General features: G+C 65.8%; 94 protein-coding genes, 2 pseudogenes and 1 riboswitch (2 of these 97 only partly in view). Of the genes and pseudogenes, 34 read left to right on the top strand and 62 right to left on the bottom strand.

Annotated features, from left to right (window positions below; translation table 11 throughout):
• The 8 genes from CLV01_RS18425 to CLV01_RS28900 all read right to left on the bottom strand — a co-directional run.
• On the bottom strand, window positions 1-486 hold the 5' portion of the coding sequence (locus CLV01_RS18425) for a hypothetical protein (protein ID WP_099733566.1). It extends 228 nt beyond the left edge of the window; the window shows 486 of its 714 coding nt (coding positions 1-486); the start codon lies at window positions 484-486; its stop codon lies off the left edge, out of view.
• 107 nt (window positions 487-593) lie between these two features.
• A complete protein-coding gene (locus tag CLV01_RS18420; RefSeq protein WP_099733567.1) occupies window positions 594-1,472 on the bottom strand; it encodes a hypothetical protein in 879 nt (292 codons plus the stop codon).
• A gap of 13 nt (window positions 1,473-1,485) precedes the next feature.
• On the bottom strand, window positions 1,486-1,923 hold the full coding sequence (locus CLV01_RS18415; protein ID WP_099733568.1) for a hypothetical protein: 438 nt from the start codon (window positions 1,921-1,923) through the stop codon (window positions 1,486-1,488).
• Between the two features lie 41 nt (window positions 1,924-1,964).
• Window positions 1,965-2,543, bottom strand: a complete 579-nt coding sequence (locus CLV01_RS28910) for a hypothetical protein (protein WP_143290020.1) — start codon at window positions 2,541-2,543, stop codon at window positions 1,965-1,967.
• 147 nt (window positions 2,544-2,690) lie between these two features.
• Window positions 2,691-3,176 (bottom strand): hypothetical protein, encoded by a 486-nt coding sequence (locus CLV01_RS29680; protein ID WP_257221384.1) that lies wholly within the window; start codon window positions 3,174-3,176, stop codon window positions 2,691-2,693.
• A 264-nt stretch (window positions 3,177-3,440) separates the two neighbouring features.
• Window positions 3,441-3,800: a hypothetical protein gene (locus CLV01_RS28905; RefSeq protein WP_143290021.1), complete on the bottom strand. Its 360-nt coding sequence runs from the start codon at window positions 3,798-3,800 to the stop codon at window positions 3,441-3,443.
• A 10-nt stretch (window positions 3,801-3,810) separates the two neighbouring features.
• Window positions 3,811-6,369, bottom strand: coding sequence for an RHS repeat-associated core domain-containing protein (locus tag CLV01_RS29930; RefSeq protein WP_441306979.1), 2,559 nt, complete (start codon window positions 6,367-6,369; stop codon window positions 3,811-3,813).
• A 273-nt stretch (window positions 6,370-6,642) separates the two neighbouring features.
• The gene (locus tag CLV01_RS28900; protein WP_143290022.1) at window positions 6,643-7,491 is read right to left on the bottom strand and encodes a hypothetical protein; all 849 of its coding nucleotides are present in this window, start codon (window positions 7,489-7,491) and stop codon (window positions 6,643-6,645) included.
• Window positions 7,492-7,774: 283 nt separating this feature from the next.
• Here CLV01_RS28900 and CLV01_RS29215 point away from each other — a divergent pair, with 283 nt between their 5' ends.
• Window positions 7,775-8,260, top strand: coding sequence for a hypothetical protein (locus tag CLV01_RS29215; RefSeq protein ID WP_180288425.1), 486 nt, complete (start codon window positions 7,775-7,777; stop codon window positions 8,258-8,260).
• Window positions 8,261-8,370: 110 nt separating this feature from the next.
• On the opposite strand, the gene CLV01_RS28895 is transcribed toward CLV01_RS29215, so the two are convergent.
• The 34 genes and pseudogenes from CLV01_RS28895 to CLV01_RS18230 all read right to left on the bottom strand — a co-directional run bounded on the left by CLV01_RS28895 (window position 8,371) and on the right by CLV01_RS18230 (window position 48,043).
• Window positions 8,371-9,435, bottom strand: a complete 1,065-nt coding sequence (locus tag CLV01_RS28895; RefSeq protein ID WP_143290023.1) for a hypothetical protein — start codon at window positions 9,433-9,435, stop codon at window positions 8,371-8,373.
• Window positions 9,436-9,507: 72 nt separating this feature from the next.
• Window positions 9,508-9,915 carry a hypothetical protein gene (locus CLV01_RS28890; protein ID WP_143344294.1) on the bottom strand — a complete coding sequence of 136 codons (408 nt, stop codon included), beginning with the start codon at window positions 9,913-9,915 and terminating at the stop codon, window positions 9,508-9,510.
• Between the two features lie 9 nt (window positions 9,916-9,924).
• A complete protein-coding gene (locus tag CLV01_RS18385) occupies window positions 9,925-10,923 on the bottom strand; it encodes a hypothetical protein (RefSeq protein WP_012205696.1) in 999 nt (332 codons plus the stop codon).
• 6 nt (window positions 10,924-10,929) lie between these two features.
• Window positions 10,930-11,289, bottom strand: a complete 360-nt coding sequence (locus tag CLV01_RS18380) for a DUF4150 domain-containing protein (protein ID WP_012205695.1) — start codon at window positions 11,287-11,289, stop codon at window positions 10,930-10,932.
• Window positions 11,282-12,598 (bottom strand): DUF2169 family type VI secretion system accessory protein, encoded by a 1,317-nt coding sequence (locus tag CLV01_RS18375; protein WP_013802344.1) that lies wholly within the window; start codon window positions 12,596-12,598, stop codon window positions 11,282-11,284. The genes CLV01_RS18380 and CLV01_RS18375 overlap by 8 nt, the downstream gene beginning before the upstream one ends.
• Before the next feature lie 10 nt (window positions 12,599-12,608).
• Complete coding sequence (locus CLV01_RS18370) at window positions 12,609-14,801, bottom strand: type VI secretion system Vgr family protein (RefSeq protein WP_099733570.1); 2,193 nt, start codon at window positions 14,799-14,801, stop codon at window positions 12,609-12,611.
• Window positions 14,802-14,922: 121 nt separating this feature from the next.
• Entirely contained in the window at window positions 14,923-16,083 is a 1,161-nt protein-coding gene (locus tag CLV01_RS18365) for a hypothetical protein (protein WP_099733571.1), read from the bottom strand.
• Between the two features lie 20 nt (window positions 16,084-16,103).
• The gene (locus CLV01_RS18360; RefSeq protein WP_099733572.1) at window positions 16,104-18,383 is read right to left on the bottom strand and encodes a S41 family peptidase; all 2,280 of its coding nucleotides are present in this window, start codon (window positions 18,381-18,383) and stop codon (window positions 16,104-16,106) included.
• Window positions 18,380-21,121 carry a type VI secretion system ATPase TssH gene (tssH, locus tag CLV01_RS18355; RefSeq protein ID WP_099733573.1) on the bottom strand — a complete coding sequence of 914 codons (2,742 nt, stop codon included), beginning with the start codon at window positions 21,119-21,121 and terminating at the stop codon, window positions 18,380-18,382. The genes CLV01_RS18360 and tssH overlap by 4 nt, the downstream gene beginning before the upstream one ends.
• 49 nt (window positions 21,122-21,170) lie before the next feature.
• Window positions 21,171-21,734 (bottom strand): hypothetical protein, encoded by a 564-nt coding sequence (locus CLV01_RS18350; RefSeq protein WP_099733574.1) that lies wholly within the window; start codon window positions 21,732-21,734, stop codon window positions 21,171-21,173.
• A 4-nt stretch (window positions 21,735-21,738) separates the two neighbouring features.
• The gene (locus CLV01_RS18345) at window positions 21,739-22,344 is read right to left on the bottom strand and encodes a hypothetical protein (RefSeq protein WP_257221381.1); all 606 of its coding nucleotides are present in this window, start codon (window positions 22,342-22,344) and stop codon (window positions 21,739-21,741) included.
• 35 nt (window positions 22,345-22,379) lie between these two features.
• Window positions 22,380-23,213 (bottom strand): hypothetical protein, encoded by an 834-nt coding sequence (locus CLV01_RS18340; protein ID WP_071955983.1) that lies wholly within the window; start codon window positions 23,211-23,213, stop codon window positions 22,380-22,382.
• 24 nt (window positions 23,214-23,237) lie between these two features.
• Window positions 23,238-24,428, bottom strand: coding sequence for a type VI secretion system baseplate subunit TssG (tssG, locus tag CLV01_RS18335; protein ID WP_099733576.1), 1,191 nt, complete (start codon window positions 24,426-24,428; stop codon window positions 23,238-23,240).
• Entirely contained in the window at window positions 24,425-26,299 is a 1,875-nt protein-coding gene (tssF, locus tag CLV01_RS18330; protein WP_012205684.1) for a type VI secretion system baseplate subunit TssF, read from the bottom strand. The genes tssG and tssF overlap by 4 nt, the downstream gene beginning before the upstream one ends.
• A 23-nt stretch (window positions 26,300-26,322) precedes the next feature.
• Window positions 26,323-26,877 carry a type VI secretion system baseplate subunit TssE gene (tssE, locus tag CLV01_RS18325; RefSeq protein WP_012205683.1) on the bottom strand — a complete coding sequence of 185 codons (555 nt, stop codon included), beginning with the start codon at window positions 26,875-26,877 and terminating at the stop codon, window positions 26,323-26,325.
• Between the two features lie 11 nt (window positions 26,878-26,888).
• Window positions 26,889-27,320 carry a DUF4087 domain-containing protein gene (locus CLV01_RS18320; RefSeq protein ID WP_099733577.1) on the bottom strand — a complete coding sequence of 144 codons (432 nt, stop codon included), beginning with the start codon at window positions 27,318-27,320 and terminating at the stop codon, window positions 26,889-26,891.
• A complete protein-coding gene (locus tag CLV01_RS18315; protein WP_218968192.1) occupies window positions 27,310-27,891 on the bottom strand; it encodes a hypothetical protein in 582 nt (193 codons plus the stop codon). The genes CLV01_RS18320 and CLV01_RS18315 overlap by 11 nt, the downstream gene beginning before the upstream one ends.
• A complete protein-coding gene (locus CLV01_RS18310; protein WP_099733579.1) occupies window positions 27,867-28,799 on the bottom strand; it encodes a hypothetical protein in 933 nt (310 codons plus the stop codon). The genes CLV01_RS18315 and CLV01_RS18310 overlap by 25 nt, the downstream gene beginning before the upstream one ends.
• A gap of 47 nt (window positions 28,800-28,846) precedes the next feature.
• A complete protein-coding gene (locus CLV01_RS18305) occupies window positions 28,847-29,653 on the bottom strand; it encodes a type VI secretion system accessory protein TagJ (protein ID WP_043823011.1) in 807 nt (268 codons plus the stop codon).
• Window positions 29,654-29,701: 48 nt separating this feature from the next.
• Complete coding sequence (locus CLV01_RS18300; RefSeq protein WP_013802358.1) at window positions 29,702-30,253, bottom strand: hypothetical protein; 552 nt, start codon at window positions 30,251-30,253, stop codon at window positions 29,702-29,704.
• A gap of 20 nt (window positions 30,254-30,273) precedes the next feature.
• Entirely contained in the window at window positions 30,274-30,645 is a 372-nt protein-coding gene (locus CLV01_RS18295; protein ID WP_013802359.1) for a hypothetical protein, read from the bottom strand.
• A 117-nt stretch (window positions 30,646-30,762) separates the two neighbouring features.
• Window positions 30,763-32,256, bottom strand: coding sequence for a type VI secretion system contractile sheath large subunit (tssC, locus tag CLV01_RS18290; protein ID WP_012205676.1), 1,494 nt, complete (start codon window positions 32,254-32,256; stop codon window positions 30,763-30,765).
• Between the two features lie 28 nt (window positions 32,257-32,284).
• Entirely contained in the window at window positions 32,285-32,827 is a 543-nt protein-coding gene (tssB, locus tag CLV01_RS18285; RefSeq protein WP_012205675.1) for a type VI secretion system contractile sheath small subunit, read from the bottom strand.
• A 183-nt stretch (window positions 32,828-33,010) separates the two neighbouring features.
• Window positions 33,011-34,035, bottom strand: a pseudogene (gene tssA, locus CLV01_RS18280) (type VI secretion system protein TssA).
• Window positions 34,036-34,092: 57 nt separating this feature from the next.
• Complete coding sequence (gene tagF, locus CLV01_RS18275) at window positions 34,093-34,797, bottom strand: type VI secretion system-associated protein TagF (RefSeq protein WP_099733581.1); 705 nt, start codon at window positions 34,795-34,797, stop codon at window positions 34,093-34,095.
• Window positions 34,779-38,435: a type VI secretion system membrane subunit TssM gene (gene tssM, locus CLV01_RS18270; protein WP_043823006.1), complete on the bottom strand. Its 3,657-nt coding sequence runs from the start codon at window positions 38,433-38,435 to the stop codon at window positions 34,779-34,781. The genes tagF and tssM overlap by 19 nt, the downstream gene beginning before the upstream one ends.
• A gap of 4 nt (window positions 38,436-38,439) precedes the next feature.
• Window positions 38,440-39,771 (bottom strand): DotU family type VI secretion system protein, encoded by a 1,332-nt coding sequence (locus CLV01_RS18265; RefSeq protein ID WP_012205670.1) that lies wholly within the window; start codon window positions 39,769-39,771, stop codon window positions 38,440-38,442.
• 21 nt (window positions 39,772-39,792) lie between these two features.
• Complete coding sequence (tssK, locus tag CLV01_RS18260) at window positions 39,793-41,127, bottom strand: type VI secretion system baseplate subunit TssK (protein ID WP_012205669.1); 1,335 nt, start codon at window positions 41,125-41,127, stop codon at window positions 39,793-39,795.
• A 17-nt stretch (window positions 41,128-41,144) separates the two neighbouring features.
• On the bottom strand, window positions 41,145-41,744 hold the full coding sequence (gene tssJ, locus CLV01_RS18255) for a type VI secretion system lipoprotein TssJ (RefSeq protein WP_013802365.1): 600 nt from the start codon (window positions 41,742-41,744) through the stop codon (window positions 41,145-41,147).
• Between the two features lie 19 nt (window positions 41,745-41,763).
• On the bottom strand, window positions 41,764-42,552 hold the full coding sequence (locus tag CLV01_RS18250; RefSeq protein WP_013802366.1) for a PP2C family protein-serine/threonine phosphatase: 789 nt from the start codon (window positions 42,550-42,552) through the stop codon (window positions 41,764-41,766).
• A complete protein-coding gene (gene tagH, locus CLV01_RS18245) occupies window positions 42,549-44,618 on the bottom strand; it encodes a type VI secretion system-associated FHA domain protein TagH (protein WP_099733582.1) in 2,070 nt (689 codons plus the stop codon). The genes CLV01_RS18250 and tagH overlap by 4 nt, the downstream gene beginning before the upstream one ends.
• Window positions 44,619-44,660: 42 nt before the next feature.
• Window positions 44,661-45,149 (bottom strand): TssQ family T6SS-associated lipoprotein, encoded by a 489-nt coding sequence (locus CLV01_RS18240; RefSeq protein ID WP_224986306.1) that lies wholly within the window; start codon window positions 45,147-45,149, stop codon window positions 44,661-44,663.
• Window positions 45,150-45,163: 14 nt separating this feature from the next.
• Complete coding sequence (locus CLV01_RS18235) at window positions 45,164-45,952, bottom strand: PEGA domain-containing protein (protein ID WP_099733583.1); 789 nt, start codon at window positions 45,950-45,952, stop codon at window positions 45,164-45,166.
• 9 nt (window positions 45,953-45,961) lie between these two features.
• Window positions 45,962-48,043 (bottom strand): serine/threonine protein kinase, encoded by a 2,082-nt coding sequence (locus CLV01_RS18230; RefSeq protein WP_099733584.1) that lies wholly within the window; start codon window positions 48,041-48,043, stop codon window positions 45,962-45,964.
• A 615-nt stretch (window positions 48,044-48,658) separates the two neighbouring features.
• On the opposite strand from CLV01_RS18230, the gene CLV01_RS18225 reads away from it, so the two are divergent.
• The 4 genes from CLV01_RS18225 (at window position 48,659) to CLV01_RS18210 (ending at window position 53,573) form a co-directional block, all read left to right on the top strand.
• Entirely contained in the window at window positions 48,659-49,141 is a 483-nt protein-coding gene (locus CLV01_RS18225; protein ID WP_013802370.1) for an Hcp family type VI secretion system effector, read from the top strand.
• 814 nt (window positions 49,142-49,955) lie between these two features.
• Window positions 49,956-50,693, top strand: a complete 738-nt coding sequence (locus tag CLV01_RS18220; RefSeq protein ID WP_013802371.1) for a GntR family transcriptional regulator — start codon at window positions 49,956-49,958, stop codon at window positions 50,691-50,693.
• Window positions 50,694-50,916: 223 nt separating this feature from the next.
• Window positions 50,917-51,744 carry a flagellar filament capping protein FliD gene (gene fliD, locus CLV01_RS18215; protein ID WP_099733585.1) on the top strand — a complete coding sequence of 276 codons (828 nt, stop codon included), beginning with the start codon at window positions 50,917-50,919 and terminating at the stop codon, window positions 51,742-51,744.
• Between the two features lie 41 nt (window positions 51,745-51,785).
• Window positions 51,786-53,573, top strand: a complete 1,788-nt coding sequence (locus CLV01_RS18210) for a methyl-accepting chemotaxis protein (RefSeq protein ID WP_099733586.1) — start codon at window positions 51,786-51,788, stop codon at window positions 53,571-53,573.
• A gap of 46 nt (window positions 53,574-53,619) precedes the next feature.
• Here the strand turns inward: CLV01_RS18210 and CLV01_RS18205 are convergent, their stop codons facing one another.
• Window positions 53,620-54,027, bottom strand: a complete 408-nt coding sequence (locus CLV01_RS18205; protein WP_013802374.1) for a hypothetical protein — start codon at window positions 54,025-54,027, stop codon at window positions 53,620-53,622.
• A 106-nt stretch (window positions 54,028-54,133) separates the two neighbouring features.
• Complete coding sequence (locus CLV01_RS18200; RefSeq protein ID WP_013802375.1) at window positions 54,134-54,523, bottom strand: hypothetical protein; 390 nt, start codon at window positions 54,521-54,523, stop codon at window positions 54,134-54,136.
• 217 nt (window positions 54,524-54,740) lie between these two features.
• Here CLV01_RS18200 and CLV01_RS18195 point away from each other — a divergent pair, with 217 nt between their 5' ends.
• The 4 genes from CLV01_RS18195 to CLV01_RS18180 are packed head-to-tail and all read left to right on the top strand — an operon-like array spanning window position 54,741 to window position 60,970.
• Complete coding sequence (locus CLV01_RS18195; protein WP_099733587.1) at window positions 54,741-58,298, top strand: response regulator; 3,558 nt, start codon at window positions 54,741-54,743, stop codon at window positions 58,296-58,298.
• 39 nt (window positions 58,299-58,337) lie between these two features.
• Window positions 58,338-59,177, top strand: coding sequence for a CheR family methyltransferase (locus CLV01_RS18190; RefSeq protein WP_099733588.1), 840 nt, complete (start codon window positions 58,338-58,340; stop codon window positions 59,175-59,177).
• Window positions 59,177-59,791 (top strand): chemotaxis protein CheB, encoded by a 615-nt coding sequence (locus tag CLV01_RS18185; protein WP_034393833.1) that lies wholly within the window; start codon window positions 59,177-59,179, stop codon window positions 59,789-59,791. Before CLV01_RS18190 ends, CLV01_RS18185 begins: the two co-directional genes overlap by 1 nt.
• Window positions 59,792-59,839: 48 nt before the next feature.
• The gene (locus CLV01_RS18180; protein WP_180288424.1) at window positions 59,840-60,970 is read left to right on the top strand and encodes a hybrid sensor histidine kinase/response regulator; all 1,131 of its coding nucleotides are present in this window, start codon (window positions 59,840-59,842) and stop codon (window positions 60,968-60,970) included.
• A 44-nt stretch (window positions 60,971-61,014) separates the two neighbouring features.
• Here the strand turns inward: CLV01_RS18180 and CLV01_RS18175 are convergent, their stop codons facing one another.
• From CLV01_RS18175 to CLV01_RS18160, 4 genes are all read right to left on the bottom strand, one after another.
• Window positions 61,015-61,383: a response regulator gene (locus tag CLV01_RS18175; RefSeq protein WP_012205652.1), complete on the bottom strand. Its 369-nt coding sequence runs from the start codon at window positions 61,381-61,383 to the stop codon at window positions 61,015-61,017.
• Window positions 61,384-61,568: 185 nt separating this feature from the next.
• On the bottom strand, window positions 61,569-62,384 hold the full coding sequence (locus CLV01_RS18170) for a metallophosphoesterase family protein (protein ID WP_099733590.1): 816 nt from the start codon (window positions 62,382-62,384) through the stop codon (window positions 61,569-61,571).
• Window positions 62,385-62,407: 23 nt separating this feature from the next.
• Window positions 62,408-63,415, bottom strand: a complete 1,008-nt coding sequence (locus CLV01_RS18165) for a diacylglycerol/lipid kinase family protein (RefSeq protein WP_099733591.1) — start codon at window positions 63,413-63,415, stop codon at window positions 62,408-62,410.
• Window positions 63,416-63,572: 157 nt separating this feature from the next.
• Window positions 63,573-66,206 (bottom strand): bifunctional diguanylate cyclase/phosphodiesterase, encoded by a 2,634-nt coding sequence (locus CLV01_RS18160; protein ID WP_099733592.1) that lies wholly within the window; start codon window positions 66,204-66,206, stop codon window positions 63,573-63,575.
• Window positions 66,207-66,646: 440 nt separating this feature from the next.
• On the opposite strand from CLV01_RS18160, the gene CLV01_RS18155 reads away from it, so the two are divergent.
• From CLV01_RS18155 to CLV01_RS18135, 5 genes are all read left to right on the top strand, one after another.
• Window positions 66,647-67,129, top strand: coding sequence for a YjfI family protein (locus tag CLV01_RS18155; RefSeq protein ID WP_225613995.1), 483 nt, complete (start codon window positions 66,647-66,649; stop codon window positions 67,127-67,129).
• Window positions 67,130-67,170: 41 nt separating this feature from the next.
• Complete coding sequence (locus CLV01_RS18150; RefSeq protein ID WP_012205647.1) at window positions 67,171-67,881, top strand: PspA/IM30 family protein; 711 nt, start codon at window positions 67,171-67,173, stop codon at window positions 67,879-67,881.
• A 74-nt stretch (window positions 67,882-67,955) separates the two neighbouring features.
• Window positions 67,956-68,624: a hypothetical protein gene (locus CLV01_RS18145; RefSeq protein WP_013802385.1), complete on the top strand. Its 669-nt coding sequence runs from the start codon at window positions 67,956-67,958 to the stop codon at window positions 68,622-68,624.
• 98 nt (window positions 68,625-68,722) lie between these two features.
• On the top strand, window positions 68,723-70,798 hold the full coding sequence (locus tag CLV01_RS18140) for a hypothetical protein (protein WP_012205645.1): 2,076 nt from the start codon (window positions 68,723-68,725) through the stop codon (window positions 70,796-70,798).
• 195 nt (window positions 70,799-70,993) lie between these two features.
• Window positions 70,994-76,522: a DNA repair ATPase gene (locus CLV01_RS18135; protein ID WP_099735313.1), complete on the top strand. Its 5,529-nt coding sequence runs from the start codon at window positions 70,994-70,996 to the stop codon at window positions 76,520-76,522.
• A gap of 1 nt (window position 76,523) precedes the next feature.
• On the opposite strand, the gene CLV01_RS18130 is transcribed toward CLV01_RS18135, so the two are convergent.
• The 3 genes from CLV01_RS18130 to CLV01_RS18120 form a co-directional block, all read right to left on the bottom strand.
• Window positions 76,524-79,046 carry a TonB-dependent siderophore receptor gene (locus CLV01_RS18130; protein ID WP_257221376.1) on the bottom strand — a complete coding sequence of 841 codons (2,523 nt, stop codon included), beginning with the start codon at window positions 79,044-79,046 and terminating at the stop codon, window positions 76,524-76,526.
• A gap of 114 nt (window positions 79,047-79,160) precedes the next feature.
• Window positions 79,161-80,162, bottom strand: coding sequence for a FecR domain-containing protein (locus CLV01_RS18125; protein ID WP_099733594.1), 1,002 nt, complete (start codon window positions 80,160-80,162; stop codon window positions 79,161-79,163).
• Window positions 80,162-80,680: a sigma-70 family RNA polymerase sigma factor gene (locus tag CLV01_RS18120; protein WP_043822453.1), complete on the bottom strand. Its 519-nt coding sequence runs from the start codon at window positions 80,678-80,680 to the stop codon at window positions 80,162-80,164. The genes CLV01_RS18125 and CLV01_RS18120 overlap by 1 nt, the downstream gene beginning before the upstream one ends.
• Before the next feature lie 270 nt (window positions 80,681-80,950).
• On the opposite strand from CLV01_RS18120, the gene paoA reads away from it, so the two are divergent.
• The 7 genes and pseudogenes from paoA (at window position 80,951) to CLV01_RS18085 (ending at window position 88,495) form a co-directional block, all read left to right on the top strand.
• On the top strand, window positions 80,951-81,595 hold the full coding sequence (gene paoA, locus CLV01_RS18115; RefSeq protein WP_016453395.1) for an aldehyde dehydrogenase iron-sulfur subunit PaoA: 645 nt from the start codon (window positions 80,951-80,953) through the stop codon (window positions 81,593-81,595).
• Window positions 81,592-82,542, top strand: a complete 951-nt coding sequence (locus CLV01_RS18110) for an FAD binding domain-containing protein (RefSeq protein WP_099733595.1) — start codon at window positions 81,592-81,594, stop codon at window positions 82,540-82,542. The genes paoA and CLV01_RS18110 overlap by 4 nt, the downstream gene beginning before the upstream one ends.
• Window positions 82,543-82,546: 4 nt before the next feature.
• Window positions 82,547-84,799 (top strand): aldehyde oxidoreductase molybdenum-binding subunit PaoC, encoded by a 2,253-nt coding sequence (gene paoC / locus CLV01_RS18105; protein ID WP_099733596.1) that lies wholly within the window; start codon window positions 82,547-82,549, stop codon window positions 84,797-84,799.
• Between the two features lie 292 nt (window positions 84,800-85,091).
• On the top strand, window positions 85,092-86,432 hold the full coding sequence (locus CLV01_RS18100; protein WP_099733597.1) for an MFS transporter: 1,341 nt from the start codon (window positions 85,092-85,094) through the stop codon (window positions 86,430-86,432).
• Window positions 86,433-86,500: 68 nt separating this feature from the next.
• A complete protein-coding gene (ligA, locus tag CLV01_RS18095; protein ID WP_099733598.1) occupies window positions 86,501-86,908 on the top strand; it encodes a protocatechuate 4,5-dioxygenase subunit alpha in 408 nt (135 codons plus the stop codon).
• On the top strand, window positions 86,908-87,780 hold the full coding sequence (locus tag CLV01_RS18090; RefSeq protein ID WP_099733599.1) for a class III extradiol dioxygenase subunit beta: 873 nt from the start codon (window positions 86,908-86,910) through the stop codon (window positions 87,778-87,780). The genes ligA and CLV01_RS18090 overlap by 1 nt, the downstream gene beginning before the upstream one ends.
• Window positions 87,777-88,495: pseudogene (locus CLV01_RS18085) on the top strand (alpha/beta fold hydrolase). The gene CLV01_RS18090 and the pseudogene CLV01_RS18085 overlap by 4 nt, the downstream one beginning before the upstream one ends.
• A gap of 18 nt (window positions 88,496-88,513) precedes the next feature.
• Here the strand turns inward: CLV01_RS18085 and CLV01_RS18080 are convergent.
• Window positions 88,514-89,794 (bottom strand): LysR family transcriptional regulator, encoded by a 1,281-nt coding sequence (locus CLV01_RS18080; RefSeq protein ID WP_099733601.1) that lies wholly within the window; start codon window positions 89,792-89,794, stop codon window positions 88,514-88,516.
• 168 nt (window positions 89,795-89,962) lie between these two features.
• Between CLV01_RS18080 and CLV01_RS18075 the strand changes: the two genes are divergently transcribed.
• Together CLV01_RS18075 and CLV01_RS18070 are read left to right on the top strand one after the other, a co-directional pair.
• Window positions 89,963-90,415 (top strand): nuclear transport factor 2 family protein, encoded by a 453-nt coding sequence (locus tag CLV01_RS18075; protein ID WP_099733602.1) that lies wholly within the window; start codon window positions 89,963-89,965, stop codon window positions 90,413-90,415.
• 119 nt (window positions 90,416-90,534) lie between these two features.
• Complete coding sequence (locus CLV01_RS18070) at window positions 90,535-91,713, top strand: porin (RefSeq protein ID WP_099733603.1); 1,179 nt, start codon at window positions 90,535-90,537, stop codon at window positions 91,711-91,713.
• A gap of 100 nt (window positions 91,714-91,813) precedes the next feature.
• Here CLV01_RS18070 and CLV01_RS18065 read toward each other — a convergent pair whose 3' ends face one another.
• The 7 genes from CLV01_RS18065 to CLV01_RS18035 all read right to left on the bottom strand — a co-directional run bounded on the left by CLV01_RS18065 (window position 91,814) and on the right by CLV01_RS18035 (window position 97,420).
• Window positions 91,814-92,560, bottom strand: a complete 747-nt coding sequence (locus tag CLV01_RS18065; protein WP_099733604.1) for an anti-sigma factor — start codon at window positions 92,558-92,560, stop codon at window positions 91,814-91,816.
• Complete coding sequence (locus tag CLV01_RS18060; protein ID WP_099733605.1) at window positions 92,557-93,135, bottom strand: sigma-70 family RNA polymerase sigma factor; 579 nt, start codon at window positions 93,133-93,135, stop codon at window positions 92,557-92,559. Before CLV01_RS18060 ends, CLV01_RS18065 begins: the two co-directional genes overlap by 4 nt.
• Window positions 93,136-93,200: 65 nt before the next feature.
• Window positions 93,201-93,773 carry a DUF3455 domain-containing protein gene (locus CLV01_RS18055; RefSeq protein ID WP_034393786.1) on the bottom strand — a complete coding sequence of 191 codons (573 nt, stop codon included), beginning with the start codon at window positions 93,771-93,773 and terminating at the stop codon, window positions 93,201-93,203.
• Window positions 93,774-94,028: 255 nt separating this feature from the next.
• Window positions 94,029-94,697 carry a carboxymuconolactone decarboxylase family protein gene (locus CLV01_RS18050; RefSeq protein WP_065345868.1) on the bottom strand — a complete coding sequence of 223 codons (669 nt, stop codon included), beginning with the start codon at window positions 94,695-94,697 and terminating at the stop codon, window positions 94,029-94,031.
• A gap of 94 nt (window positions 94,698-94,791) precedes the next feature.
• Window positions 94,792-95,307 (bottom strand): (R)-mandelonitrile lyase, encoded by a 516-nt coding sequence (locus CLV01_RS18045; protein WP_099733606.1) that lies wholly within the window; start codon window positions 95,305-95,307, stop codon window positions 94,792-94,794.
• Window positions 95,308-95,617: 310 nt separating this feature from the next.
• Complete coding sequence (locus CLV01_RS18040; RefSeq protein ID WP_099733607.1) at window positions 95,618-96,511, bottom strand: LysR family transcriptional regulator; 894 nt, start codon at window positions 96,509-96,511, stop codon at window positions 95,618-95,620.
• A gap of 15 nt (window positions 96,512-96,526) precedes the next feature.
• Window positions 96,527-97,420 carry a LysR family transcriptional regulator gene (locus CLV01_RS18035; protein ID WP_099733608.1) on the bottom strand — a complete coding sequence of 298 codons (894 nt, stop codon included), beginning with the start codon at window positions 97,418-97,420 and terminating at the stop codon, window positions 96,527-96,529.
• Window positions 97,421-97,828: 408 nt separating this feature from the next.
• Between CLV01_RS18035 and CLV01_RS18030 the strand changes: the two genes are divergently transcribed.
• The 4 genes from CLV01_RS18030 to CLV01_RS18015 all read left to right on the top strand — a co-directional run bounded on the left by CLV01_RS18030 (window position 97,829) and on the right by CLV01_RS18015 (window position 101,227).
• On the top strand, window positions 97,829-98,989 hold the full coding sequence (locus CLV01_RS18030) for an aldo/keto reductase (protein ID WP_099733609.1): 1,161 nt from the start codon (window positions 97,829-97,831) through the stop codon (window positions 98,987-98,989).
• Between the two features lie 30 nt (window positions 98,990-99,019).
• Window positions 99,020-99,229, top strand: coding sequence for a hypothetical protein (locus CLV01_RS18025; RefSeq protein ID WP_099733610.1), 210 nt, complete (start codon window positions 99,020-99,022; stop codon window positions 99,227-99,229).
• Window position 99,230: 1 nt separating this feature from the next.
• Window positions 99,231-100,349 (top strand): amidohydrolase family protein, encoded by a 1,119-nt coding sequence (locus tag CLV01_RS18020; protein WP_099733611.1) that lies wholly within the window; start codon window positions 99,231-99,233, stop codon window positions 100,347-100,349.
• 113 nt (window positions 100,350-100,462) lie between these two features.
• Window positions 100,463-101,227 carry an SDR family NAD(P)-dependent oxidoreductase gene (locus CLV01_RS18015; RefSeq protein WP_099733612.1) on the top strand — a complete coding sequence of 255 codons (765 nt, stop codon included), beginning with the start codon at window positions 100,463-100,465 and terminating at the stop codon, window positions 101,225-101,227.
• Between the two features lie 812 nt (window positions 101,228-102,039).
• Here the strand turns inward: CLV01_RS18015 and CLV01_RS18010 are convergent.
• From CLV01_RS18010 to CLV01_RS18000, 3 genes are all read right to left on the bottom strand, one after another.
• Window positions 102,040-104,238: an AAA family ATPase gene (locus CLV01_RS18010; protein ID WP_099733613.1), complete on the bottom strand. Its 2,199-nt coding sequence runs from the start codon at window positions 104,236-104,238 to the stop codon at window positions 102,040-102,042.
• On the bottom strand, window positions 104,235-105,452 hold the full coding sequence (locus CLV01_RS18005; protein WP_257221375.1) for a hypothetical protein: 1,218 nt from the start codon (window positions 105,450-105,452) through the stop codon (window positions 104,235-104,237). Before CLV01_RS18005 ends, CLV01_RS18010 begins: the two co-directional genes overlap by 4 nt.
• Window positions 105,453-105,632: 180 nt before the next feature.
• A complete protein-coding gene (locus CLV01_RS18000) occupies window positions 105,633-106,454 on the bottom strand; it encodes a hypothetical protein (protein WP_071955937.1) in 822 nt (273 codons plus the stop codon).
• A gap of 205 nt (window positions 106,455-106,659) precedes the next feature.
• Here CLV01_RS18000 and CLV01_RS17995 point away from each other — a divergent pair, with 205 nt between their 5' ends.
• The 7 genes from CLV01_RS17995 to CLV01_RS17965 form a co-directional block, all read left to right on the top strand.
• Window positions 106,660-107,391, top strand: coding sequence for a 2OG-Fe(II) oxygenase (locus CLV01_RS17995; RefSeq protein WP_099733615.1), 732 nt, complete (start codon window positions 106,660-106,662; stop codon window positions 107,389-107,391).
• A 12-nt stretch (window positions 107,392-107,403) separates the two neighbouring features.
• Entirely contained in the window at window positions 107,404-108,054 is a 651-nt protein-coding gene (alkB, locus tag CLV01_RS17990; RefSeq protein WP_099733616.1) for a DNA oxidative demethylase AlkB, read from the top strand.
• 18 nt (window positions 108,055-108,072) lie between these two features.
• A complete protein-coding gene (locus CLV01_RS17985) occupies window positions 108,073-108,762 on the top strand; it encodes a 2OG-Fe(II) oxygenase (RefSeq protein WP_099733617.1) in 690 nt (229 codons plus the stop codon).
• Between the two features lie 12 nt (window positions 108,763-108,774).
• Window positions 108,775-109,093: riboswitch (cobalamin riboswitch) on the top strand.
• Between the two features lie 121 nt (window positions 109,094-109,214).
• Window positions 109,215-111,371 carry a TonB-dependent receptor gene (locus CLV01_RS17980; RefSeq protein WP_099733618.1) on the top strand — a complete coding sequence of 719 codons (2,157 nt, stop codon included), beginning with the start codon at window positions 109,215-109,217 and terminating at the stop codon, window positions 111,369-111,371.
• Window positions 111,371-112,414, top strand: a complete 1,044-nt coding sequence (locus CLV01_RS17975) for an ABC transporter substrate-binding protein (RefSeq protein ID WP_099733619.1) — start codon at window positions 111,371-111,373, stop codon at window positions 112,412-112,414. Before CLV01_RS17980 ends, CLV01_RS17975 begins: the two co-directional genes overlap by 1 nt.
• The gene (locus CLV01_RS17970; protein ID WP_099733620.1) at window positions 112,401-113,486 is read left to right on the top strand and encodes a FecCD family ABC transporter permease; all 1,086 of its coding nucleotides are present in this window, start codon (window positions 112,401-112,403) and stop codon (window positions 113,484-113,486) included. Before CLV01_RS17975 ends, CLV01_RS17970 begins: the two co-directional genes overlap by 14 nt.
• On the top strand, window positions 113,483-114,087 hold the 5' portion of the coding sequence (locus CLV01_RS17965) for an ABC transporter ATP-binding protein (RefSeq protein ID WP_099733621.1). 184 nt of this gene lie beyond the right edge of the window; only the first 605 of its 789 coding nucleotides appear in the window; the start codon lies at window positions 113,483-113,485; its stop codon lies beyond the right edge, outside the window. Before CLV01_RS17970 ends, CLV01_RS17965 begins: the two co-directional genes overlap by 4 nt.

The following is a 114,087-nucleotide window of genomic DNA, read 5'->3' as shown; positions in this document are numbered from 1 at the left end:
CATGAGGTTGCGATGCGCCTGCGCCGTGCGCAGCCAGCCCACGTTGGTGTGGAAGAACAGCCGGTCATCGCGCAGCGAGAACGTGACGGGCACATAGGCGTACAAATCTCCCCGGCCCTGGCCCTCGTCATTCGGATGCCGGGCATTGCCCACGGCCAGGCCCCAGCCCCAGCCATTGGGCTGCAGTTCCTTGAACAGGGTCTTGCCCTGGATCACCACATCCGTGGTCCGGCTGCTGCCGTCCTCTCGCGTGCGTGCCGCGCCCAGCGTCAGCTCCAGATTGCCCGTGAAATTGCAGGCCGGCTGCGCCCAGAACTCCGTGCTGTCCTTTTTGGACTTGACCCAGCTTTCCAGCTGGCAGGACTTGGCATCGACGATGCGGGCATCGTCCGTGATCATGGGGCGAGCCGCGTAAGCCGGGCCGCTACCTAGGGCCGCTGCCAGGCCCAGGGCTGCTGCCGTCCAAAGGGGGTGGGAATTGCGCATGGCCCGCCATCCTAAAGCCGAAAAATGACGCCACCAGAACATTGCTGTGCCAGGAGCGCCACAACAACGGCTGTGCACGGATTGACCCCATATGGCCCTATATGCCCTTATATGGCTGGCACATCGAGGCACAGACGCAGACCCGCCATCTGCCCGGGCATGTTGGCCAGCGGCAGCTGAAGCTCCGTCAGCAGCATGGCCTGCTGCATGCGATGCTGAAACGGATAGAACGCCGCCGCACCGCCACGGATGCGCCACTCGTGCGGGCTGGCCTGCAGCCGGGTGAACGTGGCCACCGCCAACGCCGCCATTCCCCTGGGATTGGCGGCCGCGCGGTTGAGCCGACCATCGCCAAACTGCGTCAGGCACACATCACCGGACAGATCGCGCTGGGGAACTGCGTCCCCGCACACATACAGCCGCTCCGTGCCTGCCTTCGCAACGTACTCCCACTCATGGTCCCAAGGCAGGCGATAGCCCGTGGCGGCCAAAAAGCGCTGCGCTTCCTCTTGCGTGACATAGGCGGGAAACGGCCCGTCCTCGCTGGAGAAATCAGGCCGCTCCAGCCCATCGCACAACTCCACATGCTCTTCAATCACCCACTCGAACGTGGGAAAGCGGCCCATCAGAAACGCGGGCACATGCACGGGACCGGCCTCCTGCGCTGCATGGACCACCGGCGCAATCAAGGACCAGTCCTCCGCAGGGATCGAATCGCGCAACGTCGTCAGCCGCTGCGCCGTTGCCCCGTAGGTGAAATCGCCGCCCAGGACCAGGGTCAGCGTGGTCTCATGCTGCGCGTCGTAAAAGCAGGGAACCTCCCATGCTGTGCCGCCAACCTCAGCAAGTTCTGTAGAGAGGAACGGTTTGGCGAACTCGAAGCCGCGCGGCAGCCCCTCCAGAATGGCTTGGCAAATCTCTGCGCGGCGGGAGGGCAGGGTGGATTGCCATGATTGGAGGCTGGCGAGTTCAGGGATGGTGTGCATGGTCGGAACAAAATCACATGACTTCAAACAGATGAAATTTGATGCTGTGCGGATTTTTGCCGAAATCTCCAGGCAGTTCGCCACGCATGGTCAGATCGCACCTCTTGTCTTGCCTGAAAACATCCATCTCGTAGCCCCAGCCTCCGTAATTCAATCGATAGACCCTGATTGAGGAATTTTCATCGTCGGCACAAATTTCATCTTCTTCCAGAATGATCTGGCTACCTATTGGAGGAGGTGCAAGCGAGGTGAAATCGTCTTTGCCGAGATAATTTTCCAATGCTTCAAAAGCCTCATCCATTTGCAGTGGGCTGATACCGAAGTGGGCTTCAAGGGTTTTCAGATCTTGGTGAAAGAATGCGGTCGCCAGCAAGCGGATGGATTTCTCTGCGGTCTCCAGATTGAGTGTATGAAGATTTGGGTCGTATTCATATGAATGGGTAGATGCCATGTCTGGATGTTAAATAAAGATTGAAGGATTATTGGTGGTAATTATTTCAATATATGACCCTTGGCTACCAATATTTGTTTTATTTTTCTAAGCTTCCTGTTACTCCTTCTCGCCAGTACTGCAGATATTTCAGCGAAGTCATTTTCAACAGCCTTGGTGGAGATTTTTCTGTTTTTCATATCATCGATTATTGCGGCATTGGTTTCAAATGTAAGGGCTAGAGGGTTTTCATTGTGATATGAAAATCTACAAACGCATAGATCATTAATGATGAGTGCGCCATCGGAGTTTTTGTTGTCAAGGAATAATCTCGTGTTAGCTGGCTTATTAATCATCTTAAGGATGGTGGATAACCTGAATCCATGGAAATCAAGGCCGCTGCTCCATATTTTCCCTTTGAACGTGTATATCTTGAAGTTGATTCCCTGGTTTTTATTAACTATGGAATAATATTTCTCGAATAATTCATAGTCATTCGGATCTCCCTCTCTGGAAAACCCCGTGGATGCCAGGTCTTCTATGCTTTCTGGCACCGTTGCTGATGTTTCAACATTCAGACATATTTCTCCAAATAAATATTTGTTTAAAATAATGCTTATATTTGGGTAATCGATTGTCATAATGGAGGGGCTATGTACCCAACTGTATGGGCTTCAATAATGCATTTGCCTTTTGCAAAGGGAATCGTGTTGCAGAAAAGAAAGTCAGGCAATCGGCTTTGATTCTTAAGATATTCAGTCCCACAGTGAGATGCCACGACCAGTAGCTCAAGAGTAGGCCGTGGTGCGGCCCAGGCCCCTTGGCCCTGTTCGTCGGTGATCCAGTGGCGCACCGATCTGGTTGCACTGGTACCAGTAGGTGCTGTGCTCTTCGCCCGCTCCCTGAATGGTGGCCAGCGGCACAAAGCTCCCCGGCTCGTAAATATAGAGCGCCTGTCTTGTACCCCGCTGGCTGTGCATCATGAGGTCGCCATCCCAAAGGTAGTGGGTGCTGCCGAAGGCATCGCTCTTGGAGACGCGCCGGCCCAGGGGGTCGTAGGCGTAGCGGGTGGCCTGGGTGACTCCGTGGCGCGTGGTGTTCGATTCGATGAGCTGGTGGTCTGCGTTCCAGGTCAGGTCCAGTACTTCCTGGGTACCGGCTTTCTGGTTGCCCCGGGTGCGCTTTGTGACGTTGCCGTGCACGTCGTATTCAAAGTGCAGGTCCTGGTAGAAGCGCAGGCGGTTATCACCGACAACGCCCAGGGTGGTTTCCACGGGCTGGCCGTCTTTGCCGGGGATGGAGTCCAGCAGGTTGCCGGCGGGTCGAAGGCAAACAGTTCGCGGGCCAGCGGGCTGCCTTGTGCGGGCAGGCTGGCGAGGATGCGGCCCGTGTGGCCGTATATACGGATGTATTATGGAATTTTAGATCATAAATATAAACTGCTTGAGTATTGGGATTCGATTTTCGTCTTGCACAAAAGGTTGCCGCAGTGTCAATTTTTGCGTCATTGCTCTATATATCGATAGCGTATTTGAAATTTATTCCATTGAATTTATGAATTTACTGTATTTTTTAATCCAGCCATTATTGCCATAAATTTCGCCAGTTAATCCGTCACTTATTTCTGATATATCTTCAACTCCTTGATAGCTTATTCCAATGACTTCTTGTTCTGCCATTTGTATTATTCTGAATAAAGCAGAGTCGACTGCGAAAGCGATTAGGAAATCAAAATGAGATTTCTGATTTTCTGAAAGTGATGCATAAAATTCTTGCAACCTCTTTGCTTCATCTGTTTTATATTTCCCGTTTGCACAGTCGGTGACTCTTTCTATAGATGAGTCTCTAACTGTGTGAATAATGTCTTCGCCAAATTTATCTAGTGTTGAATCTTGCATATTATTTATTTCAAGGAATTCTGCTCGGTGTAGTAGCGCCAAGACTTCTAAGTTTTCTCAAGCTCTGCGCAGCCAGTGATCTTGCGGTTTTCTCATCTGCACCACCTTCTTTAAGACATTCTACAGCGATTTTTGTATGCTCCGATATGGTGTTTTTTGACTTCCCAGATTTGCAATCACAACTAAGTCTATCAAACTCTCGACGTTGGCAAGCGGTAATTTTGTCATGATCTATGCCATTGTTTTTCATCCAATCATTGCCAAGGCAGAACATATCATTCATTATTTGTTTGTAATTTGATAGATCATTCCAGGCAGCTTTCGCATGAACATGGTGACCACCAACGGTTTTGTATGAGCCTGTGGCACAAGAGTTAACTAGACCTAGAGGATCAATCCATTCTGTGGTGTTCGGTGCAAACGTATAAAAATTATGATCGCCTAAAAATCTGATTGGATCTTGAGATATAAACTTACCAACCACCGGATCGTAGTACCGAAACCGGTTGTAGTGCAGCCCCGTCTCCTCATCAAACTGCTGTCCCTGAAACCTGAAGGGTTGCTCAACGGGCGGTGGTTGAGGTGATGCTGCGGGCTTTGAACCCCAAGCCCGCGCGCTGATCGGCCGATCATCGGTGCCGGTCCTCAACACGCTGCGCATGACCGCCTCGCCCCAGACCTTGTAGTCCGCCGCCCAGGCCACCTGGCCTTGTTCGTCGGTCAGCTCCAGCGGGGCGCCGATCTGGTCGCACTGGTACCAGTAGGTGCTGTGTTCCTCGCCCGCTCCCTGAATGGTGGCCAGTGGCACAAAGCTCCCCGGCTCGTAGATATAGAGCGCCTGCCTTGCACCGCGTTGGCTGTGCACCATGAGGTCACCATCCCACAGGTAGTGGGTGCTGCCGAAGGCATCGCTCTTGGAGACGCGCCGGCCCAGGGGGTCGTAGGCGTAGCGGGTGGCCTGGGTGACTCCGTGGCGCGTGGTGTTCGATTCGATGAGCTGGTGGTCTGCGTTCCAGGTCAGGTCCAGCACTTCCTGGGTGCCGGCCTTCTGGTTGCCCCGGGTGCGCTTTGTGACGTTGCCGTGCACGTCGTATTCAAAGTGCAGGTCTTGGTAGAAGCGCAGGCGGTTGTCGCCCACTACGCCAAGAGTGGTGTCCACGGGCTGGCCGTCTTTGCCTGGCATGGAGTCCAGCAGGTTGCCTGCGGGGTCGAAGGCAAACAGTTCGCGGGCCAGCGGGCTGCCTTGTGCAGGCAGGCTGGCGAGGATGCGGCCAGTGGGGTCGTAGCGGAAGTCCTGGCGGCCGCGCAGGGAGTCGGCGCGGGCGATGAGCTGGCCTGCTGCGTCGTAGGCGTAGCCGCGTTCCAGCGTGGCGTTGGAGCTGCCGGGCCTGGCCACGTGGCCGCTGCCTTGCAGCGCGGCGCGGTGGCGCAGCAGGCGCCCGGCCGGGTCCCAGTCGTAGCGGCTGGACAGGGCGCCCTGGCTGCGGCGCACTTCGCGGTGCAGGGCGTCGCGTTCGATGTCGGCGATGACCTGGTGCGCGGCCGGGGGCTGGCCCGGCACCTGGACGGGCTCGATGTTGATCTGGTGCAGGTGGCCCGAGCCATAGAACAACCAGTGCAGGGTGCGGCCATCAGGCATGCGGGTGTGGGTGCGGTTGCCAAGTTCGTCGTAGCCGTGCGAGAGGCTGCGTTGCAGCTTGTGGCGGGCCGGGCCTGTGGCATTGCCGAGAGCCTGCAGGGTCTGGGTCTCGCTGAGCAACTGGCCCACGGGGTCATAGGCAAAAGCCAGGTGGGAGGCGGCATTGCCGGCCTGGGTCAGGCGGCCCAGGGCGTCGTAGCGGTAGGTGGTTTCTTCCACGGGGCCGGTGTGGCCCAGGGCGCGCTTGGCCAGCAGACGGCCCAGGGCGTCGCGCTCGAAGCAGGTGACCTTGCCGGGCCCAGCGTCGCTGCCACCGGCCTCGATGACGTGGGTCAGTTCACCGGCGGCGTTGTAGATGTAGCGCTGCCAGCGGCCGTCGAAGCCGACTTCGTCGGTGAGCTGGTCGCGCAGGTCGTAGCGGAAGTGGGTGCGGGCGTGGTTCTCGTTGTCCAGGGCAATGAGGCGGCCGGCGCGGTCGTAGTGGTAGGCGAGGCTGCGGCCTGCGGCGTCAATCCGGGTGAGCGGGCGGCCCATGCCGTCGTAGGTGTAGCGGGTGCTTTGGCCCATGGGGTCGGTGTAGGCCAGCAGGTGGCCTTCGCCGTTCCAGGCGTAGAGGTGGGTGGACTCTGCCGGCTGATGGCCTTGAGCTGACGGGGCAGATGGTTCGATGACACGTATCAGCTGGCCTGCGTCGTTGTATTCGTAGCGGGTCTGCTGGCCCAGCGCATCGGTGCGCAGAACGGGCTGGCCCAGGGCGTCGTAGGCGAAGCGCGTGGTCTGGCCCGAGCAGTCGGTGTAGGCCACAAGGCGGTCGGCCTCATCCCAGGTCAGGCGCTTGGAGCCTCCCTTGGCGTCAATGACTTCCACGGTGCGGCCCCGGGCGTCATGGCGGTAGCGCGTGGTGCGGCCCAGCGGGTCGGTGGCCTGCACAAGGTGGCTGTGGGCATCGCATTACTGCTGCCATTCGTGGCCCAGGGCTTCGCGAAGTGTGGCGACCAGGTCTCGCGGGCCGATGCGGCCTGTGGTGGCACCTGTGTCGTTTGCTCAATGAGTTGTTTTTGGTTTTATGAAAACTAGTGAACACCAATTATTTTAAATCGGGATGCTTTAATTCACGATGACCGTTGTTATTGAAAATAGTTATCTTTTTGGGGCCTATGCATAGCAAGGTTTCTTTGTGAACCGAAATATCCTCGCATTCCTTTATTTCTTTGATTTTATACAATTTGGACTTTTCTTTTTTATAGTCCAAGGAAAAAAGTCCTTCATTGGAAGAGAAATATATTTTGTTCTGAAAAAAACCATCTTGGTCAGAATCATGTTGTCATCATAATGACTTATGTCTTTGAAGCCATTCTTGAAATCACCTCGAAGTATGGCTCCGTTGAATCCGCATGCCCAGATAACTCCATCTGGGGCACAGAAAATACTCATAATTATTTCGTCAGTTGAAATATCAACTTCACTCCACAATTTTCCATCAAAATGATATATTCCATCTCTTCCAGCAGCGTAAAGATTATCTTCTGAATAACCATCTATATCAGAAATATCATCACCTATTTCAAGAGTATTTAGTGCTAAATTGGCCTTTGGGATAGGGCTTTGTTTTCTGAGCTTTCCTGCAATATCGCGCCATCCATTTTTGCCGCGTTTATATATTTGGCCTCCACCTCCACATGCGTATAATACACCATTTATTTCTTTTAAAGAATTCAAATATCCATATATTGGAAGTTCTTTGTCCAATCCTGCTTCTGCGATATTTTCGGTGCTCGCGCCACCAGGCCAATAAACTGATATCTCCCCATTCTTCGATAGAATTACATATTTTCTCCTATCTCCCATTGCCTTGATTGAAGAGCAGATGCTAACTGTTGTGAAATTCGGCAAATCTAGGTGTCTCCAAGGGTCTCCCGAAGATTGAGCATCATAAAAGAAAATCCTACTGAATTCTGCAGAATCATCGATGCCATCCGGCTTTGATGAAAACATATAGTAATCATCCTCGATCGCCAGACATTTATCAAAGGTTATGGGTGTGGATTTCATATGTGCTCCGCTATCTCTGCGGACCTCCTTGAGTAGTTTTTCCTGGTCCAATTTTTGAGAAGTCTATTGGTATTTTACCGCTGGGGTCTGCTCGTACAATGGTGGTTGCATCCAGTCCTTTCGATTGATGAAAAATACGAAGCTGAGCTTCTATTAAAATAGGATTGAATCCAGTTATTCTTCCAACCGATATTGCGCCAGCGGCTTCAAGTACACCAAGTGATGCTGTGCCTGGAGGATTTCCAGCAAGCCCTGCTACCCGTTCCAATGGAACGTATATCGCATGAATCTTTCCGTGTTATTTCGATCTGGAGATATTTTCACCATCCACACAGATAACCAGAACTTCATCTTCTGTTATTCCATGCGGGTGAGAGCTTCCTCTGTTGCCGGTTCGAAATTCCCGATCCGGAACTACGTGATGTCCTGTTCGGCCTTCCGCTTTGCAGGTTTCAGATTTGTAGGGAAGCAATATGCATCTTGGATTACCTTTGTCTTTGCCGCCGCCATTACTTTCAGCCTTTTTTGGGCTGCAGTTTCTTCAGCCTCTTTGGCTGCTTTTTGTAATCCAGCTTCTGCCGCTTCGCGGCCGGCTTTCTTGCCTACGGCCTCTGTTGCCGCTGCTGCTGCCTTCTTCCCATACTTGGCTCCGGTGGCCGCCATCCCCGTGCCCGGGATCATGGCTGCCGCGCTCAAGGCTGCGTTGACTTTATCGCCCTCGGCAAGATATATCAAAGCCTTAATCCAGGCGAGGCTGCCGCGTTCCTAGGGTCTGCAAGGTGCGTGCAGAATTTGTAGGTTGCTTGTTCTTATGTCTTTCGCCTACGTAGTCTGCCCACCAACGAGGAAAGGCAACGTAATTGGTCGTTTGCTCAGACCTTATCTTGCAAATGGTGCAAAAAACGTAATTCTATACAGCTGCCAATCTATCAAGCTATAGACAATATGTACTCTATACGCCGGAAGGTCCCAGATAAAATATCCAGTGTCTGAGGATGTGCCCTTTTTGTCAGGTGGTTGCCCCATGTGCTTCAAAATTTCCAACGGAGTATCATGAAAGCTGAGACCAAAGGGCAGTTGTCCTTGGAAACCATCGCTTTCCATATCTCCCGCTCTATTGAGACGGTAACCGGCAAAAAATGTTCCGTACTTGGGGAGTGGATTCGATTCTCTCCGGAAGTCCTCACCTTCTCTGAAATACAGACTGAGACCATAGTTCTTTATGTAGCGGAATACCTCCTCTGTATGATTGGCTTCATTTAGCGAGTCTTGATCCCAAATTATGGGTTTGAAGGCATCAGCCAATCTGAAATCATCAATTGAAAAACCCAGCGCTTGCGAAAGGTTGTGCGGACTGGGCATGCGATCTCTGATCGCAGAAGAAATATCCGGTGAATGATTGCCAATCATTCTCAGATCATAGATGTTGGGTCTACGGATATGAATTATGGCAATGGTTCCAGAGAGATGTACGTAGCTTATATTTATGTGCCAATCTGGGGTTACCCAAAGATCGGCAGATAGGTTATGAATAAACCTGGAGGCAATGGGCTTGCCTAGTTTTTGATGTGCTAAGGTTTGGGTATCTGAAAAAACAAGGCCAAAAGGTAGAGTCCCCTGAAAACCACGATAGCTAGATACTCCTTGAGCATAGAATGCTACCTGTTTGAGAATAAAATCGCCGTCCATATGGATGGAGTTATCTTTGAAGATTCGATTATAGTTGTCTTGATTTTCATAGATCAAAGCAATGCTATGCTTCTCGTTTTCTTCAATCTCGCTATTTCTTGCACTTATCGCTGCTGCTTCAGTATCCTCTTCGTATTCTTCGTCTTGCTCTGCAAGATGAGGTCGTTCAAAGATTCGATGCTCCTGAAGCCAAGCATCGAAAGAGGGATCATTGGGAGATTTTCCAATGAATGAAACGAGAATTTTTCCATCCATAGAATATGAGATCCTATTTAAGGTTGAGATTCTTTGCGTCGAATTTGTTAATCTTTCTTATTCTTATGGTTTCTATGCCTTTCCACTTGTTTTATAGAATATGATAATTATGTGGTTGTCCTTTTGATACGCTTGAACAAGGTCTTCCTGATTCTTGCTGACTGATTTTCCCAATTTTTCTTCAACCTGTGATTTGTCCATTGCAAAAGCTAGGTTGAATGGATTTTGTTTTTCAAAGCCTTTATTTATGTCGAAGGATTCAAAAGTGAACCAGCCGTCCCCAATGGGTGGGGAAAGATATTTTTCCTTGTATGAATCTGTGGGGTCAAATTCCATGGAAATCAATTTGTCTTTGGTTTTTATTCTTGTTGTTGAATCTCCTTTTGGCATCTTTTTTATGTCATTCTCGAGAAGAAATGACTCAAAATCATCACTTGTCGAAGTATGACCTAGGAAGGATAGCAATCTTTCGGTATTCATCATATTTCCTTATGTTGATGGTAATTTTGGTTTCACGGCTTTATGAGATAACGCCATGTCTTCGACATATTTATCAAAATCAAAATCCTTTAGTTCTTCCACTGATCGCATGTACTCTTCAAGGCATCCATGGTCTTTCCCTTCCATCGCTTTTCTAATGGCTTCTGTGTCACGTTTGAAAGCGTCCTTCAGTCCTTTCGAGTCCCCCTGAATCAAAGGCTTGTTCTTGCTGCCATATGTTCGGCCCTCTTTGTGAATATCTTCAGGGACAGTGATGGTCGGCGCATTATTGTAGACTCGGTTGAGAACTGATTTTTGCTGCTTTTCTGACAGGCTGTCCCATATGCCTTTTTCGACCAACAGATCTTTTGCCGCTTGCTTGAGAGCCCCTCCGGACGGGACATGATCCGCATTCAGTTCTCCAAGTTTTTTAGGTGCCTTGTTATAGGTCGATCTTTTACCGCAAAGTTCGTGCTTCTTGGGCTTTCCTTTATCTTTTCCACCACCTTGCCCATCTGCTTTCTTTGCAGCAGCTTCTTCAGCCTCTTTGGTTGCTTTTTGTGATCCAGCTTCTGCCGCTTCGCGGCCGGCTTTCTTGCCTACAGCCTCTGTTGCCGCTGCTGCTGCCTTCTTCCCATACTTGGCCCCGGTGGCCGCCATCCCCGCGCCCGGGATCATGGCTGCCGCGCTCAAGGCAGCGTTGACTTTATCGCCCTCGGCAAGATAGATCAAAGCGTTGGCGCCGTCGGCAATTTCGCCTACGCCGGGGATGAGGCCCACGACATCCAGACCTGTGTGCACAACGTCGCTGCCCCAGCGCTGCCACCAGCTTTTTTCCTGGGCGACGGGCTTGATGGCGGGAGCCGTGGCTCCGTGGAGGTTGGGGGCCGTGTCGGGGATGACCAGTCCCGAGGTGTTGCCTATCGGCCCTGGAGAAGGGTAGGCGTTGGGCTTGACCTGTGCAGTTTGTGACTGCGCTGCAGGCAGTTGTTTTTTTCTGGTGGCCATGGCGCTTCAGGGCTTCTTCCAGTTCATCCACATCTTGTCGCCGGTGCGCACGATGGCCCGGCCATTGACGTAGACGGTCTTGCTGTGGTCAATGTCGTGGCTGATGCGCATATTGGTCTGGCTGACCACGCCCTTGCCTTGTCCGGGTTCATCGCCCATGACGTTGTCGACATAGCTCTGGTTGTGCAGGTAGACAGGCTTGCCTTGCAGGAAGACGTTGGGAGAGCACTGCCTGCTCTGGTTCATCTGGTGCGTGATGGGGTAGGGCACCGGGACGCCGTTCTTGCTCGGTGTCAGGCATACGTCTGGGGTGAGCGAAACGATGCGAAACCGCCCGTCCTTGGATGCGATGTTTTCGTCAGCCACGGCGTGCCTCCTGGGGTTTCGCGCGTTCGCTGGCTGCACGCTGCATTTCGGCATCCAGTTCCATGCCTGTGCCTTTGGGCCAGGTGCCCAGCTCCAGCTGCCTGACATCTGTCTTGGCGCTGATGATTGCCCGCCTGACGGTAGTCACAGTGCCGGTCGCCAAATCCAGGATCACCGTGTCTATGTTCATGGGCGCAAACATCACCACGCCCACATTCAGGCGTACCAGCAGCTGCAGCTCCTGCGTGGGTAGCTTGAAGCGGAAAATGCCCTGGTATTTGTCGGCTGGAATGAGGTTCAGGAGCATGACCTCTTCGCCACCCTGCGGGTAGTCGATCTGCTGGTCTTCCGGCGCACAGTTCCAGTAGCGGTAGTCATGATCCAAAGGACTTTTGGGCCACTGGGATTGCTTCCATGCGTCGTCATGCGTCCCGGCTAGGGAAACCCGAGGACTCCACCAGCGTCCGATGGCGCCCACGCCTACGACCGGATAGTCCTGCTGTCCGTCATAAGGCTGGTTCAAGGCCTCAATCTGCGGCGCTGCGTAGTGCTGCGCGGACTGGGGCTGCTGCTGTGTGTGGGTTTCCAGTTTCGCAATGGCTTTGTCGGCGTCGTGGACCGCCTCGGGAAGCCTGCCGCAACCAATCGGATTGGGCGTGTAGAAGGCGGGGAGCGCGTCATGCGCCTGTTGGGCGATCTCGCGTTGGGACTTTGTGATCCTGACGTCGTCCCTGTCATCCAGAAACTCTTGCAGAAGTTGCTCCTGGCGAATGACATTGGGGCCCCCGAAGGCCAGCTCATAGCACAGCGGCACCTGAGTGACCGGTTTCGGGGCGCCGGGACGCAGCGCTCCGAGGCTGGTCAGAGAGCGCTCGAATTGCCGCGGTCCGGTGACCTGAAGCGTTTTGATGATGCTGTCTGCAAACCTGAAGCCGGCCGGCCACCGCTCATGAGGCTTGCCGTCTGGCGTATATGCAAAGGCATTGGTGAGGATGACATCGCACTTTGGCTTGTAAGGAGCAAGATCGCTTTCCTGCAGCACGCTGCTGATGTTCACGTTTGCGTAGAACTCGTCCGCGGTGCAAAGCGGTGTCTGTTGCTCGGGCGGCAGGACAGTGGGCTCTATGAGATCGCCATTTTTCTGTACCGCGCGCAGCGTGTAGGAGATGCGGCTGACCATGACGTGAAAAATCTCGCCATGTGGGTCCACATGCTGGAAGTACTGGCTGGGCCAGGGCGTGTGGTTGACCACCTCCGGCAAGGGGGCGGACTCCACCGGACTGGGCATTGCGTGGGAAGGGCGCTCCATTCGGGACTCCTCAGTTCAGGTCAATACGCTTGGAGTCGAGGCCGATGTGCTTGCTGCCGACCACATCGATGTTCTTGCCATTGATGGTGATCGTGCCGTCGCTTTTCATTACCAAGCTGGCAGCGCCCACGGTGATTGAGAGCTCGTCGCCGGCCTGAATGGCGTAGCGCTTTCCTACCGTGGTCTGCTGGTTGCCCTGGACCCTGACGGAACGGTCCACCAGCACCGTCGTGCTCTGGCTCAGCCCCACATTCACCACCATGGCCGCGCCCACATTGACGTTGTAGGCGGCGCCGATGTTCACCATCTTGGCCAGGCCCACGTTCTGCATGTAGGCCAGTCCGATGGTCTCTGTCTTGAAGCTGCCCACCTTGATCGACCAGTTGTTCCCGATCTTGTCCTTCTCGTTGCGGCCTATGGTCTTGCTGCGGTTCTTGCCGATGGAGATGTTCTCGTCGATGCCGACGTCTTCGTTGCGGTTGTCGCCGATGCTGATCTTCTCGTTGTGGTCCACCCGCTCCGTGCGGTTGTTGTGCACGGTGATGGTTTCGTCGCGGTCCACGGTCTCGGTGCGGTCGCGGTGGATCACGTTGGTTTCATCCCGGTCGATGGTCTTGCGCCGGTCGTTGCCCACCCATTTGTCCTCGTCGTTCTCGACTTCGGTGAGCTGGTCCTTTTGCGCATGCAGCCACAGCTGTTCGGCGCCCGCCTTGTCCTCGAAGCGGATGGCGTTGGCGTCGCCCTGGCCGTTCTTCAGGCCCGCGCCCGGTGCGCCGCCCTTGCTGGATCTTGTCTTGATGCCCGATTGCGTGGCGTTGGCCGGCAGCGCCCAGGGCGGCATGTTGGAGGCGTTGTAGACGCAGCCCATGACGATGGGGTAGTCCGGGTCGCCGTTGAGGAAGTCCACGATGACTTCCATGCCGATGCGCGGGATGTGCACCGCGCCAAAGCCCGGCCCGGCCCAGCTGGTGGCCACGCGCATCCAGCAGCTGGAGTTCTCGTTCATGCCGCCCAGCCGGTCCCAGTGGAACTGCACCTTGACGCGGCCGTACTGGTCGCACCAGATCTCTTCACCTGCAGGACCCACGACGACGGCGGTCTGCGGGCCCGTGGTGCGCGGTTTGGCGGTGATGCGCTGGGGCTTGAAGGGCAGGCTGGTGGGCTGGGCCTGGAGCACGAATTTCTGTGTCGAGCCCTCGCCGCTGCCGCCGTCGCTGACGCGCGGGTTCTCCTCAAAGGCATAGTCCACGGCCGTGACCAGGTAGGCCTGGTTCTGGTCGCCGCGCGGGTAGTTGTCCAGCGTGAAGGTGTAGCCCGGCGCCATGGCGCGGTGGTTGGAGCTGCCCTGCACCGTGCTCTGGCGCGTGAGGCTCTGCTGCAGGCGCACGCGGATGTAGTCCTCGCCGTCGCCGGTCTCGGTGTAGCCGCCCGGCCATTCGTAGATCTCGTAGGCGTCGTGTGCATGACCGGGCGGGTTGCGGCGCATGTTGGACAGCTCGGCGCGGGGCTTCTTGAAATCGTAGTCGTCGTTGTAGTGCCGCCCGGGCTTGACGCGCTGGTGCAGCTCCCAGGCGTGTATGCATTCCTCGCGCGCCACGGCGGCCTTGCCCGGCGGGTGGAAGGGGATGACGGCGCCGCCCTGCAGCGGGTCGTGCGAGGCGACGATGTCGTCTCCCAATGTCAGCACATGCTGGCCCGCGCTGTGCTGGTGGTAGTAGCAGATGCCCTCGTGCTCCATGAGGCGCGAGACGAACTGGAAGTCGGTCTCGTTGTACTGCACGCAGTACTCCCAGGTGCGGTAGGAGCGCGTCAGGCGCTGCTGCATGGGGTGGCCGTAGATGCCCAGAACCTCGTTGATGATGTCCGGCACGGTCTTGTTCTGGAAGATGCGAAAGTCGCTGCGGCGCGTGGCCAGCCACAGCCAGGGCGACAGGCGCGCGCGGTACAGGAAGTTGCGGTGCTCGTCCTGGCCGCGCATGCCAAAGGCCGTGACCATGCCATCGATGTAGCGTTTGCCGCCGTCCTGGGTCTCCACCACCACGGTGGCGCCCTTGCCCAGCAGGGCCTTGGGATCGATGCTGTCGCTTTCGCTGAGCAGGTCGATCTCCAGGGCGAACAGATGGCTGATTTCCTCGCGACCCTGCAGCCGGCGCAGCTGCAGCTGGTCTGCCAGGGGGGTGTTGATGGTGACTCTGCGTGTCATGGTGTCGGATCTCGCGGTGCTTGGGGTGGAAGAGGGGTCGGGGCTTCAGGCCTGGATGGCGGGGCCTGCGTGCGCCGGTCGATGAAGGGCTTGCATGGGGTGGCTTGAAGGTCCTCTGCTGCTAGCGGGCTGCGTACACCAGCCCAGGACGGGCGCCGTCGGCGTCATCCTGGGCGTCATCCATGACAGGGTCGCTGTCGAAGGGCTGGCCCAGCGCAATGAACTGGTAGTTGCCGCGCCGGTCGGTGAAAACCGCCAGGCCGTCCGGCGTCAGGGCTACGTTGAACCAGTCGTTGTCGGTTCTGGGCTGGTCCGGGTCCAGCGAGCCTGGCCGGCGCCGGGCCAGCACGCTGCCGGCCAGGCTCGCCTGGTTCAACGCCCGGGTCTGCCGGCCATCCGCGCCATACAGCCGTAGCTCCCCGGTGGCTTCGACCTTGCGCAGGCCCTCGCCCAGAGGGACGGAGCGCTTCAGGCTGGCCAGCACGAACCGGCCGCCCGGCGCCAGGTGCAGGTCGGGCGGGATGTCGTTGCCACCGCTGCGGAACTCGGCCAGGTGCACGATGCGCGCCTCTGCGCCCAGTGCCAGCGCGGCGCCCATGCCGCGCTGCCTGGGCAAGGCATAGGTCAACAGCACATTGCCTGCCGACCATGCCTGGGCGCTGGTCCAGGCCAGCGCATCCGCTGCCGCCCAGGTCCGGGCCTGCGTGGCCATGGCGGCGGCCGGATCCTTGTCCTGGGGCAGCACGGCCAGGGTTCCGTCAGCGGCGCGGGCCAGGCGGGGCAATGCATCGAAGCTGCCCAGATTGCGCGCTTGCTGCAGCGTCCAGCCCGGTAGGGCGAAGGTCAGCAGCTGGTAGGGCTTGCGACCGTCCGCATCGGGGTCCAGCCGGCTGCTGGCGACGATGTTCACCACCCCGTCACTGCTGTCCTGCGCATCCTGCGTGACGACAGGGCGGGCAAGGCAGCCGCCAGGTCGAACTCCTGGCCGTGGCAGTGCCGCAATGGCCGTAGAGCTGCCGCTGCGCTCTGACAGTTGAAAACTGCCTGTCTTGGCCTGGTTCTTCAGATCGAGTCGATCCACCCGGCCATTGCAGTACACGGCATACAGGTAGCGGTACTGGCTGCGGTCGGTGGGATCTGCGGGATCGAGTGCCTTGGCCGCAACTGGCGTAGCGAGGGCAACCCGCGTCTGGTCGGTGCTGGACGAGCAGCCCGCTGCCAGCGCGCTGGCAGCCATGACTGCACAAGTCACGAAACGGGCGGAGGTCAGGTGCGGTGGCATGGCGGCAAGGGCTTGTGGGTCTAGCGCGATGCCTGCGCAGCGCGGGCGCGTTCCAGGTGGAGCACGGCAGCGTCCAGCAGAGGGTCGCCGCCGGCCTGGATGGAGGCGGTGAAGGCCGCGTCCACGGGCACGCGCAGGCGCGGGGTCACGCCTTGGGCTTGTGCGGCGGGGTTGTTGCCGCCAGCGGGGCCGGTTTCTGCGAGCAGGGGGACTTGCACGATGAAGCCGGCCGGCAGGTGCACGCGTGTAGCGGGGCCGGTGGCGCCAGCCGTGGCGCTGGTGGCGACGATGTCGGCACGCTGGCTGTGCTGCAGCCAGGCAGCGAACAGTTCGCAGGGGCCGGCGCAGCCGGGGCCGGTGAGCACGGCGACGGGGGCCGTGAAGGGCGTGCCCGAGGCGGCCAGCGGCAGCTGGGCCGGCAGGCCCAGACCGCCACGGCTGCGCCAGACGCGGGCGGCGGGGTCGAACAGGCGCTGGGCGGCGTCCTGCATGCGCAGCGGCTTGTCGCGCGTGTAGAGCGAGGCCAGCATGTGGGGCACCAGCTGGTAGGCGTCGTCGCCCCGGTGGGCGCGCAGGTCGATGACCAGGCCCGTGACTCTGGCGTGGGTGGCGGCGGCCAGGGCGCCCTCCCAGCGGTTGAGCTGGCCGGTGCCGCCGTCGGCAAAGCTGTCGAGGGCGATGTAGGCCAGGTTGCCGCCCTGGGCGCTGCGCAGCAGGAAGGAGGCGAGGGCGGGCTCGGCCGCAGGCAGGGCCGTGGTTGCGGCTGCAGCGGCGTCCAGGCGCAGGGTCTGCTCCTGGCTGCTGGATGTGCTGTTGGGCGCGCCGGCTGCGGTGCGCAGGCTCAGCGTGGCGGGCGTGCCCAGGTCCAGCGCGAGCAGGTCGGCGCGGCGGGCGTCGGCACCGGCGCGCAGCGAGGCGGGGGCAATGCGGTCCAGGTAGCGTGCCGGGCTTTCCCCTTCGATGGCGAGGATGTCGCTGCCGGGCTGCAGGCCCGCCTTGGCGGCGGCAGAGCCTGGCGCCACGCTGGTGATGGCGATGCGGCCGTCCTCGCGCAGCCAGGTGCGTGGCATGGGCAGGTTGACGCTGCCGCGTGCCAACAGCTGCGGGGATAGGCCCCGGTCTGTGCGGGCAGGCCAGTCCTGGCCGCCGGGCAGCAGAACGCGGTATTGGCCATCGCCCAGGCGCTGGCCCATTTCTGCCAGGGCCTGGGCCTGTGCGGCGCTGTCGCCGCGCTCGGCGGCGGTTTGCAGGCGCTGGCCGTAGTCGGCCCGCAGCTTGCCGGCATCAAAGCCGCTGGCAGCGGCCAGCGGGTGGCGCTCTGCAATGAGGCCGATGAGGGCCTGGGCCGCATCGCCTGCGCCCAGGCGGGACAGGTCGATGTCCTGCGCGGGCTGGACGGCGTGGAAGGCCAGGGCGATTTCCCGGGCACGGTCGAAGCGCAGGCCCTGCGGCTCCAGCGTGACCACGGTGTAGCCGCGCGGCAGGGTGACCATGGGGTCGTCGGCGGTGAACAGGCGCCCGTCGGCGCCAAAGCCGGAAGGGAAGCGCTGCGTGGCATCACTGGCCCAGACCAGCAGCTTGCCGCCCGTGGGCTCCAGGATGTCGCCGCTTTGGCGTGGCCATTCGGTGCGCACCGAGCTGGCGCGCAGCATGGCGTGCTGCTCTATGGCGTCCAGGCTGCGCCGGCCCGCGCGCTGGGGCACGTCGGCGTGGACGGACAGGGCGAAGATGCGCACGCCCCGGCCACCGGGGCGCGCGCGGCCGGTGGACAGGTCATAGGTCGTGCCTTCGGGGTCGCTGGGCAGTTCGATGGCCACGCCGGTGCTGTCGCCGCGCGGCAGGGCCAGCCATTGCGACTTGGCCGGCGCCACATGGGCGGCCTGGCGCTGCACGAGGTACGGCCCCTGGTCCATGAGCGCGACCACGGCCTGGCCGCGCCGGGCGCTGTCCGTCCAGGCGTCGCCCAGCACGGCCATGACGCGGCGTGGGCCGCCCTGGTCGTCCTGCACGGGGGCGGCGCCGGAGGGCGGCGACTGTGCCGCCTCGGGCTGGGCCTGGTTGCGGTCCCACCAGGCACGGGCCTCGCTGGCGGCACCGGTGGCCGCGTTGGTGGCCGTGCTGGCCGCGCTGCGGCCGGCCTCCAGCGCCTGCTGCCCGGCCGTGGCGGCGCCCGAGGCCCGCTGCACGGTGTCGGCAGCCTGTCCGATGGCGCCCAGGTCCAGCGCCTGCGCGGCCGGGGCGGCCAGCAGCGCGGCTGCAATCACTGCCGTGGTGGCGCGTGGAAGACGGCGCCCGCTCATGCGGGCTCCGCAGCGCGGGTGCGCACGTCCAGCGTGAAGTCGTCGCCGCTGGCGCCGGCGTGCAGGCTTTGCAGTTCCTGGCCTTCCACGGTGGCCTGCAGGAAGTGGGTGGCCATGCGCGGCAGCAGGTTCTGGGTGAGGATGCCGTCCACCATGCGCGCGCCGGACTCGACCTCGCTGCAGCGGCGGCGCACCAGGTCCACGGCGGCTTCGTCGAAGCTGAACTGCGCGCCGTGGCGTTCCTCGATGCGCCGCTGTATGCGCAGCATCTGCAGCCGGATGATCTGCTCCAGCATGGCGTCGGAGATGGGGTAGTAGGGCACGACGGTCAGGCGGCCCAGCAGCGCGGCGGGGAAGGTCTGCAGCAGCGGCTGGCGCACGGCCTGGGCCAGGCCTTCCGGCGTGGGCGCCAGGTCCGGGTCGCGGCACATGTTGGCAATCAGGTCCGAGCCCACGTTGGAGGTCAGGATGATGACGGTGTTCTTGAAGTCGATGTAGCGGCCCTCGCCGTCCTCCATCCAGCCCTTGTCGAAGACCTGGAAGAACATCTCGTGCACGTCGGAGTGGGCCTTTTCGATTTCATCGAGCAGGACCACGCTGTAGGGGCGGCGGCGCACGGCCTCGGTGAGCACGCCGCCTTCGCCGTAGCCCACGTAGCCCGGTGGCGCGCCCTTGAGGGTGGAGACGGTGTGCGCCTCCTGGAACTCGCTCATGTTGATGGTGATGAGGTTCTGCTCGCCGCCATACAGGGCTTCGGCCAGGGACAGCGCCGTCTCGGTCTTGCCCACGCCCGAGGGACCGGCCAGCAGGAACACGCCGATGGGCTTGCCCGGGTCGTCCAGCCGCGCGCGCGAGGTCTGGATGCGGCGCGTGATGGCCTCCAGGCCATGGCGCTGGCCGATGACGCGCTTCTCCAGCGTGTCGGCCAGCGAGAGCACGGACTGCACCTCGTCGCGCACCATGCGGCCCACGGGAATGCCGGTCCACTCGGCCACCACAGCGGCGACCACGCCGGCATCGACCACGGGCTGCAGCAGCGGGGAATCGCCCTGCAGCTCGGCGAGCTGGCGGCGCAGCGCTTCCAGCGCGGCCACGCTGGGGGGCTCGGCAGGTTCGGTTGCGGTGGCTTCGGCGGCCGTCTCCGGTGCCGCCGCGGACGGGGCTGCGGCGGCGCCGGTGGAGAAGACGGGCGGCTTCAGGCCCATGAGGGCGGCCTCGGTTTCCAGGATGCGGCGGGCCAGTGCGCTTTCCTGGCCGAAGCGCTCGGCCAGTGTGGCCTGGCGGTCGCGCAGGCTGGCCAGGTCGGTTTCCAGCGCCTGCAGGCGCTCGGCCGTGGGCAGGCCGAGGGCTGCCTCGCGCAGCAGCACTTCCTGCTCCACGCCCAGGGCCTCGATGCGGCGCTGCACGGCTTCCAGCTGGGCGGGCGTGGCATGCAGGGCCATGGCCACGCGCGAGCAGGCCGTGTCCAGCAGGCTGACGGCCTTGTCGGGCAGCTGGCGCGAGGGAATGTAGCGGTGCGACAGGCTGACGGCCGCGGCCACCGCGTCTGCGGCAATGCGCACCTGGTGGTGGTTTTCCAGCTTGGCGGCCACGCCGCGCAGCATGTCCACGGCGCGGGGCTCGTCGGGCTCGTGCACCTGAACGAGCTGGAAGCGGCGGGTCAGGGCCGGGTCTTTTTCGATGTATTTCTTGTACTCGGCCCAGGTGGTGGCGCCGATGGTGCGCAGCGTGCCGCGCGCCAGGGCGGGCTTGAGCAGGTTGGCGGCATCGCCCGTACCGGCCTGGCCGCCCGCGCCCACCAGGGTGTGGACTTCGTCGATGAAGAGCACGATGGGCGTGGTGCTGGACTGCACGGCGTCCAGCAGGCCGCGCAGGCGGTTCTCGAACTCGCCCTTCATGCTGGCGCCGGCCTGCAGCAGGCCCACGTCCAGCACGCGCAGCTCCACGCCCTGCAGCGGCGGCGGCACGTCGCCCTGGGCGATGCGCAGGGCCAGGCCTTCGACCACGGCGGTCTTGCCCACGCCGGCCTCGCCCACCAGGATGGGGTTGTTCTGGCGGCGGCGCAGCAGGATGTCCACCATCTGGCGTACTTCGTCGTCGCGGCCCGTGACCGGGTCCAGCTCGCCCGCCTTGGCGCGGGCCGTCAGGTCCACGGTGTATTGCTGCAGCGCGCCGCCCTGGCCGGGCGCGGTGCCCGTGGCCTGGCTGGCTTCGCCCGGCGTGCCTTCGAGCCCGCTGCCATCGGCCGCGCGCATGCGTGCCTCGGGCGAGTCGGGCAGCAGGCGGGCGAAGGCATCGCTGAGCGCGGGCTCGGAAATCTTGTCGAATTCGCGCGAGATGGAGCGCAGCTCATTGGCCAGCGAGCGCGTGCGCACCATGCCCGACAGTAGATAGGCGCTGCGGATCTGGCTGTCGTTGAACATCAGCGTGGCATAGACCCAGCCGCGCTCGATGGCGGTCTCTATGTGCTCGGAGAAGTCGCTGATCGAGGTGGCGCCGCGCGGCAGCTGGTCCAGGCGGCGCAGCACATCGGCGGCCAGGCGGTCGGAGGCGATGTCGAAGTGGCGCAGGATGCGGATCAGGTCGCAGTCGTTTTCCTGCAGCAGCTGGTGCAGCCAGTGCACCAGCTCCACATAGGGATTGCCGCGCAGCTTGCAGAACACGGTGGCGCCTTCCAGCGACTTGAACAGCAGCGGGTTGAGCTTGCCGAAGAGGGATTGGCGGCTGATTTCTGTCATGGGTCTTGGGTGCGGAAAAAAGTGGATGAATGGGGGCCGGGAATGCCGGCTAGCGGAGGGGGCGGACTTCGACCTTGCGGCCCTTGGCCTGGCACTGCGCCAGCAGCAGGTCCACCCAGGCGCGTTCGACAAGGATGCTGCTGCCGGTCGTTTCCTGCGCCGTTTCACGGACGTCGGTGGCGAGGTGAATAGCCTTGGCTTCAGACAAGGCATCGCCATCCCATTGCGCTTCATCCGGCGATGGTTTGGCGGTGAAGCGGCGCTGTCCCAGATTGGCGATCTGGCCACCTTCGAGCCAGACCATCCAGACCGACAATCGCGCAGGGACTGCGCTGCGGTTGTGCTGTTGCACGAAGCAAAAGCGCTGGAGGGCTGCAGGCTTTCCGTGGCCAGTCGATGCCTGGCGGCTCTTCAAATGGATACGCAGGGCGGCTGGAGAAGGAACCAGGGATTGCGCCGGACGCGAGAAATCGGAGGCCCGCCCGCTTTCCGGCGCTGCCAGCAAAGGCAGAGCCAATCCCGCCAGGGTGGCCAGCAGACACCTTGCGAGCAGGCGACGGCCTTGCCTGAAACGGCATGGCCCGGGAAAGCGGTTGCGTCCGATATGCGGCATGCGGCTATCGGGCAGGAGCCACTTTGATGGTGCGGCCCTTGGCCTTGCACTGCGCCAGCAGTCTGTTCACCCAGGCGCGTTCGACGAGGAAGCTGCTACCGTAGATTTCCTGGGCCGTTTCCCGCACGTCGGTCGCGAGCTTGATGGATTTCATTCTTGCCAGGCTTTCACCATCCGCTTTGGCGTCTTCTTTCGTCAGCGTTTTGGGCGAATAGAGATGCCAGCCCATATTGACGATCTCGCCGCCATTGAGCCAGACCATCCACACGTTCGGTTCGGGATCGGACGGATGGTCGGGACGCTGCTGCACGAAGCAAAAGGTATTGCTCTGGCGGGCTCTTTGGGTTTGCCAGACTTCATCCTTGAACTTCAGGTATTGCCGCAGCGCAGTCATGGACGCGACTCTTTCCTGCGCAGGCCGAGAGTAGTCGGCAGCCGTCGGCTCGGTTTGCTGGCTGCTGATTTCAGCCGGCGATGCTGGTGGCTGCGATGATTCGGAGGCTTGGGCACCCATCAAGCAGGCGCTCACTGCAATGGCAGTGGCAAGGCTGGCCATTGGGAAATGGCGATACGGTTTCAACGTGCTTGATCCAGTATGGGTTGGTGACATGGAGTGGCCTCCTTGGTTTTCGATGTTTTTGGGGATCAGTCGCGTTTGCGCAGCCGGGCATGTGTGTAGAACATATTTCTAGCCAGCGCGGCGTGCTGAATGAAGTCGGCACCGGGAGAGCTGGATTTCGCAGTTCTCCAGGCGAACAGGCCTGTGGGGGTTGGGTCTGGCGGCACCGCGCCGGTGGCAACGTCCAGGGCCGCCTGCACAAAGTCCAGATAGGCCTTGCGTTTGGGATGCAGGCCGTTGTTGGCGTTGTCCACATAGTCGCGGAGGTTCTTGGCAATGTCGGGACCCAGCTTCGGATAGACGTTGAAGCCATGGAATTGGACCGATCCCCGGTCATCCGCCATGACGATGTCCTCGACACTGGTGGCACCGCGGGCCATGAAGTCTTCAGGCTTTCCGCTTTTCAAGCGGTTCTCGATGACTCGGCGCATCCATTGCATTCCGGTTTTCACGTTGTCGAGATTCCAGGCCAGTGAGGTGTCGCCCGGCGAGACGCTTTCCGCCAGGAACAGCCTTGCCAGCATCCCCTCCGTCGTGCTCTCCGCAGGCAGCGAAATGCTTTTCTCCACCTGCACGGTGATGGCTGCGGGCATGACGCTGAGCCCGGTTCCCTGCACCGCCACGATGCTGAGCTTGGTGAGCCCGGGCTGCTGCGCCACGAAGTCGAATTGCCAGCTGTCGGCGCGGGCGTTGTGGGCGGGGGGCTGGGCCGCAAGAATGCTGGGCGCATCGATCCTGGCGCCCAGCTTGTAGGTCTTTGCGACGGCCTCGATCTTGACGCGCAGGCGGTTGCCTTCGACCAGCGTCAGCGTGGAAGGGACCGGGGCGTTGTGCGGGAACTTGATCTGTACGGTGGGCATGTGTGCAAGCAGGGAAGTGGTGATTCAGTGGTTCGGTGATTCAGTGGTTCGAGGGCTGGGGCCGGGGCGCCGGCCCCGCACGGGCTGGCGGCGCTGGCGCAGCCAGGCTTCGGGGTCCAGGCGGAAGTCGCGCGCGTCCTGGGCGGGCTCGGCGTGGGTGAGCCAGGTGGTCCAGCCCAGCTGGGTGCTGCTGCCCAGCCGGGCGGCAGGCACTTCCTGGCGGCGCAGCACCAGCACGTAGTCCCAGGCGAATTCGATGCCCAGGTAGTTGCGCACCCAGTCCACCAGGGTCTGGAACAGTGCGGCCTGGGGCAGCAGCTGCCGGTATTGCTCCAGGCCCAGCGGGCCGAGCACCAGGCGGAACTTGCTTTGTGCATCGGGCACGCGCGAGCCCACGACGGCGTCCACGCCCAGGCGCGAGTTGCAGGGGCGGCCCTGCAGCCGGGTCTGCTGCTCGGGCTCCAGCTCCAGGTGGTGCAGGCAGTTTTCTTCCAGCTTCACGGGAATCTGGAAGTAGTGCGACAGGGCCTGGCACAGGCCTTCGGGGTTGCGCGTCCAGCGGGTCAGATGGCCGGCCATGAAGCGCTTGGCGTGGTCGGGCACTTCGTCGCGCGCGCGCTGGCTGGGCAGGCCGGCGCCTATGAAACTGTCTATGTAGCGGCCAAAGGGGTCTTCGCCCGGGCGGTCCAGCGATGCGGTGGGCTGTGCGTCCGACCAGGCGCGGAACAGCAGCAGCAGCATGCGGTGGTGAAAGATGTCGGAAAAGCGTGCCAGCGTGGCGTCGTCATGCTGGCGCAGGCGCTCGCGCACGTACTCGGTGATGTGCGTGGGCAGCGGGCCGTTGGGGCCGTAGAGGCCGAAGTTCCAGACCGTCATGCGCTCGGGCTCGCCGGCGCGCGAGGGCAGGATTTCTGCAATGGTGGCGGGGGCGAAGGCCAGCGACGGGTCCTGGCCCAGGCGCAGCGGCTCGTCCTTGGGGCGCGTGGCCTGGCCCAGGCGCGGCAGCGCGGGATGGCGTGCCTGCAGGTAGCGCAGGCTGTGCATCAGGTCGAACTGGTAGGGCTTGGCGCTCAGGCGCTGCCAGAACAGGCGCGCCCGGGCGTCGTCGGGCCCGGTGGCCTGCACGGGCGCACGCGCGGGCGCCGGAGCTGGAGCCGGAGCCGCCGACTGGAGGTGCTCCGGTTCGGGCAGGGGGGCGTGGGCGGCGTTGCTCATATGCCGGGCCTTTGTCCGGGGCGCGGAGTCCAGCGCGCGACGGGGCCGCGCTGGCGCGAGTGCAGCTGCAGCTCGGTGAAGCTGTTGACGCCCACATGGCGGGCGAAGAATCGCTCCAGCACATTGGACAGGGGCCAGGGGCTGACGCCGGCCATGGCTGGCTCGTCCACGCTCAGGTGTACGCCCACGCCGCGGCCGTAGACCAGTTGGCGGTGCTGGGGCAGGCGGCGCGTAATGGGTTCGATGCGCATGCCCTGGATGGCGGCGATCTGCCCGGCCAACTGGTGGTTGCCCAGGTCCAGGTACAGGCGCAGTAGCTCCTGCAGTGTGGCCGCGCCTTCCTCGTCGGACAGATCGGTCATGGCCAGGTAGTTCAGGCTCAGGTGGGAGATCAATCGCCAGGTCAGGCCTCCGTCGGCCACGGCGGGGATGGGCGCGCTGGGGCCGGCGATGGCGCGGGCCCATTCCACGGGCGCCGACTCCTGCAGCGCAAAGTCGCCGCCCGGCTGGTTGACGCGCATGAGCAGGGGCAGATCGCGGTTGGTGCACAGGGTGTGCATGGACAGCTGCTTGAGGTCGTCGGAGAACGGGGCCTCGCGCTGGTCCACCAGGGAGATGAAGACTTCCGAGCCCAGGTACTGCGTGCGCGGGCCGCTGCGCAGGCTGCGCTCGGAAAACAGCCGGGGCTCGCGCCGCGTGGTGAAGTAGGCCTGCTCGGTGGAGTGCAGGCCGTGCGTGGATGCGTACAGCGGCGCGAATTCGCGGTCCTGGGTCTTGCCTTCGTGGTGGCCGGTGACGGCCTGCACGCCGTAGACCTCGAAGTCCAGCGGCCGCGTGCGGTCGGGAATGACGTGGTACTCGTGCACGTTGGAGGCCACATGCAGGCGGTCTGCCGTGTACTCGAACAGGTTGATGGCCGGAATGCAGTGCATCAGCAGCTTGGCCGCGTCGATCTGCGGCTCCAGCGTGGGCGCGGCGCGGCGCAGCAGCACGGTGATGCCCACGCCGTCATGGGCAATGCGGCGCATGCTGCGCGACAGGCCGTTGATCGAGAAAAACCGCTGCCGCGCGGGAAACGCAAAGTACTCGTGCAGCAGACGGTGGCCCTGGAAGGCGCGGTGCGAATAGGGAATCAGCGCCTGCTCGCTGTCATGGCCTTCGGCGCGCAGTGCATCGGGCTGCAGCACGTCCCAGACCTGGCGTGGGTCCTGCGGGTGGTGCACCACGATGGCCAGCGTCTGCGTGTGGATGAGCTCCTGCAGGTGGGAGGCGACGACATCGCCCGCATGGATGTAGACCCACAGCTGGTCCATCGCCAGCTGCATGCACTGCGAGGCGTCCAGCGTGGCCAGTTGCAGGCGCAGGTGGCCGCCGGCCTCGCCCAGCTGGGGCACCAGGGCATGGGGCAGGTCCAGCGCCGGGCCGCCCAGGCGCGCCTGGCGTATCTCCAGCGGCCACAGCGTCAGCGGCCCGCCGGTGCGGAATTCGCAGATGGTCTGCTCTTCCTGTGACTTGTGGGTGCGCAGCACGCTGCCAGAGGGCAGGGTGAAGCCGTCCACGAGGTTGCCTTCCTTGGCGCTGGGCTTGAGCTGGACTACCACCATGGATGGCGTGGGCGCGAGGTAGTGGGGGCAGACCATTTCCATCATGCGCTGGGACAGGCGCGGAAACTCCGCATCCATCTTCAGCTGGATGCGCGCGCTCAGAAAGCTGAAGCCTTCCAGCAGGCGCTCCACGTAGGGGTCGGCCACATCGGTGTCGTGCAGGGAAAGGCGGCCCGCCACCTTGGGGAAGGCGGCGGCGAACTCGGCGCCCAGCTCGCGCAGATAGGCCAGTTCGCGGTTGTAGTACTCGACGAGGCGGGGATTCATGGTGTGGGTGGCGGCGTCCGGGCTCAGGCCCTGAGGTTTTGCAGCGAGACCTGGCCGGTCTCCAGGTCCAGGCTGGTCTTGAGCAGCAGCTCCAGCGGATAGGGCATGGACCAGAACTGGCAGCGGATCTCGAACTGCAGCGTGTTGTGGTGGTTGAGCTGCTCGGTGGAGGCCAGCAGCGTCACGGCCAGCGTCTTGGGCAGGATGCGCGGCTCGAAGGCCAGGATGCTTTCGCGGATGCTGCGCTCCACATGGCTCCAGTCCAGCTCGGAAAGCAGCTGGCCGGCCAGCGGCGGCATGCCGTAGTTGATGACCGAACGCTGCACATGCTCCAGCCCCTCCATCTCCACGTGGTCCCAGGCATCGCGCGCATTGAGCAGCCAGCCCAGGTCGCGCAGCAGGGCCTCGCGCAGGCGGGATTCGTTCACGAAGACCGCATCGGGCCGCTCGGTGCGCAGATGGGGCTCATGGTCGGTCAGCCGGTCCAGCAGGGCGGGCTGCAGCCGGTCCTTGGCTGCGGTCGCCTGGTTCTGGCGTGTGCGCAGCGTGGGCATGGGGTTGAGGGGACTGGGGCGCATGGCTTGTTTCTTCAGGAACCGGCCGGCCGGGCAGCCGCCAGGGGGTTCACGGGCTCCTTCGCCTTCAAAGCCGGGTCTTGGCGGCAGGCGGAAAGAGGGCGCGAACGGGCAGAGAAGATCTGAACGATCTGCTCCTTGTCATCGGTGGACACCTTCATGCAGGCGCAGCCATAGCCGTGGCTGCCATGGCCGGTATGCACCCAGTCACGGTTTGCAAAGCGGGGCCAGTCGCCCTGGGCCTGGTGGCCGCCCTGCACGCCAACGGTCCAGTCGGTATCGCGATCGGTCAGCGAGGCATTGGCGGGCGTGGGGTTGTCGAACCAGCCGCAGCGCTGGGTGCCGGGCGTGGCGGCAACGGCAGCCCAGGGGCTCAGACACGCCATCGCAAGGACGAATGCCGCGATCAGGCCTGGCTGCTGGAGCTGCGGCATTTCAATGCGCATCGCGGCCCCCTTCGGAAGCGGTTGCCGCCGGGGTGGTTGCGGCGCCGGCCAGCAGCGCCTGCTCATTCACCCATTCCCGGCTTTTGCCGCGCACGCACCATGCGGGGTTGCTGACCCAGTCGGTGAAGTACATGCTGGGATGGCCTTGAAGGATGTTGCAGCGCTCGTATCCCATTCGGGGCATGGCGTAGTGCTGCAGTGGCGCAACCACCAGAAAGGACACGGCAATGGAAAGCACATTGATGGCGAGGACGCCCATCAGTGCGTACTCCACCTTCTTGAGCACGGTCTTGCTGCAGGAAATGGCATTGGCGATGACCGCTGCAACCATCACCAGCGGGAAGGCGAGCGCTGTGATGGCCAGTGGTGACAGCGGCGTGATCCTGACGGCGGGCGCGCGATCGAGCAGGCCCCGGATGTCGGGCGCAATCTCCGCCAGCACCAGGTACGCATTGGCCGCGAGCAGTGCCATGCCAAGGGGGATGGCCCAGATGGCGTTCCTGCGGTTCTGGCGGACGCGATCTTGCATGGAGTATTCGGTCCCTGTCACTTCTGGCGGTTGATGCTGCACAAGAGGCCGGTACTGCCGGGGCTGGGCGCGCAGGTGATGTCACCGTCGGGCTGCTGACCGTTGTCCTGGTTCAGCTTCTTCCATTCGGGCGACTGGGTGTTGACGCGGTACAGGCCTTGGGGCGTGTCATCGGTCAGGGATTTCAGGGCGGAAATCACCTTTTGCTTGATCTGCCATTTCTGGTCGGCTGCATTCAGCGCCATGCCTGTGACCAGCACGGCCACGGCCATGGCGGCCAGCGGGAGCACGGCCACGGCGGTGGCGCCAGCCACGGCAGCGCCTATGCCAAGGCCCACCATGGTGGCCAGGCCGGCCTTGACGGCCTCCACGCCAATGCCGCCGACCAGGTCGTGCATGGTCTTTTCGTCGTTGAACATGAAGTCCAGCGACTCGATGAGGCTGGAGACCACCACGCCCAGGATGAAGCCGCCCCTGGCCACGTTCTGCAGCCCGCGCATGCCCAGGCCCATCTGCACCATGCGCGGGTTGGAGGCCAGGTAGCGCGTGCCGCGCAGCAGGTGACCGCGCAGGCCCGCATGGCCCCTGATGATGATGTAGGTGCCGCTGGACGTGGTCTTGACGTAGGAGCCCACGCCGGCCATGCCCAGAGCCTGCAGGGTTCTGGCGATCATGTAGGCATCCATGGAGCCCAGGGCCGCAGGCGCGACCCAGGGCTCGCCCACGTTGGGGCTCATCACCTTGGTCCAGTACTCGCCCAGCGGCGTCTGCGCCAGGATGGCGTGCAGCCGGGAGGCGAGCCGCGGGTCGATGCGTGCCTTGTCCGCGAGGATGCCCAGGTACTCCAGGGGCGTGAGCACCAGGACATCCAGCTGGCGCCTTTCCATCTCATCGGCGATGGACTTGGCGTAGTTGACTTGGAAGAGGGTGAAGGCAATCGATGCGGACATTGTGGGCAGGTGTCTGGTCTTGCGGGTGATGAAAAAGGGGCGGGGTATCAGGCGGCGGTGCTCAGCGTGAGCTGGCGCACCTGCAGCATGGGAAAGTCCTCGGAGTCGGTGACCCAGGTGCGCTGGCCGTGGCCGGCCACGTGGCCCGAGGATTCGTCAGGATCGGAGGAGCCTGTGTCCAGCGGGCTCCACTGCGTGCGGCGCGACATGCGGACGGCATCGTCATCGCCGGGCGCCAGCGGATAGCGCGCGGGCATGAAGCCCTGCAGCGCGCCGCCCTCGCGCAGCGTGACCTCGCAGGGCAGCCAGATCAGGTCGCGCAGGTCCTGCACGGGCTCGAAGCCGATCTGTGCAATGGCGTCGAAGGGCAGCCAGTAGTAGCTGCCGTGGGCCAGCAGCTCGCAGACGGGGCCCAGGCGGGTATCGCTGTCGGCCAGCCATTCGAAGCGGTGCTCGCCCATGTGGCCGGCCGTGGCGGGCGCCTCGTCCAGGGCGCGGGCACGCAGGTCCTGGGCGGCCGCTCCTTCATGGGCCAGGGCGTCGATCAGGCAGGCCAGCCATTGCGCGGGCTCGCCCATCAGGAAGGGCTTTTTCTTGCCGGCGAAGACCTCGGCGCGCAGCACTTCGCAGCGGATGGCCTCGCGGTAGGCGCGCGCCATGGGCTCGCACGACGGGTCGAGCTGGGCGCACAGCTGCAACTGCTCCAGCGCCTTTTGCCATTCGCCCAGCACGCACAGCAGCTGGAAGTAGTAGACGCGCAGGGGCGCCGAGGCCGGGGCCTGGCGGATCTGGTCCTTCAGGGCCTTGAGTTGCTCGTCCAGGGAAAGCTGTGAGGTGAAGCTGGGCAGGGGCATGGTGAAAACGCAGGAAAAAGAGAGGGGCGGGGTGCGGCTGCGCCCCGGTCAGTCGTCGTAGGAGCGGCAGCCCCAGCGCACGGCGTCGGGCGCCTCGCCGGCCACATGGCCGATGACGATGCGCGGTGGCGTCTCGTCCAGGCCCTTTCTGAGCGGCATGGCGCGTGCGTACTGGGCGGGCAGTTCGCCGAAACCTTCCAGGTTCCAGCTGCTGCGCGCCTGTGGCCGGGCCTTGGTGCGCTGGACCAGCGCCTGCAGGCTGCCCGTGGCGCGCGCCGCGACAATGCTGCCGCTGCCGCCGCGCACGGTGATGGAGGACACCTGCGTGCCATCGATCTCCAGCGGCGTGGCAAACAGGTAGAGCAGGTCCAGGCTTTCGCCGGGCGCGCGGTCCACCACGGTCACGCCCTGCGCGCGCAGGCGCTGGGCCAGCGCTTCGTCGCGGCCATCGGGAAACTCGATGCGGCAATGCAGGGCGTCGGTGAACAGGGTGGTGATGTCCGCTGCCGTTGCTGTTGTAGTGACGGGGGCGGCCTGCACCGTGGCGCAGGCCGTGCCGGCCAGCAGCAGGGTGAAAAAAGCTTTGGAACAGGCGTTCATGGCGTGGCTCAATGGGCTCATCAGGGATGGCGGTAGATCTTGAAAGCGGGCTTGTGGGTGCGGTAGCCGGGGCCTGCCCAGAAACCGTTCTGCTTGAAGTCCGAGATCCAGACGCTTCCGTCGAACATCTGCATGTGACCTGCAGGCGAGGAGGTGAAGCCCTGCATCACCGCCACATCGCCCTTCTTGTAGCCACCTTCGGGCATGGCGTCGTAGCGTGTGAAGCCGGCGGCCACCAGGCTGGTGCCGTAGTCCTTGGCATCGCGCGTGCGCTGCAGTGCGATGCCGCCAGCGCCGATCGCATCGCGCACATAGCGCGCGCAGTAGCCGGCGGAGCTGGCGCGCGCATTGGTCTGCAGGGTGGCGACGGCGTTGTCTACATTCCAGGGCATGAAAAGCCTCTCTGAGTTGGGTCCTGGAGGGGAAAGCTTCTCCAGGCCTGTTTCTTGTTATGGGGCCTGGTCCTGGTGCGAGCGTGTCGGCACCAGGAGCCAGGTGGGCGGGCAGTCTTACTTCGCGCCCTGCTTCACAGAAGGCAGCTTGGACACCAGGCGCAGCGACACGGTCAGGCCTTCCAGCTGGTAGTGGGGGCGCAGGAAGAACTTGGAGGTGTAGTAGCCGGGGTTGCCCTCGACTTCCTGCACTTGCACCTCGGCGGCGGCCAGGGGCTTGCGGGCCTTGGTCTCCTGCGAGGAGTTGGCCGGGTCGCCGTCCACGTAGTTCATGATCCAGTCGTTGAGCCAGCGCTCCATGTCGGTGCGCTCGCGGAAGGAGCCGATCTTGTCGCGCACGATGCACTTGAGGTAGTGCGCGAAGCGGCAGCAGGCGAACATGTAGGGCAGGCGCGCCGACAGGTTGGCATTGGCCGTGGCGTCGGAGTCGTAGTACTCGGCGGGCTTGGCCAGCGACTGGGCGCCGATGAAGGCGGCCACGTCCGAGTTCTTGCGGTGCACCAGGGGCATGAAGCCGTTCTTGGCGAGCTCGGCCTCGCGGCGGTCGCTGATGGCGATTTCCGTGGGGCACTTCATGTCCACGCCGCCATCGTCGGTGGGGAAGGTGTGGGCCGGCAGGTTGTCCACCGCGCCGCCCGATTCCACGCCGCGGATGGAGGTGCACCAGCCGTAGTACTTGAACGAGCGGTTGATGTTGACCGCCATGGCGTAGGCCGAGTTGGCCCAGCAGTACTTGCCGTGGTCGCCGCTGTCGGTTTCTTCCTCGAAGTCGAATTCATCGACCGGGTTGGTGCGCGCGCCGTAGGGCAGGCGTGCCAGGAAGCGGGGCATGGCCAGGCCGATGTACTTGGCGTCGTCGGACTCGCGCAGGCTGCGCCAGGCGGCGTACTCGGTGTTGGTGAAGATCTTGGTCAGGTCGCGCGGGTTGGCCAGCTCCTGCCAGGATTCCATCTGCATGATGGCGGGCGCCGCGCCCGAGATGAAGGGGCAGTGGGCCGCTGCGGCCACCTTGGCCATTTCACCGAGCAGCTCCACGTCCGGCGGGCTGTGGTCGAAGTGGTAGTCGCCCACCAGGCAGCCGAAGGGCTCGCCGCCGAACTGGCCGTACTCCTCTTCGTACACCTTCTTGAAGACGGGGCTCTGGTCCCAGCCCACGCCCTTGAAGCGGCGCATGTTGCGGTGCAGCTCCTTCTTGGAGATGTTCATGACGCGGATCTTGAGCATCTCGTCCACCTCGGTGTTGGTCACCAGGTGGTGCAGACCGCGCCAGGCGCCTTCGAGCTTCTGGTAGTCGTCGTGGTGGATGATGCGGTTGATCTGCTCGGACAGCTTGCGGTCGATCTCGGCAATGATGGCCTGCACCGTCTGGTAGGCATCGTTGGACAGCGTGATCGCCGAGCCCAGGGCCTGCTGGGCCAGCGTCTGCACGGCCGCTTCCACGGCTTCGCGGGCCTGGTCGGTCTTGGGCTTGAATTCCTTTTGCAGCAGGCTGCCGAATTCGCTGCCGGCCAGCGCCTGGGTCGATTGTTCGAGTTGGGTTGCGGTATTCATGACGTGCTTGCCTTCCTGATGTGCTGCCTCAAGCCTCGGATGCAGGGCCCGAGGCCTGCGGGGCAGTGATGTTGGGCGCGGCGGCCAGCGACTTGAGCAGCGCAGGGTCCTTGAGCACCTTGCCGATCAGCTCCTCGGCGCCCTGCTTGCCGTCCATGTAGGACAGCAGGTTGTGCAGCTGGGTGCGTGCCTCCAGCAGCGAGTTGAGCGCACCCACGCGCCGCGCGATGGCGGCGGGGGAGAAGTCCTCCATGCTCTCGAAGCTCAGGTCGATGTTGAGCTTGCCCTCGCCCGTCAGCGTGTTGTCCACCTGGAAGGCGACGCGGGGCTTGATGGACTTCATGCGCGCATCGAAGTTGTCGATGTCGATTTCCAGGAACTTGCGGTCGGCGATTTCGGGCAGCGGATCGACGGGCTTGCCCGACAGATCGGCCAGCACGCCCATCACGAAGGGGATCTGCACCTTCTTTTCCGAACCGTAGATCTCGACGTCGTACTCGATCTGCACGCGCGGCGCACGGTTGCGCGCGATGAATTTCTGACCACTCTTGCCGGTTTTGGTGAGCGACATGCGGGTGTTCCTTTCAAGAAAAAAATAGGTCGCAGAAGTAAAAAGCCTGGAGTCCCGCCTTGCGGCGGACCGAAGGGCTGAGGGCGCAAGAGGCCGTGTGGAAACAGGTGGACGGGGTGGGTGTCATGGGGCAGCCAGCTCCTTGAAAGCGAAGTCCGGGGCCAGCAGGTCCGTGTGTGGCCTTCATGTCTGCTGCTCCTGCAGGTGAGCGCCCGTGATCACTTCCACCTGGGCCAGGCTATCGGGGACAGTTCGCGCAGGATGTCCATGAAGCCCATGCGCATGAAGCGGGCGGCACGGCGGATGAGCAGGGGGGCGGGGTTGGAGGGCTCGGTGCGCTCCACGAAGGCGGCGATTTCCAGCAACTGGGCAATCGCCTGTTCGCGGTTGCGCGCCGGGACGGGTGCCGAGCCTGGCGCGGGGTGGGCCACCGTGCCGCCCTCTGTACCGGTTTGTGCGGCCGGATCGGCTTCGGCGGCCGTGTCGGCATCGCCTGTGGACTGGGGCTGCCATTGCTTGAGGGCCAGCAGCAGCTGGCGCAGGCCGTCGAGCTCGGGCTGCTGGTGGCTGGGCAGGTGCTGTTCGCAGCAGGCGCGGATCCGGTCGAGCTCCTGCAGCGCAGGGGTGACGGCCAGCAGGGTTTCGTGGCCCTCGGCATGCGCGCGTGCCGAGGCCATGCGCAATTCGTCGGCTGTCAGGTGCGGCAGGTCCTCGGGCACGTTGCCCTTGGCCATCAGTTCGGCGTCGCGCACGCTGATCTGGCCCAGCGCGCCGCGCAGGAAGTCGGCGTTGCGCAGGTCACGCACAAGGCCTGTCACGTCCGACAGGGTGCCCAGGGCGTTCATGCGCATGAAGTAGTCGTCGCCATCCTCGGGCAGGGGATGGACATGCTCCCAGTGGCGCTCCAGCAGGGCGCCGCACAGCTGCAGGCCCTGCAGCGTGCCGGGCAGGCCGTGCAGGATGGTCCAGGCGCGGCACAGCAGCACGGCCACGCGCAGGTCCTTGGTGCGCTGCATCAGGGCCGAGGCCTGGCGCTCCACGTCGCGCCAGTCCGGTGGCTCGGCGGGGATGACGGTGTCGCCGAACTGCTGTTCTACCTTGCCCTGCGCAGCGCTTTCCATGGCCTGGAAATCGTTGTCATAGGTAAGGTCCGGGCCGCAGGGCGGCTCGGCGGCGGTCTCGGTCAGCAGGTCCTGGATATTGGCCATGGGCGGGTCGGTGTTGCTTGGGTACGGTATTGGCTGGACGGTGCGATCTGGACGAACTCAGGCGCCCTTGAACAGCCGGGTGAACAGGCGGCGGTGCAGCACTTCGTGCTGGACCACTTCGTCAGGGGCGTGGCGCGGCGTGGCCGAGATCCACCAGACGGAGGTGGTGGAACCGGGGCGCATGCAGGCGCGCCAGTCCATGCGCGGCAGGCGCGCGGCGTTGCCTTGCGAGGCGCCCATGTCAAGGTCCGCCAGCAGGCTGTGGATGGAGGCGCTGTCCGGCGTGCGGCCGTCCTGCTGGAACGGCCATTGCAGGGTGGCCAGCCGCTCATCGAGCTGCTGGGCCGACAGGGGCAGGCGCCGGGCGTCGATGAGCGCATCGCGTGCGCCGCTCAGAAAGCGTTCGATGTCCTGGTCCGACGCCGGCATGCCGGAGCTGCCGTCCACCGTGGCCATGATGGCCAGTGGAAAGAGCCGGCCGATGCGGTCGGAGCTGGGCCCGATCACGCCCACCATGGGCTGGCCCAGGATGGAGGCGGGGCACAGGAAGAACCACAGCGGCGAGTGCACGAAGCGCGTGGACCAGTTGTCGGCCGCATCGCTGCGCAGCTGGTCCATGCCGTTGCGCAGCCATTCGTCCCAGCGCATGGTCAGTGCGTGGGGCATGCGCCGGCCGACGAAATCGCCCTGGCTTGGCAGCTTGCCCCACCAGGCGGCGCAGGGTCGCTGGAGGGTCATGGCGTTCACAGCCGGTCCGGACATTCGAATTCCTCCATGGCCTTGAGCCGGAATGGGTTGAGGACGCTGCTGGTGGTGACTTCCATGCGCAGCTTGCGTCCGTCGATGGTGAAGATGGCCGTGAAACGCTCGGGCGAGTTGCCCGGCAGGATCTGGGCACGGTCGAACAGGCGGTGCAGCGCCCAGGGGCCTTCGGTCACGATGCCGGTGTTCTGGGCGCCGGCAGCCGTGATCTGCAGCCGGGCCTGGCCGGTGCCGCGCGTGCCGGGCCAGGAGACGGCCTTGGGGATTTGCGGGCCGTGCTGGTAGCGCACGATTTCGCCGTCCACGTCCAGCACCATCTGGGAGATGGAGGCGTCCATGTCCAGCGGCTTGATCTCCAGCCGGATGCCGGGCGTGTTGCCGCCTGCGCGGAAGAACACGTCGCGGATGGAGGCCGCCCGCTGGAAGGCGGCCAGCGAGGCAGAGCCCCCCACCGGCGTGCCGTCCACACCCTGCTTGAAGGTCCAGGGCACGGTGGAGATGTCCACCATGGTCTGCAGCTGGGTGCGGAAGAACTCGTCCATGGTGCCGCCGGTGGCGAACAGGCGGGCGAAGTCGTCCGTGGTCACGTCGCGCGTGGCGCTGCGCGTGAAGGGGTAGCGGCCCAGGATGGCGCGGCGGCAGAAGTCGCCGATGGTGGCGTTGAGGTTGCCGCCCAGCGTGCTGCGCACGCTGCTTCCCACGAAGGACGAAGTGGACGTGGCCAGGGCCTCGTACATGCTGTTGAGCGGAGGCGGCACGCGCTTGGCTTCCGAGCGCACCTTCTCCAGCGTGCCGCTGAGCGAGGGAGGCACGCCGCCGCCCTGGATCACCTGCTGGCGCGCCGAGGCGATGACGGCCGCCGCCTCGTTGAGCACCTGCAGGCTGGCGGTGATGGGCGCCGGGCCCGAGCCGTTGCTGGTGGCAAGGCGCCGGTATTCGCGGAAGCGGAAGTCCACGATGTCGGCCTCCAGCGTGCCGGTGGCCAGCATGCCGCCCACGTTCAGCGGCTTGCCGGTCAGGCGGCTGAGCTGGTGCTGTTCCTCGCGGATGCGCTGCAGTTTCTCGCCCAGCCAGCTGCTGGTGCTGCCCGAGCTGCCGCCTTCCTGCTGGTCCGGGCGGCGGGCCAGCGTGGTCTCGCGGGCCACGGCGCGGATGAACTGCTCCAGGCTGGAGTTGGCGGACGAGTACAGGCGGGCCTGCTCGCCGGCCTGCTCCAGCGAGGCCGTGCGTATGGGGCGGATGTCGGCCAGGAAGGTTTCCCACAGGCGCGCGTACTCCATCAGGTACAGGCGCTTGACCTCGTTGGCCAGCTGGCCCGTGAGCACTTCCTGGGCCACGCTGCGCCGGCCTTCGGCCTGGCCCAGCACCCAGGTTTCCTCCTTGGCCAGCAAGGTGGTGACCTTGGGCAGCTCGTGCAGGAAGAGGCCGTGGTAGCCGTCATAGGTGAACAGGCCGCTGATGCCCTGGGTGAGCGGCTTGCCGCTGGCACGCGCAAAGACCTGGGGCGCCTCGGGACCGCTGGCACGCACCACGCTGAAGTCGGGCGGCAGCTTGTCGCCGGTGTTCAGCAGCTGCTTGAGGCGGCTGTAGGCGCGCTGGGCGGGCGACATCTGGGCCAGGCGCTGGCGCACCTCGGCGACCAGGTTGGCGTCGATGGGCTGAGCGGAGACCACCACGCGGCCGTCGATGAGGCGGTCCAGGTGTTCGGACAGCTGGTCCACCAGGCCGGCCTGCACCAGATGCTGGGGCAGGGTGTTTTCCCAATCGCTGCGCAGCCAGGCCTTGACGAAGGTGGCGTCGAAGTGGTCGGGCTCGTAGAGCATGAGATAGGCCTTGAGCGTTTCGTAGCTGGCCTCGGGGCTGCCGGTGCTGACCTGGCGCAGCGAGCGCGCGACATGGCTGCTCAGGCGCGGCAGCCAGGCGTCTTCCAGCAGGCGCAGGTAGGTGGCGTGGGCGGCCGTCTGCACCTTGGGCACCTGCAGCAGGCCCCAGCGCCAGCCCAGCGGGGCCGATTCCTCGAAGCGGCTGCTCTGCGCCACGCGCGCCGCGTGGTTGAGCATTGGCACCAGGGCGACCACGTTGTCGGGGTCGGTGGCCTTGGATTCCTCCACGGCCTGGCGCAGCGTGCCGGCGTTGTCGGCCACTTCGTTCAGGTAGCGCTGGTTGTTCTCGTAGCTCAGCGTCCAGGCCAGGGCCGCGCCGCCCAGGGCCAGCAGCAGGGCGCACAGGCCGGCGGCCTGCATCAGGCGCAGCTGGCGCTCTTTCTTGGCGTTGCGCCCGGTCAGGCCGGACTCGTTGAACATCACGTCCTTGAACAGCGACTCCAGGAAATAGCTGCGGCCCTGCTGCGGCACGGCATCGGCCGGCAGGCGGCCACGCAGCGCAAAGCGGCGCGACAGGGCTGACATCACGCGGTCGAAGGGCATGCCCTCCTGCGTGCCGCTGGTGAAGTAGACGCCGCGCAGCAGCGGCTTTTCCTTGAAGCGCGAGGCGGAGAACGCCGCATCCAGCGTGTCGCGCACCACGTCCTTGAGGCCGGCAAACTGCTGGGGCAGTGCGTAGAGCAGGCTGCGGCGCGCAAGGTCGGGCTCGGTCATCAGCCGCTGGGGCAGCAGGCGGTTGATCTGGGCGACCAGTGCGTCGAACTCCTCCATGTACAGGGCGCTGGCGGCCTGCGGGTCGCTCGCGGGCGAGCGCTGGGTCTTTTCGTCATAGGGATAGGTGAAGCCCCAGACCTGGGCGCGCTCCTCGCGGCTCATGGCGCCGAAGAACTCGTTGAAGCCCGCCAGCAGGTCGCTCTTGGTGACCAGCACGTAGACGGGGAAGCGGATGGTCAGCTCCTCGCACAGCTCGCTCAGGCGCAGGCCGATCAGCTGGGCCAGCTGGGCGCGCTCGGCGTCGCTGGCACTGAGCAGTTCCTGCACGCTGAGCGTGACGATCACGCCGTTGACGGGCTGGCGTCCGCGAAAGCGCTTGAGCAGCTGCATGAAGCCCTTCCAGGCTGCCTTGTCCTGCTCCGCATCGCTTTCCTGGGTGGTGTAGCGGCCGGCCGTGTCCAGCAGCACGGCCTGGTCGGTGAACCACCAGTCGCAGTTGCGCGTGCCGCCTATGCCGGGGATGGCACGCTTGCCGAACTGGGCCGCCAGCGGGAAGTCCAGCCCCGAGTTGATCAGGGCCGTGGTCTTGCCCGAACCCGGCGAGCCGATGATCAGGTACCAGGGCAGCTGGTAGATGTAGCGCTTGTTCCAGCGGCCGAACAGGCCGCCTTCGGTCTGGCCGAAGCGGGTCTTGCTCAGCGTGTCCAGGGCTTCCTTGAAGCGCGACTCCAGCTCGGCCACTTCCTCGGAGCCTGCTGCGGGCGTGCCGTCCGCCTCGCGCGGCGAGGTCAGGCGGGCCAGGCCGGTCATGAGGTGCTCGTTCATGCGCTGTGCGCGCCACCAGCGCAGCAGCAGGCGCAGGAACCAGAGGATGAACAGGCCGGCAATGATCCACCAGCGCACGGTGGGGCTGCCCAGCGGCTGGTAGGGCTGGATGAAGACGAGCGGGCCGACGAACCAGATGAGCAGGCTCAGGGCCACCAGGCCCAGAAGCTCCAGCATGTAGCGGTTGAACAGCCATGAGGCGATGCGACGGATCATGGGATCAGTTCCTGGTCTCGGGTGCGGCAGGCAGGGCCTGCAGTTGCTGGTCACGTTGCTGGGGCGCGACCAGCAGGACGATTTCCACCCGCCGGTTCAGCGCCCGGCCTTCTGCCGTGTTGTTGGGGGCGACGGGGTCGCTGTCGGCACGGCCCTCGGCATGCAGGCGCTGGCGGTCGCGCAGCGAGCCGCCCAGCATCTGGGACACGGCCTGGGCACGTTCCTGCGACAGGTTCCAGTTGGACGGGAAGCGCGCCGTGCGTATGGGCAGGTTGTCGGTGTAGCCATTGACGACGACCTTGCCCGGCACTTCGTCCAGCGCCGCTGCCACGCGGTGGATGACCTGCACGTAGCGCGGCTTCACGACGGTGGCGGCCGGGTCGAACAGGCCGTCGCCGCGCAGGATGACGGTGCTGCGGTCGGCCTCGTCGCGCACGCTGACCAGGCCTTCGCGGATCTCGGGCTCCAGGAACTGGCGCAGCCGCGGCTTGAGCGTGGCGACGGTGGCGGCCGCCGAGGTGCGCGGGAAGCGGATCTCGTTGATGGCGGCGAACAGGTCGTCCGAACTGTTGGACAGCCGGTAGCTGAACCACAGGTAGATGAAGAACGCCAGCAGCAAGGTGATGGCCGCCGCCACCCACAGCGGCACCATGGCCCAGGGCGGCGAGGCCAGGCGCTGCACGCCACGCCAGTGCACGGACAGCAGGCTGCTGCGGTCGCCGCGCGTGGATTCGATGAGCTGCAGCAGGCGCGCCTTCAGCGTTTCCAGCTGGGCGCGGCCGTTGTCGATCACGCGGTAGCGGCCTTCAAAGCCCAGCATCACGCAGTAGTACAGCAGCTCGATCAGGTCGATGTGCTGGTGCGGCGTCTGCACCAGGCGGGCCAGCAGCTGAAAGAACTTCTCGCCGCCCCAGGTTTCGTTGTGCAGGGCGACCAGCAGGCTGTGCTTGGGCCAGACGCCGGCACTGCCCCAGGGCGTCTGGGCGGCGGTTTCGTCCAGCACCGTGCAGATGCAGTAGCGTGCGCCGATGATGGTTTCCATGGGCACGCCGCTGGCGCCTGCGCGCTGCTCGAACTCGCGGATGTGCTCGAGCAGCAGTTGTTGCAGCGCGCGCGGGTCCTCGTTGGTGACCATGGCGCGGATCTGGGGGATGAGGTTCAGCAGCCGGTTGGCGGCGGCCACCAGCGGGTTGCCGCCGCTGACCACGTCGGGCAGGTTGGAGCGCAGCGGCTCCTGGCCGGCAGGCGCGGGCGCGGCGCTGGCCGCGCCTTCGGCACGGCCCGTGTCGGCGTCGCCGCCCCAGGGCATTTGGTGGCTGATGTTGGAACTGTTCATGTCGGAAGATGCGTCGCGCCGTCAGCGGCGGATGGCCCAGAACTCCAGTTGCAGGTCGGGGAATTCGCCGGAGACGTGCATGGCAAGGCCGCCGGAGCTTTGCAGCTGGTTCCACAGATCGTGCGTGGTGTCCACCTCGAAATAGTTGTAGCCCGCGTGGTAGGGAATCTCGCGCGGGGCAATGGGCAGCGGCCGCAGCGTGACGCCGGGCAGGTGCAGGTTCACCAGGTCGCGTATGCGCTCCACGGGGCCCAGCTTGGTCTGGGTGGGGAAGTGGGTGCGCAGGAATTCCGGCGTGGTCTGGGCATGGGCGGCCAGCACGAAGTCGCAGGTGGTGAGCAGTTCGGTGGACGGGATCAGCGCCACGCGCACGCCGTACTGGCGGTCGTGCAGCGGGATCTGGATGGCGTTTTGCTCCAGCACCGAGGACAGGCTGCGCCGCAGCTCCAGCATCAGCGGCGGGAAGCTGCGCCGCAGGTCGTCATGGTCGTAGGCGGGCAGCACCTCGGGGCGGCGGCGCTCGTGGTCGAAGGTGGTCAGCTCTGCGGCCAGGCGCAGCAGTTCCTCGAACAGGCGCTCGGGGTGGATGCTGGCGGTGCGCACCCAGTGCTGGGCCGCGCCCGTCCAGTGGTTGATGAGCTGCAGCAGCAGGAAGTCGCCGACCTCGCCGATGCCGCCGCGCTCGGGCTGGATCATGCGCTGGGCCAGCACTTCGCCGCGCTGGCGCAGCAGGCCGTGGATTTCCTTGCAGAACGTGTTGAGCACCGAGCTGGGCCCGTTGTTGACCACGGTGGGGATGAAGCCGGGCTCCAGCAGCACGCCGCCGCTGGCTTGGCGCTCCACCACATGGGCCACAGGCAGGCTGACCCAGCCTTCGGTCAGCTCGTGGGCGGGGCGCAGGCTCAGGCGCAGCCGGCCCAGCTGCACCTCGGCGGGCTGGGCACCCACGTCGTTGCTGTCCGCCACTTCGGTCACGTCGCTGAGATAGCGCGCAGGGCTCTGGGAGCCTTCGCCAAAAGTCACTTCGCTGCCCGAGAAGCGGCGCAGCGGCAGCGCCAGGTGGACCACCACGTCCTTGAAGTCCTTGCCGATGTCCAGCGGGGTGGGCGCCTCGTCGTCGCCCGGCAGCTGGAACGGCGTGCCGTCGGGCAGCACGCCGTGGGCCGAACGGATTCCCAGCTTGCCCATGCGCAGCAGATCGGTGTCCAGCTCCAGTTCCGAGAAGCCCCAGAAAAAGGGCTGCCCCGGCAGGCTGCGTGACTGCAGTTGCCGGAACAGGAAGCGCTCCTGCTGCTGGAAGTGCTGGGGCCGAAGGAACATGCCCTCGGCCCAGATGACTTTGCGTTGCCAGACCATGGTGGATAGATGTGCGTTTATTGGGATGCGGGTTGAATGCGGACGGTGACCTCTTCGCGGGTCAGGTGCACCTGGTAGCGCACGGGCTGCAGCTTTTCGGTGGAGCCCATGCCCCACCAGCGCCGGCGCAGCTCCACGGAGTTGGGCGCGACGGCCGAGGCGCGCCAGGTGCTGCGCTCCAGATCGCGGTAGGCGGCGAACAGGCCGAAGGCGCGCACATCGGGGTTGCCCTTGCGCTCTATGACCTGGCGCTGGCCGGGCGCGACCAGGAATTCCTCGCGCCGCACGAAGTCGCTGCCCAGCTGGCCGTCGTCCTTGTCCTGCAGGTCGAAGAAGCCGGCGCGGTCGAAGGCGGCGGAGGCGCGCAGCTCGTAGATGCGCAGCAGCACGGGCTTGGGAATGCCTTCACGGTCCGGGTTGATGTCCATGTCCGCCACCACTTCGAATATGGCGGTGGGCACGGCTGTGGGCGCCACTTCGGGCGCGCGGCTCAGGGGGTTGAGGGAGCCGCAGCCGGCCAGGCCGGTCACTACGGCCGTGCCCAGGCCCAAGGCGCCCAGCGTTTGCAGCGCCTGCCGGCGCCCCTGCGATCCCTGCGGTTCCTCTGATCTCCACATGGCTTCTCCTGTCTCGATGTCAGTCATTGGTTTCACGCGGGCAGATCCACACCGTCAGCGCGCTGAGGTTGTCCTGGTGCGGGTTGCCGCTGGATACGACGCGGCCGACCATGCGCTGTATCCATTCGTCGGGGCGCTGGCTGGCGGCCAGCAACTGCTCCATTTCCGACTCGTGCATGCCTTCCCACAGGCCGTCCGAGCACAGCAGGAAGACATCGCCGGCCTCCAGGGCCACGGCGTCGGCGCGGATGCTGGGCGGCACCTGGCCCTCGGCTCCAATGGCGCCGGCCAGCACGTTGCGGTTGGGCAGGCGGCGCGGGTCGTTCTCCTCGTACAGGCCGGCGTGCAGCAGCTGCTGGACCAGGCTGTGGTCTTCGGTGCGCAGGTGCATGCGGCCCGCGCGGAACCAGTACAGGCGCGAGTCGCCCCAGTGCGCCCACAGGGCCCGGCCCTGCTCGGGATCGATGCACAGCACCACCACGGTGGCGCTCATGTGCATGCGCGAGACCGAGGTGGACTGCTGGCCGCTGACGCGGTGCTCCGCCTGGGAAATCAGGGAGGCCAGGCTGGCGGGGGCGAACAGCGGGTTCTGCCGGAAGCCATCCACCACGGCCTGCACGGTGAGCTGGGCGGCGAGCTCGCCGTGCCCATGCCCGCCTGCACCGTCGGCCAGCGTGCAGCACAGGCCGCCGGCGCCCAGGTCCATCAGGCCCATGGCGTCTTCGTTGCTGGAGCGCCTGCCGCTGTGGGAGGCGCTGGCCACCTGGATGCTGTAGCGGTGGCCGTCTCCGTCGAGGTAGGCGATCACGGCTGGCCTTTCACGGACTGCTCGGCGTTTTCGTAGGCCTCGACGAAGGTGCGGCCCGAGAAGGCCATCAGGTCGTCCTCGGCATGGCGGCGCAGCACGTCGAAGTTGTGCTTGTAGTCGTCCCACAGCGCGGCCTTGCGGCCATTGGTCAGCAGCTTGTCCAGCAGGCCGGGGTTGGTTTCTGTGCGGCGCTCCAGCTCGGTCGGATCGAACCGGGTCAGGGCTTCGGCATAGGCGGCGCGGATGCCGGCCATCAGGGCCAGCTGGTGCACATGCAGGTCCTGGAAGGCGTCCTGCATGGCAGGCAGCGGCTTCATGAAGCCCGGGAAGGTCTGGTGGACCATCTGCATGAGCACGCCCTCGGAATTGGGCAGGAACTTGAGCGGGTTGTTGGCCCCCGTGGCAATGATGGTCACGCCGGCGCGGAACTCGCGCTTGATCTCGGAGCGCGCGGCCAGCAGGTCGATGGTTCCCTGCACCGCAATGCGCAGGGCTTCGCCGAAAGTGCGCATGAATTCCGGTGTGACCTCGAAATGGGTCTTGGCCGGGTTCAGGCCTGCGCCCTCCATGAAGGCGGCGGCCAGTGCCTGCAGATCGGCGTTGGCGGCCGGCTGGGGCTGCACGGGAATATCGACAGGCGCGGCGGTGGAGGGCAGGGCGCCGATGGGGATGGCGGCGTCGCCCTGGCCGAGGATGCTGGAGGCCGCGGGGATATTGACGTTAATGCCTGTGTCAAGGGGGGGAGCCGAGGCAGCGGCAACGGCAGCCCTGGCGACGGGCGCAACATGGGCAAGACCGGACTTGAAGAGGTCCAGATCCAGTCCATTGGTGGGCAGCAGTCCGTCCAGCGCGGCCGGCTCGGCGGGGATCTGGGGCACGGGCACCGGTGCAGGCGCAGCAACCGGAATGTCCTGTGCCTGTACCTGTGCCCGCGCCTCTACCTGTACAGGAAGCTGCTCCTGCACTGCAGGAATCACGGTATCGATCACAGGCGGGAGTGCGGGCTGGGCCGGTGCTGCCGCCTCCTGCGGTAGCGCCGACTCTGCGGGCTGTGCATGCGACTGCATGCGCGGCAGATTGAAGGCCTGGCCCAGTTCGGAGCCCCGGCCCGAGGCCTGCTGCAGCGGCTGCGCATCGGGGGGCAGGCCGCCTTGGTCGAACAGCGCAAGCGGGTCGAGCTTTTGGGATTGCTCGAAGCACGAAGGCAGGCCGGTATGGGAGGCATCATGCAAGGCCTCGGTGCTCAGGCCCTTGAGCGGCAGCGTGTGGACCATGCCGTCATGGCGCTGCTGTATCAGCTCGCCCGTGCCTTGCGATGGCAGGCCGGCCCAGCCTTCCTCCTGCTGCCGAGCCTGCTGGGGCGGCGGAGCAAAGGGGTCGAAATCATTGGGGATCAGCAGGGGGCGATGCTGCGGCTTGGCGGGCTGCGGCATGGCCAGTGCAGCCTGCTCGGGCGGGATGGCGCTCTCGATCGAAGGCACGGCAGGGGTCTGGATGGCATCCAGGCTCAGTGCCGTCAGGCCTTCCCAGGGATCGGCGATGCCGGGGGCGGCGGCAGGCAATACGTCTGCCAGCGGCGCTGCCTCTGCCAGCGGCGCTGCTTCCGGCAGCGGGGGCTGGGCGGCGACGGGAGGCGGGGCGATCTGGGGCTGCGGGGCGGCTGTGGCGGCTGGGGCCGCTGTCTGCGTTGCTTGCGCGGCCTGCGCGTTTTGCATTGCAGCCGAAGGCGGTGCCTCGAAAGGCGTACCCGGCGCCACGGCGGCCAGGGTGTAGGCGCCGATACGGATGCGTGCACCCAGGGGCAGGCCCACTTCCTGGCCCGAACGCACGGGCTGCTCTGCCACCCAGATGGGATCACGCTCGCTCAGGTTCGCAACAAAGGCTCCCTCGGAATCCAGCCTGACCATGGCGTGCACGCGCGCGACGGAAGCGTCCGGGTCCGAGATGATGAGCTTGTTCTGGCCACTGCGTCCGATCGTGCCGCCGGCCATGCCGAATACGGCATGCCAGTGGCGATCGACCGGAACGCCATCGTGGTCCACGACCCTGAGTTCGATTTTGTCCATGGAGTCTTAGGCTAGGCAGTTTTCAGGAAGCGTCGGGATGCCTCAGGAGGCTTTGCGCGCGGGCGCAGGGCGCTTGTTGCGCAGCGCGGCACGGGCGTTGTTGAACTCCCGGCCCCAGATGGGATGGCCCTTTTCGGCCTCGGTCAGCTGGAAGGTGGGGTCCAGGGCCAGGGCCATGTCGAAGTGCTGGCGGCAGGGCTTGCGGCGGCCTTCCACGCAGTGGCTGAAGGCGATGTACTTCAGCGCCTTGACCTGGCTGCTCATGGGCAGTTCCTGTGCGGTGGACAGGGGCGTCAGCGCCGTGATGGCGTCCTCATAGCGGCCGTCCACATAGAGCTGGATGGCTTCGACCAGCTCCTGCTCCTTGATCACCACGGGGTCCACGGGCTTGACGGGCTCCGGAGGCTGGACCACGGTCGGGGCCGGCTCGGGCTCCACGGGCTTGGGCGCGGTTTCACACGCGGCCAGGCCGAAGGCGACGGCCAGGGCGAGGGTCAGGCGCTGGATGGAGTGAGGAATATTCAGGGTCATGGACATGGACATGGTCAGCGGGCATCAAAGTCATGGGAAAGGGTCACCGACTGGCCGTCGGTGATGCGGATCACCTGCCGATAGCTCTCGAAGCCGGGATTGCGCAGCTCCACCGTGTGGGAGCCTGGCGCCAGCTTGAGCAGCACGACGGGAGGGGTGACGCCGGACGGCTTGCCGTTGATCAGCACATTCGCCCAGGGGCTGACCCTCAGGCGCAGGTTGTGATCTGTCCGTGGCGTCTCAGACCGTGCGGCCAGCGCGGCGGAGCGCGCTGGAGCAAGGCCGGGTGTCAGGGCGGTGATCGAGGTGACCACGCGGCTGTTCAGTGCAAAGCCACCGGCCGTGGGTGCCGCAGGCGCCGTGCGCAGCCGCTGCGCGGAAGGGCAGCGCTGGATCCAGCTGTCCTGGGCGCGGCTGTAGGCGTCCCGCCACGGCGTACCCGTGGTTTCGTAGGCTTGCAGTGCAAAGCCCGGGTGTGCGGAGAACGCGGAGTCGAAGGCCGCCTCGCAGCGCGCCCATTCCTTGTGCGTGCAATAGGTGTAGGCCAGGTACTTGTGGGCGGAGGCCCGCTCCATGGGATCGGCCAGCCCGCCAAACAGCGCAGCCTGCAGCGCACGCTCGGCCTGGCCCAGGTCGCGCGCCTCGAACAGCGCAATGCCCTGCGCCAGCTGCGGGCGTCCTGCCGAGCCGGTTTGGGCCGGCGCCGCCTCTTCGCATGCCGCCTGGGAATGCGCCAGGCAGGGCAGGCCGAGCACTGCAGTGCACAGCATCCATCGCCAGCGGTGGTTCATCAGTCGAGCCATGGGCCGCGCTCATTCGAAAAGATGGTTCACGGTCACCGACTCGCCCTTGGTGACCGTGATGGTCTTGGTCACCGTGGAGGCCGCACCCGGGTTGCTGATGTCGATGCGGTACTCGCCCTCTGGAAGTTCCATCTGGGTCAGCGGCGGGCTGGTCCGCGCCGGGGCGCGGTTTACCGAGACATAGCCCCAGGGCACGACCCGGAACACCACCTTGCCCGTGGCCGCTGCGGACTTGACGGGGCGGGCTTCGGTCTTGGGCGGCTCGGTGGGCAGCGGCTCGGACCCGGTGGCCACCGTGACGGGGACGACGGGCGTGCTCTGCTCGGGCTGCGAGGGGGCAATCTCGGGCAACGCGGCCTGCTGCTCGGGCGCGGTCATCGGCTGCACCTGCTCCGTGGAGGCCAGCGAGGCCTCGTTGAGCAATTGCTTGAGCAGCGCCTGGGCCTCGGTGCGGTGCTGTCCTTCGGGGAAGCTGTCCAGGTAGTCCTGCAGGCGGGCCAGGCTGGACTGGCTTTGCGCCTGCTGCCAGGCCAGGCTGTCGCGTGCTGCCAGGGTCTTGGCGCGTGCCTGGTCCTGGGAATGGTCGTACCACAGCACGCCGCCGCCTGCGATGGCAGCCAGCACCAGGGCGCCGATGGCCAACGGTACGGCCATGCTGCTGCGCCTGGCCTTGGGCGCTGCCTGGGCACCCGCAGCAGCTGGAGGCCGGGCAGCCGGAGGCTTGGCCTGGACGGCCGGCGCTGCGGCGGGCTGCTCGGGAACGGGTGCAGCTGGTGCAGCCGGAACCGGAGCCTGAGGCGCCGGCATGCCTGGCAGTGCCTGGTCGATGTCGATGAACGGCCCGTTGCCCAAGCCCATCGGGTCGGCGGCAGAGGCCTGGGGTGCAGATGGGGATGCCATCTGAGGCGTGGCCATGGCGGCAGGTGTGCTGGGGGCCAGTGATGCCGGGGCCACGGGTGGAATCGTTGCAACAGGCGGCACGGGCAGCACAGGTGCCACAGGTGGCACAGGCATGACCGTCGCCACGGGCGCAACCTGTGGCGTGGGTGCGGGAACGTAGGTTTCCGTGATAGGCAGGAACCGGGGTGCCTGCGCGGATGCCGACTCGCTGGCCATGGCGGCTTGAACGGCCGCAGGCGTCGTGATCGGGATGTAGATGGGGCTGGCGCTGGGCTCCACAGGCGCAGGCGCCGCCCGGCTTTCGGCAGACAGGCCCAGCAGGCTGCGCAGTTCGGCAATCGACTGGGGCCGGTCCTGCGGGCGCACGGCCAGGGCTTTTTGCATGCCCTGCAGGAAGGCGTCGGAGTAGCCGGGAACCTGCTCGGAAGTCAGCGGCTGCATGGGGTCCGTGACCATGCGCGCCACCGAGGTGGCAGGAGTGCGGCCCGTGGCGGCCTGGTGAATGAGGGCGCCGACCTGGTAGATGTCCGTCCACGCGCCCTGGGGCATGGCGCCGTCGTCCACGTACTGCTCGATGGGCGCAAAACCGGGCTTGAGCACCATGGTCAGCGCCTGGGTCATGTCGCCGATGATGCGGCGCGCGGCGCCGAAATCCAGCAGCACGGGGCTGCCATCGCGCTGCACGAAGATGTTGTCCGGCGCGATATCGCGGTGGAAGCAGTCCTGTGCATGCAGGACCTCGAGCACATCGAGCAGCGGGGCCAGCAGGGTGCTGAGCTGGGCCTGATCGATGCGGCCCGACGATGCCTGCAGCACGCGGCCCAGTGTCTGGCCCTCGTAGTGGCGCATCACCATGTAGGCCGTGCCGCCGGCTTCGAAGAATCGGTAGACATGCACCAGGGTGGGGTGCGAGAAGCGCGCCAGCAGGCGGGCCTCGTTGATGAAGCTGCGCAGCCCGGCGTCGAACGCGCCACGGTGCTGCGAGCGCACATGCACCTGATGGGAGCTTTGCCGCCCGGCCAGGGCCGAAGGCATGTACTCCTTGATCGCGACCTCGCGGTCCAGCGAGAGGTCACGGGCCTTGTAGACGATGCCGAAACCGCCTTCGCCGATGACATCGAGCACGCGGTATTCGCCAATCTGGACACCTGCCGGAAGGCAGTTGGTCGAACATGCTGCTTCGCTATCCATGCAATCCCACCCAAGATGTTGTTTCACACCCTGGCGGGCGATGTCTGTCGCGCAGCCAGGGTGCCGAACCTGTTCGAGGCCATTGGACAAGGAGAAAGCCGGCATCACACCGGCAATCTGTCTCTGTAAACCGTTGGTTTTCCTCAATCAGCCTATTGTCTGAAGCCAGGGGCCAAAGACGAGCGTCATGGATTCGTCATGAATACAAGATCGTATTTCAATCGGACTCCGAATGCGGCGTGAGTGTAGCTTGAGTTCCGCAAAAAGCCATGACACGAATCGAATGGATATGAGGTGGATACATTTTTTTTCAGATGTATCCGCCGTAACAATTCAGTCTGCTCAATTGTTTGTATTTTGCCGGCCTTATCCACTATCATCGCGGCTCCAACAAAGGAGGGCGGTTCACGACAGTGAGGATTGCAGGCGATTGTCAATACATTCCTTGACCATCCAGGGTATGCGCCGCACTGATCTGAATCACGTGTTAAGTGAATCGGTTTCGTGCGCTCTACCCGAGAGTGGTTTCCCCTTTGTTCGCGTGTGAACTATCCGATGCAATCAGGCTATTGGGTTGCATGCGAACGTTTAATCCATTAGTTCGAGAGGTGTGCAATGTCCGTTGATATGTTCATGAAGGTCGAGGGCGCCAGTGGCGAGTCCCAGGATTCCAACCACAAGGGCTGGACCGACATCGACTCCTTCACCTGGGGTGCTACCCAGCCCAACACCATGTCCAGCGGCGGCGGCGCCGGCGCCGGCAAGGTGAGCTTCCATGACCTGAACGTCATCGCCAAGGTGGACAAGTGCTACCCCGCCGTGCTCAAGCACTGCGCCACGGGCAAGCACCTGGGCCAGGTCGACATCTCGCTGTGCAAGGCCGGCGGCTCGCAGATCGAGTTCACCAAGATCACCCTGACCGACGTCATGGTGACGAACGTGACCGTCAGCGGCGCCAACTCCTCTGACACCGTGACCGTGAACTACTCGTTCCAGGCTGCCAAGGTCAAGACCCAGTACTGGGAACAGACCAACCAGGGCGGCAAGGGCGCCGAGAGCCAGATGGGCTTCAACATCAAGGAAAACCGCGAAGCCTGAGCTTCCTCCCGCAGCTGTGCTGCTGCGGCAACCCGCGTCGGACTCGTCTGGCGCGGATGTTGCCGTGGAAGTGCGGGAATATGGCCTCCATCTATCGATGGAGGCTTTTCAGTATGGAAAGCCGAAATCGGGCTGTTGAAGGAATATCGGAGAGACGTGCCTTGAGGCCGCGTGGGTAACCGCGTGCCTGGCTGGTTTTTGTGTCATTTTTTTGACGTGGGCCAGCTTCCCATTCCTGTCAAAAGCTGAATGTCGTTAGGCTTGTCAATCTTTGACAAACACGAAAACCCATGGCCGCGGGCATGGGGAATCGACTTGCTCGCTGCACTATCGATGTGCAGAAAATTTCTGATAAAAATGGATTGCCGTGGATATGCGCAGGATTACCGCGCGTGGGTTCCTGTGTCTATTGATCAGGCTCATTGAATGCCTGGTGCCGGGGTCTGCGAACCGTTGTGGTGCGTTTGGCCCGTACTGCGGCGAGTGGCGGAGCATACACGAACATCGGACGTTGTCGAGAATATTTTTGCCGGTCCAATTATTAAAACGCAATTCGTTTCTTTAATAAATTCCACTGCCAACTTGTGTACAAGAGAGAGTACTAAATGCGTGAATGGACCATTGCCCATTGCCGGCGTGCAAACCCGTCAGAGAGATTGCAGCAGCAATCGGCGTATACCCTGTCACCGGCCGCAAATCTGCACGGTGCCGAAGGCATGGCTTCGCTCTTTTCCACCGCCTTGCGCCGGGTCCTGGCTGGACTTGGCTGTCGCCAACGGCAGGGGCGGTGTTCTCCAACCGGCATGGCAGTCGCATGAGCATCGCGGTTGCCTCCCCGCCCGTGTGCGAGACGCGCCAGGGGCCTGCAAGCAGCGCGCACTCGCTGGCCGCGCAGATCTACGCTTGCCTGAAGAACGACATCTTCGACTTCCGCCTGCTGCCCGGCGACCGCTTCAGCGAGGGTGAAATCGCCACGCGCATGCAGGTCAGCCGCACGCCTGTGCGCCAGGCGCTGTTCTGGTTGCAGCGCGATGGCTATGTCGATGTGCATTTCAAGAGCGGGTGGCAGATCAAGGCCTTCGACTTCAAGTACTTCGAGGATCTCTATGAGGTGCGAACCCTGATGGAGACCAGCGCCGTGGCCAGCCTGGTGGGCGAATCGCTGAAGTCATTACAGCCGCTGCGCGAAGTCTGGTGCGTGCCCGAGGAGCAGCGCGAGACCGACCCCGCCGTGGTGGCCTCGCTGGACGAGGCCTTCCATACCGGTCTGGTGGCCGCGACCGGCAACCAGGAGATGGCGCGCATCCACCTGGACATCACCGAGCGCATCCGCATCATCCGGCGCCTGGATGTCATCAAACTGCCGCGGGTCTCGGCTACCTATGACGACCATGCCGCCATCCTCGCGGCCATCGAGGCTGGCGATGCGGCGCGGGCCCAGTCCTGCCTGAGGGAGCACATCGCCGACAGCCGGGCCGAGGTCAAGCGCATCACGTTCTACATGCTGCAAACGGCGCGCGAGCGCTATGGCGCCCTGACGCAGATGGCCTGAGGGCCGCAATGTGTTGCTGGAGGGCCTCTTCGGAGGCCCTTTTTCATGGCCGGGCCGCTGCGGGAAGGCGGCGGACATTCGTTCCGGCGCAGCAAAGCCTGCAAGTCGTGGGCAAGGGGCCTGCTTTTTCCCGCATCGCTGCGGCGGCGTCCCGGTAGTCTTCCTGCCAAACCGTGGACGGGCCTCGCGCCCGGGCCATCTGCCAACTCACAGGGAAGAGAACATGAGCATCAGAACCGATAACCTGAACGTGCAAAGCCTGCTTGCCCGCGCCCAATCCAAGCTCAACAGCACGACGCAGGCGGCTTCGGATTCGGCCGGCAAGAAGAGCGCTGCGGAGACCAGCGCCACCAAGACGGACAGCACCAAGACGGAGACCACCGAAGCGGAGAAGGTCCGCAAGCTGGCACCGTCGCTGACCAAGGCGCACGAGCGCATTGCGGCCCAGGCCCAGGCGGGATCGACCTCGCTGTCGGCGTTGGGGCAGTTCAAGTCATCCCTGGTGGACCTGGCCTCGGCGGGCAAGGATGTGGCCGCGCTCTCGGCCACCAGCACCACCCAGTCGGTGCAAGGCGCGCTGGAAAAGCTGGTGGCGCGCTACAACTCCAGCGTTGCCAAGGGCAGCGTGAGCGCGGCGGCCGGTTCTTCCACCGATGTGGGTGCCACCCGCGCCCTGCGCGAGTTGCGCTCGGCCATCATGAGTGTCACGGGTAGCGCGACCGCGCCCAGCCTGGGCAAGCTCGGCATCGTCCAGCGCCAGGACGGCACGCTGGCGGTGGATGCCAAGGCCCTGGAAAAGTCCATGGCCGCCGATGCCGCCGGCGTGACCTCGGCCCTGGCCGGCATTGGCAAGGCGGTGGAGAGCAGCGCCAACTCTGCGCTGTCCACAGGCAGCCGCCTCAGCTCGTCCATGGCCAGTCTGGGTGACCGGGTCAAGACGCTGCAGCAGCAGCAAAGTGCGGTGGTTGCCACGGCCGAGAAGCTGGGCGACTCCCTGGTCGGTTCGGCCAACTGGAACCGCATGGTGCTGGACGCCTACCTCAAGAACTGATTTCAGCACCATCCCCGCCCTGCATCCTGCTCCCGGAAAACATGAAAAACCTGCGCATCGGCCTCCGTCTCGGAGGCGGCTTCACCATTCTTTTGCTGATCATGCTGTTGATCAGTGTCACCAGCATCGTCAGCATGGGGCACATGGCCCGCTCGACCACGGAAATCACCGAGGTGGCCCTGGCCAAGGAGCGGATGATCAGCGACTGGTTCCGCAACATCCACTCGGGCTCGCGCCGGACCACGGCCATTGCCAAGAGCAGCGATCCCTCGCTGGCCACCTTCTTTGCCGAAGACGCGGCCGAGTCCTCGCGCCAGTCGGGCAAGCTGCAGGACCGCATCGAGCCGCTGCTGCAGACGCAGGAAGAAAAGGACATCTGGGTCGAGATCAAGAAGGCGCGTGCCGGCTACCTGGCGGGCCGCGACGTGGTGACCAAGGCCAAGGCCGAAGGCCGTGCAGAAGATGCCGAGCGCCTGTTCACCCAGGAGTACCAGCCCGCCACGCAGCGCTATATAGAGATCGTGCAGCGCCTGCTGGACATGCAGCGCGCCGCCATAGACAGCTCCGCCGGTGAAGTGCAGGTGCGCTTTTCTGCCAGCCGCGCCACCATCATCGCCGTGGTGTCCCTGGCCGTGGTGCTGGGCGCGCTGGCCGCATGGTGGATCACGCGCGGCATCACCGTGCCGCTGGCCGAAGCCCTGCGCGTGGCGCGCACCGTGGCCAACAACGACCTGACCAGCCGCATCACCGTTGATTCGCGCGACGAAACCGGCCAGTTGCTGCAGGCGCTGCGCCAGATGAACGACAACCTGGCCCAGGTCGTGGGGCAGGTGCGCTCGGGTGCGGACAGCATCGCCACGGCTTCGGGCGAGATCGATGCGGGCAACCAGGACCTGTCCTCGCGCACCGAGCAGCAGGCCAGCTCGCTGGAGCAGACGGCTGCCGCCATGGAGGAGCTGACCAGCACGGTCAAGCAGAACGCCGAGAACGCACGCCAGGCCAATCAGCTGGCCGCTTCGGCATCGCAGACTGCGGTGCAGGGCGGCAAGGTAGTGGCGGGCGTGGTGGACACCATGGGCGGCATCAGCGAGTCCAGCCGCAAGATCGCCGACATCATCGGCGTCATCGACTCCATTGCCTTCCAGACCAACATCCTGGCGCTGAACGCTGCCGTGGAAGCGGCACGTGCCGGAGAGCAGGGCCGTGGCTTTGCCGTGGTGGCGGGCGAGGTGCGTGCGCTGGCCCAGCGCAGCGCCTCGGCAGCCAAGGACATCAAGGACCTGATTGCAGACTCCGTGTCCAAGGTGGACGCGGGCACGCGCCAGGTGGCCGAGGCCGGCCGCACCATGGACGGCATCGTGCAAAGCGTGCAGCAGGTCAGCGACCTGGTGGCCGAGATCACGGCCGCCAGCCAGGAGCAAAGCAGCGGAATCAACCAGGTGCACCAGGCGATTTCGCAGATGGACACGGTGACCCAGCAGAATGCCGCGCTGGTCGAGGAAGCAGCTGCCGCGACAGGCTCGCTCAAATCCCAGGTGAATCAGCTGGCGGCCGCCGTGAGCGTGTTCCGCATCGACGGCTTGGCGCCGGCCCGTGCAGGGACGGGAGCAGCTTCGTCTTCAGTACCCGCCGCGCGCGCGCCTTCTGCGGCAGCGCCCATGCGTCCTGCGGCCCGACCGCTGGCCACGTCCGCCCCAACTGCTGGCACTGCACCCTCTGCTGCCGCGCGCAGTGCATCTGCCGCCCCAGCGCCCGCAGCAAAGCTGCCTGCCGCCCGGCAGACCGTGGCGGCCAAGGGCAATGACGACGGGGACTGGACTTCGTTCTGAGTCCGTCCGGCTCCGGTTGAGTTCTGCCGGGTTTGGCCGAGTTCAGCTACTTGGGGGCGCCCAGTTGGTACTTGGAGCCCTCGCCCTGGCCATCGGAGATGGCGGCGGCCTGGCCGGCGGCAGGGTTCACGCCGCCGGCATCTTCCTTGTTCGTGGCTCCTGCGCCGCTTGCGGGCTCCGATGCCTTGGCGGGCAGGGGCGCTGCTGGCGGCAAGGGCTCGTGCGGATCCCCCTTGGCATGTGGCATGACCTGCTCTGCCATGATCACGGGCTGGCCCAGCAAGGGCTTGTCCGGCGGGGGCTGGTTGAAGCGCGGCACTTCGGCCATGGGAAATCCCGCGCGCGTTGACGAGGTCTCGCCCGAGCAGGCGGCCAGCGTCAGCAAAGAGGTTGCGGCGACGCCCAGGGCCAGCCGTCTGGCGAGTGTCGTGGCCTGCACAAATTCATGGGGCATGGTTGTTCTCCGATGTCGATCTTCCGGCCGACATGCTCCCATGTGTCCAGGACTGGTGGCGTAGGTCCATGCCGGATTCCCGGTGACAGGCCACCGCAATCCTTGCTCAGGGCTGGCTGCCGCTGGCCTTCCACGATCCATCGGACTGCTTGCAGAACCAGAAGCGCCAGTTTTCCGAGGTCTTTTTCAGGCGCACGTCGGCCGACAGCAGGCGGCAGCTTCCGGCCGAGCCGGTCTGCACGGTCTGCTGCGGCTGCAAGGCCATCGTCACGCGCTGGTTGGTACGGTTCGGGCGGCTGGTCCATTCGGTCACGGAGCCGTCGGCAGCCTCGTTGAGCACCTTGGCCACGGCGGCCTTGGCGTCGGGCAGGTCCCTGGCGGGAATGCGTGCGGCGATGGTGTCGTTGAGGAAGATCAACGCTGCGGCATTGGCGCTGGTGGACACCAGCGAAGCGGCGGCGGCCAGCGATGCGACGGTGAGGGCAAAGGTTTTCATGCAATGGTTCCTGGAGTGTGGGCCGACGACCGCAGCGGGATGTCGGAAGGAAGGTATCGGGCCATGTTAACGGCTGCCGTGGTGGCGCCGTGCGTCGCGCACCGCTGAAACCAGCGCGGACTGCGGCCGAGTGTGGTCGAGTGCTGCCGAGGGCCGCGCAAAACCGTTACAGTCCCTGGCGGATTCCTTCGTCCATTTCCGCCAGAAATTCCACTGCATGCCACGATCTTCCAGCCACCAGACCACCCAGCGCTTTGCCATTCCATGGACGCTTGTTGCAGGCTTTGGTGCAGCGGCCCTGGCCACCCTGGTCATCGCCTTCGTCAATTTCCGGGCGTCCGAGGCGCGGGGCCAGGCCGTGAATGCCATGGACCGCACGACGCTGGCCATGCGCCAGCTCAGCCAGCTCAATGCCTCGCTCAAGGATGCCGAAACCGGGCAGCGGGGCTTTCTGCTGACGGGTGACCAGGCCTATCTGCAGCCCTACCAGCAGGCGCGCGATGTGCTGCAAAAGCAGCTGGAAGCGCTCAAGGCGCGCACGTCCAGCGACTCCGTCCAGCACCGGCTGCTGGACCAGATCGAGGACATCTCGACGCAGAAGCTGCGCGAGCTGCATGAAACCATAGACTTGCGCAAGGCCGGCGACCTGGACGCCGCCATGGCCCTGGTGCGCCTGGACGTGGGCAAGAACGCCATGGACCGGCTGCGCGAGCTGATCGATGATCTCTACACCCGCCAGACCCGTGAGCTGGAGCAGCGCCGCCAGCTGTGGGTGGAGGCCTCCACCACCTCGACGTACTACTCCTGGGGCGGCTCCCTCATCTTGCTGGGCCTGATCCTGGCATCGGCCGCGCTGACGGTGCGCGAGTACCGCGTCAAGGCGCGCCAGTCGTGGGTAACTTCCGGTCTGTCCGGCCTGGGCCAGCAGTTGCAGGGCGACCGCCGGCTGGAAGACCTGGGCCAGAAGGCACTGGAATACCTGGCCACCTACCTGCGCGCCGAGGTGGGCGCCGGCTATGTGGTGGACTGCGCCGACGGCGGTCTGCGCCTGTTCGGCGGCTATGCCTTGCCGCGCGAGCGCCTGCAGCACAAGCTGCTGCCCGGCGAGGGCCTGGCGGGCCAGGCGGTCACCTCGCGCAAGCTGCTGCATGTCAGGGACGTGCCCGCGCAGCACCTGCCGATTTCCTCGGGCACCGGCCAGTCCAGCCCGTTGCAGCTGATGGTGGCGCCCGCCATGGAGAACGGCGAAGTGTTCGCCGTCATCGAACTGGGCTTTCTGCGCGGGGTGAGCGAGGCAGAGCGCAGCCTGCTGGAGCGGGCGTCCGAAATGCTGGCCGTGGCCATCCGCTCGGGTCTGGACCGTTCGCGCCTTGAGACCTTGCTGGAAGAAACGCGCCGCCAGTCGGAAGAGCTGCAGGCCCAGCAGGAAGAGCTGCGCGTGAGCAACGAGGAGCTGGAGCAGCAAAGCCGCATCCTGCAGGAGTCGCAGACGCAGATGGAGCACCAGCAAAGCGAGCTGGAGCAGACCAATGCCCATCTGGAGGAGCAGACCCAGCAGCTGGAATACCAGCGCGAGCAACTGCTGCGCGCCCAGGGTGCGCTGACCGACAAGGCGCACGAGCTGGAGCTGGCCAGCCAGTACAAGAGCGAGTTCCTGGCCAACATGAGCCACGAGCTGCGCACGCCGCTGAATTCCACGCTGATCCTCGCCAAGCTGCTGGCCGACAACAAGCCCGGCAACCTGCAGGCCGATCAGGTCAAGTACGCACAGACCATTCATGCGGCGGGCAGCGACCTGCTGGCGCTGATCAACGACATCCTGGACCTGTCCAAGATCGAGGCCGGCCAGGTCAGCGTCCTGGTGGAGCCCATGACCATCGCCACCGCCTTGCAGGCGCTGATGGAGCCGCTGCGCCCCATCGCCCGCGAAAAAGGCCTGGAGCTGACATGGACGGTGGACCCCGGCGTGCCGGCCTCCATGCAGACCGACCCCATGCGGCTGGCCCAGGTGCTCAAGAACCTGCTGTCCAACGCGCTCAAGTTCACGGCCAAGGGCTCGGTCGACCTGCAGGTGTCCCGCGTGCCCGGGGGCATGCTGGCGTTTGCCGTGCGCGATACCGGCATCGGCATTGCCGAGCAGCAGCAGCAATTCATCTTCGATGCCTTCCGCCAGGCGGACGGCAGCACGCATCGCAAGTTCGGCGGAACGGGCCTGGGCCTGTCGATCTCACGTGACCTTGCCGGGCTGCTGGGCGGCACGCTGACCGTCTCCAGCACGCCGGGGCAGGGCAGCGTGTTCACGCTGACCGTGCCTGTGATCCTGGAGCTGGTGGAGCCTGGCCAGGCCTTGGCTGCCGCGCCGCTGCCCCGCCCGGCGCGGGAATCGCTGGCGAATGCGCAGACGCAGATGCAGACGCAGATGCAGACGCAGGTGCCGGTGTCATTGCCCGCGTCCGTGCCCGCCGTCGCCTCGACCCATGTCGCGCCGGCTGCCCCCGCGTTCGCGCCGGCCATGTCGCCAGCCATGTCTGCGCCGATGCTGTCGCCTACCTCGTCCGCGGCGAATGCCCTGCGAAAGAGCGGGCAGAGCGGGCGCCGCATCCTCGTCATCGAGGACGATCTGCGCTTTGCCGACATTCTTTCCGAGCTCGCGCGCGAGATGGATTTCGAATGCGATGTGGCCAACACCGCGTCCGACGGCCTGGCCATGGCGGCAAGCAACCAGCCCAACGCCATCGTGCTGGACATCAACCTGCCCGATTTCTCTGGCCTGGGCGTGCTGGACCAGCTCAAGCGCAACCCCGTCACGCGCCACATTCCCGTGCACGTGGTCTCGGTGGCCGACTATTCGCAGGAGGCCATGGGACGCGGCGCCGTGGGCTACGCGCTCAAGCCCGTCAAGCGCGAGGAACTGGTCCATGCCCTGAAGCGGCTGGAGGCCAAGTTCACCCAGGACCTGCGCCGCGTGCTGGTGGTGGAGGACGACGAGCGCCAGCGCGAGAGCGTGCGCCACCTGCTCAGCCGCAGCGATGTGGACATCGTCTGCGCGGGCACGGCGGCGGCGGCGCTGGAGCATCTGCGCGGCGCCACCTTCGACTGCATGGTGATGGACCTGAACCTGCCCGACATCAGCGGCTACGAGCTGCTGCAGCGCATGACGGACCAGGACGATGTTTCCTTCCCGCCTGTCATCGTCTATACGGGCCGCGCGCTCTCGCGCGATGAAGAGCAGCAGCTGCGGCGCTTTTCCAAGTCCATCATCATCAAGGACGCGCGCTCGCCCGAGCGCCTGCTCGACGAGGTCACGCTGTTCCTGCACCAGGTGGAGTCCGAGCTGTCGGCCGAGCACCGTCAGATGCTGCAGGTGGCGCGCAGCCGCGAGTCGGCGCTGGAAGGGCGCACGGTGCTGGTGGTGGAGGACGATGTGCGCAATGTGTTCGCGCTGTCCAGCATCCTGGAGCCCACGGGCATCCGCGTGGAGATCGCGCGCAACGGGCGCGAGGCGCTGGAAACCCTGGAAGCGCGGGGCACGGCGCAGGCCGGCATCGACCTGGTCCTGATGGACATCATGATGCCCGAGATGGACGGCTACACCGCCATGCGCGAGATCCGCAACCGCCCGCAATGGCGCCGCCTGCCCATCATCGCCCTGACCGCCAAGGCCATGAAGGACGATCAGGAGAAATGCCTGGCCGCCGGTGCCAACGACTACATCGCCAAGCCGCTGGACGTGGAGAAGCTGCTGTCGCTGGTGCGGGTGTGGATGCCCAAGTAGCAAGGAGGACGCGATGCCGCAGCTGAATAGGAGGACGCGATGCCTCAGCTGAAAAAAGCCCGCACCGCCGACATCGAGCAGCGCCTGCTGATCGACGCCATCTACCACCGCTACCACTACGACTTCCGGGGCTACGCCCAGGCCTCGCTCAAGCGGCGCCTGCAGTCGGCCCTGGTGCAGTTCGACTGCAAGACGCTGTCGCAGCTGCAGGACCGTGTGCTGCACGATACAAGCGTGTTCCCGGCCCTGCTCGAGTACCTCACGGTCCAGGTCAGCGACATGTTCCGCGACCCGACCTACTTCCGCTCGCTGCGCACCGAGGTCGTGCCGCTGCTGCGCACCTATCCCTCGCTCAAGGTCTGGGTGGCCGGCTGCAGCGCGGGCGAAGAGGTGTATTCGCTGGCCATCCTGCTGCATGAAGAGGGCCTGCTGGACCGCACCCTGATCTACGCCACCGACATCAATCCCCATGCGCTGCGCGCGGCAGAGCAGGGCGTGTTCGACATGGCGCGCGTGGCGGCCTTCACCGACAACCATGCGCGCTCGGGCGGGCACAGCTCGCTGTCGCACTACTACACGGCGCGCTATGGCCGTGTGGTCTTCGACAAGGGGCTGCGCGAGCACATGGTGTTCTCCGACCACAGCCTGGCCACCGACAGCGTGTTCGCCGAGATGCATCTGGTGTCCTGCCGCAACGTGCTGATCTATTTCGAGCGCGAGCTGCAGGATCGGGCGCTGGGCCTGTTCCGCGATGCGCTGTGCCATCGCGGGTTCCTGGGCCTGGGCTCCAAGGAGTCGCTGCGGTTTTCAGGACATTCGGAGGCCTTCGAGGACTTCGTGCTCGAAGACCGCATCTACCGCAAGAGGGCCGGGCTGTGATGCCCGCGACCACGAACACACCCGCCTCGGACGCCGCCACAGCCTACGAGGCCATCGTGATCGGCGGCTCGGCCGGCGCGCTTGATGCGCTGTCCGTGGTGCTGCCCACGCTGCCCGCCAGCCTGCGCGCTTCGGTGCTGGTGGTACTGCACCTGCCGCGCGACCGGCGCAGCCTGCTGGGCCAGCTTTTTGGGCCGCGCTGCGCCCTGCCGGTGCGCGAGGTGCAGGACCAGCAGTGGCTGGAGCCGGGCTGCCTGTACTTTGCGCCGGCCGACTACCACCTGCTGGTGGACAGCGGGCCCAGGCTGGCGCTGTCGCTGGATGCGCCCTGGCATTTTTCGCGGCCCTCGATCGATGTGCTGTTCGAGTCGGCTGCCGACTGCTATGGCGAGCGCCTGCTGGCCGTGCTGCTGTCCGGCGCCAACGAGGATGGCGCCCAGGGCATGGCCAGCGTGCACGCCGCCGGCGGCCTGGCCGTGGTGCAGTCGCCAGACAGTGCCGCAATGCAGACCATGCCGCGGGCGGCCCTGGCCCGCGTGCCACAGGCCCAGGTGCTGGCGCCGCAGGGCATTGCCGCGCTCATCGCATCGCTGCACGGCCAGGGGAGGCTTTGAATGTCCATTCAGCGCGCTCCCACCAGACAAAATACCGAGAGAGAATCCATGTCCCAACCAGATCGCGTCAAATGCCTGATCGTCGATGACATTGCCGAGAATCTGATCGCCATCGAAGCGCTGCTGCAGCGCGACGGCATCGAGTTCCTCAAGGCGCATTCCGGCCCCGAGGCGCTGGAGCTTTTGCTCGACCATGGCGATGTGGCGCTGGCCTTGCTGGACGTGCAGATGCCCGAGATGAACGGCTTCGAGCTGGCCGAGCTGATACGCGGCAGCGAGCGCACGCGCCACATCCCGCTCATCTTCATGACGGCCGGCTCGCGCGAGCACAACTGGCAATTCCGCGGCTATGAAAGCGGCGCCGTGGACTTTCTGTACAAGCCCATCGACCCGCACATGCTGACCACCAAGGCCAACGTGTTCTTCGAGCTTCATCAGCGCAAGCAGGCGCTGGCCCAGCAGCTGCAGGAGCGCACCGAGGCGCTGCGCATCAACGAGATGTTCATGGCCGTGCTCAGCCACGACCTGCGCACGCCGCTGCAGTCCATCAAGGCGGCGGCCACCGTGCTCACGCGCCAGCCCGATCCCGGCAAGGTGGCCAACATGGCCGAGCGCATGCTCAGCAGCAGCCAGCGCATGTCGCGCATGATCGAGGATCTGCTGGACGTGACCCGCATCCGCCAGGCAGAAGGCCTGCCGCTGTCGCCCCAGCCGGCCAGCCTGCAGACGTTGCTGCAGCGCACGCTGCAGGAGGTGGAGACGGGCTTCCCGGAACGGCGCCTGGAAAGCGAGATGCTGGGCAATCTGGAAGGCATCTGGGATGGCGAACGCCTGTGCCAGGTGCTGACCAACCTGCTGGGCAATGCCATGCACCACGGAGATCCCGCGCAGCCGGTGCAGGTGACGGCCGATGGCCGCCAGGACGATCGCGTGTCCATCACGGTGCGCAACGGCGGCACCATTCCCGCGGAACTGCTGCCCACGCTGTTCAACCCGTTTCGCGGTGGTGAACGCCGGCCCGGCCAGCACCAGGGACTGGGCCTGGGGCTGTTCATTGCGCACCAGATCGTGCGTTCGCACGGCGGGCGCATCGATGTGCGCTCCGCCGACGGAGTGACCAGCTTCAGGGTGGAATTGCCGCGCGAGGCGGCGGTGGGAGGCTCCAAGGCCGTGCTGTGACGGCGGGAGCCGGGGGCGCCGGGGCGCGCGAAAGCGCGAACGCTTCAGTGGGCGGGGTTGCCGAGCGCTTCCTGGATGGAGTCCAGCAGCGTCTCCAGGTCCTCGATCTCGAACGGCTTGAGCAGGGTCCGCACATGGGGGCCCCAGGCCGTGGGGTAGGGGCCCAGGTCGTAGCCGGAGCACAGGATGATCCAGCGCTGGGCATCGGCCTCCAGCAGCTGCCGCGCCAGGTCGGTGCCTGACAGGCCGGGCAGGCTGACATCGGAAACCACCACGTCGAAAGGCTGGGCCGCATCCAGTTCCAGGGCCTGCTCGGCGGTGGCGCAACTGGTCACGAAGCGTGATTCGCTCTCCATCAGCAGGCCAATGGTTTCGCGCAGGTCGGCATTGTCTTCAACGTACAGGATTCGCATATCTCTTTGTTGCAGTGCATCATGCTGCTATCAAAAAGGCAGCATTGACGAGGGCTGATCATCCACACCCTCGGGCGGCCATCGCGTAGGACAGCATGCAAACTTTTCTGCCGCCGCCTGCATGGAGGCCGAGGCTATGGATTGTGCAATACAACGAAGAACGCCAGAGCAAGGCTTGCGCGCGTTCAGCGGGTGGAGGCCTGCGGCGGGTCCAGAACATGCTTTTGAACGGGCAGGAATTCATCCGCCTGCCGTGAATAGTCCCAGCGCGTGAGCTCGCGGCGCCAGGCCGGGCCCCGTCCAGCCGAGTCCTCCTGCTGCTCCAGCGTGAACAGGCTGTTGGGCGCATGCGCGCGCAGCCGCAGCGATACCGCAGTGCCCGCCTGCGCCGCCCACAGCCCCGGCAGCGGCTGGACCAGGCCGGGGTCATGTCCATGGCCTGACAGCACCAACTGCGCTCCGGCGTCGCGCCAGGCCGCCAGGGCCGTTGCCGCGCGGCGCGGGCGGTGGCTGCGGTCCTGCGCATGGGCGGCTGCCAGCGGGTGGTGGCCGACCACAATGCGCCAGTCGCCGGGGCTGGCCTGCGCCAGCCTTTGGGCCACCTGCCGGATCTGGCTGGCCGACAGGCTGCCGCGCTGGTGGCGCCACCAGCGCGTGGTGTCCACGCCAATCACGCAAAAGCCCTGCTCTGCGCACCAGGGCTGCAGTTCGTCGCTGATCCAGCGGGCGTAGCGATCATGGGCATGGCCGCCCAGCCGCTCCCACCAGGCAAGCAACGGCAGATCGTGGTTGCCCGGCACAACCAGGCGGCGCGGTACGGGAAGCGCATCGAGAAACTCGCGCGCCTGGGCAAACTGCGCGGCCGTGGCACGCTGGGTCAGGTCGCCGGAGACCACCAGCAGCGCCACGGGCAGACGTGCGGCCAGCCTTGCCGCGGCGGCGCACACGGCCGGATCGTGGGCGCCGAAATGCAGGTCCGACATATGCATGAGCAAAGCCATGGGCGTTCCTTGTCCCTTGATGATCAGGAGGAGGGCCCGGCCTCGCCCGGCACGACCAGCCACAGCGGCTTCTCGCCCAGGCGAAAACGAATGGGCGGCGCCATCCATTCGCGCTCGCCATCAAAGGCCACCTTCAGGCGCCGCGGGCGCCGGCCTGCGGGCTCCGCCACCAGCTCGGTGCAGGCCAGGCTGGCCACCGCATCGTCCTGCGCCAGCCGTCCCAACACGGCATTCCAGACCACGCGCGCCGGGGCCTCGCTGGCCTGCGGCAGCAGCAGCACGGCGGCCAGATGCTGGCCGTCGGCCACGGCGCGGGCTTCGGCAATGCCCACGCGCTCCAACTGCATCGGGTTGTTGCCCACGAACAGTGTGCTGGCCAGGTGCTCCTGCTGCTGCAGCGGCGCCTGGCGGTCGGAGCGCAGGGCGATGCGCCAGCGGCGCGCGCTGCCACCGCGAAGAATGCTCCAGATGGAGGCCGCAATGGCCACCAGCCGCGTGCGGCCAAAGCGTGTGGACGCGCGTTCGCGTTCGTCCAGCAGGCGCGGGTACAGGCCCAGGCTGGCGTTCACCAGGAACAGCCGTTCGTTGACCAGGCCCACGTTCACGGGCCGCATCTGGCCGGCCTGCAATGCCTGAAGAATGTCCTGCACGGCCTGGGCAGGCTCCAGCGACAGCGCCTGCTCGCGGGCGAAGTAGTTGAAGGTGCCCAGCGGAACCACGCCCATGGGCACGCCCCGCGCCCAGGCTGCGGCGGCCACCGCATTGATGGTGCCGTCACCGCCGGCGGCCACAACCAGGCCGCCATCCTGGCTGGCCCTGTCCACGGCGCGGGCGGCCAGGTGCACGATGTCGGCGCGTGCGCCAGGCACATGCCACTGCACGCTGCGCTGCTGCAGCGCGGGCACGCTGGTGAGGCGGGCGCGCAGCTGTTCCAGGTCGGCGCCTGGGCGCAGCGGCACGATCAGGTGGATGGGGCCGGCGGGGTCCAGACGGGGCGGGGGCGGCTGGCTCTCGGAATAGGTGGGCGTCATGGAAGGCGGGAGGCTGGAACAGGCGCCGATTGTTTCGTGGATTGCACCTGCATGTGCACCGGATCATGCAAGCGGCACACGTCAGCCAAAGCCGACAGGCAGGGCACCACAAGGCAGCAGCAGCTCACCAGCGGCTCGTCAGCGGCCCACTGGTGGCTCACTCGTGCCAGGGAGAGCGGTACTCCAGCATCTGCGCCAGCGGCACGGGCCGCTCGAACAGATAGCCCTGTGCATGCTCGCAGCCGAGGGCGTGCAGCAGCCTGGCCTGGGCCTGCTCCTCCACGCCTTCGGCCACGACCTTGACGCCAAAGCCCTGGGCGATGCGCAGCACGGCGGTCACGATGGACTTGTCGGATTCGGACTCCGGCAACTGGCCGACGAAGCTCTGGTCGATCTTGATGCAGTCAAAGCGCAGGCGGCTGAGATAGGCCAGGGAGGAGTAGCCGGTGCCGAAGTCGTCAATGGCGATCTTCACGCCCAGCGCGCGGATGGCGGCAATGCGCTGCAGCGTGGCGTCGCTGTCGTCCAGCAGCATGGATTCCGTCAGCTCCAGGGTCAGCAGCCGGGCGGGCAGGCCGCTGGTGGCCAGTGCCTGCTCCAGCGTGGAGGCGAAGTCTGACTGGATGAGCTCGCGTGCCGACATGTTGACGTGCAGCTCGAAGTCGGCGGGCAGCCGGGGCAGGTGGGAGGCGATGTCGTGCGCCGCCGTGCGCAGCACCCATTCGCCCACGCTCAGGATCAGGTCCGACTCCTCGGCCACCGGAATGAAGACGCCGGGCGGCACCATGCCGCGCGTCGGGCTGTTCCAGCGCACCAGGGCCTCGGCGCCGACCATGCTACCCGTGGCCAGGTCCACCACGGGCTGGTAGAACACGCGCAGCTCGTTGCGCTCCAGCGCCTGGCGCAGCTCCATGGCCAGCTGCGTGCGGCCCAGCATCTTCTGCGCCAGGCTGGGCTCGAACAGCAGGAAGGGGTGCGAGCCGCGCTGCGCCTCACCCAGCGCAATGCTGGCGTTGCGCAGCCACTCGGGCAGCGCGCCCGGCAGCAGCTCGCCGCTGACGGCGCCCGCGCAGGCGCGCAGCACGATGTCGTCCTTGCCCACGGAAAATGGCTGGTCGAAGATTTCCAGCAGATGGCGGCATTTGTCCTGCATCTGCTGCGGCGTGCAGTCATGCAGCCACAGCATGGCGAACTCGTTGCTGGCCGTGCGCGCCAGCAGGGCAGGAAACTGCAGATGGTGGTTGCGCAGCCGCTCGGCCACGGCCCGCAGCAACTGCTCGCCCGTGCCGTGGCCCACATCGTCGCGGACGCTGCGGAAATTCTGCAGCTCCAGCAGGCACAGTGCGGCAGGGCAGGGCGTGTTGGCGGCTGCCGCCGCATCGGCCTGCTCGATCAGGCCGGCGCGCGTGAGCAGCTGCGTCAGGCTGTCGTACTGCAGCAGGGTGCGCATGTGCTCGAACGATTCCTGCAGCCGCTGCGCCATGTTGTGGAAGGCCGAAACCAGGGACGATGTCTCGACCAGGGACGTATCCGGCAGCGCCCCTACCGCGCTCCAGTCGCCCTTGGCCAGGCGGTTGGCCGCATCGGCCGTCACCGCCAGGGGGCGCAGCGCCCGGCGCAGGCACCACACGCCCAGCCCCAGCCCCAGCAAGGCCAGGCCGAAAGCGAGGACCAGCGCATGGCGGCTGTCCGCCCGCATGCTGCTGACCAGATCGGATTCGGGCTGCAGCACCAGGATCCGCCAGTCGATGCCGCGTACATCGTGGAATGCGGTGACCTGGCCGTGGTAGATCTGCCCCTGTTCCTTGAAGCTCAGGTTGATGGTGTTCTCGGGGCCCGCTGGCGCCGATGAATCCGCGCTCAGATGGGGAGGCAGCAGGGCGGCCAGGCTGCGCAGCGCAAGATCGGGACTTTCGGACAGCCGCAGGCGCACGGGCGGGTCATAGGGGCCTTCGCGCCGTTTCAGCACCGACAGCTCGGACGAGTGCGCCACCATGTAGCCCTGTGCGTCGACCACGGCGATATGGCCGTTGCCACGCAAGGGCTCGTCGCGCAGAAAGCGGTTCATGCTGCTCAGCCGCACATCGGCGGCCACCACGCCGGCCAGCTGGCCGGACACCCGCACTGAAGTGGATGCGGAAATCGTGGTATCGCCCCGGTCGCCAGTCACCGTGTAGATGGGCGACCAGTGCGGGCCGTCTTTGTGGATGGCAGGCTGGTACCAGGGGCGCACGCGGGGGTCGTAGCCGGCAAGGCTGGACATGGGCGGGCCGGGCTCCAGCCCCTCGAAGATCTGCAGAGCGTCCTGGGTGCTGTGGTCCTGGAGAATCAGGCGGTAGCGGCCATCGGGCTCCAGCCGCACGCCTGTGTATTCACCTTGTACGCCGCCAAAGCTCAACAGGCTGATCTGGTGGTGCTGGGCATACAGCTCGGTGAATGAGCGTGTCAGATAGCCATAGATGGGGCGCAGGTCGCCGGGGGTGTAGAGCGCCTGCCGGGCCACGGTCTCGGCCAGGGCCTGCTGCACGCGCAGCGGGGTCTCCAGGTAATCGGCCAATTGGTGGCGCGTGGTGGTGGACAGGGAGTCGAGCAGCCGCAGGCTTTCGCGGTTGATGAGTTGGTCCACCTGGCGCTGCTGCCATGCCGCCAATAGCCCGGCCGTGACCACGAACACCGCTATGAAGGGGGCTGTGACTGCCGTGCGAAGTGAGAGCCTGAAGGCGGGCATGCAGAGGTTTCCGTAGCGTGCGCCGGGCAGCCAAGGGCCGGATCTGCCTGCGACAGCGGCCATTGTGCAGTGCCTTCGCAGCCCTGCGCCGCCGCCGCCGCAGTCCGCGCCTGGGCGCTCCTGTGGTTGATAGGAAAATTTGTTGATAAATGGTTTTCGGTAGAAAAAATGAATTCTTGATGGCGATTTGCCAGAACGCAAAGGCGGGCCGTGGCCTGCGCAAAGCCGGCCATTGCGCCACTCCGTTTACATATCCGTTTACAAATTGATCGCCATTACATGTAGACATCACATGTAATGGTTGCTATGGTATCCGCATGGAACAAAAGACATCAGCCCATTACCAGCGCCTGCACCGGCAACGGCTGCGCGAACAGGGGCTGGTGAAAAAGGAGGTCTGGATTCTTCCAGAGTACGGCGCGGCATTGCAGCAATTGGAAAAGCAAATGCGCGTGCCGGGATTGCAACCGGAATCAATGGTTCTCATCCACAAGGAGGGCGGCATGGACAACAGCAGACAGGCATATCGGGATATTCACGCCTTGGCGGGCGATCTGCAGCAATCGGCACTGGTGCAGGGCGGCCGGCTCCATATCGAGGTGCTGGAAGGCGCAGACGCAAGTTTGCTGGTCAGCCTGCCCGAATTCGGCGATCTGCCGGTGCATGTGGCGCTCTCGGGCGACCAATTGGTGGTGGAGGCCTTTCTGTGGCCCGCCGACCAGGTGCACGACCGCGCCGGTCTCAACGAGCAGATGCTGCGCCTGCAAAAACTGTTTCCCTTCACCACGATGGCGCTGGAACCCCAGGCCCACGGCGGCGAGGGCTACGTGATGTTCGCCGCCCTGCACGCCAGCAGCAGCGAGGGCGACATCATCGCCGAGATCCTGACCCTGGCCGACAGCGTCATCCAGGCCACCGAGGCACTGGCCCACTACCTGACGCCGGTGCCCGCACCCGCGTCCGCATCCGCCCCCGTGCAGGCCTGACGCCCCGCCCGTTGAAGACACTGAGCCCCTAGGAGATCATCATGACCATCTGGAACAAGCTGGTGACAGCGTTGCGCGGCGCCGCCCACGAGGCCGGCGAGGCGGTGACCGACAGCCAGGCCCTGCGCATCCTGGACCAGGAAATCCGCGATGCCGACAGCGACCTGAACAAGTCCAAGGAAGCGCTGGCCGACATCATGGCCAAGCAAAAGCTTGCGGCCGGCAAGCTCAAGCAGACCCAGGAACGCATTGCCGAGTACGAGGGCTATGCCGTCAAGGCGCTGGACACCAGCGACGAGGCGCTGGCGCTGGAAGTGGCCGGCAAGGTCTCCGTGCTGGAGACCCAGCGCGACGAGGAGCAATCCCAGCTGGACGCCTACACGCAAAGCGTGGAGCAGCTGCGCGTGGCCATACAGACGGCGCAAACGCATATCAAGCGCCTCAAGCAGCAGGCCGACACGGTCAAGGCCACGGAAAGCGTGCAGCGCGCCCAGGCCACGGTGGCCGGCCGCTACGCAGGCTCGCAGACGCGCGTGCAAAGCGCGCTGGATTCTCTGGAGCGCATCAAGCAAAAGCAGGCCGAGCGCGGTGCGCGCATGGAAAGCGCGGCCGAGCTGGCGCGCGACAGCAGCGAAGATGCGCTGGATGCCAAGCTGCGCGCTGCCGGCATCACGCCCCAGGCGGGCAATGCGCAATCGGTGCTGGAACGCCTGAAGGCGCAGCGCGCCGCAACTGGCGGAAAAAACGCTTGATGCGCGGCCGTTGTCCAGGCAGGCACTGCCAGGCCTGCCGCCTCGGCTGCCGGATTTGAGGGGAGGGGAAAAACATGTCTGCGTTCCTGCAATACGCGTTTGGCTTTCCGACTTTCATCTTTGGCGCCTTGCTGCTGTTCATGCTGCTGTACTGGCTGATCGCCATGCTGGGCCTGCTGGAGGTGGACTCGCTGGACCACTGGGTGCTGTTCGACGGCAGCGACCATGCGCACGGCGTGGAGCATTCGGTCAGCGCGCTGGCCGGGCTGCTGCTCAAGGTGGGCCTGGGCGGCATTCCGCTCACGGTCATCCTCACCGCGCTGTTCCTGATGTCCTGGCTGGCCTCGTATGTGCTGTGCCATTTCGTGCCCATGCCCCAGGGCTGGACCCTGGTGAACCTGCTGACCGGCTCCCTGGTGGCTGCGGCAGCCATGGTGCTGGGCTTTGCCGCCACCGTGCTGCTGCTGCGCCCGCTGCGGGGCATCGTCAACAAGGTGGCGCCTGCAGAGGAGCCCAAGGTGCTGCTGGGCCGCACCGGCCTGGTGCGCAGCGCCGTGGTGGACGGCACGCAGGGCTACGGCAGTGTCGAGGACGGCGGCGCAGGCCTGAACGTGCAGATGCGCTCGCCCGAGCGCGCACTGGGCCGGGGCACCGAGATCGTGCTCATCGAGCACCTGCCCGAGCACAACGCCTGGCGCGTGGTCAGCAAGGCCGAGTTCGACGGCACCGAGCTGCCGCGCTAGTTCCGGGATTCCCACAAGGCCCGAGCGTCCGTTCGGCGGGCGCGGCCTTTCCGTTTTTTCAGCGTTTTCACAGATAGCAATTCACAGGGGAGATTCGCATGAACATGAGCAACATGGAGTGGTACATCGTCGCCGGGGTGGTGATCGGTTCCGTCTTCGTCGTCATCCTCGGGCTGTTCGCCCTGGTCAAGGCCTTCTACATCAAGGTTCCGCAGGGCACGGCGCTGATCATCAACGACACCACGTCGCAGCCCAAGGTCAAGTTCACGGGCGGCCTGGTGCTGCCGGTGATCCACAAGAAGGAGTTCATGCAGATCTCGCTGCTGACGCTGGAGATCGACCGGCGCGGCAAGGAAGGCCTGATCTGCCGCGACAACATGCGCGCCGACATCACCGTGGCCTTCTACCTGCGCGTCAATGAAACGGCCGAGGACGTGCTCAAGGTGGCCAAGGCCATCGGCGTGGACCGGGCCTCGGACAAGACGGCCGTCAACGAGCTGTTCAACGCCAAGTTCTCCGAGGCGCTCAAGACCGTGGGCAAGCAGATCGAGTTCGTCAAGCTGTTCGAGAACCGCCAGGATTTCCGCGACCAGATCATCCATGTCATCGGCAACGACCTCAACGGCTATGTGCTGGAAGACGTGGCCATCGACTACCTGGAGCAGACGCCCAAGTCCTCGCTGGACCCCAACAACATTCTGGATGCCGAGGGCATCCGCAAGATCACCGAGCTGACGGCCAACCAGAACATCGTCACCAACGAGCTCGAGCGCAACTCGGACTTGGCCATCACCAAGAAGAACGTGGAGACCAAGGAAGCCATGCTGGCGCTGGAGCGCCAGCAGGCCGATGCCGAGGCGCGCCAAAAGCGCGAGATCGCCACCATCCAGGCCCGCGAGCAGGCCGAAACCCAGAAGGTGCAGGAAGAAGAGCGCCTGAAGGCCGAGCAGGCGCGCATCCAGACCCAGGAGCAGCTGGACATCCGCGAGGAAAACCGCCAGCGCGAAGTGGCCGTGGCCCAGCAAAACCGTGAGCGTGCCGTGGTGATTGAGGTCGAGAAGGTCACGCGCGCCAAGGAGCTGGAGATCGTGGCCCGCCAGCGCGAGGTGGAGCTGCAGCGCATCGAGAAGGAAAAGGCCATCGAGGTCGAGAAGGCCAACATCGCCAACGTGGTGCGCGAGCGCGTGGTGGTGGAAAAGTCCGTGGCCCAGGAAGAGGAACGCATCAAGGAAGTGCGCGTGGTCTCCGAGGCCGAGCGCATGAAGCAGGTCACCGTGCTGACCGCCCAGGCCCAGGCCGAGGAAGACATGGTGCGCCAGGTCAAGAAGGCCGAGGCCGAAGAGGCTTCCTCGCGCCACAAGGCCGTGGAAGTCACGACCATGGCCCAGGCCGAGCTGGAAGCGGCCAGCAAGACCGCCGAAGCCAAGAAGAAGCTGGCCGAGGCCATCGAGGTCGAGCGCGCCGCGCCCGGCCTGGCCGATGCCAAGGTGCGCGAAGTCACCGCCGCCGCCCTGGAAAAGGAAGGCTTGGCCCAGGCCCGCGTGATTGCCGAGAAGCTGATGGCCGAAGCCAAGGGCCATCAGGAAAAGGGCCTGGCCGAGGCGCGCGTCATCGAGGCCACGGCCGACGCCAACGAAAAGCAGGGCCTGGCCGATGCCAAGGTGCTGGAAGAACGCCTGCTGGCCCAGGCGCGCGGCGAAGCCCAGGTGGGCGCCACCAAGGCCACGGTCACCCGCGACGTGGGCATGTCCGAGGCCGATGTGCTGCGCGACAAGCTCTTCGCCGAGGCCAAGGGCCTGACCGAGAAGTTCACCGCGCTGGCCTCGCTGTCCGACCAGGCGCGCTCGCATGAGGAGTTCCGCATGCAGCTGGAGAAGAACTTCGAGCAGGCGCTGGCCGCCATCGAGGCCAACAAGAGCGTGGCCAAGGACCAGTCCGAGGTGCTGTCGGCCGCGCTCAGCAAGGCCAACATCGACATCGTGGGTGGCGAGGGCGCCTTCTTCGACAACTTCGCCAAGGCGCTGTCCGTGGGCAAGGCCGTGGAAGGCGTGGCGGGCAAGAGCCCCATCGTGCAGGACCTGATCAGCAAGTTCCTCAGCGGCAAGGGCGGCGCATCGCTGCTGAACGCGCTGGGCGACGGCAAGGGCCTGCCGCCCACGCAGAGGGTCGACTGAACGGGGCGGCCGCCCGGCCGCTCCCTCCACCGGCTGCCCAGCCTCCCGCATCCGCCTTCCTCCGCCCGCCTGCCAGCCAGTCAGCTGGCCAGGGAGGGCGTGAATGGTCCCTGACACGCGAAAGCCCGTGACGCCCATGTCCCAACCGTCCCCATCGTCTTCACAGTCCCTGTCCCCGACACCGCGGCCTCCGCCGTGGACCAGGCAGTCGCCAGCGGCGGCTCCTACGAAGTGCTGGCCAAGCGCCTTGACGGCCAGGGGCAGGCGCTGGAGACGCTGGCACGCCAGCTCAACGAGGAGCGGCTGGAGGAATTCGGGCGCAGCCAGATGGAAGTCATCGGGCGCATGCGCGTGCGCACCGAAAACAACTGCCTGGGCCGCGACATCGCCCAGGTCGGCGGCTACCTGCTGTTTGGCTACAACGTCTTCATGGGCCTGAAGCAGTCCACGCGCGTGGAAGACGTGTTCGTGCTGTACCGCCTGCACGAGGGAGAGCAGGGCTACGAGGTCACGCCGGTCGATCTCAAGGACAGCTTTCTGGGCATACAGAGCTTCGTGCAGGACTTCCAGGAGCTGTACGCCTACTACAAGAACACCCGGCTGATGCAGCTGGCCGTGCGCGACGGCAAGCTGCTGGCGAGTTTTCAGATTGGCGAGCGCCTGTCCGATGTGCGCGTGTTCCGCTGGTCCGTGCCCGTGGACGGCCAGCCCATCCGCTACATAGACAACCGGGGCGAGCGCGATATCGAGCTGCCCGCACCGCATGACTTCGAGTGGCAGCGCGCCGGGCGCGAGCAACTGGTGCAGGGGCGCCACCCGCACATCAACGTGGTGGACAAGGTCTTCGTCGAGACCCTGGGCGGCACGCTGACCATCAAGGTCGAGAACAACACCAACGACGGACTGGGCATCTACAGCGAGCCCGTGCAGGAGAAGAACCAGTCGCTGGACGACGCCGTGTTCGAGTACGCCACCGTCGGCAGCCTGATCCTGCTGAAGATCCTGCCCTACCGCGAAGAGCAGTGGCGCTACCTGATCTTCAACACCCTTTCGCGCCAGGTGCTGCGCATGGACGCCATCGGCGCGGCCTGCATCCAGCTGCCGCAGGACCACGGCATCATCTTCCCCGGCGGCTACTACCTGCAAAGCGGCGAGAACCGCTCGTTCGAGCAGAACATGCAGGGCATGCGCTACCGGCGCAGCATCCGCTCGCCCAACGGCGAGGATGTGCTCTACGTGTTCTACGAGCCCGAGAGCGGGCGCATGGCGCTGTTCAAGTACAACCTGATCGAGCGCGCCCTGCAGCCGCCCATCATCGGCCACGGCTATGCGCGCATGGACGACGGGCGCGTCGTCATCTTCGCGGCCGAGAGCAACGAGGCCTCGCGCGTGCACCCCATGCAGGTCTGGCGCACGCCCTTCGCCTCGGACGACTATGCGGCACGCCAGCCGCAGCGCGACAGCTTCCTGGGCCGCATCGGCAATGCCGAGCTGGTCAGCGGCATCTCCGACCTGTACAGCGTGCGCAAGGAAATCGCGGCCACCGAGGTCTCGCTGCCGCGCTACGAGCGCCTGATCGACGCCGCGCGCCGCCTGTTCGAGCGCTACCACTGGCTGGGCGCACCGCAGCTCAAGGGCGTGCACGAGACCCTGCTGGGCATCGTCGCCACGGGTGATGCGGTCATCGACGAGTACGAAAAGGTCGAGAGCATCCGCAACGCCTCGGCCAAGGCCATGGGCGAGGTTTCCAGCCGCCACGGCCAATTGCTCAAGACACTGCGGCTGGCCGACTGGAAAAGCATTGGCGAGTACGTGGACGCGCTCACCCAGCTGGGCCAGTTGCGCGGCCAGCTCATGGCCACGCGCGACCTGCGCTATGTGGACCAGGCCGCCATCGACACCATGGTGCAGGGCGTCAACGAGGCCCAGGCCGAAGTCTCCCAGCGCACGGCCGCCTTCATTGCCACCGACGAGGCCATGCAGCCCTATGCCGAGCAGCTGCAGGCGCTGGACCAGGCCGCGCAGGCGGCAGCCACGGTGGCGCAGATCAACGAGCCGCTGGCGCGCATGGCCGACATGGCGGCTGCGCTGGACATGCTGTCCGAGCTCATGGGCAGCCTGTCCATCGACGACGCCACGCAGCGCACCCAGGTGGTGGATCGCATCTCGGCCGTCTACGCGCGCCTGAACCAGGTGCGTGCACGCGCCGAGCAGCGCCGGTCGGGCCTGGGCGGCGCCGAGAATGTGGCCCAGTTCGCCGCCCAGCTGGCGCTGTTCTCGCAAAGCATCGTCAGCGCCCTGGGCCTGGCGCAGACGCCCGAGAAATGCGACGAGCAGCTGGCGCGCCTGCTGGTGCAGCTGGAGGAAATCGAAAGCCGCTTCGGCGAGCACGAGCAGTTCCTCGGCGACATCATGGCCAAGCGCGAGGAGGTGCTGGAAAGCTTCGAGGCGCGCCGCCAGTCGCTGCAGGACGAGCGCCAGCGCAAGGCGCAAGGCGTGCTGGACGCGGCCCTGCGCATCGTGCAAAGCCTGCCCAAGCGCACCGAAAAACTCGCCAGCGCCGACGCGCTGCATGCCTTTTTTGCGGGCGATCCGCTGATCGGCAAGCTCAAGGAACTGGCCCAGCGCCTGCGCGAGCAACTGCATGACCCGGTCAAGGCCGACGACATCGACGGCCGCGTCAAGAACCTGCGCGACCAGGCGTTTCGCGCGCTGCAGGACCGCACCGAGCTGTACGAAGGCGACGGCGCCATCATCCGCCTGGGCCGCCACCGCTTCAGCGTGGGCAACCAGGAGCTGGACCTGACCCTGCTGCCGCGCAACGGCGAACTGTTCCTGCACCTGGTCGGCACCGAGTATTTCGAGCCCATGGACAACTCGGAGCTGGCCGCCCTGCAGGCCTACTGGGATGCCTCCACGCCGGCCGAATCGCCGCAGTTCTACCGGGGCGAATACCTGGCCCTGGAAGTGGTGCTGGCCGCGCGCCAGCGCCGTGACGGCTGGAGCGAGGCCCGGCTGGCCCAGTTGCTGCCCGACGAGGCGGCGCTGACCCAGGCCATCCGCGAGTTCTCCGCGCCGCGCTACCGCGAAGGCTATGAGCGCGGCATCCACGACCATGATGCGGCCCGCATCCTGCAGGTGCTGCTGCCCCTGCGCGATGCCGCCGGCGTGCTGCGCTTTGCGCCCGACGCCCGTGCGCTGGCCCTGCTGTTCTGGAGCGCACAGGCCCAGGTGCAGCAGCCGCAGCTGGCTGCCGCCATGGCGCAGTGGCCGCTGCGCGCCCAGCAGGCCCAGGCCATGCAGCAGATGTTCGGCAGCGAGGCCGAACAGCTGAGCCTGCGCACCGACATCTCCGAGCGCCTGCGCGCCTATGCCGAAGAGCGGGGCCTGCTGCGCGACCTGCTGCCAGGACAGGCGGCGCCCGCAGACAGCGATATCGACAGCCTGATCCATGGCGCCGCCGACTACCTGCAGGCCGAGCTGGCGCAAAAGGCCGTGCGCTTTTCCTTCTCCAGCTACAGCCAGTCGGCCATTGCCGCGCTGCAGGCCGCCGTGCAGCAGCAGGCCCAGCCGCTGCAGCGCTGGGAAGAAATGCAGGCCTACTGGCAGGGCGATGACCGGCGCGACAAGGCCGTGGCGCCGCTGGACCAGCGCTGGCGCAGCGCGCTGCACTGGCTGCAGACCGCCTGCCGCGCGCTGGACGACGGGCAAGGGCAGGCCTGGCTGGCCTATTGCGGCGAGGCCGCGGCATGGCTGTGCTGTGCCGGCCAGTTGCCCTGCAAGGTCAGCAGCGTGGACCTGCGCCACGAAGTGCCGGGCCTGCTGGGCCAGCATCCGCGCATTGCGGACGGCCGCATGTGGCTGCAGATCGACGACCTGGGCCAGCGCGCCGCGCGCCATTTCCGTACCTTTGTTCCCGAATTCGGCCGCTACCAGGCGCTGCGCCAGCAGCTGCTGCAGGACTGGCGCTCGCGCGTGCGGGTGGAGGAATTCAAGGCCCGGCCGCTGTCGTCCTTTGTGCGCAACCGGCTCATCAACGAGATCTACCTGCCCGTGATCGGCGACAACCTGGCCAAGCAGATCGGCGTGGCCGGCGAGAACAAGCGCACCGACCAGATGGGCCTGCTGATGATGATCTCGCCGCCCGGCTACGGCAAGACCACGCTGATGGAGTACGTGGCCAACCGGCTGGGCCTGATCTTCATGAAGATCAACGGCCCGGCGCTGGGCCACTCCGTGCGCTCGCTGGACCCGGCCCAGGCGCCGGACGCCACGGCGGCCAAGGAGCTGGAAAAGCTCAACCTGGCGCTGGAGATGGCCAACAACGTGATGCTGTACATCGACGACATACAGCACACGCACCCCGAGTTCCTGCAGAAATTCATCTCGCTGTCGGACGGCACGCGCCGCATCGAGGGCGTATGGAAGGGCCGGACCCGCACCCACGACATGCGCGGCAAGCGCTTTTGCGTGGTCATGTCGGGCAACCCGTACACCGAGTCGGGCGAGGTCTTCAAGATCCCCGACATGCTGGCCAACCGTGCCGACATCTACAACCTGGGCGATGTGCTGGGCGGAATGCAGGAGGTGTTCAAGCTCAGCTACATCGAAAACAGCATGACCTCGAACGCCGTGCTGGCGCCGATGGCCACGCGCAGCCTGCAGGACCTGTACCTGCTGCTGGACAAGGCGCAGGGCCGGGAGGTCTCGGGCAATGCGCTGTCGCACGACTATTCATCGGCTGAGCTGCGCGAGATCGAGGCCGTGCTGGCCCGCATGGTGCAGGTGCGCGAGCTGGTGTTCAAGGTCAACCAGCAGTACATCCAGAGCGCCGCGCAGGACGACGGCTACCGCACCGAGCCGGCCTTCCGGCTGCAGGGCAGCTACCGCAACATGAACAAGCTGGCCGAGAAGATCACGCCCGTGATGAACGACCAGGAAATGCAGCAGATGCTGGCCGACCACTACCAGGGCGAAGCGCAGATGCTGACCACGGGCGCCGAGGAGAACCTGCTCAAGCTCGCCGAGCTGCGCGGGCAGATGAGTGACGAGGACAGCGCCCGCTGGCAGCAGATACGCCAGCAGTTCCTGCGCCGCCAGGCCGCAGGCGGCGCCAATGCCGACGCCGCCACGCGCGTGACGGCACAGCTGGTCGATCTGGTCGCCGCCACGCGCGAGGTGGCCCAGTCGGTGTCCCAGTCCCAGCAGCAGGCGGTGCAGGAAGACGCCGCCGGCCAGGCCCACGCATCGGCAGCGGCCGCGCAGGCCGCCGCCAGGGACGCTGACCAATCCCAGACGCTACAGGCGCTTCAGGCTCTGCTGGCGCGGCTGCTGCAAACCCAAAGTGCGGCAGGCGACTCGCTGCACGGCATACGCGAGCTGATGGCGCAAAGGGCGGCCAGCGAGCCCGTCGGCACCCGGGCCAGCACCCCGTCGGAGGTGCAGGCCGCCCAGGACCGTCAGGCCCTGGTCCACATGCTGGGCCAACTGCTGACCCGGTCGCTGGCCCAGTCCCTGGAGCCCGTGGTCACGCACCTGGACCAGGCCCGCCGCCAGCAGCTGGGCCTGCACCGCGTGCTGATGCAGGTGGCCACGCGCATGCAGGAGCAGATCGACGCCCAGCGCGCGGGCCGTCCCGTGCCGGCTGCGGGCGCCATACGCTCCGAGGAAATCGACAAGGCATTCGAGCGCATGCAGCGCGGCGACGTGCCGCCTGCGGCCTAGCTCAGAAACGCCCGCGCACCGTCAGCATCACATTGCGCGGCTCGCCGAAGTAGTTGGAACCGTAGGCGGCCCACACGCGCTGGTAGTACACCTTGTCGAACAGGTTGTTGATGGTGAGCGTGGCGTCCACATGGCGGTTGATGCGGTAGCCGAGCTGCAGCGTCGCCGTGGTGACCGGACCCTGCGAGAACTTCACATCGCCGTTGAGCCGGTACATGCGGCTGACGCTGCGCAGGCCGCCGCCCAGGCTGAAGCCCTCCAGCGCGCCGGTGCCGAACTGGTAGCGCGTCCACAGGTTGAAGCTGTGGCGCGGGGCGATGAAGGTGTACAGCTGGGCCTTCTGGTCGGGCGTGCCCTCCAGTGTCTTGGTCTGTGTGTAGGCGTAGCCGGCCGACACATTCCATCCGGGCGCAATGCGCCCGCCGATCTCGGCTTCCACGCCCTGGCTGCGCATCTTGCCGGATGCCACCGAGAACAGCGGATTGGCCGGATCGGTCATGGCGCGGTTGGTGTCCTCCATGCGGAAGATGGCGGTGCGCGCGTTGAGCTGGCCGTCCATCCACTCGCCCTTGAGTCCCGCCTCGTACTGCTGGCCCACGCGTGGGCGCAGGGTGTTGCCCGCGGCGTCGCTGGTGGTCTGCGGCGCAAAGATGCGCGTGTAGCTGGCATAGGCCGACACCTGGTCATTCAGGTCCAGCACCAGACTGGCATAGGGCGTGAACTTGCCGTTGATGCGGTTGTCGGTTTCCGAGAACTGGTTGAAGTAGGCATTGCGGTTGATGGCGTGGTTCTGCCACCAGGTCATGCGCCCACCCACGCTGATGAGCAGGCGGTCCACGGGGCGCAGATTGGCGCGCCCATACAGGCCGAACTGCTCGGTGCGGTTGTCGTTGCCGTTGGAGAAGCTGTAATTGGTCGGCAACGGCACGTTGTTGTCGGGCTGGTAGATGTTGATGGGCGCGTTGTCGCCGCCGCCGTACTGGAAGTTCTTGCGGATCTTGCGGTAGTCGGCGCCCACGGCCAGCTCGTTGCGGGTGCTGCCGAAGGCGCTGAAGGGCAGGCTGGCGGAGGCGTCCAGGCCATGCGTCTTCCAGTGGCTGCGATAGGCCCAGCTGACCAGGCAGCTGTCGCCCGTGGCCGGGTCGGCGGCGCAGTCCGACCAGCCGAACATGCGCGAGGGCTCGTCCTGCTCGCGGTACATGGCGTTGAGCCTGATGCGCCCACCGTTGTCCAGTCGGTGTAGCAGCTCGGCAAAGTACTCCGTGTTCTTTTCCGTGATGTGGTTCCAGATGGGGTCCAGGTAGCTGGAGCGAGGAATGTCCAGCAACTGCCCATCGGGCAGGGCCGGCAGCCCGAAGGCCGGGCGGCCCTTGTACTGTTGGTAGCTGCCGCCGGCCGTGAGCGTGGTGGACGGGGCCAGGTCCACCTCGACCACGCCGTAGACCAGGGGCTTGCGCGAGTACACATGGTCCACGAAGGATTGCTGGTCCTGGTAGGCCGTGACCAGCCGGCCGCGTACGCGGCCGTCGCGGGACAGCGGGCCGGTCATGTCGGCCTCTGCGTAGTAGCGCTGCCACGAGCCTGCCGAGAACTGCGTGTTGAACTCGGCCTGCGCCTTGGGGCGCTTGCGCACCAGGTTGATGGAGCCGCCCGGATCGCCCGCGCCCTGGAACAGCCCGGCCGGGCCGCGCAGCAGCTCGATGCGGTCGTACATGGCCATGCCGAAGCCGGTGGACAGGTCATTGCCGGTGCTGGCCGGCATGTTCACGCCATCGGTCTGCACCGTATCCACGGCATAGCCGCGCAGATAGAAGTTGCCATGGTTGCCGCCCGTGCTGCCGGGCTCCACGGTGACGCCGGCCAGGGTGCGCATGGCATCGTCCAGGCTCTGGATGTTCTGGTCTTCCAGCATCTGGCGTGTGACCACGGACACGGATTGCGGAATCTCGCGCAGGCTTTGCACGCTCTTGCCCAGCGTTACCACCCTGGCCGTGTAGGCGCCGGTGTCCTCGGTGGCGGTGGAGTGCTCGGCCCGGGCGTTCACCCGCACCTCGCCCAGGGTGAAAGACGCCGCGGCGGCCGCAGGCGGCGTGACCACGGGATGGGCCGCGCTCTTGCGCAGCACGTAGACGCCCTGGCCGGCCTGCACCGCCTCCAGCCCCGTGCCGCGCAGCAGCTGCGCAAGCCCGCCCGTCAGCTCGAAGCGTCCCTTGAGGCCGGCGGACTGCAGGCCCTGCGTCAGGCGCGGGTCGGCCGACAGCGTCACGCCCGACTCGCCGGCCAGACGCGACAGTGCCTGGCTCAGCGAACCAGCGGGAATGTCGTACTCGCGTGCTGTCTGCGCGGCCGGGGCGCTTGGGATGGCCTGTGCGGCTGCCGCACCGGCGGCGCCCAGCATCAGCCCGAGCAGGGCAGCCTGAACGGGCCGGCGCACAAGTCGGTGCGAAAGGCGCTGGTGGACCGAGGCGGCAAGCGCCGAAAGAGGGAAGGGGGCCGTGGCGGCCAGGGAAATACGCTGCGCCATGAAGAACTGTCCTTTGGAAGACGAGGGAAGCGGTGCCCAGCCAGCCTGGGACGCGCCGTTGAAGCTGTCTTCCTGTATGACCGCCGATCCCGCAAAAGGGGACATGCCGCAGGCTCAGGGCGCGGCCAAGCCCGAAATCTGCACCCAGTAGCGCGTGCGCTGGTGGATGCGCACCGGCAGCGAAGCGGCCAGCGCCAGCAGGGCCTGGTCCGTGTCGCGCAGCTGGAAGGCGCCGCTCACGGGCAGACGGGCCACGGCCGGGTCGCAGCGCAGAATGCCGGGCCGGTAGCGCGACAGTTCGGCCACGAATTCGCCCAGCGGCGTTTTCTCGGCATAGAGCACGCCCTGCGTCCAGCCGTCCGAGGCCAGGCCAGCGGGCTGCACAGGCTCTGCCGCGCCGCTGCCCATGCGCGCCTGCTGGCCCGCCGACACGCGCACGGGCTCGCCGCCCCGTGCCGGGCGCAGCTGCACCGCACCTTCGCGCACGACGACCAGGGTGCTCTCATCGTCCAGAATGCGCGCCGCATAGCGTGTGCCCAGGGCCAGCGCCGTGCCCTGCGGCGTCTGCACAAGAAACGGGCGGCCGGCCGCATCGGCAGCGGTCTGTATCCACACGGCGCCCGCGCGCAGTAGCAGGCGGCGCTCCATGGCGGTGAAGGCAATGTCCACGGCGCTGCCGGTATCCAGCTGCATGCGGCTGTCGTCTGGCAGCTGCAGTTCGCGGCGCTCGCCCGTGGCCGTGCGCACGTCGGCAGACCAGGCCGACCACGGTCCGGCGCGCCAGGCCAGATAGCCTGCAGGCCCGGCCACGATCAGCGCGGCCAGCAGCTGCGTGGTGGCGCGGCGCCGGGCGCTCCCTGCATCCCTCAGGGCCGCCGCCCCCAGCGGGCCCAGGGCCGCGCCGTTGCCGGATGGCGCTGTGGCCGTGCCCACGCGTCCCATCACCAGCTCGGCGCGTTGCCAGGCGGCTTCGTGCTGCGGATCGGCTGCGCGCCAGCGGGCCAGCGCCTGTGCCTGGCCCGCATCTTGCGGCTCGCATTGAATGCGCACCAGCCATTCGGCTGCTTCGCGCGCGGCGCGCGCATCGATGGCGCTGGAGGTGGACGAAGCGCCCATCAGCAGACCAGCACGATGCACTGCGCAAAGGCCTGGGCCATGAAGCGCTTGATGGTGCGTTCGGTCACCCCCAGGCGCTCCGCCGCCTGGGCGTAGGTCAGTCCGTCCAGTTGCGACAGCAGGAAGGCCTCGCGCACCTTGGGCGGCAGGCCGTCGAGCATGGCGTCGATCTGGTGCAGCGTCTGCAGGATCAGCAGCCGCTCCTCGGGCGAGGGCGCCATGGGCTCGGGCATTTGCGCCAGGGTGTCCAGCCAGGCTCGCTCCAGCGATTGGCGCTGCACGTGGTTGATCAGCAGGTTGCGCGCCACCGTGGTGAGGTAGGCGCGCGGCTCGCGCATCTGCAGATCGCCGCGTGCTGTCTGGGTGGACAGCAGGCGAACGAAGGTGTCATGCGCCAGGTCGGACGCGTGGTCCGAGCCGCCCAGCTTGCGGCGCAGCCAGCCCAGAAGCCAGGGGTGATGCGCCCTGTAGATGGCTTCAACATCGCTGTGCGAGGTGGCGCAGTGTGGAGCAGACACGGTCTGGAAACTCTGGAAGACAGCCCCGAAGGCCTGTGGAGATGAAGGGCGGAAATAAGAATCGGTCGCAATTATAGGGATGCGGTGGCCGGATTTTTCCTTGTCGATGGCTTGGCCGTTGCGGTCCTTGGCTGAGCCGACATCGCAAACCTCGATGTCCCGGACATGGGTCCCTCACCTACAGCCTGACCCAGCTCAGGCGCCGATGCTGGGGCAGCGTGTCCGCCACGGCGTGCACACCCCACGAAGAGCCAACACGATGGACGCCCCATGGAACACAACACCCAGCTTTCCGTTTCGCGGAGGGACCTGCTGATTGCAGGTGCCTCCACGGCTGCGGCAACGGCCGTGCCTCGATCGGCCGGCGCGCAAGTGCAGCCTCCCTCCATCCCCGAAGGGGTCCAACTGCCCGTCACCCTGCAGGTGAACGGCCAGGAACACCGCCTGGACCTGGACACCCGCACCACGCTGCTCGACGCCCTGCGCGAGCATCTGCACCTGACCGGCACCAAGAAAGGCTGCGACCATGGCCAGTGCGGGGCCTGCACGGTGCTGGTCAATGGCCGGCGCGTGGTGTCCTGCCTGAGCCTGGCCGTGATGAACCAGGGCGCCGCCGTGACCACCATCGAAGGCCTGGGCACGCCGCAGTCGCCGCACGCCATGCAGGCCGCCTTCGTGCGGCACGACGGTTTCCAGTGCGGCTACTGCACGCCGGGGCAGATCTGCTCTGCCGTGGGCGTGCTCGATGAAATCAAACGCGGCATGCCCAGCCATGCCAGCGAAGACATCGTGGCCCAGCCCCTGGTGTCGGCCCATGAACTGCGTGAACGCATGAGCGGCAATCTGTGCCGCTGCGGGGCGTATTCCAACATCGTCGATGCCATCACCGAAGTGGCGGGGGAGGGCAGGACATGATTGCCTTCACCTACGAACGCGCCCAATCCCCCGCGCAGGCTGCCGCCGCCGTGGCGGCCCGGCCGGGCGCCCGCTTCATCGCCGGGGGCACGAATCTGCTGGACCTGATGAAGCTGCAGATAGAAACCCCCGTGCATCTGGTCGATGTGAACGGCACCGGCATGGACACCGTGGAGCCCACTGCGCAGGGCGGCTTGCGCATAGGCGCGCTGGTGCGCAACAGCGACCTGGCCGCCCATGCGCGCGTGCGGCGCGACTACGGCGTGCTGACCCGCGCCCTGGTGGCCGGCGCCTCGGGCCAGTTGCGCAACATGGCGACCACAGGCGGCAATCTGCTGCAGCGCACCCGCTGCCCGTATTTCTACGACACCAATATGCCGTGCAACAAGCGCGTGCCGGGCAGCGGCTGTTCGGCCATTGCCGGCGTGAGCCGCCAGCATGCGGTGATCGGCGGCAGCGAGGCCTGCATTGCCACCCACCCCAGCGACATGGCCGTGGCGCTGCGCGCGCTGGATGCCACGGTGGAGACCGTCCAGGCCGACGGCAAGGCCCGCGTCATCCCCATTGCCGACTTCCACCGGCTGCCCGGCAGCACGCCGCATGTGGAGACGGCCTTGCAGGCCGGCGAACTGATCACCTCCGTCACCCTGCCGCCCCCGCCGGGTGGAACGCACATCTATCACAAGGTGCGCGACCGTGCCTCCTATGCCTTTGCGCTGGTGTCGGTGGCTGCCATCGTGCAGCGCGACGGCAGCGGGCGCGTGGCCCTGGGCGGCGTGGCGCACAAGCCCTGGCGGCTGGAGGCTGCCGAAGCACAGATGCCACAGGGAGCCAAGGCCGTCACCGACCGCCTGCTGGCGGACGCCCGGCCCACGCAGGACAACGCCTTCAAACTCACGCTGGCCGAACGCACCCTCGCCGCCGTGCTGCATCAGGCAAGGAGCTGACGCCATGAAATTCGACACCCCCGCAACGGTCAACCCCATTGACCAGCTCAAGATCATCGGCCAGCCGATGAACCGCATCGACGGCCTGCTCAAGACCACCGGCACGGCGCCGTATGCCTATGAGCGGCATGACGTGGTCCAGCACCCGGCCTATGGCTATGTGGTGGGCTCGGCCATCGCCAAGGGCCGCATCCGCAGCATCGGGCTGGCGCAGGCAAGCCGCGCGCCCGGCGTGCTCGCCATCGTCACCGCACAGACCGCTGGCAAGCTGGGCCAGGGCAAGATGAATACCGCGCCGCTGCTGGCAGGGCCCCAGGTGGCCCACTACCACCAGGCCGTGGCCCTGGTGGTGGCGGAGACCTTCGAGCAGGCGCGCGCTGCCGCGCAATTGGTCCGTGTGGACTACGAGCCCGTGGCTGGCGCCTATGACTTGGCCAAGGCCAAGGACTCCGCCGTGCCGCCCGACAGCATCAATGGCGATGCGCCGGATACGGCCATTGGTGACTTCGACGGTGCCTTCGCCTCTGCCCCCGTGAAGGTGGACGCCACATACACCACGCCAGACCAGTCGCACGCCATGATGGAGCCCCATGCCACGCTGGCCGCATGGAAGGGCGACCAGCTCACGGTATGGACCTCGAACCAGATGATTGCCTGGGGGCAGGGCGAGCTGGCAAAAACGCTGGGCATTCCCAAGGACAAGGTGCGCCTGGTCTCGCCATTCATTGGCGGCGGTTTTGGCGGCAAGCTGTTCCTGCGGGCCGATGCCCTGCTGGCCGCACTGGGCGCGCGCGCGGCAGGCCGGCCCGTCAAGGTCGCACTGCAGCGCCCGCTGATGGCCAACAACACCACGCACCGCCCGGCCACCATCCAGCGTGTGCGCATCGCGGCAGGGCATGACGGCAGGATCACCGCCATCGGCCACGAAAGCTGGTCGGGCGACCAGCCCGGAGGATCGGCGGACGGTGCCGTGGACCAGACCCGTCGCATGTATGCCGGCACCCATCGCATGACCGCCACGCGCCTGGCCGTGCTGGACCTGCCCGAGGCCAATGCCATGCGCGCCCCCGGCGAAGCCACGGGGCACATGGCCCTGGAAGTTGCCATGGACGAGCTGGCGGAAAAGCTCGGCATTGATCCCGTGGAGCTGCGCATCCGCAACGACACCCAGGTGGTGCCGGACAGCGGCAAGAAGCCGCAACCCGAGGCGAAGGAGGGCTCCCCTGCCCAGGAGCACAAGCCGTTTTCCCGCCGTGAATTCGTGCAGTGCCTGCGCACGGGCGCCGAGCGCTTCGGATGGAGCCAGCGCAATCCCCAGCCGGCCCAACGACGCGAAGGCCGCTGGCTGATCGGCCTGGGCATGGCCGGCGCCTACCGAGGCGCCCCTGTCATGAAGTCCGCCGCCCGCGTGCGCCTGGACAGGCAGGGCATGCTCACCGTGGAAACCGACATGACCGACATCGGCACGGGCAGCTACACCATCATTGCCCAGACGGCGGCCGAGATGCTGGGCCTGCCGCTGCAGCAGGTGCGCGTGCGGCTGGGCGACTCCGGCTTTCCCGTCTCGGCCGGTTCGGGCGGGCAATGGGGCGCGGCCAGTGCCACCTCCGGCGTCTATGCCGCCTGCCTGAAGCTGCGCGAGGCCGTGGCGCGCAAGCTGGGCATGGACCCGGCGACGGCCGAATTCTCGGATGGGCATGTGCAGGCCGGCGGCAAGCGCCGGGCCCTGGCCAGCGCTGCCGGCGACGCCGACCTGACGGCCGAGGATGCCATCGAATTCGGCGTGCTCGACAAGAAGATGCAGCAGTCCACCTTTGGCGCTCACTTCGTGGAGGTCGCCGTGGACGCCTTCACCGCCGAAATCCGCGTGCGGCGCATGCTGGCCGTTTGCGCGGCCGGCCGCATCCTCAACCCCAAGACGGCCCGCAGCCAGGTCATCGGCGCCATGACCATGGGCGTGGGAGCGGCCCTGATGGAAGAGCTGGCCGTGGACACGCGACTGGGCTATTTCGTCAACCATGACCTGGCAGGCTACGAGGTGCCGGTGCATGCCGACATCCCGCACCAGGAAGTGATCTTTCTGGACGAGGTCGATCCCATGGCCTCGCCCATGAAAGCCAAGGGTGTGGGCGAGCTGGGTATCTGCGGCGTGAGCGCAGCCATTGCCAATGCCATCCACAACGCCACCGGCGTGCGGGTGCGCGACTACCCGATCACGCTGGACAAGCTGCTGGCAGGCCTGGGGAGGCTGGCATGAGAGGGGACTGCACCTGAGGCAGCCCGCTCAGGCCCAGGATTCTTGATGAACGAAGGCCGGTCACCTCTGGGTGGCCGGCCTTTTTGCACGCAGCCATCAATAGAACGCATAGCTTGCGCGTCCGTCGGCATTGGCCTGGAAAGGCTGGCGTGGAGATACTTTTTGCACTGGGGAATGTCGGCGCTGTGCGCTCCGAATGCAGGCCGTCACCCAGTTTTCCAAGAAAAGAACCTGGCCTGGGCGCAAAGCGCCTGCCAGGGCAAAGAGACAACCTGCTCCGACAAGGACTTGTATGAAAGATATCCGCAAGACGATGGACGAGGGCGCCATGGCGCCGTTCCAGTGGCTGGCCGTGGCCATTTGCATCCTGCTCATCATGCTGGACGGCTTCGATGTGCTGGTGATGGCCTTCACCGCCTCGGCCGTCGCTGCCGAATGGAAGCTCAACGGGGCGCAGCTGGGCGTGCTGTTCAGCGCCGGTCTGATCGGCATGGCCCTGGGCTCGCTGTTCCTGGCGCCCGTGGCCGACCGCCGTGGCCGGCAACCCATCATCGTGCTGTGCCTGGTGCTGGTGTCCGTGGGCATGCTGCTGTCTGCGGCAGCGCGCAGCCATGTCGAGCTGGCAGCCCTGCGCGCCATGACGGGCGTGGGCATTGGCGGCATGCTGGCCAGCGTGGGGGTGATCACCTCTGAGTATTCATCGAACAAATGGCGCAGCACGGCGATTGCGCTGCAGGCCACGGGCTATCCGATTGGCGCCACGCTGGGCGGACTCATGGCCGCCTGGCTGCTGACACACCATGGTTGGCGCTCGGTCTTTGTGTTCGGCGGCCTGGCCACGGCGCTGATGGTGCCCATCGTGCTGTGGCGCCTGCCGGAGTCGGTGGATTTCCTGATGGGCCGTCGCCCGGCGCGTGCGCTGGAAAAGCTCAACCGCCTGATGGCACTCATGGGGCAACCCGCCATGCTGCAGTTGCCCGCGCAAGCCGGCGGTGACGTCCAGCAGGGCAATACCGTGGCCGACCTGTTCAAGAACGGCCTGGCGCGCCCCACGCTCATGCTCTGGGCCGGCTTCTTCCTGCTGATGTTCAGCGTCTACTTTTCCCTGAGCTGGACGCCCAAGCTGCTGGTGCAGGCCGGCCTGTCGGCACAGCAGAGCGTGACGGGCGGCGTGCTGCTCAACCTGGGCGGCATTGCCGGCGGCAGCCTGTTCGGCCTGCTGGCGGTCAAGGCCAAGCTGCGGCATCTGGCCATGGGCAGCCTGCTGCTGAATGCCTTGTTCACCGCGCTGTTCGGCCTGGCCTCGGCCAGCCTGGGCTGGGCGTTCGCCGCAGCGGTGGGCGTGGGCGTGTTCCTGTTCGCCTCCATGGCCGGGCTGTACGGGTTGGTGCCGGCCACCTATCCGGCCCAGGTGCGCGCCACCGGCATGGGCTGGGCCATAGGCATTGGGCGCATAGGCGCCATCGTGGCGCCCACCATGGCTGGCCTGCTGCTGGACGGCGGTTGGCAGCCTGCCTCGCTGTACTACGTCTTTGCCTTGCCGCTGATTGCCGCTGCGCTGGCCGTGTGGGCCACGGGCGCCGGCCGCACCCTGGCGCCGGGGGGTGGCGCGCTGCGAGCGCCTGGTGCTTGATCCTTGAACCCCTATCCGTAAGCACGCGCCCGAGCGCTCAAGCGCTCAAGCGCAGGAGAAACACTTCCATGGCATTGGACAAACCCTATCTCGACGTACCGGGAACCACGGTCTTCGACGCCGAGCAATCCCGCCAGGGCTACTGGCTCAACCAGTTCTGCATGTCGCTGATGAAGGCCGAGAACCGCGAGCGCTTTCGGGCTGACGAGCGCGCCTATCTGGGCGAATGGGCCATGACGGCCGAGCAAAGACAGGCCGTGCTGGACCGCGACCTGAACCGCTGCATTGCGCTGGGCGGAAACATCTACTTCCTCGTGAAGATCGGCGCCACCGACGGCGTCAGCGTGCAGAACATGGTCTCGACCATGAGCGGCATGAGCGAGGAGGACTACCGCCAGATGATGCTGGGCGGCGGACGCAGCATCGAAGGAAACCGCTACCTGCATGAGCAGGAACGACAAGACAAAGGCATCTGATGGCACGCATCACCGCATCCGTCTACACCTCGCATGTGCCCGCCATCGGCGCGGCCATGGACCTGGGCAAGGCGGGCGACCCCTATTGGCAGCCGCTGTTCAAGGGCTTCGAGCACTCGCGCCAATGGCTCAAGGACAACAAGCCCGACGTGATCTTCCTGGTCTACAACGACCACGCGACCGCGTTCAGCCTGGACTTCATCCCGACGTTTGCCATCGGCACGGCCGCTGAATACCAGCCCGCCGACGAAGGCTGGGGCCCGCGCCCCGTGCCCAAGGTCGTCGGTCATCCCGAGCTGGCCAGCCACATCGCGCAGTCGGTGATACAGCAGGACTTCGACCTGACCATCGTCAACAAGATGGACGTGGACCACGGCCTGACCGTGCCGCTGTCGCTGATGTGCGGCCAGCAGGACGCGCGCACGGGCGCCTGGCCCTGCCCGGTGATTCCGTTTGTCGTCAACGTGGTGCAGTACCCCGTGCCGTCGGGCCAGCGCTGCTTCAACCTGGGCCGTGCCATCCGCCGCGCCGTGGAAAGCTTCGATGAAGACCTGAACGTGCAGATCTGGGGCACGGGCGGCATGAGCCACCAGTTGCAGGGCGCGCGCGCCGGCCTGATCAACAAGGAGTGGGACAGCCGCTTCCTGGACCTGCTGATCGAGAACCCGGCCGGCCTGGCCAAGATGCCGCATATCGACTACGTGCGCGAGGCCGGCTCCGAAGGCATCGAGCTGGTGATGTGGCTGATCGCGCGCGGCGCCATGGCCGATGTGGATGGCCCGGCGCCGCTGCCCAAGGTCAACCACCGCTTCTACCATGTGCCGGCATCGAACACCGCTGTCGGCCACCTCATTCTGGAGAACGCAGCATGAGCCGGCCTTGCGTGGTACTTCTGCCCGGCCTGCTTTGCGACGAGACGGTCTGGCACGAGCAGCAGGCGGCCCTGTCCTTTGCCGGTGCTGCCGAGTGCATTGTTCCGTCCTATGGCGCGGCGGCCACCATCGAAGACATGGCGCGCCTTGTGCTGGACTGCGTGGCGGCCGAGCGGTTTTCGCTGGTGGGCCATTCCATGGCGGGCGCGTGGCCCTGGCCATTGCCGGCATGGCGCCCCAGCGTGTGGAGCGGCTGGCCTTGCTGGACACCGGCATGGACCCCATCGCCCCGGGCGAGGCCGGCGAGAGCGAGCGCGCCAAGCGCATGGCGCTCTTGCAGATCGCCCGGCACAGCGGCATGCGCGAGATGGGCCTGCAATGGGCGCGCGGCATGGTGCATCCCGACCGGCTTGATACGCCACTGTTTGGCGAGGTGCTCGACATGGTGGCGCGCTTCACGCCCGAGGTGTTTGCTGCGCAGATCAATGCCTTGCTGAACCGCCCCGATGCGGGCGATGTGCTCCGGCAACTGCGCTGCCCGACCCTGCTGGCCTGCGGTCGCCAGGATGCCTGGAGCCCGCTGTCACGCCATGAGCGCATGCAGGCCCTGTGCCCGGGCGCCGAGCTGGTGGTGATCGAGGACAGCGGCCACATGAGCACCATGGAGCAGCCGCAGCAGGTGTCGAGGGCACTGCTCGACTGGATGGGGCGCTGAGGGAGCGCTGCGCTCAGGCTAGGCCGGCAGCTCGCCCACGGCCCGCCGGCAGGCCTGCATGAACAGCTCCAGGTCCTGCGATGCCGTGCTCAGCGCACGCGTGGCCAGCCCGATGCGCCTGCGTGTGGAAGGCAGGTCCACGGGCACGATGGACAACTGCCCGCCGTGGTCATCCTGCAGGGCCTGTCCGCGCGAGGCCAGGGCCAGCCGGCCCGTCTGCAGCACAAAGGCCAGCGTCATGGTCGGGCTGCTGGCGCGCAGGCTGGCGCGCGGCGGCTCCAGGCCCTGGCTGCGGAACAGCTGGACCATGGCGCGATCGGCCGGCGTGCCGGGCAGGGGCGAGACCCAGGGCCATTGCAGCAAGTCCTCCAGAACCAGCTGGCCGCGGTCCAGGCAGGCATGGCCGGCCGGTGCCACCACCACCAGGTCATCGTCGAACAGGTGCAGCTGGCGTACCTCATCGGAGGGCATGTCGGCGCGCAGGGCGCCGGCGATGGCGTCGATGTCGGCGCTCAGCAGGTGCTGCACCAGGCTCTCGTAGGTGCCGTCCACGATGCTGACCTCGATGTCCGGGTGGCTGGCGGCCAGGCTGTCGACCGCGCGTGGCAGGAAGATTCCCACCGACAGCGGCAGCACGCCGACCACCACGCGCCCCCGGATCTCGCCGCGCCAGGCGGAAATATCGCTGTCCATGCCGCGCACCTCGGCCAGGGCCAGCTTGACACGGCGCAGCAGCGCTTCGCCGGACGGCGTCAGCCGCGTGCCGAAGGCCAGCTTGTAGAACAGCTGCATGCCCAGACTGGTTTCCAGCCCCTGCAGCGCCGCATGCACGGCGGGCTGCGTCAGGCCCAGCCACTGCGCGGCCAGGGATTCGCTGCCGCAGTCGGCAATGGCCATGAGGGCGCGCAGCTGGCCCGCAGGCACGGTCTCGGCAAAACGCTCGGGCAGGGGAGGGCGCCTGGCCGCCAGCGTGGCGGCGGCCTGGGCGTCGGCCGCGCCGCTGCCCAGGTGCTGGAGCATGGCTTCGATGCGGGCGGCCAGCTGGCTGCCCAGCGGGGTCGGCATCATGCCGCGCGTCCCCCGCATGAACAGCGGCAGGCCACAGGCCTCTTCCAGTTGCAGCACCGAGCGCGCCACGGCTGGCTGAGAAAGATGCATAGCCTGGGCGGCCCGCGTGGTGCTGCCGTGGCGCACCACGCCCAGCATGGCGCGCATGGCCCGCAAATGGCCTGCCAACTCGGGAAAACGCGAGGGATTGCTGGTGGCCGGGCCGGTCCAGGGGGCAAGGTAAAGGTTCATGGAAAGGCGCTGAACGGCACGTTGGAAAACCGTGTTTTGATTGTCCCATAAGAAAAACGCATTGATGGCCGGGGCTCCGGCATTGGCCGGATCGATGCCGGCGTGGAATGCTTGGGGCCTGATCAAGACAGCCCATCGCAGGCTGCGAATTCCGGGGAGACAAGAAACATGAACCATGAAATCGACCGGCTGCTGGCCCGCCAGGCCTGCCTGGACCTGGTGCTGCGCGCTGCTGCTTTTGCGGATGCCGGTGATGCCCAGGCCCTGGCGCTGCTGTTTGCCGAAGACGGCCAGCTGCAACGGCCCGGCGGCGAGGTGCTGGGCGGGCGCGCAGCCATCGCCGCCGCGTACTCCCGGCGTCCCGCGGGCCGCATGACCCGGCATCTGGTCACCAACACGCTGGTGGAACTGCAAGGCCCGGACCGCGCCAGCGCGCGCAGCCAGGTGCTGCTGTGGTCCTGCGACGAGGCCGATGCCATCACGCCGCACGGCCGCCCGGCCCAACCGCGCCAGCTCGTTGGCGAGTTCGATGACGCCTTTGGCCGCAGTCCCCAAGGCCATTGGCTGATCACGCGCCGCGTGGCGCGCTTCGTCATGTACCGGGACCTCCCGGGCACCTGAAGCGCAGGGCGATCAGCCACTTCTCCGCTCCATTTCCCCGCACCCGCCACTGCAGCCCTATCCGAGGCGCAGCGTTGCGGCGTGCCGATTCCACGACGACAACGACAGGAGACAAAAGCATGAAACGCACTCTCAAGAGCATTCCCCAACCCCCAGCCAGGCGCCCACTGCGGGCTTGTCTGGCCCGCCTCGCCCCGCTCGCCATGCTGGCAGCAGCAGGCGGCGCCCAGGCCCAGACAGCCTCATCGGTCACGCTGTACGGCCATCTGGACACCGGCATCGAGCACCTGACGAATGTGCAAGGCGGCGGATCGCTGACGCGCATGCCCGGCCTCACGGGAACGGCACCGTCGCGCTGGGGGCTGCGCGGGAGCGAGGATCTGGGCGGCGGCCTGAGCGCCGTCTTTGCGCTGGAGTCAGGCTTTGGCCCGGATGCCGGCACCTTCAACCAGGGAGGGCGGGGTTTCGGGCGCCAGGCCTGGGTGGGACTGTCCGGAGGCTGGGGCAGCGTCTCGCTGGGGCGCAACTACACCATGCTGTACTGGGCGCTGTTCGACGCCGACCTGCTGGGTCCCAACGCCTTCGGTCTGAGCAGCCTGGACAGCTACATCCCCAACACGCGCACCGACAACTCCCTGGCCTACCGGGGGCGCTTCGGCGCCTGGAGCCTGGGTGCGGCCTACAGCCTGGGACGCGATGCCGTCAACGCCGGCCCCAGCCCGGCCGGCACCAACTGCGCCGGCGAATCGGCCACGGACAGGCAGGCCTGCCGCCAGTGGTCCGCCATGCTGAAGTACGACACCACGCCCTGGGGCTTTGCACTGGCCGTGGACGAGATGCGCGGCGGCGCCGGCGCATTTGCAGGGCTGACGCGCTCGGACCTGAAGGACCGCCGCATCATGCTCAACGGCTATGCCGCGCTGTCACCCACCATCAAGCTGGGCGCCGGTCTCATGCGCCGCGACAACGACGCGGCCCAGGTGGCCTCGGCCAGCAACGGCGCCACGCCGCGCAGCACCCTGGCATGGGGCGGCCTGTCCTGGTCCCCCAGCGCCGCCGTCGTGGTCGATGGTCAGCTGCAGCAACTGCGCTATGCCCAGGGCGGCGACCGCTCCACCCTGCTGGCCCTGCGCGCCACCTACAAATTCTCCAAGCGCACGGCGGTCTATGCCCAGGCCGCGCGCATTGACAACGGACAGCGCCTGGCCATCTCGGTCAGCTCGGCCGCAGCCGGCGGCAGCCCGCTGGCGGGCGCGTCGCAGACCGGCCTGATGCTGGGCCTGCGCCACTCGTTCTGAAACCGAAGGCCAGGCCGGCCGCATCCAATGCGACGCCTGGAGCGTGTGATCACCAGCGCGAAGAGCCGACGCGCGGGCACTTGAAAGTGCACACCACGCTCTAGATCTGTACAGCGCGGCCGATGAACTGAATGGGCCCTGTCGGGCGTCCGATCGGGGAGCCGCCTTCTGGCTCCAGGGTGAGCTCGAAAAGCTGATTCGGCTGCAGAGGTGGCAACTGGTCTACCGGCACTTCGATGGCTTCGCCCGGTTTGACCAGACCCAGGGACACCGGCGCTTTCCAGCCGTCGGCCTTGGTCCAGAACTGCAGGGATTTTTCCGCCGGAATGGCATCCTTGCCCAGTGGCACAAGGCGCAGACGGCCTTCAGACTGGGCCTGGACCACCCACCCGGGGGCCTGATTCTGCGGCGCTGCCAGCACGACGAAGTAGCGCGGGGCAGCCGGCGGTGATGCCTCTCGCACCACCAGCACAGCCGCGAGCAGTGCTGCAGCTGCAAAGCCGCCACCCGCCAAGCCGCGCCAAAGGGCGAGGCTATCCCAGTGCCACCAGGCACCACGCTGTGCGCGGACCGCTGGCCGGGCCGGCTTGACGCTGGCCGCGATGCGCTGCCACAGCGTTGCGGAGGGCTCAATGGGGGGAGCCAGCTGAACCAGCGGCAGGAGCCGTTGCTCCCATGCCTGCACGGCCGTGCGCAACGCAGGCTCGTAGGGCAGACGGGATTCGATGGAGCGGCGCTGGGCTGCATTGAGGGTGCCCAATACGTACTCGCCGGCCTGCATCTGGAGATCGTCCGGGGAGCCGCCATCCGTCGACTCTGAGGGATTGGGGTGGGTGTCGCCACTCATTGCATGCACTCTCTCAGGGCACGCAGTCCGCGTTGAACCCAGGCCTTGACCGTACCAAGCGGTGCCTGCACACGCGCCGCAATTTCGCTGTGGCTGCAGCCGTCCACGTAGGCGTGCAACAGGCAGGTGCGGCGCTCGGGCTCCAGCCGGTCGAGGCAATCGCCAAGACGACCCAGCGTCGCCTGCCGCTCCCATTCACTGCCGCCTTCCTTCCAGGCCGAAAGTGCGGCCTGGGCGTCATGCGCTTCATGGGCCGTTTCATCCAGCACGGTTTCGCGTGCGCCATCCCGTACACGGTTGAGGGCGGCGTGCCGCACCACGCTGTAGATCCACCCTCGACCACTTCCGCGATTGCCGTCGAAGGTGGATGAGCGGTTCCAGATGGAGACAAACGCATCGTGCAGCACGTCTTCCGCAGCGGCGCGATCGCGGACGATGCGCAGTGCCACGCCGAGGAGAAAGCGCGCCTCGGCCTCATAAATCCGCTGCAAAGCATCTCGTTCGCCGCGTGCACATGCATGCAATGCTGCGTCATGGTCGAAAGCTTCGTTGTTCTGGGAGGCAGCGGGCGGCACGAATTGGAGCGAAGGGGGCGTTGCGGGAAATCCTTCGTCCAGTGTATCCGCGCCGCTGCGGGCTCTTACATGGGCTTCCAGAAGATGTAGTCGGCCTGGTACTTCACGGTGGTCTTCTGGCCCTTGTTGGCGGCCATGCAGGGCTTGTCAGCCGGCGCCACTCCGCCCTGGAGCGCCACGCGCTGGATGTAGCTCACACCCTCCAGTGCGCCGCTGCCCATGGCCGGGTTTGCCTTCACCAGCTGGTAAGGCAGATTGCCTGCGCCGGACGGCGCCACAGCCAGCTGGGTGGCGGTGAGTTTGGAGCCGTCGTTGGCCTCCCAGGTTGCGGGGGGGCCGTAGTAGCGGCCCACTTGTTTGCCCATGCGGTCCTTCAGCACAGCATCGGGTCCCACAAAGACCCATTCCGTCTGGCCAGGCGCGTTGGCCTTGTCGCGGCATTCGTAGGTGATGTCACCGCTGCCTACGGTTTCCCACGCGACCTTGTTCCCTGCAGGAACCTGGATGGGGGCGGGCAGCGATGCCTGGGAGAAAGTGCTGGCCGGCTTGTGCATCGAGCCACAGGCAGCGAGCAGGGCCGCTGTGGCTACAGCGAAAGAAACGGCGGCGGTGCGGGATGCGGAACGAGAGGTCAACATTGCAATTCTCCAAACGGTTTTGTGAAGGGGACTGAAGCAGCGCCTTTTTTGGGCTGCTGCTGGTACTACCCGCCATCGCATCGTTTGGATGCACCCCATGCAAAAATATTTTCGAGAAATGCCGGCGCCAGACTCCATCACAAGCGCAGATTCATGCGGGCATAGACTCCGCGCCCATCGGCGGGCGAGTGATTTGCGGGTCGGGACGATCCTCGAAACGAATGTCGCGCGGCCCATAGAGCATCGTCGCTTTCATCATTTGCCTCCTGATCTGCTGGCAAGTTGCCGATTCAGCGCTTCTTGCGCGCGCCGTGCCGTGTCGGCGTCGACGCGATCGGCCAGCACCTGGCTGAGTTGGCGCAACTGATCAGCCGTGAGGCCCGTGTTCAAGCTGATGCCCATGTGGGACTGCAGTTGAGACTCGGCGCCAGGCAGTGCAGACAGCATGCTCACAGTGGCCAGCTCGCGGCTTTGCCAGTCGAGGTTGTCGCGCTCGAAGATGTCCCCGAAGAGATGCGTCTTGAGGTAGTCATCGATGGCGGGAGCGAAGTCGAACAGCGGTCCCTTGACCGGCGCGCCCGCCAGCTTGGTCTGGTTGGCCGTGCCCGCGGCCAGCAGCGCGTCACCCTTCGGAATGGCGCGGCTGGGCGGATGACCGGGGGCGTCCTGGATGCCGCGCTGCTTGCGCGCTTCCAGTACCTTCATCAGTTCGCCCAGCGCATTGAGGCTGCGCGGGAAGCCCGCGTATGCGTAAAGCTGCACGAGGATTTCCTTGGTGTCACTGACCGTCAGGCCTGCGTCCAGCCCTTGATTCAGAGCCGTATTCAGTTTGGCGATGTCACCTGCCGCAGCGAAGGCTCCGATGGGAACGATGGCCTGCTGCCGGGCCGACAGGGTTGCGGATGCAGTGGATGCACTGACCATATCTCTGGACTCCTGCGTGTTCGGGGCGGCTTGGCAAAGCACTGTCGCCATGCCCACGACGATGATGGCCATTGCCCTGGCCATGGGGCGCCTTTCATCGCGCATGCTTGCCCTCGTATTGGTCATCCGTGACTTTCTCCACCCAGTCCACATTCTTGCCATCCACCGTGCCCGTGACCGTCAGGTAAGTCACGGCGGTCTTCGGCGCAGCGCCGTGCCAGTGTTTGACGCCTGGCGGGCACCAGATCGCATCGCCGGGGCGAACCATCTGAAGGGGCTTGCCCCATTCCTGGACGAGCCCGACGCCCGAACTCACCACCAGGCGCTGTCCGTGGGGGTGGGTGTGCCAGGCCGAGCGGGCACCGGGCTCAAAGGTGACCATCGCGCCGCTGGCGTTGATGTTCTTGTTGGCCGGCCACAGCGGGTCAATCCGCGCCCGGCCGGTGAAGGTCTCGGCAGGACCGGAGATCGAGGCTTGGCTTCCTGCAAGCACGATCTCCTGCTGGGCGGGCGCCGATGAGGCGCTCTCGGCCTGGGGGGCGGCAACAGCAGCGGTCGCGGCCTGTAGGGTGGCGGCGGTCAAGAAAACTTTGAAGAATGGGATTCGCATAAAGGAACTTTCCTTGTAGAGACAGGCCTATCGCCGTCCCCTCTCGCTGGGCCGACCACATGGGCCGGCGCATCGATCCTCGCAGGTGACACGCCGCTGAGCCCCTTGGGCGAGTCGCTTGCCAGTAACACCTGACAGGGGCGTCTGGAGGCGCGGGATTGACGAAAGGACGTTGCGAGCGCTCATTCAATCGAATGAGCGTTCCTATCGAATTTAGTTGGAACAACTTCGCGCGAGTAGGCGCCAGAAACTACATGCGGCTATAAATGGCGCTCATGAATCCCATCGCTCCGCCCGCAATCGGAGCAGCCTAGCGGCGGTAGCGCAATGCCTCGACGATCAGCGACAGTGCGGGCGACGATTGGCGCCGGCTGACGAAGAAGATGTGGAGCCCAGGAAAGGTCGGGCACCAGTCCTTGAGCACGCTTTGAAGTCGGCCTCTCTTGATATGTGGGCGTGCCAGTTCTTCTGGCATGTACGCCAGGCCGAATCCCGCCAGCGCGGCGTCGATAACCGGGTAGATGCCATTGAATGTCCACGAACCCTCGACCCGTACCTGCAGGTGTCGTTGGCCCTTCCTGAGTTCCCAGGCATACACCCCGCCACGCATGGAAAAGCGCATTCTGATGCACTCATGCTCGGTCAGGTCCGATGGTGCCTTGGGCAAGGGTCGTCCTTCCAGATAGGACGGCGCCCCCACGATCACCATGCGAATGTCTTTCGAAATCCGAACCGCCGTCATGTCGTTGGTGATTTGATCGCCGAAACGAACACCGGCGTCGAAGCGCTCCGCCACGATGTCGGTCAGTCCCGGCTCGGTCGCGATCTCGATCTTGACGTCGGGATACTTCGGTTGGAGCTTGGAGAGCTTGGGCCAGAGGATGGTGTTCGCCGCGAAATCAGACGCGGTGATGCGTACGGTTCCTGCGGGCTTGTCGCGAAGCTCCTCGAATGCAGCCAGTTCGTCGGCGATCGCCTCGTACCGGGGGGCCACTCGCTGGATCAGCCGTTCGCCTGCCTCCGTCGGCGATACGCTGCGGGTCGTGCGGGTCAGCAAACGCAGCCCGAGCCGCGCTTCCAACGCGCGAATGGTATGGCTGAGTGCAGATTGCGATACGCCCAACTGGGCCGCCGCGCGGGTGAAGCTGCGCTCGCGCGCAACCGCGAGAAAGGCCAGGATGTCGCGAAAGTTCTCCCCAGACATACAAGTACTCCGCAGCTATGGCCTGTAGCGCAAGGCGTCGACCAGCAAGGTCATTGCGCGTGAAGGCTGGCGCCGGTTCGGATAGTAGAGATGGAACCCGGGCCACACCGGGCACCAGTCCTCCAGTACCGAGACGAGTTGCCCCTTTGACACCAAGGGACGAACCATGTCTTCCGGCAGGTACGCCAGTCCGAAGCCAGCCTTGACCGCCTCGAAAATGTCATAGGCGTTATTGAAGGTGACCGCTCCATCCACCCGTGCATTCACGGTGCGCTTGCCCTTGGCGAACTCCCATTCGTAGAGGCCTCCGTAGGTGGACGTGCGCAGGTTGATGCAAACGTGATCGGTGAGGTCGCGCGGCGTCTTGGGTGGCCGGCACCCTGCGAAATAGGACTTCGATCCCACCACCATGTTGCGGACGTCCGGGCCGATCCGCACTGAAATCATGTCCTGGGCCAGTTCCTGGCCGAACCTCACGCCGGCGTCGTAGCCGCGCGCAACGATATCGACGCTCTCGTACTCGTTGACCAGCTCGACCTTGATCTTGGGGTACTTCGGCAGGAACTTCGCCAGCTTGGGCCACAGCGTGTTTCGGATGGCGTAGTCGATGGCAGTGATGCGGATCGTTCCCATGGGCTCGTCCCGAAGCTCGCCGAGCGACTGGATTTCGGCCTCGATTTCGTCGAACTCCGGTGCGAGGCGATCCAGCAGCCGCTGGCCCGCCTCGGTAGGAGACACGCCCCGCGTGCTGCGCGTGAGAAGGCGAACGCCCAGCTTCTCCTCCAACGTCCGGATGGTGTAGCTCAGGGCGGGCTGTGTGACCCGAAGCTGGGCTGCCGCGCGCGTGAAGCTGCGAGCGCGCGCTACGGCGATGAAGGCCAGCAGGTCGCTGAAGTTGTCGCGCGACATTGATGAACTTCCTTTATAGGACGGGCTGTATTTTACAGGCGTCGTCTGACTTTGCTCGAAAACCGACTGTGTTTGATGCCTCCATTCATGAGTTCAGCTTATGGGGGTATGCGGATTCTGTCGTCTATTCAATGTCGGGCACGAGGCCTAAAGTTCAGCATCAGCCAAGAAGGGCAGGCATCCTGCCCCAAAAGCCAGGCCCTGCAAGCGAGCACTGAGGCTCCGCACAAGCATCCGCCCCAGCCGTCATGGGCCTCTCGCATGGGTTGCCCGATTGAATGATTCGGATGAGCGTCAGCATGGCGCTGAACGTCACGACCGGCGGAATTGGGAACGCTTGGTGCAGGCTGGATCGTCGCGTCGCTATACGGCGCTTTTTGTCCTCTGAATAGTGAAGGAGCAGATCCGATGAACGAGAAAATTTCCTCCAGCCGACGCGACCTGCTGAAGGCAGGCGCAACGGTCGGCGCAGCCGTATATGCCACGCCTCTCATGATGGGAACGGCCGTCGCACAGCAAGCCACAACGACTTCATCGGGGAGCAATGCCATGGACCTACCCAACATCACCAAGCAGCGAACCCTTGGTTCAGACGACTTCCGCATGGAGGTCTCCGCCTTGGGCTTCGGCGTCATGGGCATGAACTACAACCGCGGCTACCACCCTGATCGCAAGGCCATGATCGAGTTGCTGCATCAGGCGGCCGAGCGCGGTGTCACGCTGTTCGACACCGCCCAAGTCTATGGTCCGCTCATCAACGAAGAGCTTGCCGGTGAAGGGCTGTACCCGTTCCGGGGCAAGGTGAACGTGACCACCAAGTTCGGCCACCGCATCGTTGACGGCAAGTACTTCGAGGGCGAGTTGGACAGTACGCCCCAGAACATCCGGCGTGTCGCAGAGGAATCGCTCAAGCGCCTGCGGGTCGAGACCATCGAGCTGTTCTATCAGCACCGACTCGACCCCGCTGTGCCGATCGAGGACGTCGCGGGCACCGTCAAGGATTTGATCCGGGAAGGCAAGGTCAGGCGCTTTGGGCTTTGCGAGGTCAATGCGCAGACGATCCGCCGCGCCCATGCCGTGCAGCCGGTGACCGCTGTGCAGAGCGAATACCACCTGATGTGGCGCGGCCAGGAAAAAGAGGTGTTTCCGGTGCTCCAGGAATTGGGGATCGGCTTCGTGCCTTACAGCCCGCTCAACCGAGGATTCCTTGGCGGCGGCATCACCGAGTACACGCGCTTTGATTCCGGCAATGACAACCGCAACACGCTGCCACGTTTCACGCCGCAAGCCATCCGGGCGAATCTGGCAGTGGTGGAAGTGCTCAACACGTTCGGCAGAACCCGGGGCCTCACCTCCGCGCAGGTGGCACTGGCCTGGATGATGGCCAAGGCCCCGTGGATCGTGCCGATTCCCGGCACCACCAAGCTGGCCCATCTGGACGAGAACCTGCACACCGCCGAGGTGATGCTGACTCCGGCCGAAGTGCAGGAGCTGGAGGCCGCCGTCTCCAAGATTCAGATCGTGGGTGATCGGTATCCGGCGGCGCAGCAAAAGCAGGTCCAAGGCTGATTGCTGAATGTTCGATAGGGAATCACTGACATGAGGCCATTGCTCATCGCCCTGTGCATCCAGGCGCTATCGGTGTGCGCCGCCCCGGCGGCCCTGGCGCAGGACGCGACCGGCACCGTGTGGCGCGAGGCCCGCGTGCTGCCGGTCGGGCGCGACCTCTACGTGTTCACCACGAACCGGTCGCCGAGAGGGGAGGGTCCCTCGAAGGACCGATTGTTGCGACTGTCGCTGAGGCGATGACATGAAGCGCCGGAACCTGCTGGCACTCGCGCTTGCCAGCCCCGTGGCCTTCTCCGTGGCACGCGCTCAAACGCTGTCGTCCGGCGACTATCGCCAGATGCAGGTGGGGCGCGACGAACCTATCCTGGAGCCCGATATCCCCATCATCGACGCGCACCACCACCTGGTCGACCGGCCCGGGCTGCGCTACATGATCGATGACTACCTGGCGGACGCGCGCGCCGGCCATCGGGTTGTCGCTTCGGTGTACGTGGAGACCTTGGCTTTTGCGAGGACGGACGGCCCCGAAGTGCTGCGCCCGCTCGGCGAGATCGAGTTCGCCAACGGCATCGGCGCGATGTGCGACAGCGGCCGCTATGGCTGCCGCGGCTGCGCCGCCATCGTGGGCCACGCCGACCTGCGGCTGGGCGACCAGGTGGCCGAACTACTGGACCGGGCGATGGAGCGCGCACCGGACCGTTTCCGCGGTGTGCGCCAAGTCACCATCGAAGACCCATCCGAGGCGCCATACCGCTTCATTCCGACCCGGCCGCCGAGCGGCGTGATGAAGAGCGCGGGATTTCGCCCGGCCTTCGCCCACCTCGCCAGACGCGGTCTGAGCTTCGACGCGGCGGTTTTCCATCACCAGTTGCCGGAGGTGATCGCGCTGGCGGATGCGTTCCCCGACACCACCATCGTGCTGAACCACTGCGGCCATGCGATGGCGATGGACCTGGATGCACCCGCAAGGGAACGAGTGTTCCGCGAGTACCGCCGGCTGATGACCGAGGCGGCCCGGCGCCCGAACATCCACTGCAAGGTGGGTGGCCTGGGCATGCCTTTCTGGGGCTTCCGGCTCGAGGAGCGCAAGGCCCCCATCGGATATCGCGAGCTGGCGGCGGCCTGGCGCCCCTATGTGGAAACCGCCATCGAGGCGTTCGGCGCCGACCGTTGCCTGATGGAAAGCAACTACCCCCCGGACGGTCGATCCGCGGGCTTCGTGCCCCTGTGGAACGCACTGAAGTACATCGTCCGGTCGGCTTCGGCCGATGAGAAGGCTGCGCTGTTCCTCGGCACGGCCGCGAAGGTCTATCGCATGCGCGTGTCGGTTGCGCAGGCCGGGAAATCTCCAAGCACGTAGGCCCAGGGACGAGGCTCCCGGGAGCAGCTCCAAACGCAGCGCACCCAGGTGCCGGACCCATTTCGTCGCCCCATCTTTATCAAGAGCACATCTCCAACAGAGGAACTGACATCATGAAAATCTCCTTCGAAAACCAAGTGGCACTTGTCACCGGCGCAGCGTCGGGCATCGGTTTGGCGACTGCTAAGGCCTTCGCGCAGGCCGGTGCGTCCGTTGCGCTGGCGGATGTGAACGGCGACGGCGCACGTGCCGCTGCCGACGAGCTGGTGGCGGCCGGGTACAAGGCCATGGGCATCCGCTGCGACGTGGCCGATCTGGGCGAGGTCGAGGCGATGGTCAAGGAAACCGTCTCTGCCTTCGGCCGCCTGGACGTGGCCTTCAACAACGCCGGCATCCAGAACGCGCTCGCGGAGACCGCCGACGCCACGGTCGAGGACTTCGACCGTGTGAACTCGGTCAATCTGCGCGGCATTTGGGCGTGCATGAAGTACGAACTGCAGCATATGCGCCAGCAAGGAAACGGCGCCATCGTCAATTGCTCGTCGCTGGGCGGGCTCGTGGGCGGTGCCGAGCGTGGCACCTACCATGCGGCAAAGCACGGCGTGCTCGGGCTGACCAAGAGCGCGGCGTTGGAATACGCCACGCGCAACATCCGCGTCAATGCCGTGTGCCCGGGCTTGATCTGGACCCCGATGGCCGAACAAATGGTGGCCGCCGGCCAGAAGGAAGCACTCGACGCCATGCTCCCCGGTATCCCCATGCAGCGGCACGGACGCGCCGAAGAGATTGCCGACGCCGTGCTGTGGCTGTGCAGCTCGGCTTCCAGCTATGTGACCGGCCAATCCATCTCGGTGGACGGCGGGCTCATCATGCGCTGATTGCGATTTCCGTTGGCCCAGGTGTTTTCGCACGAGAACAAGTATCCGGCACCCATGCAAGGCAGATTGGTCCTGCGGCAAAAACGCAAGGATGAGGCCGGGGAGGGCGGGGCCTCACCGCAGGCCGTGCAGCTGCAGATTCCTGCGGCAGGTTCTGGTGGCAAGGAGGATGTGGCAGGCCATGCGCCCGAAGCTGCAGCAGTACCAGCCAGTGATCGCGCGCCTGCAGCCGCAGCTGCACCCAAGGCGCCCAGCACAGCCTACCGCCCAGATCTTTTCATCCGAAACTGCCGCAATACCCACTGAGGCGGCCATGACACGCACGCCTGTTTCCGCGGCAACGAAGCGCCATATGAGCGTAGCTGCGGAGTTTCGGAGCCTGAGCGACGAGCTCGACGACTTGCCCCCGGTCGTGGCGCATTCCAGGACGGAGCCGCAGGCTTCACTCGTGAGATCAAGTTCAACGAAACGGGGGGCAGCCGTGCAACCAGACCAACATCGTCGTGTTCGAGATTTACTCGTGCGGCGATGTCAAAGGCCGTCTGTCGTGCGTGGTTCTGGTGGAGTCTGGTCTGGAGTGGCTTGCGCAATCCTCATCAGGTGTTCTGAAAGCGTAGCGGTGGAGTCAACGAAGAAACTTCTGAACATAACGTCCGCATAGTTGGTGAATGCTGTCGATATGAGTCGCTTTAAAGCTCACTTTTCTGGCCGTCATTTGATGGATACGATGTATATTATGTTAAATCACAAACGCAGATAACGGCCTGAAAACCAAGGCAAAGCACTCCTCCAGTGCCTTGCCTGCTTCGTTTTCAGCTGTTCAGGACGGTTTCCAGGCCTTCAAGCTCCTGCTTCAGCAAAAGCGCGGTTTCCTGTGGCTCGAACTGGCGCTGCAGCAGCGGGATGGTGAAGACGTAGCTTGCATCGTGTACGCCTTGGGTTTCATCGCGGCGCAGGACGTAGGCCAGTTGCAGGCGCGCCAGGGACCTGCGCAGGGCCTGGGCCTGGCCGGTGGCGCCGTGCGACTGGACCAGGGCGTCGAGTGCGGTCAGGCTGGTCTGTCCTTGCTGGGCCGTGTGATAGACGGCGATGCGGTCCAGGCGGCAGGCCTGTTCGTCGGTGCTCAAGCGGCCCCATCCCACCAGCGCGTCCTGCACGGGCTGTGATGCCATGGCCTGGCGCAGGTGGCGTTCTTCGATGACGCGTTCGTCGGGTCCCAGGGCTTCCAGGCATTCCTGGCAGAGGATGGCGACCAGGTTGGCGCGCCTGCCGCTGGCCTCTATCAGCCGCTCGGCCAGAGCGTCGTTGGCAAAGCCCAGGCGCAGCCTGCGCAGCGGTTCGGTGGCCAGGGCGTGGCATGCCGCTGGCTCCAATCCCCCAATGGCCAGGATTTCGCCGAAGTTGCGCAGCGGCGACTGGTAGTCGAGCAGCGCTGCCGCGTACAGATCCCAGAATCCCGCCAGCATGAACCAGCAACGGCCCTCCTCGCTCAGCGCGCGCAAGGCGCTGAGCTGGGGGTAGCCATTGCGGGCTTCGTCGCGGAAGAACAGGTCGGCCTCGTCGATCAGCAGGTACAGCCGCCTGCCCTGCGACTGCTTGTGCAGGTGTTCGATGATGGCCTCCAGCGGTGTTTCCACGGGAAGGCCGAACTGCGTGGCCAGGCGCGGCGTGAGGCGGTGGTCGCGCAGCGAGATGTAGTGGCAGGCGATGGCCGGATGCTCCTGCAGCCGCCGCTGCACGGCCTTGAGCAGGCTGCTTTTGCCGAGCTGGCGTCCTCCCACGACCAGGTAGTTGGCCGGTTCGCGGTTGAGCACGCGGGCCAGCAGGCGCTCGCGGCCAAAGAAAACGTCCTCGCGCGTTACGCCGCCGCGCGTCTGGTAGGGCGATATGCGCGTGACCTGCAACTGCGTGGCCAGCAGCCGCAGCAGCACCTGGTCCGGAGCGCCGCCCAGCAGCCATTCGGTCTGCCCCGGGCTGTCCAGCAGCACGTGCAGGTTGGCGCGGTCCTGGGCATGGCGCTGCAGCAGCGGCATGGGCGACTGCGGATGGTGCGGGCTCACGATGAGCACCACATCGCCGCCGGTTTGCAGCAGGCGCAGCTGGCGCACGAGTTCGCCCTCTTCCAGCTCCGCCGGGGGTGCATAGACCAGGCAACGGCCCAGGGCGATGGGCAGCTCGGGTGGCAGCGTCCACTCGAACATGTCGCCGGGCACGGGCCACTCGCCTTGCGCCGGTTTGCAGACGGCGGACAGGCGTTCGGCCAGGGCCCGCACGCGGGCGCCTGGGCTTGCGCCGGCAAGGCGCAGGGCCCGCTGCCAGTCCGGCGGGCGTATGCCTGCAGCGCGCAGGACGGCGGAACGGCGGCCGGTGAGCCGCAGCAGCCGGTCCAGCTGGGGCAGATGCTGGTAGGGCTTGCGGCGCAGGCGCTCGGGCTTGAGCTGTGCCGGGCCTATCAGCGGATGGCGCACCAGCCACAGCAGGGCCAGGCCGCCAAAGACCAGTGCGCTGGTCCAGATGACGCTGCGCAGCCATCCAAAGGGTTCATGCTCGGGCTGGCCCGGCGAGGGGCTGCAGTTCAGCGGCAGGTAGCGCGGCGGAGTCGGAGGCAGGCCGCCCTGGCAGCTCCAGTCCCAGCGTTGCCTGTCCAGTTGCAGCAGGACCTGGGTTCCGGCGAGCACGCCCATCTGGCTGTCGCGCACCACGTCTGCCTGCAGCACGAATGGCCTGGGCGAGCTCATGCGCACGCGCGGTTCGGCAATGTCCGGCGCCACGCTGGCCAGGTCCTGCGGCCAGCTTTCATGCTGGCGCACATAGTCCATCAGGGCCAGGCGCCACAGGATGATTTCGTTCCAGACCCGGCCCGAGCTTTCCGCGCCCTGCAGGCTGCTGCGGGTGACGGGGTTGTAGCGGGGCAGCAGGATAGCCGTGCCGATGAACAGCGTGACCAAGGCGAGCAGCGCGGCGCGCCACCAGGATCTGGGCAGTTGCACAAGCCGGCCCAGGCCGCTCATGCCTGCAGCACCGCCACGGCGGCTTCGCGGGCAATGTCGCAGCGCCAGTGCAGATGGGCGCCCTCACCTGCTCCGCGCACCTGCAGCAGATTGCCCCAGAACAGGCGCCGCAGCACGGCATCCTGCAGATAGGGGCGTGCACGGCCCAGCGATGCCGCATTCACCAGCCCGCGCAGTTGCTCGCGCGTGGCAGGTTCCTGCGCCAGGGGCAGCAAGGTCTGCCACAGGCGCGCGCTGGCCACCAGATGGGCGCGCAGCAGGGGCGAGTGCACGGAAGCGACGCCCACGCCCTGCTCCACCAGCCATTGCAGCGCTTCCTCGAAAAGCGCTGGATGCCCGCCCGTCAGCGCCTGCAATGCCTCGATGACCTCGGCCGGCCAGGCCGTGCCGGGCCAGCGCTGGCGCGCCATCAGGGCCAGGTCTTCCAGCGTGGGATCGGGCCAGTGGGCCACCTGGCCGATGTTGAGCAGCGACAGGTCACCGCTGCGGTACTTGAGGTCGGCCAGGGCCTCGCTGCCGCACAGCAGCAGGTGCAGGCGGCCGCTGTGCATTTCGCTGAGGCTGCGCAGAATGCCGGCCAGTGTCTCGCGCAGCTGCGCCGTTCCCTGCTCGAAGCGGCTGACCAGGCAAAACAGCCGGCCGCCGGCCAGCAGGCGCTTTTCCAGCAGGGCCTCGAATTCGTAGTCCGAGCCCACTTCGCCCAGCCCGCATTGCCGGCCCAGGGCCGCAAAGTAGTCGGCCGCAGCCGTGCTCACGCTGTAGGGCGGCTGGATGTGCAACACCGCCTCGGCGCCATACTGGGCGCGGGCGCGCAGCAGTAGTTCCTGGCGAAACGGGGGCTGTCCCCAGTGCGCGGGCGACAGCAGCATGGTGATGGCATAGGGCCGGGCCTGGGCCAGCTGGGCGAAAAGCCGGTCCATGAAGCCTGCAAAAGGCTGGGCGCCAGCGGCGGCGGCCTGCAGCGGAAACTCCGTGGCAAAGCCAGCGGCGGAGAACAGGCGATTGGTCTCCGCCTCCGTCAGGCGCAGGTACTGGGCGCAGGCGGCCAGCCGGTCGCGCGAGCGTGGATTGGGCAGGGAAACCCCATTCCTCCAGTTGTTGACGGCTTCCCGGCTCAGCCCTATCTCGGTGGCTACGCCCGAGGCGCTGGCGCGGATGCGGCGCATGTACAGCCCCAGCAAATGGCCGAAATCCTCGTGAACGCCTGGTGCCACGGCAGCCCCCTGTTCAATGGCGGTGGGCTGCATCAGCGACGGCTCCGCTCAGGAAAACAGCGCCTGCTGGCGCAGATCCACCCTGCCGGAGCCATGGTCCGTATCCTCATCCTGTTCACCCTCTCCTGGGATTCAACTGGTCTTGTGCAATTTGTTTCATTTTGCCAAGCGCGGATTGTCTCAGGATGCGGCATCCCCACCACCCTGCCCCGCAAACTCCCGTCGTGCGCCGGCCATGCGGTACAGCGGCAGCACCACCGCCAGCACCAATCCCAAAGCCAGCCAGAGCCACAGGCCCTTGCCTCTGAAGGCCAGGGCTGCAATGACGGTGAAGGCCACGGCCTCGCACAGCCCGCGAAAGCCGGCCCGCAGCATGAACAGCCCCACGATGCCCTGCACGGGCGATACGCCGCTCTTGCGCAGGCTGGCCATGGTGTCCAGCAGGGCCTGCACGGATTCCTGGGCCTGGCGGTCACGCTCCTGGTCCCGCTCGCGCAGCCGGGTGATGGTCATGGGCTGGGCCGGATTGGTGAGGGCTGTGCCGTCGGCGCCCTCTTCCTGGCCGGGCTGCGGATAGACCTCGCCATCCGTATCGACCAGCACCTGGCGCTCCGGGTAACGGGACAGCCAGGCGTGGTGGCTGACCCATTGGCCGGCATCGAAGTGGTAGCGCTCGCTCTCGCCCACCTGGTCGTAGAAGACATGCAGCACCGCCGCCTGCAGGCCGTGCTGGAACAGCGTCTCCAGCAATCGCCAGGGCATGCCGGCTGTGGTGCGGGTGTCAAAGCCCAGCTCCAAGTGCTGGGGATGGCCCAGGGCGCTGGCATTGGCCCAGTCGTCATCCCACAGCGCGGACCGGTCCAGGGCGGGGTCCAGCTCATGGATCCAGCGCTCGGCCTGCTCCCAGGACTGCCGGGCCAGGTACTGGCAGATCAGTTGCACGCGGCGCAGCTGCAGGGGCGTATCGAAGAAAAGATAGAGGTGATGGACGTTGCTGGACATGGTGGGCCTGAGGCGTTTGCAGGAATGCCGCGATTGTTCAATTGCAGCCGCCAGCCGGCCCTCCCAGGCCTGTCCAGCACGCGGCTGGCAGGCGCTCCCACCGGTTGACATTCTGTCCACTGCAAGAAGCGGGATGCAGGCGCTGCGGCGGCGCCCTAGACTGCGGCAATTGCCCACAGCGCCCATACCGCCAACCCCGCCCGCCATGCTCAACCTCGGTCTTTTCGACAACGAAGCTTGCGAATCCGCCCCGCCCTGCCACTGGACGCAGATGGAGCACCAGCTCGATGAGCAAGGCTGCGCGCGCCTGCCCGGCCTGCTGGATGCGCAGCAGTGCCGCGACCTGGCCGCTCTTTACGCAAGGGAGGACGGCTTTCGCTCCCGCATCGTCATGGCACGCCACGGTTTCGGGCGCGGCGAGTACCAATATTTCGACTACCCCTTGCCACCGCTGCTGCAGCGCCTGCGCGAGCAGCTGTATCTGAGCCTGGCGCCGGTGGCCAATCTCTGGAACCAGCGCATGGGGCTGGAGGTGCGCTATCCGGACCGGCTGCAGGACTTCCTGGCGCGCTGCCACGCGCAGGGCCAGTTGCGGCCCACGCCGCTCATCCTTCAATACGGTGCGGGCGACTACAACTGCCTGCACCAGGATGTCTATGGAGAGCATGTGTTTCCGCTGCAGGTGGTGCTGCTGCTGTCGCGGCCCGGGCGGGACTTCACGGGTGGCGAGTTCGTCATCACCCAGGCCGATGGAGACCGGCAGCGGGCCGATGTGATGGCACTGGACCAGGGCGATGCGCTGGTCCTGGCCGTGCGCCACCGGCCCGTGCCCGGGCGGCGCACCGGCTACCGCCGCGTGGCCATGCGCCATGGGGTCAGCCGCATCCACAGCGGCCATCGCCATACCGTGGGGCTGATCTTTCATGACGCACTTTGATGGATGGCCGGTATGAGCACGCTGGATCTTTTCGCCGATGAACAGCCTACCGGGGCCGAATCCATAGGCCCCCAATCCGTGGTGCTGCGCGGCCATGCCCTGCCCCATGCCGCGCAGTTGCTGGAGGCGGTCGAAGGCATTGCGGCGCGGGCGCCGCTGCGCCATCTGGTCACGCCGGGCGGCTTCACCATGTCGGTGGCCATGACCAACTGCGGCGCGCTGGGCTGGACCAGCGACAGGCGCGGCTACCGCTACAGCGCCATCGACCCACTCAGCGGCCAGCCCTGGCCCGCCATGCCGGCCGTGTTTGTCCGGCTGGCGGGCGAGGCGGCCGCTGCGGCGGGGTTCGAAGGCTTTGTGCCCGATGCCTGCCTCATCAACCAGTATCTGCCCGGTACCCGGCTTTCCCTGCACCAGGACCGCGACGAGCGCGACCTGGGCGCGCCCATTGTCTCGGTCTCTCTGGGCATGCCGGCCACTTTTCTGCTTGGAGGATTGGCGCGCGCGGACAGCACGGCCAGGGTGCCGCTGCAGCATGGCGACGTGGTGGTCTGGGGCGGGGTGGATCGGCTGCGTCACCACGGCGTGTTGCCGCTCAAGGACCAGCCTCACCCGCTGCTGGGCGGGCGGCGCATCAATCTCACTTTTCGCAAGGCGGGCTGAATGGTTGGACGGTCTGAAATGGACAGGCTCAACAGCCAGGATCGCTTCGCCCGCCTGGATTGGGCGCGGATTGCCGCTGAGCTCGATGCCGAAGGCCATGCACTGCTGCCGCAGCTGCTGACTGCGGACGAAAGCCGTGCCTTGGCCCGCGAGGCGGCCGCCGTGCCTGGCCTGCCGCACTCCATGCAGGCATGGCGCCCGGTGCTGTACGGGCATCTGCTGGCCCTGGCCAAACGCTGGCGCGAACACATGGGCATGCAGCCTGAGTTGCCAGGCTGCTTCGAGGATTTCATGCGTCAGGGCCGGCAAGCAGGCCAAACGCAGCCGCAGCCACAGCCACATCTGCTGCGCGTGCCGCAAGCGGGCCATGCCCCGCTGCGTTCATACAGCGAAGGTGCGGCGGTGTTTCCGCTGCAGCTGGTGCTGCTGCTGTCCCGGCCGGGCCAGGATTTCGAGGGCGGCGAATTCGTGATGACCGAGCAGCGCCCGCGCATGCAATCGCGCCCCATGGTGCTGCCGCTGGGCCTGGGGGATGCGGCCATCATCGCCACGGGGCCGCGCCCGGTGCGCGGTGCGGCAGGCTTTTACCGCGTGCATCTGCGGCATGCCATCAGCCGCGTTCACCGTGGCGAGTGGCTGGGTCTGGAGCTGCTTTTGCACGACGTGCTCCAGGCGCCCAAGGCTCTGCAAACAGACCGCTGGCTATAATGCCGCGCCTGCAAAGGCATCCGTGCAACAGGTGTCCGCATGCCAGCCATGGGGATGAAACGGGAACAAGGTGACTGCCAGCAAATGCTTTTTGCGCTGCCGGCACAGGCCTTGGCTGCCCCCGCAACGGTAAACAAGTCAAGGCGCTCCATGCCTGTCCCGCCAGTCTCCGCAACCCTGCGGAGGGGCGATGACAGGCTGTCACTGGTTCATGGCGTGGTCTGCAACATGCAGCTTTTCGCGGGTGGATTGGGAAGACGGGGCGCTGGGCGGAAGGCCTTTCCTTGCGCCGCTTGTGAGCCCGGAGACCGGCCTGCTGCGTTTCGCGCCTGCTGTGCAGGCGTTTTCTTGACTGTCTGCGGGGTGCGGATGGCAACGTCCTGCGCCCCTTCCTCCCACGCTGGCTGGAGAGGTGGCAGTGCCTTGCTTTCGCATCAGACGGTCGAAGACCGATGTTCGAAATGCATTCTTCCTTTTCCAGGGTTTCCAGCGCTCGCGCTGCCCAGTCCCTTTCCGTGCGGCTGAGCCCGCTGGCCCTGGCCTGCGCCTTCATCTGCCTGCCGGCGCAGGCTCAAACACAAACGCCCACCCCAACGCCGCCATCAACCGCCCTGCCCGAGGTCCAGGTCACCGGCCAGGCCGAACGCATCGGCCAGCAACTGGCCCAGCCTGCGCGCTCTGCCAGCCATACCGGCGTCTCCAACCAGGAAGTGCCGGCCAGCGTGGACGGCGTCTCTGCCGAGCAGATGCAGGAGCGTGGCGACTACGCCCTGGTGGACGCCGTCACGCGCACCGTGGGCCTGACGGCCAGCAGCACGCCGGGCAACGGCGGCCTGGCCTTCAGCAGCCGTGGCTTTGCGGGTGTCAATTCCGTGGGCGTGGCCGAAGACGGCATGGTGCTGGGCGTGGCCGCCGGCACCACGGCCTATCCGGGTGACAGCTGGGGCTACGAGCGCATCGACGTGCTGCGTGGACCGGCCTCGCTGATGTATGGCAGCGGCACCATGGGCGCCACGGTCAACGCCATCCGCAAGCAGCCCAGCCGCACCAGCTCGGCCGAGGTGCTGCTGGGCGCGGGCACGGACGACACGCTGCGCCTGGGCCTGGGCGTGACCGGCGCCCTGGGCGCCTATGCCAGCTACCGCATCGACAGCTACACCGCCCGCAGCGCAGGCGAGCGCGATCTGGACCAGTCGCGCAACGGCAAGTTCATGAGCACGCTGCGCTTGGAGCCCACGAGCGACCTGCAGATCGACCTGATTGCCGACCGCAGCGTGCAAAAGCCCAGCCGCTACTGGGGCACGCCGGGCCTGGACGGCAAGGTGGTGGAGTCGCTGCGCGACCGCAACTACAACGCCGAAGACAGCGTGCTGCGCTATGCCGACGAGCGCCTGCGCGCCAAGGTGCAATGGAAGGCCAATGACTGGCTGACGGTGCGCAACGAGCTGTACCACGTGAAGTCCGACCGCCACTGGCGCAACATCGAGGCCTACGCGCTCAACCCCGCCACCTGGACCGTGGGCCGCTCCGACTACCTGGAAATCCTGCACGACCTGGAGCAGACCGGCAACCGCCTGGGCCTGAACGTGGACCGGGGCTCGCACAAGATCGCCATGGGCTGGGAGGCCGCGCGCATCAACCTGCGGCTGTCCAACAATTCGCCCTATGGCGGCTCGTCCACGGTCTCGGCCTGGGACCCCGTGCATGGCAGCTGGGCCAGCCCCGATCTCACCGCCGCCAAGACAGAAACCGGCGTGACCCAGCATGCCCTGTACCTGGAAGATGCCTGGCGCATCAGCAACCGCTGGCTGGCCATGGCCGGCCTGCGCCGCGATGTCTACGACTTTGCCAGCCACTCGCTGGTGGGGGGCACGGATTTCAACAAGACGCTGGCCGCCACCTCCTGGCGCCTGGGCCTGACCTATGAGCTGGCCCGCAACACCCATGTCTATGGGCAGATCAGCTCGGGACACGATCCCGTCAACAGCCTGGTGTCGCTGAACCTGGCCAACACGGCTTACAAGCTGAGCAAGGGCCGCCAGGCCGAGATCGGCATCAAGCAGCAGGTGGCTGGCGGGCGCGGCGAGTGGACGCTGGCCGTGTTCGACATCAAGAAGGACAACATCATCACGCGCGACCCGGACCGGCCGGCCATCTCCATCCAGGGCGGCAGCCAGTCCTCGCGCGGGGCCGAGGTCACCGCCACCTTCCAGGCCACGCCCGCCCTGCGCGTGGAGGGCAATCTGTCCTATGTGGACGCCCAGTTCGACAAGCTCATCGAGGCTGGCGGCAACCGCGCAGGCAACCGTCCGCAGAACGTGGCTAAGACCACGGCCAACCTCTGGGGCCACTACCGCGTGGGCGCCTGGCAGGCCTCGCTGGGCCTGCGCTACGTGGGTGACCGCTTTGGCAACAACGCCAATACCGTGAACCTGCCCGCTTACACCGTGGCCGACGCCGCGCTGAGCTGGCAGGTGGACCCGCGCACCACCCTGAGCCTGATCGGCCGCAACCTGGCCGACAGGGTCTATGTGGGATCGAGCTACGGAAGCCAGTTCCTGGTCGGGCAAGGCCGCCGCTTCGAGATCGCGGCCCATATCCGGTTCTGATGGCCATGGCGCGCTCCAAAAGCCTCCACGGCCTGTGCGCTGGCGCCCTGGCGGCCACCCTGCTGCTGGCCGGCTGCTCGCGCAGCGATTCCGGCACCACCAGTGAACTGCCGGCACCGGCTGCCGCACCGCAGGCGGCCGTGACCGTCAATGTCTGCGGCAGCCCCGTGACCTACGCCAGCGCACCGCTGCGCGCCGTGACCCATGACGTGAACATCACCGAGATGTTTCTCTTCCTGGGGCTGGGCGACCGGCTGGTGGGCTACAGCGGTATCACGCAGGCCAAGCAGATCGACCCGGCCTTCCAGGCCCAGCTGGCCCGCGTGCCGCGGCTGGCCGAGCGCGAGATGAACCTGGAGGCCATCCTGGGCGCCTCGGCAGATTTCGTCTTCGGAGGCTGGAGCTACGGTTTTCGCCAGGGCCAGATCACGCCCGAGGTGCTGCAGCGCCACGGCATTGCCTCGTATGTGTTGTCCGAATCGTGCATCCGCGTGGGGCCGCGCAGCCAGGTGGCGCTGGAAGACGGCCTGACCGACCTGCGCAACCTGGGCCGCATCTTCCGCATCGACGCCCATGCCGAGCAACTGGCGCAGGGGCTGGAGCGCGACCTGAAGGACCTGCGCGAGCGCATGCAGGGCGTGCGGCAGCGGCCTTCGGTCTTTGTCTACGACAGCGGCCAGGACATCCCCGTGACCGTGGGCCGCTACGGCATGCCGCAGGCCATGATCGAGGAAGCGGGCGGGCGCAACATCTTCGACGACATTCCCAGCAACTGGCCTGCAGGCAACTGGGAGGACGTGGTGCAGCGCAACCCGCAGTGGATCGTCATCATCGACTACGGCCAGCCCCATGCCCAGGGCAAGATCGACTTCCTGCTGGCCAAGCCCGAGCTGGCCGGCGTCGATGCCGTCCGCGAAAAGCGGTTTTTCGTCATGACCTATGCCGAGGCCACGCCCGGCCCGCGCAATATTGCGCGGACCCGCGCCCTGGCGCAGGCCCTGCACCCCGACCGCATGCCGGCGCCCAGCCATGCGACCAACTGACTCCCGCTGGCCCAGGCGCCCGGGCGCCGCCAGCCTCTGGTGCCTGCTGCTGTTCGCGGCCCTGTTGCTGGTGATGACGCTGGCCATCACCTGGGGGCCCGTGGACATGCCGGCCGGCACGGTCTGGCGCATTGCCTGGAGCCGGCTGCTGCAGGTGCTGGGCATGCAGCCGCCGCCGCTGGAGGGCATCACGCCGCAGCACCAGCAGATCGTCTGGCTGATCCGCATGCCGCGTGTGCTGCTGGCGGCCCTGGTGGGCGCGGGGCTTGCCGTGGTGGGCACCATCATGCAGGCCATGGTGCGCAATCCGCTGGCCGATCCCTATCTGCTGGGCGTGTCCTCGGGTGCGTCGGTGGGCGCCGTGGCCGTGCTGGCCTTCGGTGCGCTGGCCTCGGCCGGCATGTACGCCCTCACGGCCGGGGCCTTTGCAGGGGCGCTGGCGGCCACCGTCGCCGTCTACCTGCTGGCGCGCTCCCAGGGCCGCATTCATGCCACGCGGCTGATCCTGGGTGGTGTGGCCATCGGCTATGTGCTGGCAGGCGTGACCAGCCTGATCACCCTGTCATCGGGCCAGCGCGACCTGGCCAATGCCCTGCTGACCTGGACGCTGGGCAGCCTGGCCGGCACGCAGTGGGAGGAACTGGGCATTCCCGCTGCCGTGCTGGCTGCGGGAATGCTCTGGCTGGGGCTGCAGACGCGCCCGCTCAACGCCCTGCTGGCCGGTGACGAGGCCGCCGCCACGCTCGGCGTGGACACGGCACGGCTGCGGCGCGCACTGTTCCTGGTGGTGTCGCTGCTCACGGGCACCATGGTGGCGGTCAGCGGCGCCATCGGCTTTGTGGGGCTGATCGTGCCGCACGCCGCGCGCATGCTGGTGGGCACGGACCACCGGCGCGTGCTGCCCGTGGCCGCCCTGGCCGGCGCCCTGCTGCTGGTGCTGGTGGATCTTGTCGCGCGCACGGCCTTTGCGCCCATGGAACTGCCCGTGGGCGTGATCACCTCGCTGATCGGCGGACCCTTCTTCGTCTGGATGCTGGTGCGCCAGCCGGTGCAGGGAGGGCGCGGCCCATGAAGCTGCAAGCCCAGGACCTGTGCTGGAGCGCCGATGCCCGGCGTGCCGACGCCCGGCGCATCGTGGACCAGGCCAGCCTCGCCCTGCATAGCGGCGAATGCGTGGGGCTCATCGGCCCCAACGGCAGCGGCAAATCCACCCTGCTGCGCATGCTCTACCGCGTGCTGCGCCCCGACGCGGGCTGCGTGCTGCTGGACCAGCGCGACATCCGGGACATGACGGCGCGCGAGTTCGCGGCCCAGGTCTCGGTCCTGGCGCAGGAGGCGCCGCAGAGCTTTGACTTCACCGTGCGCGAGGCGGTGATGATGGGCCGCATCCCCCACCAGTCCCCCTGGGCGGGCGACAGCGCCGAGGACCTCGCCTGCATGCGGCAGGCGCTGGCCCAGGTGAATGCCCTGGCGCTGGAGGAGCGGCGTTTCTCCAGCCTGTCCGGCGGCGAGAAGCAGCGCGTGCTCGTGGCCCGCGCGCTGGCCCAGCAGCCACGGCTGATGCTGCTGGACGAGCCCACCAACCACCTGGACATACGCCATCAGCTGGAGTTGATGTCACTGGTACGGCGCCTGCAGATCAGCAGCATCGTCGCCCTGCACGACCTCAACAT

Source organism: Delftia sp. 60, assembly GCF_002754395.1.
GTDB classification, from domain to species: domain Bacteria; phylum Pseudomonadota; class Gammaproteobacteria; order Burkholderiales; family Burkholderiaceae_C; genus Comamonas; species Comamonas acidovorans.
The sequence above is the reverse complement of the archived record's forward strand: the minus strand, read 5'-3'. Positions and strand labels throughout refer to the sequence as shown.

What these genes read in the sequence shown, in the direction of transcription:
- tssG (WP_099733576.1), bottom strand. Translation starts at nt 24,428, where the DNA reads ATGAGCAACGCCGCCCACGCCCCCCTGCCCGAACCGGAGCACCTCCAG.
- CLV01_RS18065 (WP_099733604.1), bottom strand. Translation starts at nt 92,560, where the DNA reads ATGAGTGGCGACACCCACCCCAATCCCTCAGAGTCGACGGATGGCGGC.
- tssK (WP_012205669.1), bottom strand. Translation starts at nt 41,127, where the DNA reads ATGGTCTGGCAACGCAAAGTCATCTGGGCCGAGGGCATGTTCCTTCGG.
- CLV01_RS18190 (WP_099733588.1), top strand. Translation starts at nt 58,338, where the DNA reads ATGCCTCAGCTGAAAAAAGCCCGCACCGCCGACATCGAGCAGCGCCTG.
- CLV01_RS18195 (WP_099733587.1), top strand. Translation starts at nt 54,741, where the DNA reads ATGCCACGATCTTCCAGCCACCAGACCACCCAGCGCTTTGCCATTCCA.
- CLV01_RS18360 (WP_099733572.1), bottom strand. Translation starts at nt 18,383, where the DNA reads ATGAGCGGGCGCCGTCTTCCACGCGCCACCACGGCAGTGATTGCAGCC.
- CLV01_RS18300 (WP_013802358.1), bottom strand. Translation starts at nt 30,253, where the DNA reads ATGAACGCCTGTTCCAAAGCTTTTTTCACCCTGCTGCTGGCCGGCACG.
- CLV01_RS18230 (WP_099733584.1), bottom strand. Translation starts at nt 48,043, where the DNA reads ATGGATAGCGAAGCAGCATGTTCGACCAACTGCCTTCCGGCAGGTGTC.
- CLV01_RS18295 (WP_013802359.1), bottom strand. Translation starts at nt 30,645, where the DNA reads ATGCCCTGGAATGTAGACAACGCCGTCGCCACCCTGCAGACCAATGCG.
- CLV01_RS28890 (WP_143344294.1), bottom strand. Translation starts at nt 9,915, where the DNA reads ATGAATACCGAAAGATTGCTATCCTTCCTAGGTCATACTTCGACAAGT.
- CLV01_RS18160 (WP_099733592.1), bottom strand. Translation starts at nt 66,206, where the DNA reads ATGGCCGCTGTCGCAGGCAGATCCGGCCCTTGGCTGCCCGGCGCACGC.
- tagF (WP_099733581.1), bottom strand. Translation starts at nt 34,797, where the DNA reads ATGTCCGGACCGGCTGTGAACGCCATGACCCTCCAGCGACCCTGCGCC.
- CLV01_RS18240 (WP_224986306.1), bottom strand. Translation starts at nt 45,149, where the DNA reads ATGACCCTGAATATTCCTCACTCCATCCAGCGCCTGACCCTCGCCCTG.
- CLV01_RS18375 (WP_013802344.1), bottom strand. Translation starts at nt 12,598, where the DNA reads ATGGAGCGCCCTTCCCACGCAATGCCCAGTCCGGTGGAGTCCGCCCCC.
- CLV01_RS18205 (WP_013802374.1), bottom strand. Translation starts at nt 54,027, where the DNA reads ATGCCCCATGAATTTGTGCAGGCCACGACACTCGCCAGACGGCTGGCC.
- CLV01_RS18415 (WP_099733568.1), bottom strand. Translation starts at nt 1,923, where the DNA reads ATGGCATCTACCCATTCATATGAATACGACCCAAATCTTCATACACTC.
- CLV01_RS18170 (WP_099733590.1), bottom strand. Translation starts at nt 62,384, where the DNA reads ATGGCTTTGCTCATGCATATGTCGGACCTGCATTTCGGCGCCCACGAT.
- CLV01_RS18370 (WP_099733570.1), bottom strand. Translation starts at nt 14,801, where the DNA reads ATGACACGCAGAGTCACCATCAACACCCCCCTGGCAGACCAGCTGCAG.
- paoA (WP_016453395.1), top strand. Translation starts at nt 80,951, where the DNA reads ATGGAACACAACACCCAGCTTTCCGTTTCGCGGAGGGACCTGCTGATT.
- CLV01_RS18010 (WP_099733613.1), bottom strand. Translation starts at nt 104,238, where the DNA reads ATGAGCGGCCTGGGCCGGCTTGTGCAACTGCCCAGATCCTGGTGGCGC.
- CLV01_RS18070 (WP_099733603.1), top strand. Translation starts at nt 90,535, where the DNA reads ATGAAACGCACTCTCAAGAGCATTCCCCAACCCCCAGCCAGGCGCCCA.
- CLV01_RS18350 (WP_099733574.1), bottom strand. Translation starts at nt 21,734, where the DNA reads ATGCCGCATATCGGACGCAACCGCTTTCCCGGGCCATGCCGTTTCAGG.
- CLV01_RS28895 (WP_143290023.1), bottom strand. Translation starts at nt 9,435, where the DNA reads ATGGATGGAAAAATTCTCGTTTCATTCATTGGAAAATCTCCCAATGAT.
- CLV01_RS18035 (WP_099733608.1), bottom strand. Translation starts at nt 97,420, where the DNA reads ATGTCGCGCGACAACTTCAGCGACCTGCTGGCCTTCATCGCCGTAGCG.
- CLV01_RS18025 (WP_099733610.1), top strand. Translation starts at nt 99,020, where the DNA reads ATGAGGCCATTGCTCATCGCCCTGTGCATCCAGGCGCTATCGGTGTGC.
- CLV01_RS18265 (WP_012205670.1), bottom strand. Translation starts at nt 39,771, where the DNA reads ATGAACAGTTCCAACATCAGCCACCAAATGCCCTGGGGCGGCGACGCC.
- CLV01_RS18130 (WP_257221376.1), bottom strand. Translation starts at nt 79,046, where the DNA reads ATGGCGCAGCGTATTTCCCTGGCCGCCACGGCCCCCTTCCCTCTTTCG.
- CLV01_RS17975 (WP_099733619.1), top strand. Translation starts at nt 111,371, where the DNA reads ATGGCCATGGCGCGCTCCAAAAGCCTCCACGGCCTGTGCGCTGGCGCC.
- CLV01_RS18180 (WP_180288424.1), top strand. Translation starts at nt 59,840, where the DNA reads ATGTCCCAACCAGATCGCGTCAAATGCCTGATCGTCGATGACATTGCC.
- CLV01_RS18000 (WP_071955937.1), bottom strand. Translation starts at nt 106,454, where the DNA reads ATGTCCAGCAACGTCCATCACCTCTATCTTTTCTTCGATACGCCCCTG.
- CLV01_RS17980 (WP_099733618.1), top strand. Translation starts at nt 109,215, where the DNA reads ATGTTCGAAATGCATTCTTCCTTTTCCAGGGTTTCCAGCGCTCGCGCT.
- CLV01_RS18020 (WP_099733611.1), top strand. Translation starts at nt 99,231, where the DNA reads ATGAAGCGCCGGAACCTGCTGGCACTCGCGCTTGCCAGCCCCGTGGCC.
- CLV01_RS18155 (WP_225613995.1), top strand. Translation starts at nt 66,647, where the DNA reads ATGGACAACAGCAGACAGGCATATCGGGATATTCACGCCTTGGCGGGC.
- CLV01_RS18045 (WP_099733606.1), bottom strand. Translation starts at nt 95,307, where the DNA reads ATGCGAATCCCATTCTTCAAAGTTTTCTTGACCGCCGCCACCCTACAG.
- CLV01_RS18385 (WP_012205696.1), bottom strand. Translation starts at nt 10,923, where the DNA reads ATGGCCACCAGAAAAAAACAACTGCCTGCAGCGCAGTCACAAACTGCA.
- CLV01_RS18030 (WP_099733609.1), top strand. Translation starts at nt 97,829, where the DNA reads ATGAACGAGAAAATTTCCTCCAGCCGACGCGACCTGCTGAAGGCAGGC.
- CLV01_RS18220 (WP_013802371.1), top strand. Translation starts at nt 49,956, where the DNA reads ATGAGCATCGCGGTTGCCTCCCCGCCCGTGTGCGAGACGCGCCAGGGG.
- fliD (WP_099733585.1), top strand. Translation starts at nt 50,917, where the DNA reads ATGAGCATCAGAACCGATAACCTGAACGTGCAAAGCCTGCTTGCCCGC.
- CLV01_RS18175 (WP_012205652.1), bottom strand. Translation starts at nt 61,383, where the DNA reads ATGCGAATCCTGTACGTTGAAGACAATGCCGACCTGCGCGAAACCATT.
- CLV01_RS18310 (WP_099733579.1), bottom strand. Translation starts at nt 28,799, where the DNA reads ATGTCCGCATCGATTGCCTTCACCCTCTTCCAAGTCAACTACGCCAAG.
- CLV01_RS18040 (WP_099733607.1), bottom strand. Translation starts at nt 96,511, where the DNA reads ATGTCTGGGGAGAACTTTCGCGACATCCTGGCCTTTCTCGCGGTTGCG.
- CLV01_RS17970 (WP_099733620.1), top strand. Translation starts at nt 112,401, where the DNA reads ATGCGACCAACTGACTCCCGCTGGCCCAGGCGCCCGGGCGCCGCCAGC.
- CLV01_RS18100 (WP_099733597.1), top strand. Translation starts at nt 85,092, where the DNA reads ATGAAAGATATCCGCAAGACGATGGACGAGGGCGCCATGGCGCCGTTC.
- paoC (WP_099733596.1), top strand. Translation starts at nt 82,547, where the DNA reads ATGAAATTCGACACCCCCGCAACGGTCAACCCCATTGACCAGCTCAAG.
- CLV01_RS18145 (WP_013802385.1), top strand. Translation starts at nt 67,956, where the DNA reads ATGTCTGCGTTCCTGCAATACGCGTTTGGCTTTCCGACTTTCATCTTT.
- CLV01_RS18305 (WP_043823011.1), bottom strand. Translation starts at nt 29,653, where the DNA reads ATGCCCCTGCCCAGCTTCACCTCACAGCTTTCCCTGGACGAGCAACTC.
- CLV01_RS18165 (WP_099733591.1), bottom strand. Translation starts at nt 63,415, where the DNA reads ATGACGCCCACCTATTCCGAGAGCCAGCCGCCCCCGCCCCGTCTGGAC.
- tssM (WP_043823006.1), bottom strand. Translation starts at nt 38,435, where the DNA reads ATGATCCGTCGCATCGCCTCATGGCTGTTCAACCGCTACATGCTGGAG.
- CLV01_RS18365 (WP_099733571.1), bottom strand. Translation starts at nt 16,083, where the DNA reads ATGCCACCGCACCTGACCTCCGCCCGTTTCGTGACTTGTGCAGTCATG.
- CLV01_RS18235 (WP_099733583.1), bottom strand. Translation starts at nt 45,952, where the DNA reads ATGGCTCGACTGATGAACCACCGCTGGCGATGGATGCTGTGCACTGCA.
- CLV01_RS18150 (WP_012205647.1), top strand. Translation starts at nt 67,171, where the DNA reads ATGACCATCTGGAACAAGCTGGTGACAGCGTTGCGCGGCGCCGCCCAC.
- CLV01_RS29215 (WP_180288425.1), top strand. Translation starts at nt 7,775, where the DNA reads ATGAATCTTTCCGTGTTATTTCGATCTGGAGATATTTTCACCATCCAC.
- CLV01_RS17985 (WP_099733617.1), top strand. Translation starts at nt 108,073, where the DNA reads ATGGACAGGCTCAACAGCCAGGATCGCTTCGCCCGCCTGGATTGGGCG.
- tssE (WP_012205683.1), bottom strand. Translation starts at nt 26,877, where the DNA reads ATGCGCCCCAGTCCCCTCAACCCCATGCCCACGCTGCGCACACGCCAG.
- CLV01_RS18225 (WP_013802370.1), top strand. Translation starts at nt 48,659, where the DNA reads ATGTCCGTTGATATGTTCATGAAGGTCGAGGGCGCCAGTGGCGAGTCC.
- CLV01_RS18075 (WP_099733602.1), top strand. Translation starts at nt 89,963, where the DNA reads ATGAACCATGAAATCGACCGGCTGCTGGCCCGCCAGGCCTGCCTGGAC.
- tssB (WP_012205675.1), bottom strand. Translation starts at nt 32,827, where the DNA reads ATGTCGCTCACCAAAACCGGCAAGAGTGGTCAGAAATTCATCGCGCGC.
- CLV01_RS18125 (WP_099733594.1), bottom strand. Translation starts at nt 80,162, where the DNA reads ATGGGCGCTTCGTCCACCTCCAGCGCCATCGATGCGCGCGCCGCGCGC.
- tssF (WP_012205684.1), bottom strand. Translation starts at nt 26,299, where the DNA reads ATGAATCCCCGCCTCGTCGAGTACTACAACCGCGAACTGGCCTATCTG.
- CLV01_RS18345 (WP_257221381.1), bottom strand. Translation starts at nt 22,344, where the DNA reads ATGTCACCAACCCATACTGGATCAAGCACGTTGAAACCGTATCGCCAT.
- CLV01_RS18055 (WP_034393786.1), bottom strand. Translation starts at nt 93,773, where the DNA reads ATGTTGACCTCTCGTTCCGCATCCCGCACCGCCGCCGTTTCTTTCGCT.
- CLV01_RS18340 (WP_071955983.1), bottom strand. Translation starts at nt 23,213, where the DNA reads ATGCCCACCGTACAGATCAAGTTCCCGCACAACGCCCCGGTCCCTTCC.
- CLV01_RS18090 (WP_099733599.1), top strand. Translation starts at nt 86,908, where the DNA reads ATGGCACGCATCACCGCATCCGTCTACACCTCGCATGTGCCCGCCATC.
- CLV01_RS18140 (WP_012205645.1), top strand. Translation starts at nt 68,723, where the DNA reads ATGAACATGAGCAACATGGAGTGGTACATCGTCGCCGGGGTGGTGATC.
- alkB (WP_099733616.1), top strand. Translation starts at nt 107,404, where the DNA reads ATGAGCACGCTGGATCTTTTCGCCGATGAACAGCCTACCGGGGCCGAA.
- CLV01_RS18200 (WP_013802375.1), bottom strand. Translation starts at nt 54,523, where the DNA reads ATGAAAACCTTTGCCCTCACCGTCGCATCGCTGGCCGCCGCCGCTTCG.
- CLV01_RS18080 (WP_099733601.1), bottom strand. Translation starts at nt 89,794, where the DNA reads ATGAACCTTTACCTTGCCCCCTGGACCGGCCCGGCCACCAGCAATCCC.
- CLV01_RS18420 (WP_099733567.1), bottom strand. Translation starts at nt 1,472, where the DNA reads ATGCACACCATCCCTGAACTCGCCAGCCTCCAATCATGGCAATCCACC.
- CLV01_RS28900 (WP_143290022.1), bottom strand. Translation starts at nt 7,491, where the DNA reads ATGAAATCCACACCCATAACCTTTGATAAATGTCTGGCGATCGAGGAT.
- ligA (WP_099733598.1), top strand. Translation starts at nt 86,501, where the DNA reads ATGGCATTGGACAAACCCTATCTCGACGTACCGGGAACCACGGTCTTC.
- tssJ (WP_013802365.1), bottom strand. Translation starts at nt 41,744, where the DNA reads ATGTGGAGATCAGAGGAACCGCAGGGATCGCAGGGGCGCCGGCAGGCG.
- tssC (WP_012205676.1), bottom strand. Translation starts at nt 32,256, where the DNA reads ATGAATACCGCAACCCAACTCGAACAATCGACCCAGGCGCTGGCCGGC.
- CLV01_RS18050 (WP_065345868.1), bottom strand. Translation starts at nt 94,697, where the DNA reads ATGGTCAGTGCATCCACTGCATCCGCAACCCTGTCGGCCCGGCAGCAG.
- CLV01_RS28910 (WP_143290020.1), bottom strand. Translation starts at nt 2,543, where the DNA reads ATGACAATCGATTACCCAAATATAAGCATTATTTTAAACAAATATTTA.
- CLV01_RS17995 (WP_099733615.1), top strand. Translation starts at nt 106,660, where the DNA reads ATGCTCAACCTCGGTCTTTTCGACAACGAAGCTTGCGAATCCGCCCCG.
- tssH (WP_099733573.1), bottom strand. Translation starts at nt 21,121, where the DNA reads ATGACAGAAATCAGCCGCCAATCCCTCTTCGGCAAGCTCAACCCGCTG.
- CLV01_RS18110 (WP_099733595.1), top strand. Translation starts at nt 81,592, where the DNA reads ATGATTGCCTTCACCTACGAACGCGCCCAATCCCCCGCGCAGGCTGCC.
- CLV01_RS28905 (WP_143290021.1), bottom strand. Translation starts at nt 3,800, where the DNA reads ATGCAAGATTCAACACTAGATAAATTTGGCGAAGACATTATTCACACA.
- CLV01_RS18210 (WP_099733586.1), top strand. Translation starts at nt 51,786, where the DNA reads ATGAAAAACCTGCGCATCGGCCTCCGTCTCGGAGGCGGCTTCACCATT.
- CLV01_RS18015 (WP_099733612.1), top strand. Translation starts at nt 100,463, where the DNA reads ATGAAAATCTCCTTCGAAAACCAAGTGGCACTTGTCACCGGCGCAGCG.
- tagH (WP_099733582.1), bottom strand. Translation starts at nt 44,618, where the DNA reads ATGGACAAAATCGAACTCAGGGTCGTGGACCACGATGGCGTTCCGGTC.
- CLV01_RS18185 (WP_034393833.1), top strand. Translation starts at nt 59,177, where the DNA reads ATGCCCGCGACCACGAACACACCCGCCTCGGACGCCGCCACAGCCTAC.
- CLV01_RS18320 (WP_099733577.1), bottom strand. Translation starts at nt 27,320, where the DNA reads ATGCGCATTGAAATGCCGCAGCTCCAGCAGCCAGGCCTGATCGCGGCA.